Source organism: Paraglaciecola arctica, from assembly GCF_018861065.1.
GTDB classification, from domain to species: Bacteria; Pseudomonadota; Gammaproteobacteria; order Enterobacterales; family Alteromonadaceae; genus Paraglaciecola; species Paraglaciecola arctica_B.
Genome location: NZ_JAHKQO010000002.1, coordinates 57,672 through 168,025, shown reverse-complemented (window position 1 = coordinate 168,025; position 110,354 = coordinate 57,672). Strand labels below are relative to the sequence as shown.

The window sequence follows — 110,354 nt, the reverse complement described above, 5'->3', positions numbered from 1 at the left end:
GGATTGTGTGATGTTGCCAAGTAGTTTCTCTTAACTCTGAATTCTTAACACTGAAAATTTACGGTTAAAACTATTTTTAAGTTTATGAGTTAGTCAAGTTTCATCAGTCCGGTTTCTGCCAATAATTGCACACTTTTAAGGCGGGCATTAATGTCGTGGATTGGCATGGAAACAATGATTTCATCAACTTGGGTGGATTCAATAAATTGGCTGAGTTTATCGGTTACCGTTTGTTTTGAGCCAACTAGGGCATAACGCAATATATTGGCTAACATCGCTTGATCTGCGGCGCTGCAAATGGAGTTTATATCGTCAATAGGTCTTGCAAATGGGCGATTAACACCGCGGCGCAAATTCATAAATTGTTGCTGCACTGAAGTAAATAAATATTGCGCTTCTGCATCGCTATCAGCAACTACTGCCATCAAGCCGGCACTAATACGAGGCTTTTGAGATTGTTCCGATGCTTTAAAGCTTGAACGGTATAGGCTGATTGCGTCCATAAGTTGTTCTGGGGCGAAATGAGACGCAAACGAGTAGGGAAGTCCAAACTCTCCGGCGAGCTTGGCGCTATACAAACTTGATCCTAATAACCAAATTGGGACCTGTGTATCCGCTCCCGGTACCGCAACAATATTTTGTCCAGCTTTAGGGGGGCTTAAATAATGTTGTAACTCACGAATATCCTCAGGGTAGTTATCTACTTCAGTCGCCAAATGACGGCGTAAAGCTCGTGCTGTTGCTAAATCTGTGCCCGGCGCGCGACCTAAGCCAAGATCTACTCTATCGGGGTATAAGGTGGCTAAGGTGCCAAATTGTTCAGCAATGACTAGAGGAGAATGGTTGGGCAACATTATGCCACCAGAACCGACCCTAATTTTAGATGTCGCGGCAGCTATGTGCGAAATTACTATGGCGGTTGCTGAGCTCGCCACGCCAAACATGCCATGATGCTCTGCTAACCAAACTCGGTTGTAACTGGATTTTTCGGCTTGAATAGCCAGTAAACGTGAATTTTCAAGGGCGTTAGCAATACTTGAACCCTCAGCAATGGGAGCAAGATCAAGTATCGAAAAAGGTAGTGTCATAGATAGCCTGATTAAAGTTAAAAGATTGATAATTTATCATATCTAAGCTTTATGGATGCTACTTCAATGAATTTAAAGGGCGTCTATTTGGTTTTCTGGTTTGGCGGCAATAAAGCTTTCAAGTAGATTGCAACTTTGGTAGACATTGCTCAACTTCGGAAATGCCGACATATCAAATTCGAACCGCAGAGCGTTGTATACCTGTGGGATCAAATATACGTCTGCTAAAGAAATACCTTCACCAAAACAATAGGTTGTTGGCTTAAGTGATCTTTCTAAGGCTGAAAATCCGCAACGGATCCAGTGGTGATACCAAGTTAATTTTTGTTGGGCGTTAACTTCAAAGTCTTCAGTAAGGTAATTGAGTACACGTAAATTACACAAAGGGTGGATGTCACAGGCAATTATATCCACAAAACTTCGTATTTTGGCCGCCTGAAAAGGGTCAGGCGGTATTAATCTCGATTCAGAATAAAGGCTATCTAAGTAACTTAATATGGCACCAGACTGCGTAAGTATCTGACCGTCATTAATTTCTAAACAAGGCACTAACCCTTGCGGTTGTTTACCTAAATAGTCGGCACTTTGGTGCTCTTTTTTCAAAAGATTGACCGGTATAATTAGGTGGTCAATGTGTTTTAAATTAAGAGCAATTCGCACCCGATAGGCCGCCGATGATCGATAATAACTATATAATTTCATTGGTATCGCTTACGCTTTGGCTGGTAAAACAGTGGCGACCACTTCTCCAAAACCAATGCTTACAGCGCCTTGTTTGCTGCAAGAAGCGCGCATGATAATGGTATCCCCGTCCTCCAAAAAGGTTCGTTTTTCACCATTGGGTAAGGTAATAGGAGTTTTACCACCTTTACTTAGTTCGAGAAGTGAACCGGCTTCTTCAAATGTTGGTCCGGATTGAGTCCCTGAGCCTAATAAATCACCAGAACGCATTGAGCATCCATTACTGCCATGGTGGGTAATGAGTTGCGCAGGTGTCCAATAAGAATATTTAAAGTTGGATTGAGATAATTGTGTCATTGCTTGCTTGTTTTGGTGCATTGCTTGGGTTTGAATGAAACAACTTAAGTCAATATCTAGTCCACCAAATTCACTGTTATGCTCACTACTTAAATGTGGTAATGGTTGCGGGTCGGATTCTGGGCGCGTAAATTTAGCGCGAAAAGGCGCTAGTGCTTCCATAGTGACTATCCAGGGGGAAATTGTCGAGGCAAAACTTTTTGCTAGAAAGGGACCCAATGGCTGATACTCCCAAGCTTGAATATCTCGCGCCGACCAATCGTTAAAAATACATACGCCAAACAAGTGTTGCTCTGCGGTTTCAATAGCAATTTGTTGGCCCATTTCGGTGCTTTTACCCACAAAAAATCCCATTTCCAATTCGTAGTCTAAGCGTTTACATGGAGCAAAACTTGGCGCACTTGCATCTGCTGCTTTGGTTTGCCCTATGGGACGGTGAAACTTTTGACCAGAAATGCCAATGGTCGAAGAACGTCCATGGTAGCCAATAGGGATCCATTTATAATTAGGTAGTAATGGGTTGTCGGGGCGGAATAATTTGCCAACTGCAGTAGCGTGATACACAGATGTATAAAAATCCGTATAGTCACCAATCTGGCAAGGCATCCCAAACTCGATATCGGCTTGTGGTATGAGGGTGGATGCGAGCTCAGCTTGTAATGGGGAATCAACACGCAGCGCTTTAGATAAAGATAACCTCAATGCTGAATTGGCTTCCACTCCAAGATCCATAAGGGCATTTAAAGTCGGTTGCCTAGCTGCTTCTAATGCAGTTTTTGCTATTCCACTAAAGAGGTTAAGTTGCGCCAACGCCGCTAAATCAACTACTTGTGTGCCTATGGCCACACCACCTCTAAGTGCTTCATTTTGGTCTTTACGTCTAAATATTGCAAAAGGTAAATTCTGGATCGGAAAATCGCTATTTGTATTGGCACTAGTTACCCAACTGGTGAGGTTGACGTCATGTGTTTGATTAAGTTTTATCATTTTTACTCTCCTAAATATTTAGTTTATAGCGCCAAAAACTTATGCTTTTCCATTAAAGTGCTTTTTTAAAGTGCCCCAGCAACCAAGATAGTCCTGTTGTCTAGAGCTTGTGTTTAGTGCAAATTCAGTGGGAGCTATTACATAACGAGACTCGAACATAAAGGCTAATGTATTCGCGTATTTTTGCGGTGAAAGTTCAGCATTTGTGGCTTTTTCAAATACATTGGCTTCTGGCCCGTGTGGAGTCATACAGTTATGCAAACTCATTCCACCTGGTTCGAAACCTTCCTCTTTTGCATCATATACGCCGTGGACTAATCCCATAAATTCACTCATGACATTACGATGATACCAAGGTGGTCTGAAGGTGTTTTCTGCCACCATCCATCTTGGAGGAAAAATCACAAAGTCCATATTAGCAGTGCCTTTTGCGTCTGATGGAGATGTGAGCACAGTAAAAATAGAAGGGTCAGGATGATCAAAACTAACTGAATTGATGACATTAAAACGAGACAAATCATACTTATACGGGGCGCTATTGCCCACCCATGCCACAACATCCAGTGGGCTATGGTCAAGCTGCGCTTGGTAAAGTTCTCCGCAGAACTTGGTAATTAGATAGCTCTCTTGTTGTGTGTCTTCAAACCACGCCTGCGGATAGCAAAAATCGCGCTGATTGGCAAAACCATTTGCACCAACTGGACCCCTTTCGGGTAGGGTAAAAGGCGCGCCGTAGTTTTCGCAGATATACCCACTAATTGGTTGATTTAGCGGATCAACTTGAAATTTAATGCCACGGGGAATAACTAAAATTTCACCAGGTTTTACCTCAAGCAATCCTAACTCGGTGCGAGCGATTAACTCACCTTGCTGGGGGACCAATAACAGCTCACCATCAGCGTTGCAAAAAAAACGATTATCCATGCTCTTATTGGCTGAATATAGGTGAATGCCTATACCTATTTGAGTTTTAACGTCGCCATTGGCGGCCATAGTGGTAAGCCCATCAATAAAGTTGCTGGGCGTTTCTGAGATAGGTTGGGCGTTCCAGCGCATTACGTTCGGCGGACAAGGTATGCCTGTTAAAGGGGCCGTGCGCAGTAAACCTTTATTGATAGGTGAATAATCTCCCATACTGATCGATGGGCGAATTCTATACATCCAAGTGCGGCGGTTTTCATGTCTTGGCGCGGTAAAAGCGGTGCTGCTAAATTGTTCGGCATACAAGCCATAAGCACATCTTTGCGGATTAAATTGGCCAATAGGCAATGCGCCTGGTAAGGCTTCAGACTGATGTTCATTGTTAAAACCGTAGGAATAACAAAGATCGTTGGACTTAATCATAGACTTGCCCCTTTTAAGTGTTTTCAATATATTCTCATATGAAACTATATTATGGGTGTTATCAACCTTTATTCAGTTTAGCGGTACTGTATTTTATTCTTTACGCAAAATAGATAAGTGAGAAATATGCAAAATCTAGGTAGTGATGTAGTGGATCTCAAGCAGTTTATTCCATACAAAATGGTGCATTTAGCTGCAAAAATAAGCGTGGAGCTATCCAAAATATACAAGCAGGAATTTGATGTCAGTATTCCAGAATGGCGTGTACTCGCGCAGTTAGCGCTGCACAAAGAACTGTATTCCAAAGATATTGGAGAACTGACTGCAATGGATAAATCTAAAGTATCCCGAGCAGTGAAAGTGCTAGAGGACAAAAACTATTTGCGCAGAAAAATAGATGAACACGATAATCGTGCTGCTTACCTCGCTCTAACAAGCCAAGGACTAGCTATTTATCAAAAAATAGCGCCTAAAGCTTTGCAATGGGAAAAACAGCTTATTGACGCATTAGAAACAAGCGAGCATAAAAAGCTCATTAAAATCTTAGATCAATTAGAGCAACAGCTAGTTCAGATTAGTATCCGTTAGCATTGGATAGGTCAAGGGGGTCGGCTAACTGACTCGCGTAGAAATTCAAGTAAGCAATGAGTAGAGCGTTTTTATTAAAGGTATAATTTTGAGACCCTCAATTATTATTTTTACGTGAGCAGGACCAATTTAAACTCAGAATGATAGTCAAAATTACGCTTTTCTAGGTATTATTCTTCATACTTTGTTGCACTATCACTTCTATTTCACAGCATTTCACTGCTATATTCTGCTACTTAATTATTAGTTATCGGGAAATCGTTCAATGGCCCTCCGTGTTTGGAACAGTCTGTTTTTTAAGGTTTTATGCATTTTTTCATTATTAGCGAGCCCGGCGAGTTTTGCATTCAGCCAACAAGTTCTTGAACAAAGCCCAAATACGATAAAAATAGGACTTATCTCATTAGGCGTCGTCTTTGGTTTGATGATTGCTTTTATTGTCATTTTTAAGTTTCAACTCGGTAATGCTCGCAAACACCAGCTTTCACACAACAAGGAGTTATCCGAAAAACAATCGCTACTAAATGATTTTAAAGTAGGAATGTTACATGTTGACCAAACAGGCGAGATTATTTTCGCGAATCGTGTTGCGGCATTCTTTCTTGGAAGCAAGGAAGATAAGTTACTAGGCAGGCCTTTAGTTGAGGTCTTTTCCCAAGACGTGCAAGAGTCAATTAATGCAGCGTTAGCATCTAGCCAATATCTGTCTTTGCAAACCTACGTAGAAGCGAGTAAGCGCCAATTGCAATTGGGGTTTGCTAAACAGCCTAGTGGTCATGCTAGTATAGCGAGCGTGATTTCTCTTGAAGATGTGAGTAATTTTCATCATCAAATTGAACAGTATTCATCTAACCTAACTAGCCTTGATTTAGGACTGCAGCAAAGTGGTATTGCGAGGCTGACAGTCGATTTTGAGAGCAATACCTTTACAACCGATCAACTATTTGCAGACTTATTGTTAGCGGATGCACCTTTAAGTGGAGATCTTAAGCAGTTAAAAAAAATGCTAAGTACCAAAGCCACGCTGGCATGGGAGCAAGCCTTAGAAAACAGTAAGAAAACGCATCAGGTGGATATATGCTGCGAGGTATTACAAATTGATAAAAATCAGATTGAAACCCAAGGCAGTGAACCTAAAGATGGGCAACTTCAAAGCACGATTTCACTACGGTTTATTGGCTTAAGTAGGAAGAAAAATGACAAAGGTGAAACCACTCGCCTGGATTTTATTGTACAAAACCAGTCAGAGTTACAGCACTATCAAGGTTTACTTTTTGCGAGTCAACAGCAAGTTAATACGCTATTAATGACTAGCCCTCAAGCCGTTTACGTTTTGGATGAAGCCGGAAGGTTTACAGCATGTAATTCCGCTTTTGAGTCGTTGTTCAAACTCAAATTTTCAAAAATAGAAAACCAAAATATCCGAGAATTGGAGATACTTCCCCCAGAAATAAGTCGGCTGCATGTTGATAGTCAAGCTAATTTTAGTTCCGCAAATGTTGGGCATGATAAAGAATTTGAATGGCAATTAGCTGATGAACAAAAACACAGCCTCAAAATAAAGCTGAAGTTTTTTGCGGGTGAAAATAAAAAACGCGCCGGTATGGTAGGTGTGATTCAAGATATAACTGAACTTAAACAGGCCAAAAGACAACTTGAACAAGAGCGAAAGCATTTTATCACTATTTTGGATTTAGCTCCGGTTGCTGTTGCTACCATTGATGCTGAAGACCGTATTGTTAGAGCAAATATTGCGATGACTGATCGTTTAGGTTTAAGTGAAAGAGAACTTAAAAAAGACACTTTTTATCAATTATTTAACGACTCAAGCAATGCTGGTAGGGCAGCTAAACAAATTCATCAAAGTGGTAGGTTGCGTGGATTTGTGGCGCAATTAAAAGGTAAAAACGACGAATTGCATCCTAGTGAGTTACACGTCGACTTACTTAACAAAGAAACTCAAGAGTATTTGTGTTGGATTTCTGATCGCACTAAAGAGCAATTCCATCAAGATAAATTTGATAGCTTGCTGCAGCACAGCAGTATGCCGATGGCAATTTTGAGTGAACAAGGTTTTAGTAAGTTGAACCCGGCGGCTTGCGCATTTTTTAATGTTGAAGAAGAGCGAGAATTGTTTGGTCGTTCCCCTTTTTCTGCCGAGCTTAACTTAGATCATCAAGCATCTGAAGAACTAGAGCGACACATAACTAAGGTTAAGTTAGAAGGTCAGGCTAAATCTTTGCAATGGGAACACAGAGTAGGGAAGGAGTTGTTGCCATGCCAAGCAACCTATGTGCCTATGTACAAAGGGCAAGATTTTGATTCAATTCTTTGTATTTGGACTGACTTTAGAGATTTGCATCAAGCTGATGAAGCGCGTATCGAGGCCATAAATCGGCATCAAGCTGCTGAGAAAGAAGTCGCTGAAAAGCAGCAATTATTGAGAAGTAGTCAGGATCAGTTAGCGTCCAAGATGAAAAACCTAGCTGACACAGAGTCTAGACTACAAGCCGCGCAAGATGATTTGTCAGAAAAACAAAATGAATTCAGTAATTTACAACAGGCTCATCAGAGTGTTACCGATAATTTGCAAGAGTTACAGCAAGACTATAATCACAATCGTACCCAGTTAGTTGAGGCACAACAAGCTAACACTGCACTGGCAACTCAGTTAGAAGAGTCCACTGCTAAAGTGTCGGGGTTACAGGCACAACGCAATCAAATTTCAGATGCCTTACAAAACAGTGAGAAAAAGTACAAATCTGCACAACAAGAATTGCTCGAAAGTGAAAGAAATGCAGAAATATTAAAACAAGAACAATTGACCCAACAAAGTAAGATGGATGATTTTGTAGCAGAAATTAATGGACTTAAGGAATCGATTGAACAAAAAGACTTACAAATTAATGAAGTTGGTGGACAAATAACAACTTTGCAGTCGGAGTTGTCGAGTTCTGGGAACACCACTGAAAAGTTAAGGCAATTACTGGTTAATCAGCGTAAAGCCAGTGAACAAGCAGAACAACAGCGCAGAAACCTAGAACAGACTTATAAAATTGCCGAGTCGGAACTATCAAATAAGGTTCGCCACGTTGAACATTTGCAAAATGAAATGCAAAAATTCGAAGAAATGTCGAATCAACAAAAAGGCGACATGCAGCAGCAACAAAGTCAATTGATGATGGAATTGGAAGCTAAGCAACTACAATTACAGGAAACACAACAAGCATTAGATGAAACTAAAGAAGCAGCTGAAAAAGAGAAAGAGCTTAAGGAACAACAGCAAAATCAATTAGCAATATTGCAGCAAGAACTGTCTGATATGGAAAGTAACAGTTTGCTGCAACAGCAAAAAATGGCAGCAACAGAGCAAGAGTGGCAGGAACAACAACAACAAATTCAACAGGAGTTGGTGGCAAAACAACAACAACTCCAAGAAACTGAACAAACTTTGCAACAAGCTAAACAACAAAGCGAAGCCGAAAAAGCAGAGAAAGCACAACAACTTGCATTATTTGAAAAGCTTCAGTCAGAGCTTGCAGATGTCGAACAGCGAAATGCCCAGCAACAACAGCACATTGCGCAAAGAGACAACGAATATAAACTGCAACAAGAAAACATGCAGCAAGAACTTAAAGCCAAACAACGGCTATTACAAGAAACTGAGGACAATTTAAACCAAGCTAAAGAGCAAACCGAAACTGAGAAAAAACAACAGCAAGCCTTATTTGAAAAATTACAAAGTGAGCTGAGTGAAATGGAGGCGCGAAATGTCGAACAGCAACAGCTCATGGCAAAAAGTGATGAAGAATGGCAGTTGCAACAACAAAAAGTACAGCAAGAATTAACTTTTAAGCAGGAACAATTACAACAAACAGAGCAATTGTTGTCGCAAACTAAACAACAAACAGAAGCTGAAAAAGCAGAGAAACAACAGCAACTCGCTTTACTCGATAAATTGCAACAAGAACTCGCAGAAATGGAACAGCGAAGTACTCAACAGCAACAAAAAATTGCTCAGAGTGACCAAGATTGGCAAAAACAACAACAAGCACTACAAGAAGAAGTCGAGGCTAAACGTCAACAATTACAAAATACTCAAGGTAATTTGGATGAAATTAAACGTCAAGCCGACGATGAAAAACTTGCGCGCTTGGAGCAGCAACAGAAACTTGAACAGCTGACCGTAGAATTAACTGATGTGGAAAGTCGAGCGGTAAAACAAAAGGAAATGATTGAAGGTAGTGATGAGCAATGGCGTAAACATCACGCAGAAATTGAACAGCAGAAAGTTCAATTGCAACAAGCGTTAGTTGAAGCAGAAAAACAAAATACCCTTATGCAGCAGAAACTAGAAGGGAATCTTCAGCAACTTCAACAAGCTGAATCTCAAGTTTCAGAAACCCAGTCAGGGGAACAAAAACTGCAACAGGAACTTAATAATGCTCGCAACGAAGCAGAGCAGTTACAACAACGTATAAAATTACAAGAAGAACAAGAGCGTAAATTACAAGAACAGCTTGCACAGCAACAAAAGAGCTTATTAGGGAGTGAACAAAATATTCATACTCTTGAGGCCAAACAAGCGCAGTTAACTGAACAATTGCAAACCGTGCAGCAAGAATACTCAAACAGCAAAGAGAGTCTCAATGATCAGCATAGTGACCATGCAGAATTGGCGGCGCAACTTCAAAAACTGGAACAAGATTTACACAACAGTCAATCTCAATTGAGAGACAAAGAAAATGCTCTGCAGGAAGCTAAACAGGAGTTGCAATCTAATCAGGAAAAACTAGCGGAACAAGAAAGTGTCTTGCTGAGTGCCCACAAAGAAGAGCTAAAACAAGCGATAGATCAACAACCGGTGCAACAATCTCAAGCTACATCTGAAATCGCGAAAATAGTGATGCCAGATAATCCAGAAATTTGGTTCGACTTATTGCCTTACCTACAAAATCAAAATGTCACAAAACCTTTGCCGGTTGTATTAAATGAATTGATGGAAGAACTGAAAAATGGCATTCAAGAAACTAACCATGCAGTTGATGAAGATGATGTGACTTCTATTCTAAAAGGCGCACGTAAACTAGTTTTAGTGGCTAACAAAGTCAATTCTGAAGCGCTGACTGACGTGGTAACTCGGCTTGAGACAGATTGCCGAGAGGGTCTTGTCGACAATATCGCCATATCATGGCCTACTGTTGAACGTTCGCTAAATAATACGTTGAGGGTGATTTATTCGCATTTGAATAATTGATAATTGTAGAAAAATGATGAAATCCTAGAGATTTATCACTCATGAACGATTAGAATAAGGAATAACTCGTTAGGTGCTGAATAGTAAATCTCGTCTGATAGGTTTTTGCTTGAAGTGGTAATACTATTATTGCAAGCTGGTTTGGCAGGTAATTAATGTTTTTTATAAGTGATTATCTAGAAAATATTGAGGGCTTGAGTTTCGCTTAATAATTGTTTCTCTGGAAGATATTAATTTGAATTTTTATGTTGCGCGCCAACCTATTTTGGACACAGACAAAAAACTATTCGCTTATGAACTATTGCTTCGCAATAGTTTGGATAATTTTTTCCCAAAAAATGTCAGCGATGAAGAAGCCACAGCCAAAATTATAGATGGCTTAGAGTATAATTTGGGGTTAGAAAATTTAACCCAAGGTTCATTGGCCTTTATCAATTTTCCCCATGATTCTTTAATTAATGGTTATCCTTTGCTGTTGGACAAAGAAAAGATTGTGGTGGAAATACTAGAAACGGCTAAACCAACTAAAAAACTGTTGGCAGTATGTATCGATTTAAAGAAAAAGGGCTATACCATTGCGTTAGATGATTATGAGCATGGTTCTGCTTGGATCCATTTTTTCCCTTATGTGGATATTATTAAGCTCGATTATTCCCTAACGTCAGAGCAACAGTTTCAGGAAATCATACGAGCAGTAAGACCTTTTCCTGATATAAAGTTACTAGCCGAAAAAATTGAAAATTATAAAGAGTTTGAACATGCTGTAAGTATTGGTTGTTCGTATTTTCAAGGTTACTTTTTTAGCCGTCCAGAAGTGATTAAAACCGTGGCGTTTAACCCTTCACAGGTTGCAGTGGTTAATTTAATGTCAGAAATTAACAAGGACGATCTTGATGTTAAAAAGATCACTTCTATTTTTGAAGATGAAGTCAACCTAGCCTTTAAATTACTGCGTTATGTGCAATCTCCGATATTTAAACGAGATGCCAAAATAGAGTCGATAAAACAAGCAATTTTAGTTTTAGGATTTGAAGAATTAAGACGTTTTATTTGTCTATTGTTCACTGCGCAATTTTCGATTGGTAAACCTCAAGAGCTGAATGTTATGGCTTTAGCCAGAGGGCGCTTTTGTGAATTAATGGTCAATGCCGCCATGCCTACTCAGTCTAAGTCTTCTGCTTTTCTGATTGGATTGTTATCTTTAATCGACGCAATGGTAGATGGTGATATACAAGAGCTCATGGATAAATTACCGCTGCGCCAAGAAATGAAAGACGCAATCGTCAAACGACGAGGTGAAACTGCTAAATTTTTACAATTGTGTGAGTTATTTGAAAAGGCTGATTGGTCTTGTATTGAAGAGTTTTGTCAAAAACTTGAGATTGATGCGCAGCAGTCAGGTTTATTGTACCAAGAAGCTTTGAGTTGGGCAGATCTTAGAATGGCAGCAATGCACTAATTGTTGTGAGGGTTGATAATTCTACTCAGCCCTATCATTTTAACGATTAAGGTTAGCTTGAAACATATTCGATCTTATTCGTAGTCGATATCTAAAAGCCTTTTTACTCTAAGAGTAATTTAATCCAAATCCATAAGGGAATAGGGGCTTATAGTGTTTGTCTCCAACATTCACTTTTGGTTGTGATAATGTTGGCCAACTAAAGGATAACTTGCCAGTAAAGTTATAATCACCAAATAATACATCACTGATCCCATGACCTTCTGAGCCGGGCAACCAAGCTGCAATGAAGGCGTCAGAGGCATCGAGCTCTGGTTCAATTAATAGTGGCCTACCCGATACTAAAATCGCAATCACGGGTACGCCATTTCTGGTGATGTTTTTAATAGTTTGTAAGTCCTCGGGATAGAGTTTATTGAGCTCTAATGAATCTCCACTTGCCCGCAATACTTTTACTTGGCCATTAATTTGTGAGCCAGCTTCAGTAATTATTTTGTCATCTCCGCGAATATCACCCATTCCTTCAGCGTAAGGGGTTTCACCAATTACAACTACTGCAATGTCATGGAGCTTAGGTGTCGCGTCGAGGCCATCACCGTTTATGCTCAACTGTGAAGCAGGGGCCGTTTTTTTGATGCCTTGCCAAATTGAGGTACCCCCGACAATCTCTTCATTGCCAGATACACCTTGCCAATTAACTGTAAAGCCGCCGCATTGATGGCCTAAATTATGCGCGTTTTTCCCCGCGACCAAAATACGAGCATTTTTATTCAAGGGTAAGATGTTATTGTGGTTAGCTAACAGAACTAAGGATTTTCTAACTGCTTTACGCGCGACTTGGCGGTGTTCGTCGCAACCAAATGAGCAATGGTTTGACCATTTACGTAGCGTCGGCCGCGGTTTTTCAAACAAACCAAAAGCATACTTTACTGACAAAATACGCCTTACTGCGTCATCGATTCTGCTGATAGATACTGTACCTAATTCAATGTGGCTGCGTAAATTCTCAATGAACACTTGCCAATTTCTGGGCACCATAAACATATCAATTCCAGCATTGACACCTTGAGCTACAGCCAAATAAAAGTCGTCCTCTAAATAATCAATACCTTGCATATCTGAGATTACAATGCCGTCAAATCCCAGTTTTTGTTTTAAGATATCCACCAGTAGAAACTTATGGGCATGGCATTTATCACCATTCCAGCTACTAAATGACACCATAACACTTAGCACACCGGCTTTAATTGCGGCTTTATAGGGCTGAATATGGATGGCTTGTAATTCTTCCCAGCTTAGGATTGTATCGCCCTGGTCAACACCATATTGTGTGCCTCCATCGCCTACCCAGTGTTTTGCACAGGCCAAAATATTATCTTGATTGAGTTTACCTTGGAGGGTTTCAATCATTTTTTTTGCATATAGGGTGACTAGTTTAGGATCTTCAGCATAACTTTCGTAACTGCGCCCCCAGTGATAATCCCTAGCAACAGCCAGATTAGGAGCAAATGCCCAATCTACTCCAGTTGCCAATACTTCTTTACTGGTTACTTCGGCAATTTGCTTTATTAACTTGGGATCGTTTGCGGCGCCTAAGCCAATATTGTGCGGAAATATGGTAGCGCCTTTTACGTTATTATTACCGTGAATCGCATCTAGGCCGTAAATAATCGGAATGCCGATATGCTGCGAGTCTTGGTTACTTGATGCTTCCCAATAGGCGTCGTTCATTTCTACCCAGCCTTTGGGGCTGTTATCATCAGGGCATGAACCTGCGCTACTTAATATCGAACCTAAATGGTATTTTTGGGCTTGTTCTGGAGAACAGGTCATACGATCTGCTTGTGTCATTTGTCCAATTTTTTGTTCGAGTGTCATTTGCTTCAACAATTCGTCAATTTTTAGTTGTATCGATTTGTTTTGTAATACTTTGTTCATTAATGATCTCAAACTTATCATTGAGTTTCGTTAGGGGGAAAAAGCAAATAATGGGGCAGAGTTACACAAAACTCAGCGTTACCCTAACTCACCATATTTGAATAGGTCATTTACACAATGTAAACGCGATAAACTGGACTATTCCTAGGGTAAAATGGAACTTAGCTATCATTCACTTTCTGATTTTCAATAGTATCCCAGTTAAGGCTAAATGGTTTTTTTGGGGTATTGGTACTTCAGTAATAAGCTAAATTTTTGAAGCATTTTTCTTAAGGCTTTTTGTCGTGTTCACAGTCCTTCTCACCTTTTTTGATTTGAGTTAAATATTGAATGAATTACTCTGAGTCGTTTATCTAGAACAATTCATAGTAATGAGGTTTGAGCCTTGGTTGTGAAAGTTGTTGTAGTCATAAACAGTTAACGGATTTAGTAAAAGCAATGAACTAATCTTAGTTTTTATTATTCAGAGATTTAGAAGAGAGTAGATAAATGAGCGGTTTAGATCCTAAGTCAAACTCGGTAAGTGGTGAGTTTATTGATTTGGAAGAAGAGCGTTACTACGCTATTCACAATGTTGGAAAAATGCCACCGTTCTTTATCAGTTTGGTGTCTGACAGCGATCATTGGTTGTTTATTGCTTCTAATGGTGGATTAACTGCTGGTAGAACATCGCCAGAAATTTCATTGTTTCCCTATGTACCCGTTGACCGAATTTATGAAAGTAACCGGCACACAGGCAGTAAAACGCTATTTAAAGTGAGAAAGGGAAACAAAAACTTTAAATGGGAGCCTTACAACAATGACGCTAATCGTTCATATCAAATTAGCCAAAATCTGTATAAAAATACCCTAGGCGATAAAATTTGCTTTGAAGAAATTAATCATGATTTACAGTTGGTTTTCAGTTACAGCTGGAAAACCAGTGACAAATACGGATTTTGTCGCCAATGTAAAATAAGAAATTTGTCTGATGATACTATCTCTATCAAGATGATTGATGGATTACAAAACATATTACCGGCTGGTACACCTCGTTTAACCCAAAGTAATGCAAGTAACCTAGTTGATGCCTACAAATGGAATGAATTAGAGGAATCAACCGGCCTCGGAATGTTTACTTTGTATTCGGGGATCACTGACCGAGCGCAGCCTAGTGAATCGTTAAAAGCCAATACTGTATTTAGTTTAGGTTTTGATAAACCTCAGATTCTTTTAAGTAACACACAAATTGATAAATTTTGGGGTGATAAAACTCTGCAAGATGAAACCCATAAACGCGGGATCCGCGGGGCATATCTGCTAAATGTTGAATTTGAGTTGGCGGCAAATCAGTCGAAGTCTTGGCAAATTGTCGCGAATGTTGAACAAAGTCAGTCACAGGTTTGTGAAATGAGCCAAGGGCTTGAAAATCCTCAAAACATTGCCAATGATATTGAACACTCAATCAAGCGAGGCTCGGACGAATTAGCGCGCATCATGGCCGGTACTGATGGTTTTCAAGTGACCAATGAAGAAAGTGTGACTGTGCATCATTATGCTAATGCTTTGTTTAATACGTTAAGAGGTGGGGTATTTGATGACCACTTCAATATTAGCAAAGTTGATTTTATTGGCACCTTAAAAACCTTTAATTTACCTTTGTATAAAAAACACCAAGAGGTGTTTGTTAAGTTCCCAGAAAAATTAGCGTTTAACCAGTTTACGCGCCTTACCCAAGCCATAAACGATCGCCAAATTGACCGTTTAGTTGCGGAATATTTACCTGTTACTTTTGGCCGTCGCCATGGTGATCCTAGTCGTCCTTGGAATCAATTTGAAATAAAACTCAAAGATAGCAAGGGCAATAGATTGTTGTCTTATCAGGGGAATTGGCGCGACATTTTCCAAAACTGGGAAGCTTTATGTTTTAGTTATCCTGAATTTATTGAATCGGTGATAGCTAAGTTTGTGAATGCTTCCACTATTGATGGCTACAATCCCTATCGTATTACCAAAGGAGGTATTGACTGGGAGGTTGAAGAGCCAGAAGACCCATGGAGTTTTATTGGTTACTGGGGCGATCACCAAATTATTTATTTGTTAAAAATGCTGGAGTTATCCGAGAAATTTCATCCTCAGAAGTTAACTAACTTATTACACCAAAGCATTTTCTGTTATGCCAATGTGCCTTATCGAATTAAGTCATTTGAAGCCATGTTAGAAAATGCCAAAAGTACCGTGGATTATGATGAGCAATCAGCCATGAAGATTGCACAAAAAGTACAAAGTGTAGGGGCCGATGGTAAGTTGATTTGGGATAGTAACGGTGCGGTCTATCAAGTTAATTTGTTAGAAAAACTCTTAGTACCTTTGTTAGCTAAACTAGCTAACTTAGTGGTGGAGGGTGGGATTTGGCTAAACACGCAAAGGCCTGAATGGAATGATGCCAATAATGCATTGGTAGGCCATGGAGTGTCAGTTGTGACCCTCAATTATTTACGTCGTTATGTGCATTTTTTACAAAATTTATTAGCTAAGCAAGAAAAGGATGTAGAGCTTTCAGCACAAGTGGCAATATGGTTGCAAGATACCGCACAAGTGCTGACTGAGTTAACACCTAAATTACACCATGCAGTGATGACAGATGAACTACGATTTGAGGTTTTGCAGGCTTTAGGACAAGCAGCATGTAAATATCGCACTAGTGTTTATCAAAAGGAATCTTTTAGCCATAAAGTAACTACTAAACTGCAGTTTATCCAAGGTTTGTTAAATAAAGCGTTAATCGTTATAGATCACAGCATAGATAAAAACATCAAAGATGATGGTTTGTTTCATTCTTATAATTTGTTGTCTCTGGGAGATAACAAAGCGCAAATTAAACATCTTTACCCCATGTTAGAAGGGCAGGTAGCCGCTCTCAGTTCAAGTGCAATTAGCCCAGCTAAAGCTGCAGATGTGTTGGATGCGCTTTATAGCAGTGACATTTTTCGAGCTGATCTGAATACTTTTATGTTATATCCAGATAAAAACCAAATAGGCTTTTTAGCTAAAAATATTGTGCCTACAGAGCAGGTTCAGAAAATACCAGCGTTAATGGAAATGCTCAAGGGTAAAGACCCTAGTATTATGACCCAAGATGTAAGAGGTCATTATCGCTTCAATGCCAGCCTTAAGAATAGCAGTGATTTATTGGTACAACTGAATGAACTTGTGCCGCAATACAGTGAACTGACGGCAATTACCATGGCTCAAATTGAGAGCCTCTATGAGCAGGTATTTAATCATCAAGCATTTACAGGACGCTCGGGAGGTATGTTTGGTTTTGAAGGACTTGGCTGTGTGTATTGGCATATGGTGTCTAAATTACTGCTGGCTGTTCAAGAACACTTTATTCAAGCACTAGATAATGACTCTGAACCGCAGTTAGTTAAACGTTTAGGTGATCTGTATTATCGAGTAAGGCAAGGCATAGGTTTTAATAAAACGCCACAAGAATACGGGGCGTTTCCATGTGATCCTTATTCTCACACCCCTAAACATGCAGGAGCGCAACAGCCTGGAATGACGGGCCAAGTTAAAGAGGAACTCCTGACGCGTTTTGGTGAATTAGGTATTAGCGTTACTCGTGGAGCAGTACGTTTTTCACCAAGACTATTGCGTAGGCAAGAATTTACCCAATTATCAAGGATCTTCAGATATTTGGACCTATCTGAGCATTGGCAAGAGATAACCTTGCCCAGCCACAGCATCGCATTTACTTGGTGCCAAGTGCCTATTGTGTATCAGTTAACTGAAGGTGATTCGACTCTTACCATCACACTTGATAGCGGAAAACAGCTTAGCAGTAACGTTATTGGCCTAGAACCAAGTATTGCTAATGAATTGTTTACCCGTAGCGGAAAAGTTAAATCTGTACATGTGTTGCTTAATACTAACCACCTTTTTGAATAATAGTAGACGTTAAACTTACTAAACATGGAAAGAGGTAAAATTATGTTTATATAAATAAGCCCGATGTTTTTAATAGTCGCATTAACCAAAATATCTTAATATACGTTTTTTTTAGAATAAACAAGATAACCTAGATATTGGTAATATGACTATGGATAAAAGAGTTTTAACGGATAAAAGTGAGTTAAGAAAGCTAGTTACAAGTGTGGGCGCTGTGTTTTTAGCAAGTGTTCTATTCACTGCTTGTGGTGGCTCAAGTAAAAAAAATGAAGACGTCACTCCTCCTGTCGTTTTAACGCCTGAAAGGGATGGGCATTCTGTCGCCCGTATGTGGAATGAAGTGCTTTTAACTGCAATACGAAATGACTATGCTCGCCCTACTGTGCATGCTAGAAATTTGTTCCATATCTCTTCTGCAATGTTTGATGCTTGGTCAGTTTATAATCCGCAAGCCCATGGTTTTTTATTTGGTAATGAAGTCGCTGGATTTTCTTGTGCTGCCGATACCATCAATGTGCCAGAAGATGTTTTACCGCAACAAGAACTTGCCATTAGCCATGCTGCCTATCGAATTATTCAACATCGTTTTAAGTTTTCTCCAGGCACATTTGAAATTATGGAAGCCGCGGATTCATTAATGCAAAATTTGGGCTTCAATATTGATGATGAGTCATTGGATTATTCCCAAGGTTCGGCGGCGGCTTTAGGTAATTATATTGCTGACTGTTATATTCAATTTGGTTTGCAAGATGGTTCAAATGAACAAAATGACTACGCTAACACTAGTTATCAAACTGTAAATCCACCTTTAGCATTGAGTGGTGGAGATCCCGGTAACCCGAACATTGTTGATTGGAATCGTTGGCAACCTTTAGCAATAAATGGTTTTGTTGATCAAGCCGGTAACCCTATCGATGATGCACCTAGCTTTTTAGGTCCTGAATGGGGAAGCGTAGTACCTTTTTCATTATCAGACAATGATAAAACCGAGTTTACTCGTGATGGTTTTGATTACCAAGTATATCATGATCCGGGTATGCCCCCTTTGATTGAAGGTGAGTTGAGTGACGAATATAAATGGGGATTTTCTCTCGTAGCGATTTGGTCATCTCATTTAGATCAAAATGATGGTGTACTGTGGGATATATCACCAAAGAATATTGGTAATATCAGCTCCTTTCCCAATTCCTTTACTGAGTTTAACGAGTTTTATAAACAAATTGAGGGAGGAGACCCGAGTACTGGTTACGCTCTTAATCCCGTAACTGATCAGCCTTACGAAGAGCAATTAGTGCCCCGCGGTGATTATACTCGTGTATTGGCGGAATTTTGGGCTGATGGTCCAGAGTCAGAAACCCCACCAGGGCACTGGTTTGTAATTTTAAATACGGTAAGTGACCATGAGTTATTAGAAAAACGTTGGGCTGGAAAAGGCGATATTTTAGGAGCCCTTGAATGGGATATTAAATCCTATTTTGCTATGGGTGGTACTATGCATGACTCTGCAGTCGCTGCATGGGGAATAAAAGGGCGTTATGACTATATTCGCCCCGTATCCGCGATTCGTGCGATGGCAGGAGGACAGAGCAGCGATCCTGCATTAAGTTCGTATCATGTAAACGGTCTACCTTTAATTGAAAACTATATTGAATTGGTCACTGAATCAGATCCATTAGCTGCTGATAATCCAGAAAATGTTGGTAAAATAAAAATGTATGCGTGGAAAGGACCTGAGCATATTAGCAACCCTGTGTTTGCTCAGGCAGGAGTTGACTGGATATTGGCAGAAAAATGGTGGCCTTACCAAAGACCTACTTTTGTTACCCCTCCTTTCGCTGGTTATGTTTCAGGGCATTCAACTTATTCAAGGGCGGCTGCAGAATTGATGACCGCTATGACAGGCTCAGCTTATTTCCCTGGGGGAATGAGTGAATTTGAAGTGAAAGCAAATGAATTTTTAGTGTTTGAAGAAGGACCTAGTGTGGATATGACCTTGCAATGGGCGACTTATCAGGACGCTTCTGACCAGTGCAGCTTGTCGCGTATTTGGGGGGGGATCCACCCACCTGCTGATGATATTCCTGGCCGAAAAATTGGTGCAAAAATTGGCACCGATAGTTTTGAATTTGTGCAATCGTTTTTTACGGAATAAGATGAATTAAATTGGCTTACTAGAAACTAGTAAGCCAACTGCAACCGCAGTTTATTTTACTAATATAGCTTCTAACTCTTCCAAAGATTTTCCTTTAGTTTCAGGTAAAAACTTAAGAATTATCATCAGTCCAATAAAAGCAAATCCACCATAAATCGCAAAGGTATAGGTGGCGCCTAAATTGGCTAATTCCCATGGGAATACCAACTGTACTAAAAAGCTAACGCCCGAGTTAATTAATCCTACAAATGAAATGGCAATACCGCGAATTCGGTTAGGAAACAATTCCGAAAACAGCACCCACATCACTGGACCAAGGGACACAGCAAAACAGGCTACAAACCCCAATATACTCAACAATATAACCGTGCCATTCATTTGGATTGCCGCAGACATTAAGGTGGATTCAAATTGCACTGCTTGTGCTGTTCCCAATATATCTGTAATGGCTGATTTAAAAGCTAAATCACTGCTAAAGGTGGTGCCAATTATGGGGTGTAATGCTTGAATGTCGATTTCTGTTGATAAGGTAGTGATCGCTTGTGCGGTTAATGTGTAACTGGCGGCATTGAACTGATACGCCAAGCTAAACATACAGAGGATTATCCCTGACACTCCCATGACCAATAGCGACTTTCTGCCAATTTTGTCAATTAATGCGATGGCAATTAGGGTAAATACCACGTTGGTAATACCTACCAATATCGCCTGCATAAAAGAAGCATCGGTACCTAAACCTGTTTGCTCAAAAATCATGGGGGCGTAAAAGAATACTGCATTAATACCGGTAATTTGCTGCAATATTGCAATGGAAATACCGACTATCATGACTAAGCGCATAGAGGGCTTAAGTAAGTCCAAAAATGCGCCTTTAGTTTTATTTTGTTGAAGATTAATATTGTTGTTTATTTGCTGAATTTCTTGTTCAGCATTTTGCTCGCCTAGTGCTCGTTTTAAAATAATACTAGCTTCTTGAACTCGACCTTTCATCATCAGCCATCGCGGACTTTCTGGCACTATTGATAGGCACACAAAGTATAACAGGGCAGGGATGGCTTCAATTCCTAACATCCAGCGCCAATTCCACTGTTCAATACCTAAAGATTGCACCCATTGCGTATCAGAATCGCCAGCCTGTAAAATTAAATAGTTGGTAAAAAACGCCACAGAAATACCGAGTACAATGTTTAATTGGTTAAGGGAAACCATACGTCCACGATATTTGGCTGGGCCAATTTCTGCGATGTACATAGGTGCAATAATCAAAGCAGCGCCTACGCCTAAACCTCCTATCATTCTAGCCAAAACCAGCATTAAAAAATTAGGGGCAAATGCGGATGCAATGGCTGATACAAAAAATAATGCCGCAGCCATTTTTAATACTACTTTTCTTCCAAACTTGTCACTTAGCGGGCCGGCAGTAATCATTGCAAAGGTTGCTGTAAGTGACAGTGAAGCTACGGCCCAACCCAGTTGAATTTTTGTAAGGTTAAATTCGGGCTCAATAAATTTGACTACACCTGAAATAACAGATGCATCAAACCCCATTAGAAAACCGCCTAACGCAACTATGATGGAGACGTAAAATACGTAAATAACAGATTGAGGCTGATTGTTTTTCATTTTAATGCCTTGTGTAAAACGCGAGTAAAAACTGGGCTAGCAAAGCTAGACTATTCGATTTGAAAAGGCTAAGTAATTCGGTAAAAGGGTCTTTAGCCGCGACAAGGCGGATAGAACCACTAGCCCCTCACATGACCCGAGTGTAAACTGAAGTTTGTAGAGATTGCCAACTGAGTTGTCCTTAAGGAACTAAATGCCGCACTCATTTTTTCAAGACAGATCTTCCACTAATGGTCCGAGTCAAATTTACCAATTTGGGCTATTACATATTGGATTTTGGACCTTTGTGAGCATTGTCAGTTTTTTTTCATTGACGCTATGGTATGGACCATATGACTGGTTTCATGTTTTGCATATATTTTTACAGGCAGGCATTGGTTTAGCCTTTACGCTATTTCTGTATTGGGTTTTTATGCATATTTGGAATCGGCCATTTGTATACAGAGCCAGTATTGGATTGTTAATGGTGTTTCTTGTGGCTTTTGTGTGGACCTTGGTCAGAATTGAATTGTTTATGTGGGTAACCGACGCTGGCAGTAAATGGAATGAATTTGGTGGCTGGCATTTTGCCAGTGTATTTATATTTTTGTGTTGGTCTGGGCTTTTTCATGGGATGCGTTATAACGATTTATTGCAAACTGAACATAGGATCATGCTCAAAGCAGAAGCGGAAACTCGTGAAGAACAGATGAAACGTATGCGCGCGCAGTCCATTGCTAGAGACGCACAAATCAAGATGTTGCGGTATCAACTCAATCCTCACTTTTTATGTAACACTTTAAACGCAATTAACTCCTTAATAGAAGTAAACGAATCTGCCAAAGCCCAAGGCATGACGGTACAATTAAGCCGATTTTTAAGGCATTCATTAGATAATAACCCTGATACAAAAATTACTTTAGAAAACGAAGTTAACGCTCTTAATCTCTACTTAGAGATTGAAAAGACTCGATTTGGTGAACGACTCAGTTTAGATTTTCAGATCGAACCTGAGGCAAAAGTGGCGACGGTTCCAAGTTTGCTATTGCAGCCAATTATCGAAAACTCAATGAAACACGCCATCGCACAAAATGAATCAGGTGGGACGATTAGTTTGTATGCCGAGGTCAAGAATGAGCGTTTAATCATTCAGCTCAGTGATACAGGCAGTGGCAGTAAAATCGCACATAGCAAAGTTGGTAGCACTAAGGGGCGAGGCGTAGGTCTGCGTAACACCAACGATAGATTAAAAGCCTTATATGAGCAGGATTTCTATATCAATATTGATATTCTGCCATCTGGTGGTTTGAACACTCGAATTGAGTTGCCCTGCGAATACCTAAATGGCGAAAATCACCACCATAAACAAAGCCTTGGGTCGCCATCAATAAAAGAGAGCAAACATGAGTAGATTAAGGACCTTAATAGTTGATGATGAGCCGCTTGCATTAAAATTACTGAGAGCGAAATTAGATAAGGTTGATAACATTGAAATTGTCGGGGAAAGCAAAAATGGTCGAGAGGCAATAGCCGCGACATTAGAGTTAGCGCCCGATATTATTTTTCTTGATATTCAAATGCCTGGTTTGAATGGTTTTGACGTAGTTAAAGGTCTACAAAGTGATATCTTACCTTTGATTGTTTTTACTACCGCCTATGAACAATATGCTCTCGACGCTTTCGATGTTCATGCGGTTGACTATATATTAAAACCCATAGATGACGAGCGAATTTGCCGCGCCGTTCAACGAGCACAAAAACGTTTAGATGCTGTTGATGGACAAGATAATAAACCTCGAATTCTTGGGGCGATTGATAGTATGAGTCAAAGAATCTATCCCCAACAACTAGAAAATAAAAGACTACCAGGTGCATTATCAACAGATACCTTTATGGACAAAAAAGTCGTTATAAAGGACCGTGACGAAATTACAATCTTGAAACAATCTGAAATTGAATGGGTAGATGCTGCAGGTGATTATGTGTGTTTACACGCCGAAGGAAAAACTCACATTAAACGTAGTACCTTAAAAGAGTTGCTGACTGAGTTGGATGAAAACATCTTTAAGCGGGTTCACCGGTCAACAATAGTCAATTTAAACTTCATTGATAAAGTTATTCCTCATACTAAAGGTGAATTCTTTTTATTGCTTGGGGAGTTTGAAAAAATAAAAGTAAGTCGCAATTATAAGGATGCAATTAAGGATTTTTTACTAGGTGAGTAGTAGATCATATCTACTACTCGTCAACTGATTATTTTTTGCCTTTGTTTGGTTTTGAAGCGCGACCTTTAGATTTTTTAGCTTGGTACGGCGAAGACTTGTCGTGGCTGATTTTTGTTTCGCTGGCTTTGTTACTGCGACTATTTCTAGTGTTTTTAGCCACACTTTTTAGCAAACTGATTCGGTTGCTTACTTCAAATCCTGTTTTGACTATACGCTTTATTTTGCTACCAATTAACTTTTCGATTCGCGCTACGGTGTTTTCTTCTTCGCGACTAACGAATGATATGGCGTACCCTTCTTTTCCTGCTCGACCTGTTCGGCCAATACGGTGCACATAGTCTTCTGGTAAATAAGGCAGATTGTAATTAACTACATAATCCAATCCTTGAATATCTAAGCCGCGAGCGGCTACTTCTGTGGCTATCAAAACCTGAAGTTTCGCCGACTTGAAATCGGCTATAGCTCTGCGACGCGCACCTTGACTTTTATCTGCGTGGCAAACTGCCGCGTTTATCTTACTGCGTTTTAAGGCAGCCATGAGTTCATCAGCTTGCTGTTTGGTACTGGTAAAAACTAAAACTTGAAACCAGTTTTCTTCTTTTAATAAAGCTTTAAATAAATCAATCTTTCGTGATTCTTCAACCGGATACATCACATGTGAAACGGTGTCAGCGGTGGCATTAATTTTAGTTACTCTGATTACCTGATGATTATTCAATAATTTATGGGATAGCTCATTGACTGCTGGTGATGAGGTGGCAGAAAATAGCAAGGTTTGTCGCTTCTTAGCAGTAAACTTTAAAATGTTTTGTACATCTGTGACAAAACCCATGTCTAACATACGATCCGCTTCATCAAGTACAACAAACTCTGTATTGGCTAAATTAACGTTGCTCAACTCTAAATGTTCAATTAAGCGCCCGGGCGTTGAAATTAGGATATCCACGCCATCTTTCAGTTTATTCGACTGCCCACCCATTTTTACGCCACCATATAATGCTGCGACTTTTAACGGTAAAAACTGCGCATAGTCACTTATAGTGTTAGCGAGTTGTTCAGCTAGCTCTCTAGTTGGCGTTAAAATTAATGCTCGTGGACTACCCGACATAGTGTCTTTGGGTTTATCCAACATTTGTTGCAAGATAGGTAAAGCAAAAGCCGCTGTTTTACCGGTGCCTGTTTGGGCGTTAACTAATAAGTCTTTACCTCTGCGAGCAGGGACGATCGCTTGTTCTTGCACAGGTGTCATTTGTGTATAACCGCAGACATTAAGTGCCTGTTGAATTTCAGTGGCCAAACCTAAATTTGAAAATTTCATAGTGATACAGCTCCTAAACAAGAACATGGGTAAAAATCGAGGACGGAATATACAGCATTTTGAGATTATTTGTGGTTTTTATGCGCGTAAAACTTGTTCTTTCGCAGATCAGAACAGACTTGTTCACTATGCCTGAAAGTAAAAAGCCGCTAGCATGTTACTCATACTAAACGGCCCAGGGAGGTGACAGTTCACTAGGCTGTCAATGGTAAGTCGTTAAATTAGGATGAAAAGTTCAATAAATATAAAAATAAAATAATAATTAGTATAAGTATGCTAAGTATTGTCACATAAATAGGAGGGATAAATGAAAAAGTTATGTATCTGTATTAGTTTGTTGTTAACAGTAGCGTGTGATAAAAATGAAGTTGGGGATATTTCGTTAGGGGTATTTACTACTCAGGATATTAAACTGAATACTTTGGTTGATCCTTTGGTCACAGGTGTAACATGCCATGTGGCGAGCATTGAAGCTGACTTGAGTTTGTCAGATCCATCGGATAGTTCAATCGCCTGCCGACAAACAGGTGAAATCACCACAGCAATGATTGCTGCAATTGATAAGACTAAATCAGGTGAAGTGGTATTTAAAAAATCAAAAAGTATTTTCTTTAAAACGATGAAAATACGCCGTGTATTTGATGAACAAAGTCAAACGTTGATGTACGTTTCTTATTCTACCAAAGAGACGTCAGGAAGTTTTAAACACAGTCTTTCTACAGTACCTTTATGGGGCACTAAGGCATATCGTTCTCCTTCGAATCCTAGCGTGTAAAATACAACAATTGAGAATCAAACTCAGTGTTGCCTGCTGTTGTGGTGGGTGACGAAATTTTCAATTGCACAAGCATAATATTGAGATTCGATATCGGATGCGAAAACAACTTACTCAATTATTCTTTGTTAATGATTGGTTTTTTAGTTATTTTTCACGAAAAAAGTCGAGCATAAAGAACAATTACAAACGTTGCTTTTCGCGATAGACGTCTGACTCAACTTAGTAATAGTAAACTTTGTTTTGTCATAACCGAAGGAACAAAGAGCCTAATGGTAGAAGATAATCGCCGTAATATTAAAAAAATCAAATTCGTATTAAAACAAATGTTGCATGGGACTGTGCCTACTATTAGCACCGATAAGTTGGCAGATTTAATTAATTGTAGCTCTCAGTGGTGCTTGCTTGATTGCAGAGAGTCTAATGAATTTGAAGTGAGCCATTTACCCGATGCTAAATGGGTAGGTTATAAGAACTTCACCTTGTTTAATCTAAAAGGTATCCCAAAAGACACAAAAATAGCCTTGTATTGTTCTATTGGTGTGCGTAGTGAGCAAATTGCTGAAAAACTCATTGCTTCTGGTTTTTCGAAAGTGTGGAACCTATATGGTGGTATTTTTGCTTGGGCAAATGAGCATAAACCTTTAGTCGATCACAATTCTAACCCTACTTTTGTAGTGCATGGTTACGACCAAAAATGGGGGGAATTAGTCAACAACCCTGTTTTTACTAAAGTTTTATCCAATTAATTACAAATAAATTGAACCCAAATCTAGCCTGCTACGACCTTTAAATTATGAAACGAGACAGTGAACATATTTTAACTGAATGGTTAGTCGTGAATTGCCAATTGGGTAATGCCAACGCCTTAGAGCAACTGATGAAAATTTGGTATCCCAAATTATTACGTTATGCCTACCGGCAGTTGGGCGACCAACAGAAAGCTCAAGATGCGGTGCAAAATACCTTTGAGGTGGTGAGTAAAACCATCCGCAAAATACAAGACCCTAGTTGTTTCGCGAAATGGGTTTACCAAATTTTGCAAAATAAAGGTGTCGACATTATTCGACAAAAACAACGGCAAGACAGGCTTTGTGATGAGTATGTGCAATTTCAGGAGTTACATTATGCAAGTAACTTAACTGTCGTAGCTGGATCTGAAAAAATGGAATTTGACCAAATGTTGGATGGTTTGCCTCCTCAACTATATCAACTAGTACACCTGCATTATTTAGAAGGTTTTAGCATGCTTGAAATAAGCAAAATGTTAGCCCTTCCTACGGGCACAATTAAGTCACGACTACACCAAGCAAGAAAATCAATACAAAACAAATTACACAACAGTGAAAGTGGAGAAGTAAGATGACAAATATTAACCAAAAAATTCTCGATGCATTAAAAGAAGATAAAGCGGCTAACGAGTTTTCCGAGGAGCAAGCCAATGCGTTGCAATTAATTATGCAAAGTTTTAAAGGGACATTTCGCTTAACCTTTATCGTAGTCGTTACTTTACAATTGATATGTGCGGGCTTAGCGTTTTTTTGTGCTTATCAATTAGTGAACGAGGTCGAAATAGGGACAAAAATAAACTGGTTAGCAGGTACCTTATCAGCGGTTGTTGCTTTTGCTATTGCTCGTATATGGTTTTTTATGGAGCTAAATCGGTTATCCATAATACGGGAAATTAAACGGGTAGAACTACAAGTGTCTCTGTTAGCTGAGACTCATCAAAACCAGTAACGGTAGACAAAACTCGATGTTTGGCCTTTTTATTAGCGTAAAAATGTTCAATATTGGTTGTGCAACTAGAACAAAGTAACGACAGCAATAATTTACTTAGTTGCTCATAGTCTGTCACTAACAACGAAGTATGAGCAACGTTTAATATCTTGAAAAATGATCACAACAAATCGGCTTGTGATAAAGTTATAAAAATCAATTATCTAGCGTTTTAATGACTGTATGAGTCCGATAATAATATGAAAACAGTAAAGTGGCTTGGGTTTGTTCTAATATCTTTATTCACCCAATGTCTTGCCGCAAAAATTGTCAACGTTGCTGTGGCAGCAAATTTTAGCCACCCCATTCGAAGTTTGATTGTAGAGTTTGAGAAAACATCTGACTTTGACATCGCACCGTCTTTTGGTTCGTCAGGAAAGTTTTATGCGCAAATCAAACAAGGTGCGCCATATGAAATATTTTTTTCTGCCGATCAAGCAACGCCAGACGCTTTGCAACAAGATGGTTTAGTGATTGAAACTAGTCGTTTTACTTATGCAATAGGTCGTCTTGCACTGTGGAGTCCCCAGCCCGAGTTTCTCAATAACGTTGAGTCTATATTAAAACTAGGTAGGTTTAATAAATTAGCGGTAGCCAACCCTAAATTAGCGCCTTATGGAGCAGCAACGCTAGAAGTACTTGAACATTTAGCGTTAGTGGATAGGACTAGGGCTAAATGGGTAACAGGCGAAAATATTGCGCAAACCTATCAGTTTGTTATCACTGGAAATGCGGATTTAGGTTTTGTGGCTTTGTCGCAACTAGTCAGTGTGAATAAATCTAAACATGTAGAACAGGGATCTTATTGGTTGATACCAGATGATATGCACCAAGCGATTAAGCAGGATGTAGTCTTATTGCATTCTGCTGAAAACAGCGAAGGGGCCAAAGCATTTTTAGATTTTATGCATACTCCAAAAGCCCAGAATATCATCCAAAGTTACGGTTATTTAAATAATGATAAGTTGGAACTGCATTTATGAATTTATCCGAGAGTGATATTGCGACGATCTGGTTGACATTAAAACTAGCCACAACAGTTACAGTTTTGTTGTTAATAGTCGCCACTCCTATTGCTTGGTGGTTAGCCAAAACCCGCTCTTGGCTTAAGGCGCCGATTAGCGCGCTAGTATCTCTGCCACTTGTGCTTCCGCCTACCGTTTTGGGGTTTTATTTATTGCTAGCCATGGGGCCCAATAGTGCCATTGGTAAGCTTACTCAATCGTTAGGATTAGGTACCTTGCCCTTTACATTTTGGGGGCTAGTGGTGGCGTCTATGGTGTATTCGATGCCTTTCGTAGTGCAGCCTATTCAAAATGCAATTGAAGCCATAGGCAACCGCCCTCTAGAAGCTGCCGCAACTCTTGGGGCTGGACCCGTTGATCGGTTCTTTACTGTAGCGTTACCTCTAGCTAAACCTGGATTCATGACAGCATGGGTGCTCGGTTTTGCTCATACAGTGGGGGAATTTGGCATCGTATTGATGATAGGTGGCAGTATACCTAACGAAACCCGTGTTGTGTCGGTGCAAATTTATGATCATGTAGAGTCGTTACAATATGCTCAAGCCCATGCGTTGTCTGGGGCAATGTTAGTGTTTTCTTTTGTGGTGTTATTGGTGTTGTATACCTACCAGCATAAACGTAAAGCAATAGGTATGACCTATGGACAGTAATGACGAGAAACTAGGCGAAAGTAACGCCGCTAGATGCGACGTAATAAAGGCTCGCTTTCAAACAAGTTACCAACCACGAGCTAACGATCACTTTGAGTTAAATGTCGATATTGATATTCCGGGTCAGGGGGTTACCGCTATTTTTGGAGAATCAGGTTCGGGTAAAACCACGTTATTACGCTGTATAGCAGGTTTAGAAAGTAACGTAACTGGTCGTTTGCGTGTTAATGGGGAGTTATGGCAGGACCATAAAATATGTCTTGCTACTCATAAACGTAGTCTTGGGTACGTGTTTCAAGAGGCTTACTTATTTGAGCATTTAACGGCTTTTGGAAATTTACAGTATGCCATCAAACGCAGTGTCCAACCTGCTAATTCCGATTTTTTAGAACAGGTTATCAATGTGATGGGCATTGAATGTAATTTGTCACAACTTCCTGAACAGCTTTCTGGAGGTGAAAGACAACGAGTTGCAATAGCCAGAGCATTATTGACTCGACCTAAATTGTTATTAATGGATGAGCCTCTAGCGTCACTAGATACGCCACGTAAACTTGAAATTTTGCCGTACTTAGAGCGAATGCGCAGCAGCTTTAATATTCCGATTGTGTATGTGAGTCATGCTGTTGATGAAATTGTCCGCCTAGCTGATCACGTTGTAATTATGCAAAGTGGAAAAAATATTGCACAAGGCGATATTGCACAATTGTTTTCTAGAATTGATTTACCTTTAGGTATAGGTAATGAAGTAGGAGCAATTCTCGAATGTAATATTGTAGCCAGAGATATGAAATGGCATTTGATGCGGGTAGCGTTTGATGGTGGGAATTTGTGGTTACCTATTGTTGATAACTCGGATAACAGCACTTTGCGAGTGAGAGTGTTGGCGAATGACGTAAGCCTTACTTTAACACCTCATAGTGATAGTAGTATTCTAAATGTATTATCAGGGCAGATTGTTGAAGTGGTTAATGATCAGGCGCCTGCTATGGCTCTGGTAAGGTTGAAGGTAGGGGAGAGTTACTTGTTAGCGAGAATAACCCAAAAGTCGTTGCAAAGTCTTAGTTTGATTAAAGGTAAATCGGTGTACATACAAATCAAATCCGCTGCAATAGTGCGTTAGTTGTTAATGTTGCATCAAAGTTACAGCAATCAAATAACGAGAATAATATTTACTGTGCGCTTATTTTTTATCTCTGTAAGCGTTACTTTTCTTTGGGGTAAAAAAACGGCCTCAGAAGAGGCCATTTTAAAGGTAAGCATGATAAGCTACTCACCTTCCATGTTGAACGTTTAGTTCGTTCTAGAACAATTCTTTTAAGCCTATATTCTGTCGTTTAATGCAGCCACGATAGGAGAAGCATCTAAGCCATTTTCAGAGGCCCAAGCTAGTACAGTTTTACCGTCTTTTTCTGGCGACTTTAGGTCACCCTTAGGCATTTTTTTGACCATCAAGGTACCTGTTTCTACTGCATTGTTTAGCATCGCAGTACGAATAAGGCTGTTACCGCCACAAGATACACCAGTGTAGTAATCTTTAAGTTTTAATCTGAAATCAGACTGAACACGTTTCATTTTTTTACGTAGTTCACCTTTGTCATCGGCTTTAACGATAGTACAGATATTTTGTAAAGCTTCGCCAACATCAGCTTGTGCGTTTCCCGCAGTGAATAAAGAGATAGTAGCGATAGCGATAGAAGTTTTAACTATTTTCAACATGGTTAAGTTCCTCGAGTTTAGTCTATTGTTATTTCGCAGATATTGCTGCGTGTCGATGGAGTCATTAAAAACTATTTGAATTGATTAAAAAATCTGCGAGGTGATACTTAGGTATGGGAGGTTATAACTTTTAGGCTGTCGCTTATAAAGAGGCAGGTGTTAGGCCTACTTTGAAAGGTTGTGTTTCAAAGTAGGCGGTTTAACGCTTAGTTAATGAGACAACTACAGTAGTTAAGTAGCGTTTTACTACTAACTAAAAATGGCGATGAGTGTTTCTCGCTATTCTGGATGAAATGCTTGAGCAACCCGTGCAATCTGATCTCGCATCCAAATATGTGCATCATCTAAATCCGCGCTCATGTGCCAATACAAAAAGTATTCAAGTGGTGGCAATTCAAATGGTAATTCATACATCGCTAAATCATAATGTTTAGCAAGGTGGTAAGGTAAACAAGCAATTAAATCAGTTTTAACAAGCGTTGAAGGTACCGTCAAAAAGTGTTGACTGCGCATCACTACTTTGCGTTTTTCGCCTGCTTTGTCTAAAGCAACATCTATTGGTCCCACTCCGGTTTTTCTGTGAGAAACATTGATATGACCAAGCTGTAAAAACTCATCCATATTCATTCCTTGAGACAAGGAGGGATGATTTTTGCGTGCCAAAACGACAAATCTATCTTGAGCAATTTTTTGTTTACATAAATGTTGGTCGCTAAATGATGAAGCGTCAGCGTAAAAATCTAGATTACCACTAGCCATAGCAGAGACAATGTTTTTGCGTTCAATTTCGTAGTTGGTCAAAGATATTTTTGGTGCGCTTTTTTGTAATTGTCCCAGTAAGCGAGGAATAATGCTGACTTCCAATAAATCTCTACATGCGAAATTGAAAGTTTTTTCCGCTTTAAGAGGATCGAATATATGACTTTCTTGTACACTTTTTCGCAATAAACTTAAGGCTTCTCTAGCTGGGCCTATGATGTTCTGAGCTACCGGTGTGGGAGTCATGCTGTGGCCTGTTCGAACAAACAATGGGTCATTGAGCATTTCTCTTAATCGGGCTAAAGAGTTACTAACAGCTGGTTGCGTAATGCACAACACATCGGCTGCTTTGGTTAAACTTCCAGCTGTGTAAATTGCGTCAAAGACAGCAAATAAGTTTAAGTCAATACGGTGCAAATTCATAAACATTACCTAATACAATAATTCTGCAAACAGGATACGTTATTTATTAGTTAAATCAATGTTTGGCTATAGTTAATATTCATTACATTGATATATCAAAACTTGATAAGCTTAAGCATTCTGACATAAAAGGGGTAACCTTATGAGTAAAAAACTATTAGAACTATCCATCGGTGAGCAGCTTCCTGTGGGAGATTGGATCAGCATTTCGCAGACTGATATCGATTTATTTGCTAAGGCAACCAATGACCATCAATGGATACATGTTGACCCCAAGCGTTGCGAAAAAGAGAGTCCGTTTGCGACAACCATAGCGCATGGTTATTTGACGGTGACGCTTATGCCCAATTCGCTGTATCAGTCGATTCAGCCCGATCCTATTTACCAATCTTTACTGAATTATGGTGTAGACAAAATTAGGTTTATTGAGCCTGTTCGTGTTAACGATCGAATTAGGTTTGTTTCCGCATTAGTCAAAACTGAACAAAAGGCATCAGGAAAATTGTTTTATTTTGAAACTACGGCTGAAATTGAGGGTAGAGACAAACCTGCCATGAAAGGAATATTTCTAACTTTGTTGGTCGGTGCGAAATAAAAGACCCTTTAGAAAATAACTCCGACAATACTAGTTGAAACAATAAGCAAACCTTCTGGTTAGACCATAGGTGGAAAAAATATTAACATATAAGTAACATTAAATTTACATAATGCATTCATCAACCTACTATCAATGTGGAGTGTCTAAAATACAGTATTTCAGGCACTTAGGGACGAATATTATTATTGGAATTAAATAGCTTCATAATCGTTTCCTTGGGTTATTTGGCATTTTCCGTCTACATGATGGTTGTTTAATTTCTAATAGCTCACCTATTGGGGACACATTATGAAAATTAAAACAAAAATATCTACCCTAGCCGTAGCAATTTCTGCGCAACTATTGGCAGCGAATAGCATGGCTATTGCTCAAGAACAAGAAGTAAAAGAAGATCAAGCAATTGAATTAATTATGGTCACTGGCAGTTTTGTAAGGCGCAGTGAAAATTTTGAATCACCATCACCTTTAGCTGTAGTTGATAGTGTCGCTATTGATGCTATTGGGGCAAAAAGTATTGGCGATATTACTCAAACATTGACCATTAACACCGGTGCTGAAAACACACCCGATGCATTTACTCAAAATGCCACCGCCGGAACATCTAATATGAATCTCAGAGGCCTTGGGGTTGCATCGACATTAATATTGTTAAATAACAAACGCCAAGTTGTCACGGCGCAGCCTAATAATGCTGGGGTCAATTTTGTTGATACCAGTTCGTTAATCCCTATGATCGCTTTAAATCGAATGGAAATAGTAAAAGATGGGGCCTCAGCGTTATATGGTTCTGATGCTGTGGCTGGAGTTGTCAACTTCATTACTAAGCGAAATTATGAAGGCACTCAAATATCACTGGATTACCAAGATGGTGCACATGGTGATAATAAGGAGTATACAGTTCAAGGACTGTGGGGGACGGTAGGAGATGATAGCAGCATAATGGCTGCAATAAGTTATACCAACCGCTCGCCACTGTTTACAGGTGATCGTCGATTAAGTCGTCCTCAAGATGATACTAGCTCCTTAGGTAGCCCTGGCTCCTATTTTCTTAATGGCACGCCTTTTATTGATCCAACAGGCTGTACTGAGTTTGGTGGTTCCGAAATTCTACTTGCGCCTTCAGGCACAGTGCCTGGTTTAGAAATTGGCTTTTGTGGATTTGATTTTGGTAGGACCTACTCATTTGTTCCTGATGAAAGTCGATTGTCCACATTTGTTCAAGCTAAGAAACAATTGACTGATAACATTGAGTGGACAACCGAATTTTCGACTGCTAGAAACAGAGCAGAAAGAGGGGGATCGCCCACGTTTCCGATCTTAACTTTCCCTACAGTACCTGCTGACCACCCAGGTAATCCATTTGGCGCAGATGTATCCTATTTCGGTCGTGAGATTGGTAATGCCGGAGACGGAACTTCTTTCCCTGGAGACCCTGCGAATACAGAGTCTGATACGTTTAGATTCAGTACTATGTTACAAGGTGAGTTGGATACTGGTTTCTGGGAAATCAGTTATACGGCCGCTAGAAATAACTATCTGTTTACAGTAAACGATACCTTGGCTCAAGAATTCCAAAATGCTCTCAGAGGTTTTGGCGGTCAAGGGTGTGACCCATTAACTGGAACCGCAGGCGTTGGACCATGTGAGTACTTCAATCCTTTTGCAACCTCGTTTACGGTATTACCGAATTCACAGAATGTGATTGATTCATTTACTGGTCGTGAAGAAATTGATTCAAAATCAAACCTAGAGGTAGTTGAGGCTTTTGTTTCTACAGAATTATTTGAGATGGATGGTGGTTCAGCCGGATTGGCATTCGGCGCTCAGTATCGCTATCAAGACCTGACTCAGGACTACGATTCTCTCGCCAATCAAGATAGGTTTTCCTTTGTTATTGGTAATGCCGATATTTATGGCGAGCAAGATGTTTACGCTTTGTTTGGTGAGTTAGCTTTGCCCGTTAGCGATGATATGGATATTCAAATAGCACTTAGATATGAAGATTACGGCGGTACTACTGGTGATACTGTCGATCCAAAGTTTGCTGTATCTTGGCGAGCAACTGAGGACTTTTCTTTGCGAGGCTCTATTTCAACATCCTTTAGAGCTCCCTCAATTTTTCAAAGAGATGGTGGTGGAACCAGTTTGAATCAAATGGTTGACCCATTAACAGGCGCGGCGGCATTTGCTGCTGACAGAACCTCGGGTAATGATCAATTAGTACCTGAAGAATCTACTGCGTATAACCTAGGGTTTTCCCTCGAACCTGTTGATAGTTGGTCAATTGAAGTAGATTACTGGAATTTTGACTTCACTGATTTGATCATCAAAGAGAATTTTCAAGCCGTTTTAAATGCTGAGCCTCAGAATCCAGAGAGAGTGATAAGAGCTGGGGATCCATTAAACGGTCCATTACTCCAAGTTTTGACCACTTATGTTAATGCCAGTTCTCTTGAGACTTCAGGACTCGACCTTGTTTCTAGTTATCAATTGGAGACTGAGGTAGGTACCTTTACTCCAAGTATTAGCGCGACTTACATTTTGGCTTATGACTTAGTTGATCCTCAATCAGGGCCCATTGATGGTGTTGGTTTACGTAACTTTAGTAACATCGGTGTATCGACACCTGAAATGCGAGCTAATTTAGGGTTGAATTGGAAGCATGATTCTTTTTCTGCCAACATTTTTGCTCGTTATATTGATAGTTACAGTGACGACCAAAATTGCGCTGACGGGACTGTGTTTTCAGCTGCGTGTACTCAAGGATATAAAGATGTAGATAGTCACTTAACTTGGGATGCTCAAGTGAATATTGATCTTGGTGGAGTGTTCGAAACTGAAGGCGCATACGTTTTGTCTTTAGGAGGAGTTAATCTCACTGACGAAGAGCCTCCGCAATTGTTCACTAATGCGGGTTTTGACTCTAAAGTGCATGATCCGAGAGGTCGTCAAATTTATGCGCGACTAGCAATCGAGTTTTAATTTAAATAGTAAGTGAATAATTCCCAGCTAGTCTGGGAATTTTTTTGTAAATTTTTTGTTCCATTAGCGTTTCGCCAATATTACGTTTTACCTTTTATTCCTATGCCAACACCCACACACTATCTAAAATTATTAAGCCTATAGAAATGAGGAAGCTGACTGATGGGAAAGTATTCTAAACAACAAATTCAAACTGAATTGGATAAAATTAATCAACATTTAGAAGATGAGCACAAGTGGAGTATAATCGATGAGAAGTTAAGCAAAACGTTCAAGTTCAAAAGTTTTATTCGGGCGTTTGGATGGATGTCACAGATCGCTATTTGGGCGGAAAAACTAAATCATCATCCTGAGTGGTTCAATGTATATAATAAAGTAATAGTTCAACTCACGACTCATGATGTTGATGGATTAAGCGAGTTAGATTTTAAATTAGCGCAAAAAATGGAATCCTTTTCAAAATAATAGAATGTAGTTTTGTTATTGAATTTCATTGCAATAACTAATAGAACAACAAAATAGATGTTTAATTCAACAAATTGTTCGGCAATTGAGCGCTTAAACATGTTTTTAGTATTTATGTGTATTATCCACTTGCGTGACTAAGTTTGCTATGTATAATACGCCCCACTTGAGAAGCGGAAGCGATAAATTACTTCCAACTCATAGAAGATTTCAAGCGCGGGATGGAGCAGTCTGGTAGCTCGTCGGGCTCATAACCCGAAGGTCGTAGGTTCAAATCCTGCTCCCGCAACCACTTTTTAAAGCTTGGCTTTTAGCCAGTTTTTTGTAAGATTAGTGGACTAGGGTCCAGAAACAAATAACCCCGCTTGTACGGGGTTTTTTTGTACTTCAAGTTTTAGTTCTGTTTCTGGGCATTTGGCCCTTTTTTTGTTTTTGGAGCAATATTTTGTCGCAACTCGAACAAAAGCTGACGGATATGTTAACCGCGCCAGTTGAAGCATTAGGCTTTGAGATGGTAGGCGTAGAATTTCTACGTGCGGGTAAACATTCGACGCTACGTATTTTTATTGACCATCCCGACGGTATTGGAGTTGAACACTGTGCCGAGGTGAGTCATCAGGTGAGTGCTGTTCTGGATGTTGAAGATCCTATCAGTACCGAATATAACTTAGAAGTGTCATCTCCAGGAATGGATAGGCCTTTATTCAAAGAAGCCCACTACTTAGAGTGTTTAGGTGAAGTGGTGACTCTTAAATTAAGAATACCTATGGGTGATAGACGTAATTTTAAAGGAAAAGTGTTAGCCTGCGAATCCGGTAATCTAACATTAGAAATTGATAACCAAACCCATGTTTTGGCTATTGCGAATATAGAAAAAGGTAATCTAGTTCCATCTTTTGATTAGGGATAGCGAACTGACAAAAACTGTCGGAAAAGAGTAATCAGTGAGGCAACAATGAATAAAGAAATTCTGTTAGTGGCTGAAGCCGTTTCAAATGAAAAACAGGTTCCAAGAGAAAAAATCTTTGAGGCGTTAGAATTTGCTATCGCCAGCGCCACCAAAAAGAAGAATGAAGGCGAAATCGAAGTACGCGTATGTATCGACCGTGAAACCGGTAATTTCGATACCTTTCGCCGTTGGTTAGTTGTGGCAGATGACCATGAACAAGAAAACCCAACAGCTGAAATGTCGCTGTCTGCAGCTCAGATGGATGAGCCAGATAAACAAGTAGGTGATTTTGTTGAAGAGCAAATCGAATCTATTGCATTTGATAGGATCACGACTCAAACAGCAAAACAAGTTATCGTTCAAAAAGTACGTGAAGCTGAACGCGACCAAGTGTTAGCTGAATATGAAGATCGCGTGGGCGAATTAGTCACAGGTACGGTTAAAAAGGTTAATCGTGACAATGTCATTATTGATTTAGGTAATAATGCTGAAGGTGTGATTTACAGAGACGACATGTTACCTCGTGAAACCTTCCGTGCTGGTGACAGAGTGCGTGGTTTGCTCTACGTAATCCGTCCTGAAGCACGTGGTGCGCAATTATTTATTAGTCGTACACATCCAGATATGTTGGTCGAGCTGTTTCGCATTGAAGTACCAGAAATAGCTGAAGAAACATTAGAAATTAAAGCCGCGGCACGTGATCCAGGTTCAAGAGCGAAAATTGGTGTTAAAACTAACGATAAACGTTTAGATCCAGTTGGTGCATGTGTTGGTATGCGGGGCTCTCGAGTTCAGGCCGTATCGGGTGAACTAAGTGGTGAGCGAGTTGATATAGTGCTATGGGATGATAATCCTGCACAATTTGTTATTAATGCTATGGCTCCAGCTGAAGTCGCGTCTATTGTTGTCGATGAAGACAAACATTCAATGGATGTGGCTGTTGAAGCTGACAATTTGGCGCAAGCCATTGGTCGTAGTGGTCAAAACGTTAGATTAGCTAGCCAACTTACTGGCTGGGAATTGAACGTTATGACTGTAGAAGACTTGACTGCTAAGCATGAAGAAGAAAACGCTAAGGTCCTAACAGTGTTTACTGCTGGTTTGGATATTGACGAAGATTTTGCTTCTGTGTTGGTGGATGAAGGTTTCACTACTCTTGAAGAAATCGCTTATGTACCAATCAACGAATTGCTCGAAATCGAAGGATTAGAGGAAGATATGGTTGAAGAGCTTCGTAATCGCGCCCGTGCGACGCTAACGACTCGAGCTTTAGCGACGGAAGAAACCCTTGAGGCTGCAGAGCCTAAAGAAGAGCTGTTAAATCTTGTCGGTATGGACAGACATGTTGCCTATACCCTTGCAAGTCGCGGCATTACAGATCTTGAAGGCCTTGCAGAACAAGGTACTGATGAGATTTCAGATATAGAAGAATTGAGCGATGAGAAAGCCGGTGAGTTAATCATGGCTGCTCGTAATATCGTTTGGTTTAATGAAGAATAGGTCAACAGGAGGAATTCCCATATGGCAGAAGTATCCATAGAAAAACTTGCCACTGATATAGGTACGACCGTTGACCGTTTGGTTCAGCAATTTAAAAGTGCCGGTATTGTCAAAGCAGCCGGCAATGATGTAACTGAAGACGAAAAGCGTGTTTTATTAGACTTTTTGAGTAAACAACACGGTGGAACAGGTTCAGAAGCGCCAAAACGCATGACGTTGCAGCGCAAGACAACCAGCACTTTGAGTGTAGGTAAGTCTAAAGCTGTGACTGTTGAAGTGCGCAAGAAACGCACTTATGTGAAACGTTCTGATGTTGAAGAAGCTAAAATGGCTGAAGAAGAAGCTAAACGGTTAGCCGAAGAACAACAAGCTAAACTAGAAGCTGAAAAGCAAGCCGCTGAAAAAGCTAAAGCCGCCGCTGAAGAAAAAGCTAAAGCCGCAGCTGAAGCAAAGGCTAAAGCAGATGCAGAACGAGCCGCTCGAGCTGAAAAAGCAAAAGAAGCCCGCGCTGCTGAAGAGTCGGCATTAAGCCCAGAAGAAAAAGCAGAGCAAGAGGCTACTCGTGCTGAAGCTGAAAAACTTCGTAAGGTTCAAGAAGAAGAAATTCAACGCAAGCTTGAAGAAGATGCGAAGAAAGCCGCTGAAGAAGCTAAAAAATTAGCTGAAGAAAATTCACGTCGCTGGAAAGAAGAAGAAGAGCGTCGTAAGAAAGAAGAAAAAGAAGAAGTTCACGTTCATTCAAACCGCTACGCCCAAGAAGCGGAAGATGCGGATGATATTAAAACGGAACTTGGTGGACGTAGACGTAAAAAATCAAAAAGAAATGCTGGTTCAGATTTGAAGCATGCATTTAATAAACCTGCTCAGCCTGTCGAGCGTGTAGTGCGTTTAGGTGAAACCATCACAGTAAGTGAGTTGGGTAGCAAATTAGCGATAAAAGCCACCGAAGTGATTAAAACCCTCATGAAAATGGGTGAAATGGTGACAATCAACCACGTACTTGATCAAGAAACTGCGGTATTAGTAGTGGAAGAGATGGGTCATAAATATGAACTGGTTAACGACAACGCACTTGAAGATGAGTTGATCGCCGATGCAACAGGTGGCAAAAAAGCCTCTCGCGCTCCAGTTGTGACTATTATGGGTCACGTTGACCATGGTAAAACCTCATTGCTTGATTACATTCGTCGTGCAAAAGTGGCTGACGGTGAAGCCGGCGGTATTACTCAGCATATTGGTGCATATAGTGTAGAGACTGATAGTGGTCGTATAGCATTTTTAGATACGCCAGGTCACGCCGCGTTTACCGCAATGCGTGCTCGTGGTGCGGTTGCTACTGATATTGTTATTTTGGTTGTTGCTGCCGATGATGGTGTAATGCCGCAAACAAAAGAAGCGGTACAACACGCAAAGGCCGCAGGTGTACCTTTGATTGTTGCGGTTAACAAAATTGATAAAGAAGCAGCAGACCTTGACAGAGTGAAAACTGAATTATCGCAGCTTGAAGTTATTTCTGAAGAGTGGGGCGGTGAACATCAATTTGTTAACGTTTCTGCTAAAACCGGTCAAGGTGTGGATGAGTTATTAGAAGCAATAAGCTTACAAGCCGAAGTTTTAGACTTACAAGCGGTACCAAGCGGACCTGCAAAAGGTATTGTTATAGAATCGCGTCTTGATAAAGGTCGTGGTCCTGTTGCATCTGTGCTTATCCAAGAAGGTGAGCTTAGAGCCGGTGATATAATGTTGTGTGGTGAAGAATACGGACGTATTCGTGCTATGCGAGATGAAAACGGTAAGGATGTAAAAGTAGCTGGACCTTCAACGCCGGTAGAAATATTAGGTTTGTCAGGTGTACCTATTGCTGGTGAAACTGCGATTGTAGTGCAAGATGAGCGTAAAGCCCGTGAAGTAGCTACAAAACGTCATACCAAACAACGTGAATTAAAATTAGCTAGACAACAAAAAGCTAAGCTTGAAAACATGTTTGCCAACATGGAAGCGGGCGATGTTAGTGAACTAAATGTAGTACTTAAAGCTGATGTGCAAGGTTCTGTTCAAGCGATATCTGAATCATTGACTAAGTTGTCAACTGATGAAGTTAAAGTGAATATTGTTGGTAGTGGAGTAGGTGGTATTACCGAAACAGATGCTAGTTTAGCGGCGGCTTCAGGTGCAATAGTGGTTGGTTTTAATGTTCGTGCTGATGCTTCAGCCCGCAAAGTAATCGACACCGAAGAGATTGATTTACGTTATTACAGCATTATTTATCAATTGATTGATGAAGTGAAACAAGCCATGAGTGGTATGTTAGCACCGGAATTCAAACAAGAGATTATCGGTTTAGCTGAAGTACGTGATGTGTTCAAATCGCCTAAAATCGGTGCGATTGCTGGTTGTATGGTCACAGAAGGTACGGTTAAACGTAGCAGTCCTATCCGCGTATTACGTGATAACGTAGTGATTTACGAAGGTGAGCTTGAATCGCTTAGACGCTTCAAAGACGATGTACAAGAAGTTCGTAATGGGGTGGAATGTGGTATCGGCGTGAAGAATTACAATGATGTTAAAGCAGGCGACCAAATCGAAGTATTTGAAACTGTTGAAGTTAAGCGCGAGCTGTAACCTTTATCGCTTTAATAGGTTTTAATTATAGTTGAATAAACGGGGGCTTCGGCCTCCGTTTTGTTTGCAAAAGACACACGAGTGTTGGGAGAAGCAACAAATGGCAAGAGAATTTTCTAGGACTGACCGAGTTGGCCAGCAAATCCATAAAGAAATCGCCAGTATCTTACAAAATGAATTCAAGAACCGAGATCCTCGGCTTGGTATGGTGACCGTAGCGGGTGTTGAAGTTTCTCGAGATTTGGCACACGCGAAAATTTATGTGACCTTTTTTGAAAATGACGAAGAGCAAGTTAAGAACTATTTAACCATTCTTGAAGATAACAAAGGCTTTATCCGTTCTTTGTTGGCAAGCCGTATGCGAATGCGAGCAGTACCAGCTGTAAAATTTGTTCGTGATGGCTCCTTGGCTGAAGGTATACGTATTGCCAACTTAGTGAGTGAAACCTTAAGTAAGGACGCTGAACGCGCCAAACTTGCAGGTCGCTCTTTAGATGAGCAAGAATCTGATGAAGGTGAGCAAAAGTAGTTGTTATGGGTAGAAAAAGAAAAGGTCGTGCCATTAACGGCATATTATTGCTAAATAAAGGCTTAGGCCTGTCATCTAACCATGCATTGCAACAAGTTAAACGTATGTTTAACGCTGCGAAAGCTGGGCATACCGGTGCATTAGATCCTCTGGCGACGGGCATGTTACCTATCTGTTTAGGTGAAGCAACCAAGTTCTCACAGTTTTTATTGGACACAGATAAAACTTATCAAGTTACAGCTAAGTTAGGTGTACGTACCACAACGTCCGATGCTGACGGTGAGGTGGTTGAAACTCATCCGGTTAATGTTTCGCAATTGCAGCTAATTGCAGCTTGTGAGCAATTTAAAGGGCCTATTAAGCAGGTTCCTTCAATGTTTTCGGCGTTAAAACATCAAGGTAAACCTCTGTATTTTTATGCCCGACAAGGTATTGAGATACCCAGAGAAGCCAGAGATATCACCATATTTAGTTTATCTATCGACAGATTTGAAGAAGATGAAGTGGATATGACAGTGCATAGCAGTAAAGGTACTTATATTCGTTCATTGGTTGATGATCTTGGTCAGGTGCTGGGCTGCGGAGCATATGTAAGTAAATTGCATCGAACTCAAGTGACCGACTATCCAGTTGAAAAGATGATAACCATGGAATCACTGCAAGCTCTGAGAAATGAGATTGACAATGAAACAGCAGATTTATTGGATGACGAAACGTTTTCTGTAATGGATCAACTATTGATGCCTATGGATTCGGCAGTTAAAACCTTAGACTCGGTAGAAATAGATCAAATTGCAGAAAGTTTCTTTAGAAATGGTAACCCAGTCAATTATATCGGCTCTGCTGAATACCCAGAAGATTCGTTAATTCGGGTATATAGCAAAGACAGTGGTTTGTTTTTAGGTGTAGGTTTTATCGATACTGACGCTAAAATTGCGCCCAAACGTTCGGTTGTGTATAGCTAATTATATAGATTTTGTATCAGGGCGATATTTGTTGACATAAAACTTGTTATTAAGTTTAGCGTCGCTATAATACGCGCTCTTTTTGACTCGCTGAATTAGTGATTGGCGGGTTGTATCTTTAAACTCTTATTTATTGGAGAATATTATGTCACTAAGTACTAATGAAACAGCAGCAATCATTGCTGAATATGCGGTTAAAGAAGGCGATACAGGTTCACCTGAAGTTCAAGTTGCTTTATTAACAAATAACATCAACAAATTACAAGGTCACTTTGCGGATCATAAGAAAGATCACCACTCACGTCGTGGACTTCTTCGCATGGTTAGCCAACGTCGTAAGTTGCTTGATTACCTTAAAGGTAAAAACACTGAGCGTTATCAAGATCTAATTAAACGTTTAGGCCTACGTCGTTAATCGATATTTGCTTTGAAAAAAGACGCGAAAGCGTCTTTTTTTATGTCTGAAGGAAAGTGCTCGGCTAAGTATTTTTGTAATGATTTTTGAGACTACACTAAGCTCTTTGATACGCTAGACATCTATTTTTTAATAGATGTCTCAGAGCGAAGAACGTTCATATGACCAACTAGCATTGCTGATGGCCTATACAGGTAAAGCAGACTGTGATACTCCCCGCCATTTCCCCCTCATTCTCCGTCATTCCTGCGAACGCAGGAACCCCCAAAATCCATCTGCCCCCCCCCTAAAGAACCTTGTTTTTATCATCTTAAAAAATTAGTGAGAATATAACTTTGTGCGATTTTTTTATAATTTCTAAATTTAGATTACGGTAACTATTAGTAGGTTCCCGCTTTCGCGGGAATGACGTGTAATAGCTTGTATATCGTCACCGTCTGCAATTAGCTTTAACCGCTAAGTCACCCGGCCAGTGATGTCTGTCGGTTATTGGCACACGCATATAATCTGCGAAGAGGATGTCTTTATGATGTTTTATAAGGTGTTGATTTAATATTACTAAATTGTACCAATAAGAGTCTCTGTAATTGATACCAAAAAAAGCGGGTCATTTAGCTATACACAGTGCCAAAAGAATCAATCTTAGAGAGTTTAACTTTGTGCATTTCTCCTTTATTGCTGCGCGTCTGTTTAATATTCGCGGTGGTGCTGAGCCCTTTTCTTGCTCTTGTGTCAGCGAGAAATCGCTCTTCAAACGGAAGCCCTAATTTGCCACGCCGGTTCATTTCAGCTGTGTTCATGCCTATTTCAGCTGCAATACCATCATCGGCAAAACTGCCATTCCAATTTGCATTGATAACCATTTTTCTCATTCGCTTATAATGAATAGTCGCAGAACCCCCTGTAACAAAACGATATTCCACATAAGTTGCCTCGGTATTGTTAATTCCTGTTTTATGACCCGTATCAAAACCACACACTTGACCAGTAAATTTAATTCGCTGAGCAATGTCGTCCATTTCATTTTTCCAGTCCATCAATGCCTTAGCTCTATCTTGCGTGCCATAGCGACGTGCTCGATAGCATGTACCAAAAAGGCAGACTCCAGTTTTTAAGCTATCTCCAAAAAAACGAGTAAATTCGGCACTGCGAGTAGCTTGTTTTGGCATAACATGAAAGCCATACAAACCACCGATTGTTGCTAAGGCAAGCGCCATACAATCGCCAAGATTAGGAAACCCAACTTTCATTGTATTGAACCCTATTTGATGCTCATTAAGTAAAAGCGACATAACAGTTTCTCCTTAAGATCTAACGTAATCAAAATTTCGTCTGATGAAAATTAGTCTGGTACTTTTGTTTCTAATCTATACATTTCAATCAGTTTTTAAATCAACTTAAATGCAACCAGGTTGCCTGATTCAATACTTATTACTTGAAATCTGCGTATAAGGTATAAGCATATTCTCGTTAATACGCAAAGATTTGATTCGGATTAGAACTTAAACCTGTGATTGAAGGGGCCAGATCACTTTGATTTTTTTCAGTTGGCGTTTTCACCAACCTATAGTGGTTGAGGTGTTCCGTTGTTGTCATTGGTTTCGGCAGAAGGTATCAGTGTCACCATTAAAGAATGCTCTACGTTTACCGCGCTTCATGACAGGTTTCTTATAGCACAACTAATTGCATGGACACATTTGATAATTCATGGTGTAACCATTAAAAACCTTGATCGGTTTTTAACTTTTGTAGGCCGTCATTGCTTTCCCAGCATCTTTTACAAAATTAACAAGGGTGTCTTGATAATTAACTGCTTAACTGAAAAAGATAACTATCTGTCACTACAGTTCTACAGATTTACGTGAGTTCTGACAGGCGGTTTTGAGCGAATTGTGGAAGTTGAAAGTTTAACCACATAATGAGCTTCTCCAAGCTTATTGCCGACTGTAGAGTTCAAATTTTAGATGTAAACCATGAGGCTAAATTTATCGGTCGCCGCATGACAAATCAAAGTTCGCTTTAAAATTACTGACTAGCACTAACTACGGATTTTATAACTATCCTACTGATTACAAGTAAGTGGCTAGGTGGTGTGAATGCGAGGGATTGTTCTCCGTAGCGGCGTTCAGGTAATGAGTTAAAATAATTAGCACCTCTGCGTTTTTATTGTAAAACTAATTCAAATTAATATTGGTTGAGATTAGATTGATAATTCAACTGGTTGAGAGTGTTTGTGTGTCCGATTATTTTACAGTTTTGCATCATTAAAAACTGCTTAAATTATCAACACTTTGAAGTTGTTAGGTATTTTCATATTGGTATGTTTTTTGTATTAATTTAAAAAGAAAAGATTAATAAATTGCTATTTCAACGACTAACTTAAATTAACAATTTAAAGAGACTTTAAAGGAATTATATGAAACCTAAATTTTTAAAAGCAGTATTAATATGGGCAGTGCTATCTATAAGTAGTTTCGCTAATGCTAGTATCATTAGCGGAAATCATCATACAGACGCTGGTATAAATGTTGATCTTCAGGGGTTGGAATGGTTGTCATGGGATGAAACTTTTAATATTAGTCGGGCTTCTATAGAATTAGGGTATGGTGGTTACTTGGACAACGGTTGGCGATATGCAACAGGTGCTGAGTTCGGAATTTTGTTAAGTTCGATCTCCCCACAAGACGGCTACGGAGCGTTTAATAACGACGCCACACAATGGTTATGGAAAACATTCGATGCACCAAACTTCGCTACGCTAAATGGCGGTAAGAATACTAGTCGTTTAGGTGAACTATTTGTCGGCGAAGATGGCGAGTGCACGTCCGATTTGAGTATGTCCTGTCGCGGCCACGTACGTGCATACACTAACGGCAGTGGTTGGTTGTATGACACATATGGCCGCACCGGTAATTTCATACACACCATGAATAAGACTTATACTGGATGGTATGCCCAGAATGGATTAGCTAGCGTCCTTGTGCGTGCCAATCCAGTGCCCGCACCAACCACACTTGCTATTTTTGCATTAGGATTGATTGGTTTAGCATCACGTCGATTTAAGAAGCAATCTTGATTCTACTGATTCTTTATCAAAATTAATTATCGACGACGGTATGCCTGAATAAACCCATTTAAGCCAATGTTGTCGATAATCATCAAGAAGCATCTTCCAATTTGGTAGGTGCTTTTTTTGCTCATAAAGCTGCGATAGTCGACGAATGTGATTTTTAAATGTTCGATTTGATACGGTTATTTTTTCTTGTCCAATTTGATACCCTAAAAAATCAAATCCATTAGTAATTCTACCAATAGTTGTTTTATCGGGGTGTTGCTTTAACTGTAATTTTTCAAAATGTTGATTGACGATTTTAATTGCTTTACGTAACTTCCAGCGCGAAGATGATAATACGATGATGTCATCCATGTAACGTCTATAGAAAACATGTTTACTTTCCATTTCTTTGTCTAACTCATAAAGGTAAAAACTTGATATCAAAGGGCTTAGCGGGCAACCAGATGAAATGCCTTTTTTATATCCTTAAGCAACCCACCTGATTCAACACTGCGTTTTACGTATTGTGATAGTAAGTTCATCACCATTTTATCTTTGATGTAAACCGATAATTTATCTAATAATATTTCATGGTTTATCGATTCGTAATACGATTTAACATCGGTTCGAAATACAAACGTATTACCTCCAAAATTACGTTGTATCTCTGTAACTGTATGTTTGCTACCACCATGCCCTTTTAAGTGTGTACACAGCTTAGAACAAGGTAAATAACGCTGTAACACCAGTGATAACAACTTCAACACCACACTATCAATTGATGTCCATAAGTGAATGATTTCACCTGTTGATTTAGTGACCTTTTGTAAAGGTCGAAAATAGAATTGATTTGATAGTAATTCATCAATGAGTTGTGGTTTAACTTTATTCCAATGAAAACGTACATCCCACACATCACTGTTAACAGGAAAGTGTTTTCGTTGTTTACATAGCCATAGGTAGGCTTCTTCTATTAGGTTAGAATCAACAAGTTCACTTATCATTTTATGGGTCTGCTGTTGTAAAGTTTTTTGTCTCATACATATGTATGATGATTAAATCTCAGCACTAAACCAGCACTGTAGGATTATCTATCGTTGGTTAAACCAGATATGTGTACGATTCTGTTTAATGCTGAGCAATGATTCGCACTACTTGAACCTAATTTTTAATTTACTCAAAAGACGTTCCTATCAATTGGCAGCTAAGGTGGCAATCGATATCGTCAAAGCTAGAATTTTTTAAGCCTAGGCTATGTCGGCATTTGGCACATTTGAGTAGTTCGGTTTTGGGCGATCCAATGTCATTAACTTAAGGAATTAAGATATTTATCAAGCCACCCATATAAGTATTTTGAATCTACGTCTAATCAACAAGCATAAAATGTTGAATGTCTAGATTGTTGTTAATTTGATTATGATCACTAATTAACATTTTAATACTGACTATACTGACACTGTTGAGATAGAAGCCGAGTTTGTTTAATGAGGCATGTAATGTTATTGCAAAAGCATACTTTGCATTTTGGGAGAGAGTAATATGCGTACACATAATATTTTATGGCCTACAGATTTTTCTGATACTGCGTCACATGCTTTACAATATGCCATTGAAATGGCTAATTTATATCAAGTGGGTATTCGTATTTTACATGTTGTAAGTCAGCCTGTTGGTGATGATAATTATATGATTCTTGCGATAACTCCCGAAGAGTTAGCTAAGAATATGGAAGACGCTGCGGCGAGTAAAATGCACGAGTTATTAGGTCAGTTGAATACTAATTTAAAGATTGAAACGGTTATTCGACGCGGTGATGCCATTAAAGAGATTTTGGCTGAAACCAACAGCGGCGATATTGGTATGGTTGTTATTGCCAGTCATGGAAGAACCGGGTTGTCTCATTTTTTGCATGATAGTGTTGCCGAAGCGATTGCCAATAAAGCTGATTGCCCAGTGTTAGTGGTCAAATAAAGTGGAGGTTAATTAAGCCACTCTCGTTTAAAAGATCTAAGAGGGAGAGCACTTTGATTATGTTTTCAGTGGGCAATATCACCAACGTATCGCGCAGCCTTTAGTGGTTGAGGTATTCAACTGTTGCTATTGGCGACCTTTAATTCGAATATAAATCAAAAGACAAAGATTCTGCTACGCCGATATTTATTCTTTAGCGGTTCCACGACTGCTTTCCGCCTGTAAGTTTCAGTACAATAAATTCATGAAAGAATTGACTGTTTTTAGCGCAAAAAAAAGCGAACATTTAAGTTCGCTATTTTTAAAAATGATAATTAACTATTTATCAATTTTACTATAAGGGCGCTGCGCTTCACCCGTATATAGCTGACGAGGACGGCCAATTTTTTGTCCTGGTTGGCTCAACATTTCATGCCAGTGTGATACCCATCCAACAGTACGTGCCAAGGCGAAAATACAGGTAAACATATTGGTAGGAATACCAATCGCTTTTAGGATGATCCCTGAGTAAAAATCTACATTCGGGAATAGTTTTTTCTCGGCGAAGTACGGGTCACTTAATGCAATACGTTCAAGTTCCATTGCTACGTTAAGTAATGGATCATCAATGTTAAGTTCTTCTAACACTTCGTGACAGCTTTCACGCATAACAGTGGCACGAGGATCAAAGTTTTTGTAAACCCTATGACCAAAGCCCATTAAGCGGAAAGGGTCATTTTTATCTTTTGCTCTAGCGATAAACTCAGGTATACGGTCAACAGAGCCTATTTCTTGAAGCATATTTAAACAGGCTTCATTGGCTCCGCCGTGAGCAGGACCCCATAAAGACGCCACACCAGCAGCGATACAAGCGTATGGGTTGGCACCAGAAGAACCGGCCAAACGTACTGTAGAAGTAGAAGCGTTTTGTTCGTGGTCAGCGTGCAAAATAAAGATTCGATCTACTGCTTTTGCAACAGCTGGACTAATTTTGTAATCTTCTGCAGGAACAGAAAACATCATATTCAGGAAGTTCTCTGCATAGCTTAATTTATTGCTAGGATAAACAAATGGCTGCCCGATGTTGTATTTATAACACATGGCAACCAATGTAGGCATTTTTGCTACTAAGCGGTATGCGCTACGTAAACGTTGCTCTGGGTCATTGATGTTTAAATCGTCATGGTAAAACGATGCCATCGCACCTACCGTACCGCATAACATTGCCATTGGATGGGCATCGCGTCTAAATCCACGGAAGAAGTTGTTGACTTGATCATGAACTAAGGTGTGACGAGTAATCGTATCTTTGAACTCTCTATATTCTTCAGTATTCGGTGTTTTATCATGCAACAGCATATAAACCACTTCAATATAATCTGCGTCGCGGGCTAGTTCTTCAATGGAATAACCTCTGTGTAGAAGAATGCCTTTAGCGCCATCAATGTACGTAATCGATGATTCACATGAGCCAGTTGCCATAAACCCGGGGTCATAGGTAAAGTACCCATTAGCGCCTAGAGACCTTATGTCTATTACATCGTGGCCCGCAGTTCCTGACAAAATCGGCAGTTCGATTTCTTTGTCACCCGCTTTTAAAATGGCTTTATTGTCTGCCATACACTGTTCTCCTCAGAATCGTTTTGTGTTCGATAAACAGCATATTTTGCTATTTACTAGGGGGGAAATTGCCGCTATTTGAACTTATAATGACTTACAAAGTCAATTTTTATGCGTTTCCGCTTATTAAATATTCACTTCTTTGGTCACTCCAAGCAAATAAAATTTTAGCATAGCTTGGTTAAGTTTCGTATTAGGCTGGTATTCTAATTCGGTGCTACCAATTTTATCCACTTCTTATTACTTATAAACCTTTAATAAAGAACAATAATTGTATTTATTTGAATGGCTGGATATACTTCTGTGGCTTACAGCGCTTCATATTGAAAAGAATATTTCTAGTTTACTTTTCTTTAACAAAGCGATAACAATCTCATGGAAGAGAAATAGAGTTATAGCAAAAAATTTACACGCAAATGTTATTAGCCTAAATGTTTAAACCACCTACGGGTAAAAAGAGCGATAAACGTGAAAAAACAAAGACCAGTTAATTTACAACTCAATACTATTAGTTTTCCTCCTGCAGCTATTACTTCCATTCTCCATCGTATTACAGGCGTCGCAATGTTTTTTGCTCTGATGTTTGTGATCTGGGCTTGGGCTACGTCTGTATCTTCTTTAGAAGGGTTTGAATTTGTTCAAGAACAAATGGCAGGCCCTTTAGGTAAGTTTGTTGCGATAGGCACCATATCTGCTTTGATTTATCACGTATTAGGTGGTGTCAGGCATATGATTATGGATATGGGACACTGGGAAGAGCTTCAGTCAGGAGACCTCAGTGCAAAAGTTATTATTGCAGCATGGATTATCTTAACCATCGTAGTAGGAGTTGTCTTATGGTAACCGGTCAAGCAAGTTTAAAACGAAATGGCATACAAGACTTTGTAACCATTCGCGCTACAGCAATCATTATGACTGCATTCTCATTGTTTATGGGGTGGTTTTTCATTTGTACCCCAGAAGTGACTTACGCAATTTGGATTGAATTGTTCTCTGGATTGGCGATGAAAGTCTTCACTTTTATGACATTGGTTTCAATTATGTTTCACGTGCGTATTGGCATGTGGCAAGTCTTAACTGACTATGTAAAAGCACCAGGTTTGCGTGCGTTTGTTCAATTTATCCTTAACCTAATTGCATTCGTTTATGTAGTCGTTGGTTTATTTGTTTTGTGGGGTGTGTAAATGAGTATTCCTGTTCATGAGTATGATGCAGTAGTAATTGGTGCTGGTGGCGCGGGTATGCGCGCAGCATTGCAGATTTCAGAGTCAGGTAAATCTTGTGCTTTGTTGTCAAAAGTATTTCCTACTCGTTCACATACGGTGTCAGCTCAAGGTGGTATTACTGTTGCTTTAGGTAATGCCCATGACGATAACTGGGAATGGCATATGTACGATACGGTGAAAGGCTCTGATTACATCGGAGACCAAGATGCTATCGAATACATGTGTAATACCGGTCCAGAAGCCATTATTGAAATGGAAAATATGGGTTTACCTTTTTCACGTTTTGAAAACGGAAAAATTTATCAACGACCTTTTGGTGGTCAATCACAAAATTTTGGTGGTGAACAAGGTGCACGTACTGCTGCAGCCGCAGATAGAACAGGTCACGCTTTATTGCATTTGCTTTATCAACAAAATGTTAAAAATAAAACCAAAGTATTCAGTGAGTGGTATGCACTTGACTTAGTTAAAAACCAAGATGGTGACGTAGTAGGTTGTACTGCTATTGATATCGAATCTGGAGAAGTGGTTTACTTCAAGTCTAAAGCGGTTGTTTTAGCAACAGGTGGTGCAGGGCGTATCTATGCTTCTACTACTAATGCTCATATTAATACGGGTGACGGGCTAGGTATGGCGCTTCGCGCTGGTGTGCCTATGCAAGATATGGAAATGTGGCAGTTCCACCCCACAGGTATAGCCGGTGCTGGTACCTTAGTTACCGAAGGTTGTCGTGGTGAAGGTGGCTATTTATTAAATAAAGACGGCGAACGGTTTATGGAGCGTTATGCGCCAAATGCTAAAGATTTAGCAGGTCGTGATGTTGTAGCCCGTTCAATGATGACAGAGATTCGTGAAGGTCGTGGCTTTGATGGTCCTTTAGGTCCGCACTGTAAATTAAAACTCGACCATTTAGGTAAAGAAGTACTTGAGTCACGTTTACCCGGTATCTTAGAGTTATCTCGAACTTTCGCTCATGTTGATCCTGTAAAAGAACCTATTCCAGTCATCCCAACTTGTCACTATATGATGGGTGGGGTTCCAACTAATGTTGATGGACAGGCCCTTAGTATTGACGCAAACGGCAATGCTTCACCCATAAAAGGTTTGTTTGCTTGCGGTGAAATTGCTTGTGTATCTGTACATGGCGCTAACCGCTTAGGTGGTAATTCGTTGTTAGATTTGGTGGTTTTTGGTCGTGCAACTGGATTACATCTTGGTCAAGCTATTGATGGTATCGATGCGCGTGGCGCGTCAAGTGATGATGTAGATGCCGCGTTGGTTCGTTTTAATCGTTGGGAAAATTCGACACCAGGTAAAGGCGAAGACCCTGTACAAATTAAGAAAGACTTACAACAGTGTATGCAACTAAACTTCTCGGTGTTCCGTGAAGGTGATGCAATGGCAACCGGTCTGAAAGAATTAGGTGACATTCGTGAAAGATTGGAAAATGCTCGTCTAGACGATAAAAGTAACGATTTCAATACTATGCGTATTGAATGTCTAGAGTTAGATAACTTGATGGAAACTGCGTATACAACAGCTGCTGCAGCTAATTTCAGAACCGAGAGCCGAGGCGCTCATAGCCGATTCGATTTCCCAGATAGAGATGATAACAATTGGTTATGCCATTCTGTTTATTTACCAGAAACCAAATCAATGATAAAACGTGAGGTGAATATGACACCTAAATTGCGTGAAGCCTTTCCGCCTAAAGCAAGAACGTACTAGGAGTAACGACCATGCAATTAAATTTCTCAGTTTACCGTTACAACCCAGATGTTGATGACGCTCCTCGTATGCAAGACTATCAATTGGAGGTCGAAGAAGGCCAAGACATGATGGTTTTAGACGCATTGATAGCTCTGAAAGAAAAAGATCCAACTTTGTCATTCCGTCGTTCATGCCGTGAAGGTGTGTGCGGTTCAGACGGTGTTAACATGAATGGTAAAAACGGCTTGGCTTGTATTACACCACTTTCGGCACTAAAAGGTTCTAAAATAGTAGTTCGCCCACTACCTGGACTGCCAGTAGTGCGTGATTTAGTGACGGACATGACTCAGTTTTATACACAGTACGAAAAGATCAAACCGTTTCTTATTAACGATGACAACCATGCTCCTGCTCGTGAATTTTTACAGTCACCAGAAGAAAGAGAGAAACTCGACGGTTTATACGAATGTATTTTATGTGCCTGTTGTTCAACCTCTTGCCCGTCATTCTGGTGGAACCCCGACAAGTTTATTGGTCCAGCAGGTTTGTTGCATGCTTATCGCTTTTTGGCAGACAGCCGCGATACAGCAACAGACGAGCGTTTAGGTGACTTAGATGATGCCTTTAGTGTGTTTAGATGCCACGGCATTATGAACTGTGTCAGCGTTTGTCCTAAGGGATTAAACCCTACCAAAGCGATTGGCCATATAAAATCTATGCTGTTAAAAAGAGCAGTATAGAATTTACAACGAATAAAATACCGTGTGCCTGTGCACACATAATTGCAAGTCTGATTAAAGCAAGGGACGACAATGCAACAAAGCGTGATGAAAGCATGGTGGGATTCTTCTCACATGGCTGGTGGCAACGCTACTTATATAGAAGAAATGTATGAAGCGTATCTTGATGATGCGCAAAACGTATCTGAAGAATGGCGAGGTTTTTTCGAAAACCTACCTAAACTTGATGGCGTAGAAGTTGAAAGCAAGCACAGTCTGGTTCGAGATCAATTTCGAACCTTGGCGGCGCTTGGTCCTGCTGCTCGAGCTGGTTCTGGTGCTACTCAATCCAATATAAGCGGTGGTGACGAAAAACAAGTTAAAGTATTGCAGTTGATTAATGCCTTTCGATTTAGAGGTCATCAACATGCCAATCTTGATCCCCTAGAGTTGTGGAAACAACCTAGAGTTAGAGATTTAGAACTCTCTCACCATAACCTATCCGAAAAAGATTTCGACACTACTTATAATGTGGGTTCTTATGCCATTGGCAAAGAAACCATGCCTTTAGGTGAGTTGTTTGCGTCACTTAATCGTACCTATTGTGGTTCTATCGGTACTGAGTACATGCACATTACCGACACTGAACAAAAGCGTTGGGTGCAGCACCGTATCGAGTCTGTTCAAGCCAAGCCTGAAATTTCTCGGGAAGAAAAAGTCAGTATCCTTAAAGGTTTAGTGGCAGCTGATGGTATGGAAAAATACCTCGGTTCTAAATTCCCAGGCGCAAAACGCTTTTCTCTTGAAGGTGGTGACGCATTAGTTCCCATGTTGAAAGGGTTAATTAGTCATGCTGGTAGCAAAGGGACTAAAGAAGTTGTTATTGGTATGGCGCACCGCGGAAGAATTAATACCTTAGTAAATGTACTAGGCAAAAATCCTTCGGTTTTGTTTGACGAGTTTTCTGGTAAACATGATGATTCTCTTGGCGCCGGTGACGTAAAGTACCATGCTGGTTATTCTTCTGATTTTGCTACCCCAGGCGGTAACTTACATTTAGCGTTAGCTTTTAACCCGTCGCACCTTGAAATAGTTAATCCGGTTGTTATTGGATCTGTTCGCGCACGATTAGACCGACGGGGTTGTACCGATGGTTCAGTAGTACTGCCAATTACTATTCATGGTGATTCCGCCATAGCGGGTCAAGGTGTAGTACAAGAAACCTTTAACATGTCGCAAACTCGTGGTTTCCAAGTGGGTGGCACAGTTCGAATTGTTATTAACAATCAAGTTGGTTTTACTACTTCTAATATCGAAGATACACGTTCTACTCAATATTGTACTGACATCGCTAAGATGGTTCAGGCGCCAATATTCCATGTGAATTCAGACGACCCAGAAGCGGTGTTGTTCGTGACTAAACTTGCGTTGGATTATCGCAATCAGTTTAAACGTGACGTAGTGATCGATTTAGTGTGTTATCGCCGTCATGGACATAACGAAGCGGATGAGCCTAATGCAACTCAGCCTTTGATGTATCAAAAAATCAAAGTGCATCCTGTTCCTCGTAAAATTTATGCAGAACAATTGATCGCTGAAGGCAGTATTGAAGAGCACGAAGTTAACAAACTGGTAAGCGACTATCGCGCTGCACTCGACCATGGAGCCTGCGTGGTAGAAGAATGGCGCCCAATGACTGAACATTCAGTTGATTGGTCGCCCTTCCTTGGACATGACTGGGATGCGCAATATGATAGCGCGATCAGCGTTGAAAAAATTAAAGAGTTAGGTGAGAAGCTTTGTACTTTCCCTGCTGAGCATAAACTACAATCCCGTGTGGCTAAGTTGTATAAAGACCGTGAATCTATGGTCAATGGCGACAAAGCTATGGATTGGGGGATGGCCGAAAATCTGGCTTACGCTGCTATTGTAGACGGCGGCAGTCATATTCGTATGACAGGGCAAGACTCTGGCCGTGGTACTTTCTTCCATCGTCATGCCGTGTTACACAACCAAACAGATGGTTCTGCTTACATGCCTCTTGCTAATTTGCACGCCGACCAAGGCAAGATAGAAATTTATGATTCAGTTTTGTCTGAAGCTGCAGTGCTTGCGTTTGAATTTGGATACGCTACGGCAGAGCCTGGTACTTTAACCATATGGGAAGCCCAATTTGGTGACTTTGCTAATGGTGCACAGGTGGTAATTGATCAGTTCTTGAGTTCAGGTGAAGCCAAGTGGGGGCGTTTGTGTGGATTAACTATGTTGTTACCACATGGTTATGAAGGGCAAGGTCCTGAGCATAGTTCCGCTCGATTAGAACGTTTTCTACAGATGTGTGCAGATCACAACTGGCAAGTATGTGTGCCTTCGACACCCGCACAAGTATTTAATATGTTGCGCCGTCAGGCATTACGTCCGATGCGTAAACCACTGATTGTTATGTCACCTAAGTCTTTGTTACGTCATCCTTTGGCTGTATCTAGCATTGAAGAGTTGGCAGAGGGTGTGTTCCATAATGTTATCGATGAAATTGATGATATTAACCCAAGCAAAGTGAAGCGAGTGGTGATGTGTTCTGGCAAAGTCTATTATGACTTGTTAGAGCAACGTCGTAAAAATGAACAAACTGATATTGCAATTATTCGAATTGAGCAACTTTATCCTTTCCCTCATGGTGAAATCGAAAAAGTAGTAAGTCGATTTAAACACGTTAAAGATTGGGTTTGGTGTCAAGAAGAGCCACAAAACCAAGGGGCTTGGTATTGTAGTCAGCATCATTTTTGGGCTGCGGTGCCAAACTCAGCTACATTAACCTATGCCGGTAGAAAAGCCTCTGCTTCTCCAGCGGTAGGCTATATTTCAGTTCACAACCAACAGCAAAAAGACTTGGTTGATGATGCATTAACAATTAAATAAGGAACCAGTATGACAATAGAAATAAAAGTACCGGTATTGCCTGAATCAGTGGCAGATGCATCAATCGCTACCTGGCATGTAAAGGTTGGCGATAAAGTTAGCCGCGATCAAAATTTAGTAGATATTGAAACAGATAAAGTTGTGTTAGAAGTTGTGGCTCCTGCAGATGGAGTTTTAAGCGAAATTTTGCAAGCTGAAGGCGAGACTGTTCTCGGTGAGCAAACGATCGCTAATTTTGAAGAAGGTGAGGGTGCAAGTTCTGGGGCCGCTGCTCCTGCCCAAGCCAGTGAAGAATCAAGTCAACCATCCGGTAATAAAGGTGAGTCAGTGGAAATTAAGGTACCTGTTCTGCCAGAATCAGTGGCAGATGCAACAATTGCAACTTGGCATGTTAAGCCAGGTGAAGCCATTTCTCGAGATCAGAATTTAGTCGATATTGAGACTGATAAAGTTGTGTTAGAAGTTGTAGCACCTGCAGACGGTTCGCTAAGCGAAATTTTAGCGCCTGAAGGCGAAACTGTAACCGGTGAGCAAGTCATTGCGAATTTTGTTGCAGGTAGTGTTGCCAGTGCGGCACCAGCGCCAGCAGCCGAAGCCGCGTCTGAAGAAAATGATGCTCTTAGCCCGTCAGTGCGCAGATTACTAGCTGAAAAAGGTCTAGATGCTGCAAACATTAAAGGTACCGGTAAAGGTGGTCGCGTAACTAAAGAAGACGTTGAAAAGTCTTTGCAAGCGCCGGCTGCTACAACTGCTGCAGCACCAGAATCTGCGCCAGTAGCTGCTTTAGGTAATCGTACTGAAAAACGCGTGCCTATGACTCGTTTACGTAAAACTATTGCCACTCGTTTGTTAGAAGCTAAAAATAGCACGGCTATGTTGACTACGTTTAACGAAGTCAACATGAAACCTATCATGGACTTGCGTAAACAGTATCAAGAACAATTCGAGAAACGCCACGGTATTCGCCTTGGTTTTATGTCTTTCTATGTAAAAGCTGTGACCGAAGCGCTGAAACGTTTCCCTGAAGTCAATGCTTCTATCGATGGCGACGACATTTGTTATCACAATTATTTTGATATCTCTATCGCTGTTTCCACACCAAGAGGATTGGTGACGCCAGTACTTAAAGACACTGACACTTTAGGAATGGCAGGAATCGAAGGCGGTATTAGAGAGCTAGCGCTTAAAGGTCGTGATGGCAAATTAAGTATGGCTGATATGCAGGGTGGAAACTTCACCATTACTAATGGTGGCGTGTTTGGCTCGTTGATGTCAACTCCTATACTTAACCTGCCTCAAAGTGCCATTTTGGGTATGCACAAAATCCAAGATAGGCCAATGGCAGTAAATGGTAAGGTTGAAATTTTGCCAATGATGTATTTGGCATTGTCTTATGATCACCGCATCATTGATGGCAAAGAGTCAGTAGGCTTTTTGGTTACCATTAAAGAAATGTTAGAAGATCCAACACGTCTGCTTTTAGATGTGTAACTAATTGATACAGGTGAGGTTTTCCTTATCTGTATTGTCGTTGTTACTGTGTTTTGTAATGACATAAAAATAAAGCGGCTTATTAGCGGCTTTTTTCTTAAATTAAACGGGTAGAAAAACCATGAATTTGCATGAATATCAAGGTAAGCAGTTATTCAAAGAATACGGCTTGCCAGTCTCTGAGGGGATCGCAACAGATTCACCAGAAGAAGCCGCAGCAGCAGCTGATAAAATTGGCGGAAGTGAGTGGGTAGTAAAATGCCAAGTTCACGCAGGTGGCCGTGGTAAAGCTGGCGGTGTTAAATTAGTTAAAACAAAGGAAGAAATTAAAGCCTTTGCTGAAAACTGGTTAGGTAAGAACTTAGTCACTTTCCAAACTGATGAACATGGTCAACCTGTTAGCAAGATCTTAGTTGAATCATGTACTGATATCGCAGATGAGCTGTATTTAGGTGCGGTTGTTGACCGTACTTCTCGTCGCATTGTTTTCATGGCGTCTACTGAAGGCGGTGTTGAAATTGAGACCGTTGCAGAAGAAACACCTGAGAAAATCTTAAAAGCTGAGATTGATCCAATTGTTGGTGCACAACCATACCAAGCCCGTGAAATGGCATTTAAATTGGGCCTTAAAGGCGTTCAAATTAAGCAATTCACTCAAATATTCTTAGGTCTAGCAAAAATGTTTGTTGACTTAGATATTGCGCTTATCGAAATCAATCCACTAGTCATTAAAGATGACGGTGACATTCACTGCCTAGACGCTAAAGTAGCGATCGACGGCAACGCTGCGTATCGCCAACCAAAAGTTGCTGCGATGCATGATCCATCACAAGACGACGCCCGTGAAGCTGAAGCAGCTAAATGGGAGCTGAACTATGTTGCACTAGACGGAAACGTTGGCTGCATGGTAAACGGTGCCGGTCTTGCTATGGGTACTATGGACATTGTTAACCTTCACGGTGGCAAGCCAGCTAACTTCCTTGATGTGGGCGGCGGTGCAACTAAAGAACGTGTTGCTGAAGCATTCAAAATCATTCTTTCTGACAGTAACGTAAGTGCCGTGCTAGTTAACATTTTTGGTGGCATTGTACGTTGTGACATGATCGCTGAAGGTATTATCGGTGCGGTTAAAGAAGTGGGTGTTAACGTACCTGTAGTTGTTCGTCTTGAAGGGACTAACGCAGAATTAGGTCGTGAAGTATTAGCTGCTTCAGATCTAGACATCATTGCTGCTAGCAGTCTAACCGACGCCGCTCAGCAAGTTGTTAAAGCAGCGGAGGGCAAATAATGTCTGTATTAATTAATAAGCACACTAAAGTTATCTGTCAGGGTTTCACTGGTGGTCAAGGTACTTTCCATTCTGAGCAAGCGATTGCTTACGGCACACAAATGGTTGGTGGTGTTACTCCTGGTAAGGGCGGTACGACTCACCTAGATCTTCCGGTATTTAACACAGTACGTGAAGCGGTCGAAGCAACAGGTGCTACGGCTACTGTTATTTATGTACCTGCTCCATTCTGCAAAGATTCAATCGTTGAAGCTGCAGACGCTGGTATCGAATTGATTATTTGTATCACTGAAGGTATCCCAACTATCGACATGTTATTCGTAAAAGAATACTTGAACGTTAAAGGCGTTCGCATGATCGGTCCAAACTGCCCAGGTGTTATCACTCCAGGCGAATGTAAAATTGGTATCATGCCAGGTCACATTCATAAACCAGGTAAAGTAGGTATTGTTTCTCGCTCTGGTACTTTGACGTATGAAGCCGTTAAGCAAACCACTGACGAAGGTTTTGGTCAGTCTACTTGTGTAGGTATTGGTGGCGACCCTATCCCGGGTTCTAACTTCATCGATATTTTACAATTGTTCCAAGACGATCCAGAAACAGAAGCAATTGTAATGATTGGTGAAATTGGTGGTTCTGCAGAAGAAGAAGCGGCAGAATTTATCAAAGCTAACGTCACTAAGCCAGTCGTATCTTATATCGCTGGTGTAACTGCTCCTGCTGGTAAGCGTATGGGCCATGCTGGCGCAATCATCGCCGGTGGTAAAGGTACAGCTGATGAGAAGTTCAAAGCACTAGAAGCAGCAGGTGTTAAAACTGTACGCTCTCTAGCGGATATCGGTAAAGGGTTACGTGAGATTACTGGTTGGTAATTTGCGTTAATGCTTAACGATATTAAGAAGTTGGAAACCCGCTGTTAGCGGGTTTTTTTATGCTTCGCAGAAAGTGATGAGGCCGTCATTCCGGTGGCCTTTCTAGACTTCGTCATTCCGGTATGCTTTTGAGCCGGAATCGGATTGTTGTTTATGTGCTGCGCACACGGTGCATGACTTCGTCACTTATTCGCAAAGCTCACCTACATCCATGCAGTTTTTAACTCGAATCCCTTCGAGCTAGTGACTCTTTCTTCAACAGCCAAGAAAGCGTAACCAGAAAGAGGCCGCGCTCTACAAAACTCTTCATCCTATTTTAATTGAAATTTAGTAGGTCGTTTTTCATGTGTTCCCGACACACAAAAACTCAATTGACGTCCTGTCAATTGACCTACAAAATTTACAATAAAATCGGCGAGTTTTCAGACGCGATAAAATCAAAATCATGTGCTTCGAACACCAAGCTTTCACTGCGCTCATAAAGCTAAGTTTACTGTTATTTTTGTTTTATTTTTGACATACCATATATGGTATATATACTTTATAGTATGTGGAAAATATTTGAACATAAACGTTTAGACAAGCAACTTTCTAAGGTGCCGATAGAAATTCAAAAACGTTATGAAAAATGGAAGGATGTGGTTGAGATATCAGGGCCTGCGGGTTTGATGATGATCAAAGGTTTTAAAGACGAAAAACTATCGGGTACTTGGCAAGGGTATAGGTCGTCGTGTTTAAATCAACAATATCGAGTAATTTATTCCATCAACAATAATGAATTGTTTGTCAGTGTTGTTGAGGTAACGCCTCATGACTATCGAAGGAGGTCATAATGAGTGATTTTAAAGCGGCAATAAAACGGTTAGAAATATCAAGCGGTGAATCTGTCAAGATCATGCGTGAGTTGCAAGAGCTCAGTCAAAATGAGTTAGCCAAGTTAACTAATATTCCCCAATCAACCATTTCAGCCATTGAAAATGAACGAATTAATTTGGGTATTGAAAGAGCAAAATCACTAGCCAGAGCATTAAAGTGCCATCCAGCTGTACTTGTATTTCCAGGTTGGGATGTTGAAAGTGAAAATGCTGCATAATTGGAGCGAGGTATAGGCTTCGCTTTTTTAGTTGCTGCACATACGAGGCATTCACTTGGTTTATCTATGTGCTTTCGCACACAAAGAGTTCATTGAGTTCATAAAGCATGGCTGCGCCATTTAATAAATGCTGTTGATAGAGATTTAAACGTTGCGTAATGTACAATTAACATGGATGTCCAGATAATTCGATAATTTGGTTATAAATAATTATCATGACTGTCCTGTTAGTGGTCTATCTTATGGCCAGATATGACGGCTAAGTAATTCTAATTCTTCCGAAGTGAAATATGCAGTAAAAACCGGACTTACATGCATAGCAATAAGGTATGTTTGCTCTTGAAGGCCGTGAGTTTCTAAAATACGATTTATCGCCTCCTCTTTCTCTCCCGCCAGCAGTAAAAGCTCAACTTCTTGATCTATAGGTATATCATTAAGTTGTTTAAGTAAAAGCCCTGCAATTACCTGATGTCGTGTCTTAAGCAGTAGGTCATTGTATTTACCTATGTCATTACTTGATATTTTTTTAATAGAATGAAAATATTCTATCCAATGATTAATTGCTTTTTCAGGTTGGTTTTTAGCTTGAGCAAGCATTGCACGAAACAAGTAGCTTGTTCTGCCCACAAATTTTTCAGCTTCTTCAATCCGCTTGATTGTAGAGTTAAACTCTCCTTTCATGAATAGACTCCAGGCTCTTTCCCATACATAGGTTGTATGATCAGGTTGAGCTTTATATGCCCGTTCAGCATATATCACGCCTTGGTCTGCTTGCATAAATATTGGAGCGGTATAGGCGAGAAAAAAATTGCATTTATGATCACATTCAAGCCCTTGCTTTACACGTTGATGATACTGTTCAACACCGCGTTTATTTTTTAAATAAAAATAGTCTAGCATTGCTTGAGATAGAAATGTGTCTGGGTGAGAGGGAGCGAGTAATTTTGCTTTTTCAATATAGTACTTAGCATTAGTGATGATTTGTTTATCAGTGAGCTGCAAATGTCGACTCATTTTATATGCGTATAGTTGGGATAAAGCGTGATAAGCGACGACTAACTCTGGCTGTTCTTCAATAGATTTTTCTAAGAGGGTAATTGCTTGAGGTAGAGATTCTTGATTTTTCTGAGCTAGTAAGTGCAATGCTTGTCGATAACTTGCTGGTAATTCAAGAGTGGTTTTTAAATTGTATTGCCAATAAGCAACACTTAACAATAAAATGGATATAAGAACCAATATTTTTAAATTTAAGTGAGAAGTGAGTAAAACCTTCTTTGTCTTATCTGGCGAATTTTTTGGTTTAACGACAACATTGATTTGGTAGCCAACTTTCGACAATGTTTTGATATATTCTTTTTCGCCATCAAACACTGCGAGTGCCTTTCTTACTCGACGTATAGCACTCGTAACAGCCGCATCAGAAACAAATCTATTCTGCCAAATATGAATAAGTAATGTCTCTTTACTTACAGGACTTTTAGTTTCAATGAGTAGCTGCAATATATCACTTGATTGTTTATCAAGTGATACTCTATTGTCAGCAAGCTCTAAATATTTTTCATTTGTATTAAAAGTTATTTTATCAATAAGATACATTTATATTATTGTAACTTCATGTGCTAGCAAATGATGATTTATCATATCTCTACGTACCATGAAAAGAAACTCACCCTCACTTAAGTTTTATACCCTTTTAATAAAAATTCTTCTCTTGCTCTACTCAAGCCCGCCTTCGAATTACCGACCCCAAATTCATATTCATTGGTTTCATTTCGATAAAAACCAGCCAGTACATCACTAAAGGTTTCAGATAATGGCCTGAAAGATAATCCAGCTTGTATTGCTTTTTCACTCGATATAGTGAACGTACCTTTCACTACTTGCCGAGCGGCCCACATTGGCATATCAGTATAGTGGCGGATATTGTTTTTATAAATATATTCTTGTGGCAACCATATGAATTCACTTCGCGTTCGACTTAGTGCTTTTAAACCATACAAATACGCATCAAATCTTTCAGTAGTAAAGGTGTTATAAACACCCGTTAGATTTTTTTCTATACATTTTAGAATAAAAGAAGCTAGGTCTATTACGTCAATATACTGTGTGGTATCTGCACCGTCACCTGGTGCCGCAATCACACCACCTCTTTGTATACGAACTGGCCAATACCTTTGGTTATCTGAAATATGATCCATATTAACACCACAAATTGAATGCGGTCTTAGTACACATCCATTTGAAATCGCACTAACTAAAGTATCGGCAATACGCTTACTAACGCTATAATTTAAATCAACATTGTGACTTTGTGGTAGTGGATCTTTGGGGAGTGACTCTAACTCTGTTATACCGGTTCTAGTAGACAATAAATCATCTGGATATACAGCCATACTCGATGTGTAAATATATTGTTTACATCTGTTTTTTAGTAACAGTAAAGTGTCTTGAACGCACAAAGGGTTCTCTGCCCAAGTATCTATAATCACATCCCATACTCGAGATGAAATGAGAGACGTAAGGCCTTTTCCTTTTGCTGGATATCGATCACCTTGTAGTTTTTCTAGCTGAGGGAAAAGATGAGGATTAGTAATGCCACGGTTGAATAAGGTTACTTCATATCCTTCGGCTATCAGACGCTCAACTATTATTGGACCAATAAATTTAGTCCCACCAAGAATAAGTACTTTACTACTCTTTTTCAGTTTAGGTATTTTTGCTGCAAGTAAAGGCGATAAACTTAATGCTGAAATTGCTCCTACCGTTTTTATAAAATTGCGTCGTTTCATTATTACTTTCCATAAATGAGTTTTGCTTTAGTCTCCCTAATAAAAGATAACAACACTTGTTAAAACTCTGACAAAAACCTCACATTTTACTGACATAAGCCACGAAGTGAACCAAAGGGCAAAGTTTCTTGAGGATTGAAGAGGGACCTGATCGATAATTATAAGGACACACTCGTTAAATTATGGAAAAACCACTGCGAACGGTCTAATTCCCTATTTGTTTATATTATTATGTACGCATAAAAAACGCGTACACAGAGGTGTTTATACAAACGGTCCAAGATAAATCTAGAGTAAATTTATCTATTTCTAGGTCTTTGTCCGATGGTGCCAATAGATTGGGTGTTAACAAGAGTCCAACGCTTGAAAGAACATTGCGGGCTGAAATATCTCAAAAATGGGAAGAGGCCAACAAAACTAAAATTGAATGATACCACGATCCATATAGCCTTTAGTGGTTTGCCTTTTGACGACGATTTCGCCGTTTAGTTTGTTATGAATTAATTCGATGTATTTGTAAAATCCTACTGCCAAAGACCTTGGGTTATATCCTTATGAATGTTGTTGCGACAATTAAAGGAAATCGCCTTAATCATTATGTTTGCAATTTATCTGAGGTAAGAAATAGTATTGTTAACGCTTATGATGCATTCTCATTGGGGATTTGAACGAATTCGCAAGATGCCGATTGTTTATCCTAGACAAAGGCATTAAAACTTATCGTCAGCAACGCATAAAACAATTGTGTCAGAACAATGTATCTAAATGAAATATAATATTCTTAGATTGATACCAAAAATGGGTTATTTAATTACATGGCTAACCAACCAAAAACTAATGTTCCTACCAGTGTTTACACCCTTGATGATTTAGCTAAGTTAACTGACTACTCTTTAGTCGATGACCTGAACTGCGATCCGGACGCTACCGAAACCGGTGATGATTATAATCCTAGGCAGGTATTTTCCGGGCATTATGTACCTGTTAAACCTACGCCTATTGCTGAGCCTAAATATGTGGCCCACAGTGAAACATTCTTTGCGGAATTAGGGTTTGATGACAGCCTCGTTCATAGTGAAGGTTTTATTAAGCTATTTTCAGGCGATATCTCTGACGTGCCCATGCCTATGCGAACGGTGGGGTGGGCTACAGGTTATGCGCTGTCTATATACGGTACCGAGTACATTCAGCAATGTCCTTTTCAAACAGGTAATGGTTACGGTGACGGCCGAGCGATTTCTGTAGTAGAAGCGGTCATTAATGGCAAACGTTGGGAAATGCAGTTAAAAGGGGCTGGGCCTACGCCCTATTGTCGAGGTGGAGATGGCAGAGCTGTGTTACGTTCAAGTATTAGGGAGTTTTTAGCTCAAGAGCACATGCAAGCGTTAGGTGTGCCCACTTCGCGTTCTTTATGTATGTTTGTCTCTCAATCAGAGCAAGTTAAACGCCCTTGGTATTCTGAAGGGTCCTATGCCACCAACCCAGATTTAAACGTATCTAACCCAGTTGCGATTTCAACTCGTGTTGCACCTTCTTTTTTACGTGTCGGTCAACTTGAACTCTTTGCTCGTCGCGCTCGCTATAAGGCTCACCCTGGAGCATTAAAGGAGCTAGAGCTGATTGTTTTGCATTTGATTGAGCGTGAATATGCACATGACGTGGATCTCGAGTTAACTTTTGAAGAGCAAATTGTGCAACTCGCTAGGGCGTTTCGTGAGCGATTAACCACATTAATTAGTCACTGGATGCGTGTTGGTTATTGCCAAGGCAATTTTAACAGTGATAACTGTGCCTGTGGTGGTTATACACTTGACTATGGTCCATTTGGCTTTATGGAGTGTTTCGAGCCCAATTTTCAACCTTGGACTGGAGGCGGGCAACACTTTTCATTTTTTAACCAAGCCGCGGCTGCGCAAACTAATTTCAACATGTTCTGTCGATCATTACAGCCATTACTTGCCTTAGCGCCAGCAGCACTCGAACAGTTAAATCAGATAAACCTTGGGTTTGCTGGCATGATGCAAGACAAATTAGAAAACATGTGGGCAGCTAAGCTTGGCCTAGCAACTTTTAACGCTGAGCTTTTTAGTGAATTGATTGAGATGATGGAGAAGTCCTATGTGGATTACACGATTTTCTTTCGTGAACTTATAAAACTTCCTAAGGATATTTCTGGCATAAGTAAAAGTTTTTACGGTCCTGAAACCGCTGATTTGGCTGAGCAGTGGAGGCTGTGGTTGCAAAAATGGCAAGGCTTGATCGTAGTTGACGAAAGTGGCAAACAAGACCTTCATAAAGCTTCACAAATAATGCAACAAGTTAATCCGAAATACACTTGGCGAGAATGGCTAGTGGTGCCAGCTTACCAGCAGGCGGGCGCGGGTGATTTCGCACTGGTTCGTGAGTTGCAACAGGTATTAACTCAGCCATTCAATGATCAGTCGAGTGAAGTTGACAGTAAATATAACCGCTTAAAACCCCAAGCGTTTTTCGCAGCGGGCGGCGTGTCGCACTATAGCTGTTCCTCATAAATATCCGAATCTATTACCTAACGAATGATAAATTTACTGTGTGAAGTTTTAGCTCTGAAATAAATCAAAATGGTAAATCAAAAACGTAATAGACAGGGATTGCACCTCTTTGAGAATATCAGCTTCTATTTTAACGTATCGCAAGGTTAATTCATCACAATCCTTTTGTGGTTGTTTGATTTGAGTTAAGGCCTTTGGTTGTAGATTAAGCCATTGAATTTAAGGAGTAGATTTTGAAAATTACAATGCAACAGGCATCAAGTATTTTGCTGGTTATGTGTTTTGTTTTGGGTTGTTCTGAAACACAAAAGTCAGAGCAAGTCGCAGCGCAAGAGACTGTAAAACAGACAGTACAAAACCCTGGCAAAGGTGATCAAAGAGTTGCTGGCATAAGCAAATTTAAAGCCTATACCCAGCAATTTACAGAAGATACTAAAATTACCCAAAGCCATGCCACAGGCCATGTAGGAGATTTTTTCTTTACGCACTGGAAAGATGGCGGCGCGGCGTCTTTAACTATGGACACAGAAGGTGCCTTTAGCGTGCAATGGCAGGGTGGTGGCTACAATTATGTTGGCGGTCCGGGGTGGCATTACGGCGATAATGATCGGGTCATAGGTTATCGTTTTGACGAAGATAGCGGCGCTAATTTTGTTACCTTGTACGGTTGGGGATACGATAAAACCATGGATCACTCAAATCCGGCGCATTTAGTAGAGTATTACATCTTACAAAGGTGGACTTATGATCCTAGTAAAGATGGTGTGTTCGGTAAAACATTCGTAAGTAACGGCATTGAGTATTCTACTTATCGTTCGATTCGTGAACAAAAGCCTTCAATCAATCATACCTCCACTTTTTACCAATACTGGAGTAAACCTAGCGAACCACAACCCTTAGGCCAAGACGGTAAAATTATCTTTGCAGATCATGTTAAGGCATGGGCTGACAGTGGTTGGGTGATCCCTAATATGAATAATTTTGACGCAAGTGATGATCCTACCTATCAGGTGATGGCGGTTGAAGTCTTTAATCCGCCCAAAGACGGTACTGCATCTGGTCGAGTATGGGATGCCGCCGCCCACTAAAAGGCGGTGATGAGAAAACGCATTTTAGGGTGAGTTAGCCTTGGTAACTACCAAGGCTTTTATTTAGCAGTTATTAAACTTCACAATGTTTCAGTCATTTTTATACAAACTCTTGTAACAAAGGCGGTTTCGGCCCAGAGCAATAAGCGCCAGTATCATTATTACCGAGCTTGGCAATGTGCCTCCACTTTTACTCTTATTAGTAATAGTCACTTCGCTGTTAACTGGCTCACTAATCGTCTGGCCGTCACTTACTATTACCGCAAAGCTAAATACTTTATCTTTTGTTACCTCTGGAGCGGTGAAAGTGATGCTGTTGTCTTGTTGGGTAAACGAAACGACTTCTCCTGCAGTTTGTGACCATGTATAGGTTAGCGCGTCGTTATCTACATCGGTCGCCGTTACACTTAGGGTCACGCTCTGACCTTCTTCAACTGCAGTATTGGCATCAGCCTGTATGTTAGGCGGGTCATTTACCGCAATGACAGTTACGTTTATTGAGGTGGCTTTGGAATATTTACCAGCGGCGTCGGCGACTCGATAGCTTAAGGTATCTAAACCATTAAAGTGATTATTTGCTTGGTATTTTATCTGACCATTTTCAATTGTTGCGGTGCCATTGTTTGGGGCTTGCACTATTTCTAAACTATCAGGATCGAGTGCACCGCTGGCTTCTACTTTTACACTTCGAATGGCTTGATGTTGCAAAGCGTTGACTTGTAGGGTCGAAAACGCAGTAACATAGGTGTTTGTCACATCGTTGTAGATAACATCAAAGAGTTGCTGGTTATCTTCTTGCATCTCAAAGTCGTCAGTTTTCGCAAATCCTTGCTGGTCAGCAAGACTTACTGAGTAGCTAATTTGTGCGACGCCTTCTTCTTGGGTCAGCAACTGCAGCGTTAGTCCGCTTAGGTTGTCTTCAGTAAGAAAGGTGTCGTGGACGCCGTCAAAATATAAGCTTTTACCTATGCTGCCATCTTTGTTTTCGGCGCCGATTGACGCATAGTTAGGCAGCGCCTCAACCTCTACGTAATTGAACCAAATGTTATCGGTGTTTTCTTCGATAATTAGTTGAAAAGTAAATGGGCCAACACTTTCTTCTAAGTTAGGTTCATCGAACTCGTTTGAGTATATTGCTACTCTGTCCCACTCTACAATTAAAAAGGTACGTCCCGCATTTTCATGGATGGCAGTACGAAGGTAACCGCCTCCCGTGTCGTCACTGTCAGACGAGTCAAGTAGATCATACTCTGACCACAATGGCGCAATCACTCTATTTAATGGTGATGGATTGGGCAGCTCTTGATTAAACAAGGCAGAGAATGAGTCAATCTCTGTGGCACCAGCAATAACAAATCCATTGTCGGAAACCGTTAGGTTGTCATAATCCTCGCCATTAAACTGAAAGTTGAAATCAACAACCGCTGAAAAATTGATGCAGCCATCCGAACACGCAATAGGCGTAATTTCTGCCTCAGCTAAACTGCGGTTAAACGGAATATCGTTTCTTTCAAAGGTCATGTTACCTAGTTGCAAATTTCCTTGCCAAAGTACAGTGTTGTCTGTGGCATCAAATTCTAAAAGAGTCGTTTCTCCATTGCTTACCACAGTCGTTTCACTATCAGTGATGAACTCAGCGTTTTCTGGAACAGGCAAGTCAAGGGTAAAGGTCTCTCCAAGGTTTTTGTTACGCACAGTAGTGGTAAAAGTAATGGGCTGGGTGGTGTCGGTGTTAGTCGTTGTTGTCCCTACTGTTAATACACCTGCATCACTCGTTTCGTTTGCATACAAGGCGATGGGTAATTGCTGTGTTGAATTGTTGTGATGGATATAGAGGTCACCATATATCCATTGTCCAGGAGTGGCTTGGGCAATATCTACAGTAAGAGTAAAGGGCAGAGAGGCACCATCTGCGCCTTTTGCAGCTAGGGTTTGCCCTGATATGCCGACTTCTCCATGGGTAATCCCATCATCAAAACTTACAGAAAAGCTCACTTGTGTTGGTTGCTCGCCAAGGTTAGTGATGATGTTGTCGAAACTACATTGACCAATACAAGCAGGATCCGCGTAGGATACTTTGTCTGTGATGATCGTTGTTTCTAAGGCTTTTTTCGCATCGAGTCGACCCGCTCCCATATCAAAAGGTCGCGCAGGATCTAGTCCCAATAGTACGTTTGAGTTACTTGAGCTAACTAAAGCTGATTTAATTTGTTTGGCGCTCCAGTCTGGATGAGTTTGCCGTAATAACGCTGCTGCACCTGCTACGTGAGGTGATGCCATGCTAGTACCAGTCAATTTCGCAAATGTGGCGGTGTTTACGCTAGTTTTGGCTGCATTGCCAGTACCAGAAAAACCAATTGGGAAAGGGGAGGATTCAAACACATCCGGTGAATAGGCCGACAAAATATCGGTTCCAGGTGCGGCCATATCAGGTTTCAGGATATGTGGATCTCCGTTTGGTCCAGTTGAGCTAAATGGATGCATCATATCCACATATTGAGGTTCAATAGCGGGCACAATTTCAGGACTGATAGTAACGCTGTAATTAGAACTGTAGGCTTGTTCAAAAATCGCTAAACCTGTATCTCGGGATATACCTATAACGGGAATGGCAAAATCACCTTGATAGGGGATCAAGGGTTCAATTGTGGCTAAACCAAATGCACCGGAGGAATACAGCAAAACTGCTGCAGCGCCACCTTGTTGCATATTCTGTGCAATTTCTTGGTGAGTACAGGTATGGCGATAGTCAATTAACACCATGCTGCCAGCAAAATTCCCAAAGGTATCATTTAACGGTTGGCAACCGTCATCATCAATAGGATTAAACCCGTTTAAAGCGCGTAAAGGGTAGGTGGTTGCGTGTTCAAATTGACGATTATCACCTTGGTAGGCGAAATAACTTTGGCCTGCGATTTCAATCTTGTTACCAAAGTAACGTCCTGTGGTAGTGTTGGCGACAGAAATACCTGATTCAATACAAGACGGACAACTAATGGTTTGCCCTCGACCTGCATGTAAGTCGTTACCTGAGGCACTGACTATTACGACACCGGCAGCTTCGGCATTTTCAAATACTTCTTTATAAATAGAGTCATTGGGATCGGCACCATTTCCTGCTCCCCAGGAGTTATTGATTACATCGGCTCCATCTTTAACTGCGTGCTCTAGGGCGTCTAAAAGCATAGTGTCAGGACCCTGAACTTGCCCGTCTGCCCCAACAAATAACGCTTTATAAACCATCAAATAGCTGGCGGGGGCAACACCTCCTATGGTCACATCGCTATCAGCGTAATTGATATTTACTTGAGTTCCGCCGGCAATACCCGCTACGTGGCTGCCGTGCCCATCAAAGTCAAGTGGGCTGAGGTATTCGTTTTGGTAGATGTTAAAATCATAGTTTGTTGGATCCATCCAGCGTGCAATGATTAATTTATTATTACAGAAACTGGCATCACCTTGAGAGTCTCGACAATAATCGGGATGGTCGGTCAGATAACTATTATCAGATAAGTCAGGCGCTTCTATTCCACTGTCGTTAAACATAGGATTACCGTTGCGGATCCCGGTATCGACTATTGCGATTTTAATACCTTTACCAGCCTCAGATTGTCCACCCACCGCTTCCCAAGCAGCTTGTAATTGAATCGTGTTATGGCTGGCGTCCAAATTCAGGTAACGCATTTTCACAGGATAGACCTGCGCGACTTCAGGCATGGCCTTAATATGCGTGATTTGTTCGGCACTGGCGCTAATTTCCATGCCGTTTAGTAACGTATCAAAACGCCTGAGGGTCTTAACTGTGGCAAATTGGCTACTTAGTTTTACCATAAACTGTTTCTGGTCGTTTAACAGTTTTGACTGATAGGCCTTCGCGGCTGAACTATTGAGGCGAGAAGTAAGGCTAGAAGTTTTTGATATTTTCTGTTTTGTACTCCCCAAAGTGTACAAATTATTGATTTGTTTACTTAAAGGAGCGGAGCGTAATTTTACAATATATCGATTTTCAAGGTTAGTGAGCACCGCTTTAGAAGCGGAATTTTTATAGTGGGCGAGTTGATTTTTTATCTGAGTGTTTTTGTAAGCCGCGTTAGAAAAGGTCGTTTGTTTTGATTGTGATATCTCACTGATGGTGGCTTGACGTAAATCACTTTGATGGTCATTCGTGTGATCCGGAGCATTTTTAGCAAGGGCGTTAGGTACGTGATGAATAAAACTGGCGAAGCATAAAAGGCATAAAAGTAGATTAGGTAAAGCGTTGTGGGACTGTTTCATCTTCCGTTCTCTTCATATTATTTTTTAGAGTTAAAACAGCTCTCATCCTGAATAAAAAATAGGCCAAAAAATAGTAGCAAATATATACATCTTGTAATTTTATGTAACCGAGAAATGAATGGAAAAAAGAAACCATGAGTGGTTTTAGGGATCCTGATGGAGCCATATCATCAAATAAGAAATAGTATTTTCAACAACAGCCGCAAACAAGCGACTGTTTTAATTGAAATAGCTAATCATTACGGGTAATGGTTATAAACTGGTCCATGCTTAGGTCGTCTAATTGACTTTGTTGACCATCAGGCCAAACTATTCTAACACGCTCTAAAGTTGTAGCTTGCCCCAATCCAAAATGGGCTTCTACCGGATTCTGAGATACATAATTACTTCCTGCTCTTAGTTCGCGCATTTGTTCAATACCGTCAGTTGTGACATATATTCGAGCGCCTAAAGCTTGAGTGTTAGTAGATTTTTCAACCAGTTTAATATTAACAAAATGGTTGTGCGTACCCGAATTACAAAACAACTTAGGTGCTTGATTGTAGTTGGCGATGTATAAATCTATATCGCCATCTTTATCGTAATCAAAACACACTAAGCCTCGGCCCATAGCTTTGTCGTCAATTCCTAGTGAAACTGATGACTCTGTAAAAGTGCCATCACCATTAGACATAAACAAACGTGACGGATCGTCTTTAAACCTAAGGTCGATGTCGTCACCTTCCATGCCATTAACGTGGAATATATCTAGGTGTGTGTCGTTATTAAAATCCGCAAAGCACGCAGCCCATCCCCAATAACCGTCTCGTACGCCTGTTTCGTCAGTTTTATCAATAAAGGTGCCATCACCTTGGTTTTGATAGAGGCGATTTCCAGGGGTTAAGGATCCAAAATGTGTAACCCCATCTTTGAAAGTAATAGCTGAGACGAACCAGTCTAGATCGCCATCATTATCATAATCTCCGACCGCTGAACCCATTCCGGCATTGTCACTGATAACGTCTCTATCGGTACGATCTAAAAAGGTACCATCTTGGTTATTGAGAAAAATACGGGTGCGGTGATTATCGGAAACCAACAATAAATCCTGCCAGCCATCACTATCAATATCCGCAAAAGTAGGGGTAAAAGATTTATCTCTGCTACCAAACTGACGCATTATAGGGGTTATGCCGGTTTCAATACTGACGTCGGTAAAGGTGTTATCACCGTTATTGCGCCAAAAATAGGCATAATGATCGCTAGAGACACTACTCCAGTGGGTTATCACCAAATCAAGATCATCATCTTTGTCATAGTCACCCCAAGTTGCCCCGAAGTTATTACCGGGCAACACTAAACCAGCACTGTCAGTGATATCTAAAAACTTATCATTGCCTCGGTTCAAGTATAGTTTTGGGGCAGAACCACCCACACTACCTACAAACAAGTCTAATAAACCATCACCATCTAAATCACCAAAGGCAGGGCCACTGCTTATGGCTTGTCGGTTAACCTCTGCAAATTCAGCCATATCAGAAAACGAGCCATCAGCCATATTTTTTAACAGCAAGTTCTTTTGGCCATCACCGCCCACCGCATATAAATCTACCCAGCCATCATTATCAAAGTCTCCTGCAGCGACTCCTCCTGACATACCTAAAATGCCATCACCATTGGGGACAGAATGACTAAAATTTAATCCGGCTTGCGTGGTTATGTCGGTAAAATTTAATTGGGTCTGGGTGACCTCAGTAGAGTGGCAAAGGTCAGTGTCACTGCCCTGTGGTGAACTTGAATCTACTATAACTGCCACACCACTGCGTAACACCGGCTCTGGCACAGAGACTGTGGGGGCAGGGCTGTCATTGGATGAGCCGCCCCCACAACCAAGCAATAAAATACTAAATACGGCAGAGGATAAACTTGATAGTTTCATTGAGTTCATATTTTTTACTACTAAAAGTGAAGATCTAAAAATGATTGGTGATCTTTAAAGTTAAGACTACAACGTTGAATAAAGTCATCTACGTAATTAAGGTCGTATTTGTGCGCGGCGCTATCTTTGGGGGCGTCGCTCAATTGCTTGGGGAAAATGCCATAGCCAGCCAAAATACAAAGCCAAGAAAAAGGAGGATAATAACTGTGTATCTTGGCCTGTTGAATAATTTGTGTCATATCTTCTGCCGCCATCCAACCCTTAACTATACGTTTTAATTGATCTGAAATATTCGGATTTGCGGAATTGGCCAGCCAATAATCGGTATCGTCTTTTGAGCTTAATCGATAGTGCGCCACTATATAGTCGCGAATGCCTTCAAATCTTTGATTCATTTTTTGATTAAATGTATTTTGATGTTGAATACATAAGCTATTTGATTCATTACTGTTATTGATAGCCTCGATAAAGCCTTCTATGGTCTCTTGTACAAAATGTAGGGCCGTCGCTTCAAGAGGCTCAATAAAACCTTGAGATAAACCCACAGCTAAACAGTTTTGATGCCAGTGTTTTTCCACTCGACCTATTTTCATCTTTAAGTGACGGGCCTCAATCTCGCTATCCAATAAATTGAGTTTGCTTCTTAATTCAGTTTCAGCTTGTTCTGGGCTGCAATAGTCAGAGCTATATACGTAACCATTTCCTACTCTGTTAGTGAGTGGAATATCCCACGCCCAACCATATTTCATGGCGGTCGAAATGGTTTCACTGCGCAGCGGTTGGCTAACTGGTGAGGGGATAGCCACAGCGCGGTCGTTAAAAAGGTTTTCTTTAAAACTGACAAAAGGCACCTTGAGAGTTTGTTGAATAAGCACGCCTTCAAAGCCTGAACAATCAACAAAAATATCCCCGCTGATAGTCGCGCCGCTGTCTATTTGCAGGTTGGCTATGTCGCCATTAACGTGCCTACCGACATTTAATACTTTGGCCTGTATATGTTTAACACCTCTTGAGGTGCCTAAATTAGACAAAAATTGCCCCAATAAATTTGCGTCGAAGTGATAGCCATAACCGATAGGAAAAGGGAAGTTATGATCGGCAATAGGTGATTTGTGTTGCTGTGCTAATTTTGCCGATAAATAAAATCTATCAGGGTGGCACTCTATGTTCACACCCTTGCGACGGTGAATACTGTTGTAAAACAACGCCGGTGCTGAAAATGCGTCAATTCTAGAGGCAAAAGGGTGAAAATAACTTTGGTAACCCTCGCGGCTAGACCAACCGTTAAAACGAATGCCATTTTTATAGGTCGCATTGCAGGCGGGCATCCATTGTTGTTCTTCAACACCAATTTGTTCGAAGAAAGATTTAAGTTGCGGTGTAGAGCCTTCACCGACTCCAACTGTGCCAATAGCAGGGGACTCAACTAAGGTAATGTGAATATTCTGATTTTTCCATTTAACAGCCATTAAATTGGCTGTCATCCAACCTGCGGTACCGCCGCCTAGGATCACTATATGTTTGTTAGCAATTGCAGTTGAATTCATAATATTTACAACGAATCTTTCAGATTAAAGGTTATTAAACTAGTGGTTAGTTTAAATCCTGCGTGCTTCATTTAACACAAAGGTTATAAATGATTAGGGTTTAAAAAAATGCAGTTCGAGAATAACGAAGAGCCACATAAAGTGGCTCTTCTATTTCTTTGCCTAACAATTACAAGTTGTAGTTAACCCCAAAATACACAGTACGTCCGAAGTATTGGATGGTACCGGTACGGTTGGTTTCACCAAAATACGAAATGTTGGGTTCGTCGGTTAAGTTGTCAACCGACACCACTGCTTGCAAGTTTTCTGAAAAGTTATACGACATTTGCGCAGAGTAAATGGTTTCTTCATTAAAGTAAGCAGACTGTTCGCTACCTATAGCAATTTGTTCACTTAGGTATGGACCACGATGACGCACACTTACCCTCGCATTAAGTTTCTCATCGTAATCATAAAATAATGTTCCACTAAATACTCTGTTGGATAAACCTTCAAGTGGTGCATCTGACCCTGCTTCACCCGGTACTGCCGACGGACGGGTAATTTCACTGTCGGTATATGACCAGTTAATGTTAACCCCTAAGCCCGACCACAAATCAGGCAAAAAGCTAAAGGTTTGTGTATACGCCACTTCAATTCCGCGCATATATCCACCTTCGCCATTATTTTCTGCGTGGGTGTAGTTACCATCTTCGAGCTGGATAGGTACATCGTTAGCGTCAAATATAGGTGGAATGTCAAAACCTATTTGCGAAAGATCGAAATCTTTTTCAGTGACTGTTCCAACAAAGTTTGTAATGTCTTTGTTCCACAAGGCAACAATAAATGCGCCATCTGTTTCTGAGAAATAATGCTCATAGGAGATATCGATTTGATTGGCGTAAAACGGACGCAAAAACGGACTGGTTTCACTGTTGTAATCTAAAAACTGGGAACCTTCTCGTTCATTAATACTGATACCACCTACTAAGGCTAAGGTATCCATATCGGGTCGAGATAGTACTTTTGCCGCTGCAAAACGAATCAGCTGCTCTCGATTCAGTGAAAAGGTTAAGTTCAGTGAAGGCAAATAATCGGTATAAGTTGTGCCTTCTGTACCTTGAACGTAGTTTGTGCTGATAAGGCCATTGTCATCAGCAATTGGATCTCCGTTACCCGGTCCAACATCAATTAAACCGGTACTCTTTTGTTCAGTTTCAACTGCGCGTATTCCGAAATTACCACGCACCGGAAAATCACCTAATTCTGCGTCGATATTGGCTTGGATATAAGCTGCGGTGACATTTTCTTCAATCACATTGTTTTGAGTTAGGGTCCAAGCATTGTTCCAGTCTGTAGTGGGGGTTTGGTCTACATTCGGGATCCAACTGTTCAATATCTGATTGACGTCTACAGCCAAATATTGAGGCATATTAGAAAAGTCACCGCCTAAACTCGAAATCATTACTTCATCAGAAGATAACTGATAAGGCTGAAAACGCTCTACTTCGATTGTATTTCCGTCGGCATCTTGTCCGTAGGTAATGTATTGTCCGCTACGTGAAGTTTGATCTGTTACACCGTAAACAAATCTGCCACGCTCTAATGAATACTCACGTTTTGAAGAACGCAGCCCAGCTTCAACTGAACTAATAAACTCGTTATCGAGTTCATATTTAAAATCAATTTTAATTGCATCAGACGAGTTAGATTCTATACGAGGATAAGCTTCTGCTGCGACAACCATCATATGATCTAAGTCAGTAAAATCACGATTAAAACTAACAGTTGGGGATTTCAGCCCATTTAACTGATATTGCACAACTAAGCCGTCATCAATTACTGGTGTGTCTATGCTGGCGTCTTCAAAGTAAGCCATACGCATTACTCTGTCTTTGCTGTCTTCGTCACCTTCAGAATGTGCAACATCCACTGTTACTGACAAATCGTCATTAACATCCCATTCTCCCTTTAAGCCCCAAGATGATACCGAGCTTTCAGTTGTTGCGTCATCGGCTTGGGTCTGTACTCGTATTCCACCATACTGTGAAGTCAGGGCAGGGGGCGCATCAGCTATATTGTTAGGATCGCGAGAAAAGGTGCCACCTATTATGGTGTTGCCCGACAGGATAGGATTGGTTAATACACCTCCATTAGGTGTGCCGCCCAAAGACGCTAAGCGAACAGTCGATAAACCATCTACTCTTAAACCACGGTCAAATTTTTCAGAATCAAACTCTGAATGAAAACCATCGAATTGAAAACGAAGGTTATCCCGAGGCTCCCAGTTTAAGGCAACAACAACGGCATTTCTGGTATCTTCACCGCCTCTGTCATGTAACTCGAATCCATCAGAGACAAACAATTGTTCAGGTAAACCATCATAAATCCCACCATGATCCGCGGAAAATGAATTGTTAAGTTCTTCGCTATATTCGTCAAACTGTAAACTAATAAATTGATTGGCAACTGTAGGTTGTTTCATTAACGCCACACCTACTGACACACCAAAAGTATCATCAAGCATTTTTGCTTGGTAAGAGGCGGTAAAACGTTGACCTATGGAATCAAGGTATTCGCTGTCTGCAACGGCATTATTGGTATTACCGTGGGCAGACAGACGAATTCTTTGATCTTCGTCGTTATCCAAGGCACTGGCCGTTTTTAATTCTACTGTACCAGCTACACCGCCCTCAATGAGCGACGCTTTTTGAGATTTATAGACTTGTGCGGCTGAAATAAGTTCTGATGGAAATTGATCAAACTCTACCGAGCGACCACCAGAAGAGGAGACTTGTTCACGTCCATTAAGAGTAGAAAGAACAAAACCACCCGATAAACCACGTATGTTAAGTTCACTAGATTGGCCGTCACGGCGCACTGAGGTGACACCGGGCAAACGTGTTAAAGCATCAGCAATGGATACGTCGGGTAGGCCACCTATATCATCTGCAGATATGGCGTCGACAACTGTGTCAGCGAAACGTTTGGTATTCAGAGACTTGATTACACTACCTCTAAACCCTTTTACTTGGATAACTTCCAATTCACTATCTTGTTCAGCCACTGCGTCAGTTTCTTGAGCAAAACTCGCACCTGCATGCATAGTTAGACCCGCGGCTAAAAGGCTGAGCGTTAGAAAGCTCGGTTTAAATTTTTTCATTATATTTATTTCCTAGTGTGTTCTAGTAACTTACAGACCAGACACCGTCAATAAGCAGCGCCTTTATATACTGTAAAAATATTCGATAATCCGTATCTTAGTTAGGAAGTTTTAGGTGTAACGTGACGGTGAAAATTCTAATAGCTCGGGGCCCAAATACAACCTTTTATTAACATGTGAAAATCACGAAATCGTTCAACATTTACGTCTTAAAATAAATAAACCCTTAAAAAACAAGTAGATATTTGTTTTTGGCTGAATCTGTTGCAAATTATGAATACGTATTCATAAGCCATGTATTTCATTTACAACATATTACAATTAATAAACAATAGCGTTGCTCGAATGATTGTGGATGCGATTTACGTCGCTAAGCATGATGGTAAGGACTCCTGGAATAGTTTTTTGATTACGTGACAGTGTCATTTTTAATAACTAGAGAAATAACCATCGACGCTGCTGGCATGTAAGCTGGAAGCTGAGTAACACACTTGGAGAAACCATTTATGTCTATGTACATGAAGAAACTTTTAACTACTTTGCTGTTTGCATTTTCTGCAGCAGTATTGTCTAGCTGTGGAGGCGATCAAGTAGGATTGAGCGGCACCGCAGATTCAGTTTTAGTCTGTAAAGCACCTGAAACGATAACTGAAGATGGTACGGCATGTGAACTTGTCATTGTTCCTTGTAACTATCCTGAAGTCGCAAATGAACAAGGTTTGTGTGTCATGGATATTGGCGCATGGCCAGACGGTGCGAATGGCATTACCATGCCTGAGCCAGAATATATCCCTAAAGACGGCGAAGTCGTTCTATATTATCAGCTAACTAGTGGAGAATACACGGGCTGGGGATTACATGCCTTTAACGAAGGTACTTGTACGTCATGGTCAATGTTTGATGCACCAGGTGGCGAAACCACCGGAACAAGCTGGGGCATTCCAATCGATCCTGTGGGCGTCGATCCAAACTTTGGTGTGTATTGGGTATTAGATACGACAGTAAACAAAAATTGTGGTAACTGGATCCCTTATAATTTTGATGCAGGTGTTCAAGTTCAATTTACCGCTATTGCGCCACTTGCCGATGAGATTGTGAATCCAACTAATCGTTTCTTTTTACTAGAAGGTTTAGACATAGTCTTCCCGCATCCTCGTACTTTTGAATCACTAGTGGTACCAGGTGGCTCAACACTTATTTGTGAAGAACCGCAAATATTGAATGAAGCCGGCGACGCCTGTATTGATGACCCTACAGCACTAGAGACTTTTGTTCCTGGCGAAGCCACACTTTATCTAAAAGGTTCGTTTAATGATTGGACCACCAACGAAGAATACGTTTTCGAATATTCTGAAGGTGTGTATACCATGGTGGCGTCACTTCCTGCTTCAGCAGATGACTATAGTTTTAAAATTGCTGATGATCTTTGGTCTGAGCCCACTTCTTTTGGCGCAACGGCTACCGAAGAGCTGGTTGTTGTAGGCGAAGGCAAAACTCTTGTAGTTGGTGAAGATGTGGGTCAAAACATCACTATGACTGTAGCAGCCGATGCAAATTATCAATTTATCTTTGACGCAACTGATCCTGAATTGCCTGTTTTAACTGTGATAGAAGTGCCACTTAATCGTGTTATGTATGTTAAAGGTACCTTGAACGAGTGGAGTAACACTCAAGCTATGGTGTATGAAGGTGATAATATTTACACTTCAACCTTTGTTTTAGAAGCGGCTGACTACGAATTTAAAGTGGCAGATGCTAATTGGACAGACGACACTAATTTCGGAGCGGCCGCAGGTGACGAAGCACTCGAACTAGATACAACTAAGAGTTTAGTGTTTGGTGAAGGAGTGGCTCAAAATATCACTCTGACAATAACCGATGCGGGTAACTACAAATTTACCCTAGACGCAACTGACCCAGCAGCACCTATTCTTACGGTAAATAATGCTGCTCCATATGGCGCTACCGAGATGTATGTGAAAGGCTCTATGAATGAATGGAGTAATTTGCAAGCAATGGAATATCTAGGCGACAATATTTATAGTTCAACTTATACCTTAGACGTTACTTCGTACGAGTTCAAAGTGGCTGATGCTGACTGGACTGAAGCGACAAACTTTGGCGCCGCTACTGGAGAAGAAGCATTAGAATTAGCCACGGCTAAGACACTAGTGTTTGGTGAAGGAATTGCACAAAACATGACACTGGATATAACAGTGCCGGGTGATTATACCTTTACCTTGGACGCTACTGATCCTGCCGCGCCAATTATTACAGTGACTCAAGTCCTACCTTATGGTGACACTGTAATGTACGTAAAAGGCACCATGAATGAATGGAGTAATGCCCAAGAAATGGTTTACGAAGGTAATAATGTATATAGCTCTGAGTATGAACTTGATGCAGCATCTTACGAGTTCAAAGTTGCCGATGCCGATTGGTCGGAAACCACTAACTTTGGTGCGACTACGGGTGACGAAGCATTAGAATTAGATATCGCCAAAAGTCTAGTGTTCGGTGAGGGAGTGGCACAAAATATCACCCTAGATATCGCTGCTGCTGGAACCTACAAGTTTTCGCTTGACGCTTCGGACTCTGCAGCACCCGTTCTAACGGTGGTATTAGTTCCTTAATTAAAAAGATAAAGGATAAAGGATAAAGGGTAGGGAGATTTTTCACCCTAAAACCTTAGATAAGCTTTTACGAGCCGCGCTAATCCCGCGGCTTTTTCGTATCCCATTGTTTTTGTGCATCGAAAAAGGCTCAATGCATAGATAACCATTTAATTACATATTTTTAACTTTGTGAATACGTATGTAGTCACTGTTCGGCGCGTTATTAAACCCTTAGCATATCGTCACTATTCGATAGGTTAAAAGGCAGTCTTTACATGGGGCATTGTAAACAGTTAATACAACTCACTCTCGCAATTTTTGCATTGGCATTGGTTAGTTGTGGCGGTGGTGGTGGCGGAAACAGCAATGATCCTGCCCCAGTAACCGAAAATCGTGCTCCAACGATAATTAATTTCTCCACTCAAGTCAGTGCCACAAATGCCTTGGAGGTGACTTTTTCGTGGTCCATTTCTGATGCGGATAACGATGTCTTAAGTTGCGTCTTGAGTCCTGGAAATGAACTAGCGGATATCTCAATTGCTGACTGTATTGCCACAGACTCGACGGTTGTCAGTTACGCAGATTATGGTTCAGTGGAGGCCAAACTCACTGTTACCGATACCAGTAATGCCACAACTAGCCAAAATCAATCGTTGAAGTTAGAAAACCCCAACCCAAGTTTGCCATTACCACAGGTCACCGCTGCAGAAAACGAACTAGTGGTTTTTTATAACCGACCTGATGCAAATTATCAGGGGTGGGTATTACATTTGTGGAATAACCAGAGTTGTGACGCTTACGCCGATTTTGAGTCTGATGGAGGTACATCATGGACACAAGGACAAGCTCAATCTGGAGTCGATCCTAACTACGGGGCGTATTGGGTTTTACCATTAAAAGCCGGGTTCGGAGAATGTGCTAATTTTATCCTTCACAAAGGTGATCAAAAAGACATTGGTGAGGCCGATCATCGAGCCAATCTAACTGGCAATAGAATGATATGGACCTTATCCGGTATTGCTGAGCTTTATAGCCAATCCGTGTTATTTCCATCTGGGGCATTGATTGCCGATACTGCGGCGCATTGGGTCAATCCAGAGACGGTATTTTGGGATGTCAACGGTAGTGGAGTCTCGAAAATTCGTGTCTATAGCGCTGATACAGACGACATGGGATACAATGGTGAAACTGGGATTGAAGGTCAGCAGTTTATAGAGTTTACACCGCAGCTATCAGGCACTCATCCAGCGATCACTCTTGGAATGCCAAGGTATCAAGATTTAGATGCCTATACCGCAAATACCTCTTCGACTTCTGATATTAGAGAAATGTTGACCCAAAAGTTGTTGGCCATTGCCTATGATAATAACGGCGCTGTGATTGCGGCAACTTATGTGCAAACGCCGCGAATATTAGATGCTTTGTATACATCAGGTACGCAAGACGCCGATGAGGCATTATTGGGTTTGGAGTATCATAACAACGGGATCAGTTCTCATCTTTGGGCTCCAACTGCCCAACAAGTCACCCTAAATATTTATAATGCTAACAAGGTGTTGCAATCTAATGAGATGATGACCTTAGATCCACAAACGGGGATTTGGTCAATTGATCTAGACAGCAGTGTGGATAGGCAATTCTATCGATTTGAATTAACTGTTTATCATCAAATTAACCAGCGCTTTGAGACCTTGGAAACCACAGACCCATATTCAGTGTCTTTGTCTACCAATGGCAGTTATTCTCAGTTTGTCAATTTACGGGATAGCGATTTAAAACCAGAGAATTGGGACAACCATGTTTCGCCGAGTATTATCGACCCTGAGGATGCGGTTATTTATGAGGGCCATATCCGCGACTTTAGCATTCTAGATGAAAGCACTGAACCTGTGAACCGTGGTAAGTATTTAGGGTTTAAACAGCAAAACTCTTTGCCTACTACGCACCTTAAAACTCTAGCTGAAGTGGGTTTGACACATTTTCAATTGTTACCGGCTAACGACATTGCTTCTATCGGTGAAGATTTAACTAGTCGCGTCAATATTACTGATACAGTCGCAGATTTATGTGCACTAAACACAACAGCCCCTGTATGTGGCGCAGAGAATGGCTCTGCGACCTTATTATCGGTATTCGAAAGTTATGAACCTAGTACCTCAGATGCCCAAGCGTTAGCTAATGCTATGCGTGGGTTAGATAGTTTTAACTGGGGATACGATCCTCAACATTTTTCGGTGCCAGAAGGCAGCTATGCTTCAGATCCAGATGGGACCGCGCGTATTTTAGAAATGCGAGCCATGATTAAAGCGTTGCATGATACAGGTTTGCGAGTGTCGCTGGATGTAGTGTACAACCATACTAGTTCCTCTGGTTTAAATGAAAATTCAGTTTTAGATAAAGTTGTGCCTGGCTATTATCACCGCAGAGACCTGATTTCTGGAAATGTGCTGCACGATACCTGTTGTGAAGATACCGCACCAGAACACAAAATGATGGACAAACTGATGGTTGACTCGCTTACCTTGTGGACTCAAGCCTACAAATTTGACGCATTTCGTTTCGATATCATGAGTAACAATTCCAAAGATTCCATTATTAATGCTAGAAGCGTGATTCAAACATTAGATCCAGATAACTATTTTTACGGCGAAGGTTGGACTCGAAATAACAACGGTTACACTCAAGCTAATCAAAACAATATGGCGGAAACCCAAGTGGGCACATTTAACGACCGTCCACGAGATATTATTCGTAGTGGCTCGTTATTTCGTTCCTCTGGCAGTGCAGACGACCAAGATATCATCCGTCTGGGTTTGGCAGGAACCTTAGCCAATTACCAACTGCAAGATAAAAACGGCAATGTAAAATTAGGCAGCGCATTTTCTGCAAAACCAGCCTATGCCAAAGACCCAGCTGACGTGATTAATTATGTGTCTAAACATGATAACGAAACACTATGGGATCAGCTGCAATATGGGTTGGCCAGTGACATGTCTGTTGATGACAGAGTACGGGCACAAAACATTGCGGGAACCATCCCCTTAATCAGTCAAGGTATTCCGTTTTTACAGCTAGGTGGCGACTTATTGCGTTCTAAATCAATGGACAGAAATAGTTACGACGCAGGAGATTGGTTTAATAAGGTGGACTTTAGCAAAGACACAAACAACTGGAACATGGGTCTACCAATGGCTGAGAACAATCAAGAACAGTGGAATTTAATTGCTGACTTGGCAACAAACGTAGAAGCGCAACCCTTAATGCACCACATAACACTGTCTGGCGAGGTATTTAAAGAGTTTTTGGCTATTCGCCGCTCTAGCAAACTATTTAGGCTTAGCACGGCCCAAGACGTTATAGATCGTGTAGGGTTTCATAATACAGGTTCCACACAAACCCAAGGATTGATTGTAATGAGCCTTGATGATGGAAGTGGGTTAGTAGACTTAGATGCCAATGTTGATGCGATTGTAGTAGTGATCAATGGTACTTCCAACGAACAGTCTCAAAGTATCTTAACCGCTAGTGACTTTGAGTTGCATAACGTGCAACAAACCTCAGCTGACACCATAGTACAAAACGCTAAATTTGTTACAAGCAACAATGGTGGCACTTTTACAGTTCCGGCATTAACCACAGCAATATTTGTGAAACCTCAGTCGGGAGCCCAAGGAGTGGGACTAGCGGCAGATGCAAGTTTGAATCAGTCGCAATCGCCTCCTTATGGTGATACCGATATTTTTCTGCGAGGTTCGATGAATAATTTTGGAGACAACGGGTTAACTGCAGAAGATACTTTTTCCTATTTGGGCAATAGCATTTATAGCATCGATTATGTATTCACTGCTGGCACACATTCCTTAAAAATTGCTGATGCTAATTATTCGTTAATAAACCTTGGCTTTGGCGATGTACAAATCCAATCAAATTCTGTCACTGCAAGCACAGATAGTGACGGAAATATTAGTTTTACTTTGGCTAATCAAGGCAACTATCAATTTCAACTCGATCTTTCTTCCCAAGCAAACCCAATTTTGAGAATTGAAAATGTTTCACCCACGGTAAATTGTGCTGAGTTACAGGATTCAACCCAAGATATCCCTTTTGACATTGCTGGTGGAGGGCAACTTTACGTGCGCGGTAGTCATTCAGACTGGGCCGCCGATGAAGTATATCGATTGCATTATAAAGGTAATAACATCTATCAGGCCGTTGCAGAATTTTCGGGTGAGTTTCAGTTTAAAATTGCTTCTGATGATGGCAGTTGGACTACACAATTATGGGCGCAAACCGAAGAGGGAAATATAAAGACCGACAATTTACAGCTGGGTGTGAATTACCCTGTTGCCTTCAATGATGCGGGTGAAACTAATAACCAAATCAGTTTAGTAGCGGCGAGTTATAGTTTTTTGTTGACTTTAAACCAAGCTGATCCTGAAACGAGTAAAAATGTTGCTAGCCTTATTGTTCAGCAATGTGCGCCTTAGCCAGGCAAAGCATTTTAAGCGGATTGCAGTATTAAACGCCAATTCTTAACAGGGTTGGCGTTGTAATGATTTAGAGTCATTTAAATCACTTGTTTTGCGTTACTGGTCAATTTATATGAATGGGTATTAAGTGTTGTGCTAGGTAATCCACCAGCAATCGTATCTTTGGGGATAAATGACGATTTTGAGGGTACACAGCCCATATTCCATTTTCGGGGGCTCGATAATTATCGAGCAAAGAAACCAGCTCTCGATTTTGAAGGTGAGTTTGTACGTAGAAATCTGGCAATTGCACTATTCCTAAGCCTTTTAACGCTGCATCTACTAGCCCAAAACCACTGTTGTAACGCAGTCTTCCTGAAACACGAAACTTTCTTTCCTTAGCGTCTTCGCTAAAATTCCAATAATCTAAGGTACCTAACAGGCAACTGTGTTTATTGAGATCTGCTAAATTTTGCGGTGTACCATGCTTTTCTAAATACACAGGAGACGCACATATATAGTTGGTTCTGTTCCCCAGTTTTTTGGCAATCATGGTAGAGTCATTCAACTTTCCTAGGCGGATCGCCAAATCATAGCCACCTTCTAATAGGTCCATTTGTTGATTACTTAGATAGGCGGTCACTTCAACATCGGGGTAGTGTTTCATAAAATCATTGACTAGTGGCAATATCTGCTGTTCCCCATAAGTGACGGGGGCGGTGAGTTTGACTTTACCTTGTGGTTTGGATTGCAGGTTTGTAATGGCACGTTCAGCGGCGTCTAAACCGTCTAACACACTGCGACAATGTTGGTAAAAAACCTGACCTTCTTCGGTTAACGAAACTTTACGTGTTGTCCGATAGAATAACTTTATTTTGAGTCGTGCTTCTAATGCACTTATCTGGCGACTAACGTGAGCCGTAGATACAGTCATTTTTTTTGCCGCGAGTGTAAAGCTTTCATTTTCAGCCACGTAAACAAATTCGCTAATACCTTCCCACTGCATGATTATTACCTATATGTAAAAGTAAATTAATGAATCGGTATATTATCATTTATTTGGAAATAACTATAATGGCATCCTGTACTTAGCTATGCAGCCACTCAACTGAACATAAAGTCATTGCATTTAGTCGCAATAACATCACCGAGTGTGTGCGGATTAAATAACATAATAGGAAGCATATATGAGTTGGTTATTTCTTTTTCTAGGCGTTGCCGCAGAAGCGATGTCCCATGTCTTATTAAAAGAGACAGATGGTTTTACTAAACCGCTTCCTAGCGCATTGGTTTTGTTGGGGCATCTAGCCGCGTTTATGTTTTTAGGGCAAGCAATGAAAGAGATGCCAATAGGCATTGTACATGCGTTGTGGGCAGGGCTAGCCATTATCACAGTGACTTTATTGTCTACGGTAATTTATCGCCAGCATATGGAATTAACAACTTGGATTGGAATGGTTTTGGTGGCAATAGGGATTGCGGTAATAAACCTTTCACAAGGCCACGCCCATTAGTGACGCGCTAATCAACAATCTTTAAATATACATTAGTTACAAAGTGAGAAAAATATGTCAGATCAATTTATTAAATCAAAAGCAGCGATAGCCTGGGGACCCAAACAACCTTTATCTATTGAAGAGGTAGACGTTATGTTACCTCGTAAAGGTGAAGTGTTGATTAAAGTCATAGCTTCGGGTGTGTGTCATACCGATGCTTTTACTTTGTCGGGCGAAGATCCTGAAGGAATATTTCCAGTGATTTTAGGTCACGAAGGTGGTGGCATTGTTGAGCAAGTTGGCGAAGGTGTGACTAGTGTGCAAGTGGGCGATCACGTTATTCCCCTTTACACCCCTGAATGTGGAGAATGTAAATTTTGCTTATCAGGCAAAACGAATTTGTGTCAGAAAATACGCGAAACTCAAGGTAAAGGCTTAATGCCTGATGGAACCACACGTTTCTACAAAGATGGCCAGCCCATTTTTCATTACATGGGCTGCTCTACGTTTTCTGAATATACGGTATTACCAGAAATCTCTCTGGCTAAAGTCAATAAAGACGCGCCACTTGAAGAAGTCTGTTTACTTGGATGTGGTGTCACCACTGGTATGGGGGCGGTAATGAATACTGCCAAAGTAGAAGAGGGCGCAACGGTTGCCATTTTTGGTCTGGGTGGTATTGGTCTTTCAGCGGTTATCGGTGCCGCCATGGCAAAAGCGAGTCGCATTATCGCCATTGACATTAACGAAGGCAAATTCGAATTAGCAAAAAAATTAGGTGCGACTGAGTGTATTAATCCGAAAGATTATGGCAAGCCGATCCAAGATGTCATTGTGGATTTAACTGATGGCGGTGTGGACTACTCGTTTGAATGTGTAGGTAACGTTAATCTTATGCGTTCAGCCTTAGAGTGTTGTCATAAAGGATGGGGCGAATCAGTGGTGATTGGTGTTGCCGGAGCGGGGCAAGAAATTTCAACTCGGCCGTTTCAATTAGTGACCGGAAGGGTATGGCGCGGCTCTGCTTTTGGTGGGGTTAAAGGTCGCACAGAATTACCCGATTACGTCGAACGTTATTTACAGGGCGAATTTAAGCTCAGCGATTTTATAACCCATACTATGCCACTCGAAGACATTAATGAATCATTTGAACTAATGCACAAAGGCGAAAGTATTCGTACCGTTATACATTTTGATCGTTAGTTTCTATCCTCAAGTATATTAAGGTATTAGTCGTTTAGATCTGCGGCTACCTAAAACCGAGGCATTGCTCTGCAAAAATTTGCCTCGGTTTAAATGCCTTAAAACCAATCAAAACGTCGCGTCTGTTTATTCCCAAACAAGAAATCTAAAGGCAAATGTCATTGCGTAAATGGATCAAGCAGTGAATATTCATTTAGTTAGATTATTTCACCCTGTGTTGACCTTGGTAAATGCAAACTGCGTGCAACTTAATCGCAGTCTATTTTACTAGGAGAACAATTATGAAAGGTCAATTAACGTTAGTTGCAGTGCTTGTTGGAGCCAGTTTATTTGCAGGATGTGGCAGTAACAAAAAAACAACTCAATCCCCTGGCGCTGGACAGTCGAGCGCGACTATTGCTGAAAATTATCAAGGCGTTTGGGTATCATCCGCCTATGCTGACGCTTTAGTCGTAAAAGAGAATAGCGTCGATTACTATAAATACACCAGTGACTATTGTGTATTGCAAACCAGCTTTGAAAACTTAAACACCAGCGAGTTAACGCGCAGTGTAGAGCTAACCACCGATGAAACCGCATTAACCTGGATTGCAGGTTATGGCACCAAAGATTTTGGTGCGCCATCTCGAAATTTAGACAAGCAAACTGAGTTACCTGCTTCTTGCACGGATCAAATTTTAACGCCTGAATCTTCGCTGACTAATAGCGAGATGTTCGAGTTATACACTCAGATCATGGACGAGTACTATCTTGATTTTTCAAGAAATAATGTGGACTGGCCAACATTGAGCTATGAATTGAGTAACACAGTTACTGAAAACGATGAAACTTTGTATGAAGCCATTTTTACTTCATTTGAAGCGTTGGCAGACACCCACAATAAGTGGAATACCGCAACTGGTGAAACCATTTTATCGTTCACTAAACAAACTCATTTGTATGATTTGGTTGAGGAGTACGCCACAGCGAATGGTCTAAGTTATCCTCTAGATGGCAGCGAATTTAGCGACAACACCTTGAATGATATAAATAACTATATCGATCAGGAATTTGCCAAGGAACAGAACATAATAACCAGTTACGCCACTACTGATATTGGGATTGATCAATCTGAGCAGATATATTGGTTTGCTATCAATAATATAGGTTATTTACATATTAATGGAATGACTGGTTACAGCACTGTAAATGAAGATCAAGATGATTTGGCACAAACCAGTTCGGCCTTAAGTAACCTTAATGAAGCCATTGACGAAGCGCTCAGCGATTTATCTGAAACTAGTGGCTTAATTATTGATGTGCGTTACAACGGCGGCGGTAACGACTACATTAGTTTGGCGATAGCGAGTCGTTTCACAGAAGCAGAGTTTTTGGCTTATAAGAAGTATGCCCGAGATGGTGCGGGAGTGACAGAAACCATAGAATCGACTATTTCACCTTCTGGTTTTGTGCAATATACCGGTAAACCTGTTGTATTATTAATCAGTGAAGATACCGCCTCAGCAGCAGAAACCTTTTCTTTAAGCATGACGCAATTAGACCATGTCACCCTAGTAGGTGAAGCTACCCAAGGGATATTTTCTGATGTGCTTGAGTGGGCATTACCAGGTGGACATAGTTTAGGAATGTCTAACGAATATTATGTCACTCCGAATGATGAATGGCTTGAAGGTGTGGGGGTGCCCGCTGATGTTGTGGTGCCTTTCTTTGCCCTCCAAGATCGTGAAAACCAAAAAGACAGTGGTATTTTAGCGGCTTTAGATATTTTACAGTAAAGTCATAGGGTGGCTCGAATTTTACTCGCAGTTGCTAACCGAATTCACTGGGCAAATCTATTGCCCAGTGAAAAAATACATATAATAAATCAGGCGAGGGCGCTTGGCTTTAATCACAAATCAGTCAATGGAATGATGCTATATTGTGGTTTTTAGGTCTAATAATTGTCTTTGCTACAATGGCTTGTTAATTCTGCAATTCATTACGATTAGGGATTTTCGAAAGCTAAATTGAGTTTGTCGAGTAAGTGCATTAGTTGGTCCGCTTCCTGAGTATTTATCGACTGAAATCGACAGCGAATCTGATCTGGAATATCAACAGCTTGTTGTTGCAGTTTTAGGCCATGTGACTCCAACTTAACAAGGCGCTTACGCTTATCTTCTTTGTCTATAACCACTGATAAAAGCTGCTTATCAGTCATTTTTTTTAGAATTTGAGTCATGGCGCCGCCATCTATTTTGGTCTTGTTTAACAAGCCCGCAATACTCATTTTGTTTTCTTCCCATAGCGCCATCATTACCACATATTGTGGATAGGTAAGATCTAGTTGATTTAACGCGTCGCGATAAGCCCTTACAACAGAATTAGACGCCATATACAAGCGATGACAAATTTGATTATCCAATTTTAATTGCGAGTAATTCATTAAGGTTCTCTATACTTTCAGACAAGATATTTTAATTTGCATGCAAAGTATTTGCAACTATGTTTTGTTTGCTTTGTTATTTTGCGTGCAAAATAAATTAATCGCTAAACTTAATAAGGAAAACAATGAAAAAATTAATCCAAACCGCATATACCGCTAGAGCAACGGCTACAGGTGGTAGGGAAGGCACTGCAAAGTCAGATGACGGTCGTTTAGATGTCAGACTTTCAACTCCAAAAGGCTTAGGTGGTGATGATGGTCAGGGTACTAACCCTGAACAATTGTTTGCGGCTGGTTACGCTGCTTGTTTTATTGGTGCTCTAAAACTAGTGGCTGGCCAAGCTAAAATAAAGTTGCCTGTTGATACACGTATTGACTCACAAGTCTCCATTGGACCAATAGATGGTGGATTTGGAATTGCAGTAAAATTGGGGGTGTTTGTTGCCGATTTAGACAAAACTACCGCTGAAGAGTTAGTTGCCAAAGCACATGAAGTTTGCCCGTATTCAAATGCAACTCGCGGCAATATTGCGGTTGAACTATCGGTACTTTAGTGACCTACAAAGTTACTTGGTTTATGTTTTTGGAAGCATATTTTTACACAAAATATGCTTTACACCTTATATTGTCGCTTTTCCCATTAGCTGTGTTTAGATTTCTTCATCCTGATTCCGATCTTTTATTTCTCTGATTCTGTCTATTATTGACAAAAATACAGCAAATAAATCTGGATCAAGGTGGTCTTGGGCCATTTCATCCATGATTGCTAGGGCTTTAGATTCAGAAAACGCTTTTTTGTAGACTCTTTCATGGACTAGCGCATCATACACATCCACAATAGCCACAATTCTGGCAGCTTCAGGAATTTCTTTACCTTTTAAACCATCAGGATAACCAGAACCATCCCATTTTTCGTGATGATAATTAGCGATAATAGATGCGGTATTGAGCAATGAGATACCACTTCCTGCTAACATTTCGCCGCCAATTCGCGAATGATCTTTCATTATTGCGAATTCGTCTTCGGTCAAACGGCCAGGTTTTTGTAAAATTTTGTCTGGAATACCAATTTTCCCAATGTCATGCATAGGAGCGGCGAGTTTGATATCATCAACATGAGACATGGGCCAGCCAAGTTCTTTGGCCATTTCGGCTGAATATAGGCCGATTCTACGAATGTGGGCGCCTGTTTCTTCATCTCGTTGCACTGCGGCAGAAATTAATCTAATTGCGATTTCTTCTTCCCTTTCGCGGATTTGTTGGGTCCTGCGATGTACCTCAAGCTCTAGCTTTTCTTTGGTAAGTAAATTCTCTCGCATCAGTTGTTGCTTTTTCTGATGGGTGCCGTGATCTTTATCGGTAAGGTTTATTAACAGCAATCTGTCATCTTCTACCAATACTGCTGTTGCCTCCATTAGCCATTCTGTGCCATCTGGAGCTTCTTCCACCCATAACCCAGATTTTAATTGGCCTGGTTGCTTACGTTGCCAATGGTTTTCAGCGTCGAACATAAAATGTTGTAAAAAACCGGGCAACTCTTCTTGGTTCAGTTGATGATTTTTGTTAATACTGGGGTAAAAATGCTTAAACCAACTTGGCGGCTCTGTTAAACAGGTCATCAGCTCGTTTTTACATACGGACAACACAGCAAAATCAAGCTCAGAATAAAGTTTTTCTAGCGTAGTTGCTGACATGTTTTTTTTACTCCACTGTAATGATTATTTTGTACCCACCATATTCTGTGACAAAGTCGTAAATAACTCTTCAACATTGTCGCCAGACTTGGCACTGGTTTTTATAACGGTGAGGTTTTTGTCAATATCATTAATTGATGCCGGGGATATAAGCCATTGATCTTCGATATCGGCTTTATTTATGGCAAGTACCGCTGGTATATCGCCAAGTAAATCTTGCACCATCTTATGAATAGATAAAGCTGAATCTAGGGTTTTGGCTCTTGTGCCATCGGCTACTAAAATATAACCCGCTGAACCACGCAAATAATTGGTGTTAATTTCAGTGTAATCGTCTTCACCTTCTAAATCCCATATCATTAGATTGATATCTTGATCGGCGATAGATAGCTTTTTCTTGTTGATTTTCACACCGATAGTTGTCAGATATTTATCGCTAAAAATACTCTCAACAAAGCGCTTAATCAAACTGGTTTTACCCACTGAAAATGCTCCTAACAAGCAAATTTTCTTTTGTATCACACTATTTTTTCCTTTATGAATCACTTAGTTTTCACATTCGTAAGTGTTACAAATGAACAGTTCAACTTAGAGGTTAGTCGCCACAAGCTAATTTTTCTAGGCCAGTTACTTTGGTCATTTTTACTTTTAAATTAGTTAGTTAGGTCAATGATTTAAGATATCGGTGTCTTTGTCAATTATACAAAAGTTGGCACGATACAAGTTTGAGTTTAACCATAACTATATAGTATTGGGTTAGGAATATAATCATAATTTTAAATACCTTACTTTTATTCAAAGTGGTGTCTACCTAAATGCATGAATTGTATTGAACTTTGGGGGATTAATTAAACCAGTGAAAGCCCCGATTTTCATTGAAACTGGTTGTTTATACTATGTAAGTTATGTGCCAAGTTGTCTCGCAATGAGCAACTATGTATCGTGACTTTTATTGGTGTAAACTTTACTCACCGTATTATGACGTAAAGTAAAAGTGATGATTAAAATTAGAATTATCAAATGGTTAATCCCGCAAATAGGACTGATGCTAATGTTTGGTTTTAACGTAAATGCAACGCTAACCAGCTTGCAGGTCACCACTCATAAAGGAAAGGTAGAGGGCCTCTATGATAAAACTCTTGGGGTATATCAGTTTAAGGGGGTACCTTATGCTAAACCTCCTATTGGAGAATTGCGCTGGAGACCTCCTGCAGCTATGGATGCTTGGCAAGGCGTTATGCCAACAAAAGATTTTGCAGCAAGGCCTATGCAAATCCCCATATTTGGAGATATGAATTTTCGTTCTGCTGACGTCAGTGAAGACAGCTTATATCTGAATATTTGGAGTGCTGATTTAACGCCAAAACGCCCACAGCCAGTTCTGGTGTATTTTCATGGCGGAGGATTTATTGCGGGTGATGGTTCTGAACCCCGTTACGATGGCAGTAGCATGGCTCAAAATGGCGTTGTGACTGTTACTGTTAATTATCGATTGGGCATTTTTGGCTTTATGGCGCATTCTGAGCTAAGTGCTGAATCAAGCTATAACGGCTCGGGAAATTATGGATTTTTAGATCAGGTCGCGGCGTTACGATGGGTTAAAGAAAATATTGCAGGTTTTGGTGGAGATCCACAACGAATCACTATTGCGGGTGAATCTGCCGGCTCTATGTCGGTCAGTGCTTTGATGATTTCACCTTTGAGTAAAGATTTGATTTTTGCAGTTATTGGAGAAAGTGGTTCAATAGTTGGCTCTGATTTTTCTAGCCAAACTTTAGCATTGGCCGAACAAAAAGGAGCAGATATTTTAACTAAGTTGAAGGTTAAGTCTATCGCTGACTTTCGCGAATTGAGTGCTAGCGATTTACTTCAGAAAACTACAGAGCAAGATCTAATTTGGTATCGACCCAATATCGATAATTACTTTTTACCGCAAGAACCACTGTCCTTATTACAGCAAGGTCATATAGCGAAAGTGCCAGTATTGGCAGGCGTTAATTCAGAAGAAGCTGGATTTAATCAGGTCTTGGGCGACAAAACTCCGAATGTTGAAAATTATACTAATGCAGTAAAACAACTTTACCCTAAGTATTTTAAGCAAGTTTTGGCGTTGTACCCTGGCAACGATAAAGAGTCAGTATTGGATTCAGCTCAAGCTTTAGCCAGTGATCGCTTTCTAAGTTATGGCACTTGGGTATGGGCAGAGTATGTGCAACGCCATAGTGACCAAAGTGTTTATTACTATTTATATACACATCCTCGACCACAATTAACATCAAATTTCAGTGATATGCAGCCAGCATTGGCTGGTGGTTTAGTTGAAAAGTCTAAAGTTAGCGAAACGCTGCCAAGTAGCAGAGGTGCAGTACATTCGGCTGAAATAGAATATGTAATGGGTAACTTAGCAACGAATCAAGTGTTTGCTTGGAATGACGACGATTACGCTATTTCGTCAATGTTTCAGGGCTACTTTATCCGCTTTATTAAAACTGGGGATCCTAATTCCAGTGAATTACCTGTTTGGCCTAAGTTTGCAGATAATAAACGACTTGTTATAGGCACAACTATTAGCGATGAGAGTATGTCTCTATTGCGCAAACGTTATACATTAATGGCTAAGATCAACGGCTTTGAACTACAAGAGGACTGAGAGATTTGAGTTGTCCGTGAACATTGCATTTGTAGTGGTAATAGAGAGCTGAGCTCTCTATTACCTATTCTGTTTTTATTCGGGAATTATTTCGTCTTTCAATGGATCTTGGTGCACTGACGATAGAGTTGTTGGTTGTTGCGACTCAAAAGCGTGTTTGTCGCGAACGTTTTTTTGAACGGTTACTGCTGCAAAGATACTTAAAACATAGGCCATAGCGTAAAAGCCTTTTTCACTTAACAATAAATCTGCATTGAATAACCCAATACCTAGTAGAGCAATAGATATGCCTGCTGATGCCCAAGCAATACTGTGATAAATTTTGGAAGTGGTAATACCTTCAGCTTTGTCGCGAATGGTTTTTTGCAGCGACACCATAGAGAACAATCCGTATAGAATGATACACAAATAATAGCCTTTTTCATTTAGTGCCATCTGAGCATTGAATAGGCCAATTCCATAAGCGCCAGCTCCAATTATTAAAGCGGCAATAGACGCTAAAAAATAAGACTTTGTAGGGGCTTGAGTTGTCATAATCGAATTCCTTGTAAGTGATTTAGTCTGCTTGTTTAACTGGGGTTACAATAAACGCTAGTTAACTTAAAATATACCCTTTTGCGGTTTGTAGTAATTTTTACTACTAAAGGTATATTAATGATATCCTTTGCTCTTAAAGTACAGTTGTGTCACCATCCTCATTTAAGGTCACGCCGTATTGGCTTAATTGGTAATGATCTAAGTACTTGTGGATAGAGCCAAAAGTGGCAGTTGCAATTTTTCCTGGATGATCTTTGGTAGTTATCTCATCCATAAATATAGATCCAAGGGCTAATCTAAAGCGACTGGTTTTAAGTTGCTGAGCAGTAAAGTAAGCTCGAGTATTGGCTTTGAGTTTTAGTACATCTGTTGTTTGATAAATGGCGGCATTGAGCATATCTAAGGTATGTTCAGTGCAATTTTGCAGCTGGCTATTCATTGGGTTAGCTATTACTGAGTATTTAGGATTGTGTAACTTAGTATTGTCACCACTGGCGATTAGTTTTATTAGCTGGGTTTGGATTTCATCGCTAGGAATAATTATGCCTGCTTTTAAACTCTGTGCTCCCCAGAAAAAATCCACAGGATAGTCTTGTACAAGGTGACTCCTATCGGGTTTGCCATCGAGCTGATATAGATTGTGAATAGCGTAACCTTGGACAAATTCACCACTATCCAGTTGAATGTTTGAATAGACTGCAATCGCTGTGTGGGTAAAGAGAACACCTTTCGGTAGATCTTTCTCTGGTCGTCCAACTCGGGCAATGATAAATGCTCTTGCGCCTTTAGACGCGGCATATTTTTCAACATCTTTGGCAAATTTAACAATTTTTTCGGGGGCTAATACCACAGGGGCATTCGCCTGACTTCCTGCCCAAGTAGGAAGGCTAAACAAAGCCAGTAGTATAAATAGTCGGCTAACACACATAGTTTATTCCTTATAATCGTAATCAAAAGCCATCAATTAGTTTGGCTGCTAAGGTCTAATGAGTTATAACTCGGCGTTTGTTCTTAATAATGATCACTTGATCTGGAGCTGGATCTGCGGTGATTGTTGTTTCGGTGATCACCAAAGAGCGATGTCTTGTATGTGTATTGGCTGAATCTGCAAAAATGGCTCCGGTTTGAACACTGGCGGCGCCAGCTTTTAAGGCTAGGCTTCCAGTTACTACAAGTGGCACAGCAACCACTGCGCTGGCCACTTTAGCTGTAGATAAAGCGCCATGACCTACAGCTAAAACAGAATGTTTACTTGCTTGGCCACTATGGTGACTGGACCCTTCTGCGTGGGCAGTTGCTGAGGTAATGGCAAGAGTTGTAAATAAAGCAATAGTGGTTAGTTTCATTGTTGTTCCTTTATTGATTGAAGATTGAAAACTCGTGTTTGAACCCGCTACACATTAAGCTTTGGTATTTGATTGGTAAACACTAATGATATTTGTATACTCAAATAACACTTAAGGTATAGTTTAGGTATACCATCTTAACTGGGAAGCTTATGAGTCAAATCACTCAAGTCAGTCAAACTTTGAAACAATTATTGCGACAACAACAAATCACCTACAAAGATATTGCATTTAAGCTAGATATGAGCGAAGCCAATATCAAACGGATTTTTTCGACTCAAAACTTTACGTTGCAGCGTCTGGAACAGCTTTGCGATATTTTGCATATGCGCTTATCGGACTTGTTTATGCTAACTGAAAAACAAGTGCAGCAAATCAGCCAGTTGACAGCTGAGCAAGAAAACCAACTATTAGCTGATCCTAAGTTACTGTTAATCGCCGTATGTGTGCGTGATGCATGGAAATTTGATGAGATTATTGATTATTACGACATAGATAAACATCAATGTATTCAATTATTAGCAAGATTAGACAAGCTTAAAATTATTGAACTATTGCCCAACAACCATTTTAAATCATTGATTGCCCAAGATTTTAGATGGATACCTGGGGGCCCATTGGAAAAGTTCATGGAGCAGGAGGTTATGGTTAAATTTATGGCTCCAAAACAAAATGAAAAATGGTTGTTCCGTTTTTATTTACGGGGGCGGTACTCGCAATCATCTATCGAAATAATTCAGCGTAAACTTAATCAATTAACAAAAGAAGCAGCAGTGTTAAATCAAGAAGACGCGGACTTACCGCTAAACAAAAGACAACATATTGGTTTGTTAATGGCGATGCGTCCTTGGGAGCCTTCGTTATTTGAGAATATGCGCAAACAACGGGGTGATTCAACTACCTAAATATACGCAGATACTTCAGGTAGTTGCATGAGTAAAATCCAAGGGATTCTTATCTAGCGGTCCATCCTCCATCAATCACTAGTGCTTGGGCCGTGATGTTTCTGGCTTCGTTAGACAACAAAAATGCTGCAGTGGCTGCCAGTTCATCTATTCCGATAAAGGATTTTTTAGGCATAGGTGCCAACATGATAGTATCAACGACTTGTTGTTCGCTAATACCGTTTTCAATAGCTTGAGCCGCAATTTGGTTTTCTACCAATGGGGTTTTTACGTATGCTGGGCATAGTGTGTTGACAGTGACGTCACAGTCACCGGTTTCTAAGGCAAGTGTTTTGGCGAAACCCAATAACCCATGTTTAGCGGCTACGTAGGCGGACTTAAAGGGGGAGGCGACCACCGAATGCACCGAGCCTATGTTAATGATTCGACCATAATTTTGTTGGCGCATTTTTGGCAGTAACGCTTGGCTTAATAACGCTGGGGCAACTAACATAATGTTGATTAAAAGTTGCCATTTTTCAGGGGGAAAATCTTCTAGTTTACTCACGTGTTGTACGCCAGCGTTGTTGATCAACACATCGACTGTTAGTGGTTGTAGTTTGTTAGGCAAGTCGCTTACGTCTTGCAAATTGGTAACATCAAGTTTAATTGCTGCTGCACTCATATCTTGCTGCCGCAATTGCTCCATAGCGCTGGTTGCCGCATCAAGGTTGATATCCGCAATAATAATATGGTGGCCCAAAGCGCCTAAGTGTTCGGCAATTCCCAAACCAATTCCACTCGCGCCACCAGTAATTAGTACATTTTTGTTAGACAAAACTATTCTCCTAAATATCTAATTTTTGATTTAATGATTCAGCCATTTTTTTTACGGCTTCAATTTGTGGTGCATTTTGGGTGGCATACTCACTGCTGGTATAACCCCACCAATCCCAACATCCCTGGGGATTCAAAGGCATAAAAGTGGAGTTTTTGGTTTGCGGATAAAGAACAACTATTTGATTGTTGTCAGCCCAATTGTTTAAGCCATTGTGTTCGATAAATTGATTGCCGACAGTTTGATAATTTTGCTGACAGCCATGGAAACTAATATGTAATTGACAAGTTTCACCTGCCGCACAACTTTTGGGGACATACACAAATCCGTTGTCAGCTAAAGTGGTTGCTGGGTCGCCACCTAAGGATTGTTGATTAAATGACACAACTTTCCCGCTTGGCTGAGGATTTCTGGGTTGCAAATCTGTGTACAAAAATTCCAACATCTTTCCCGCTGCGTCATAATGACAATTGCCGATAAAGGGAGACTCTGACACATCACATTGCGAACCCGATGCTAGAGTGGGGAAGTGGTGAGCAAAAGGTTTTTCGTTCAGGTATCGCACATTGTCCGAGTCAATCCATTGGAGGTATTGCTGGTGTAAGGCTTGAGTGACTTCAATAGCAATTTTCGTGTCTTTGGTACCCCGTAATAGCCAAACTTTGCTGCTTTTTAGATTATCCAATTTTGCAATTTTTTGTTGCTTTTCGTAGGTTTCAGCTTGAAGGGGTAGATTCTGGCTAGTGGCATCGGTACTTTTGTTAACACACTGAGACAGGGCGGTTTTGATACTATTCTGCGCACAATAATAGGGGCCAGCCGCAATGATACCTGCCTTGGTGACCCAATCAGAATGTGCAATATGGAATTGATTTGCCATAAACCCGCCACTTGATAAACCAGATACGCCGATTTCTGTAAGGTCTAGATTGAGATTGTTTGCAAAAACTTGGCTATTACTAGCGAGTAAACCGCTTAACAGCAAAATGGTTATTTTTTTCATTTTGATACTCTTTAATGGCATAAATTATTGTTCAATAAATTCTTTAATTTTGAGGGCTTTTTCGCTAATGCCGCTGACACCGTTTAAATGGCCAGAATCACCTGTTAGCTCTTGCAATTCGCTCACCTTGCCTAAGTCTAAAAGAGCTTGGTTGGCGTTTTCGCTTAAGTAGGGCATCAGTAATAGATCATTTCCTGACGGTAAAAATAAGGTTTTAGCTTGGATAGTTTGCAGACCTGCGGTGAGGTTTGCACCGTGGCCGGCAATAAACAATTGGGATGCGCGTGTCAAATATAATAGATGGTTAGCATCGGATAGCTTAGCTCGTTGCTCTGCACGCTCCCTTAGCCAAGTTGTAATCGAAAAATTAGCCGTAATAGAGTGTAATGGTTCTGATTGTAACGGCTGGTGATTAACTGCTTTTGTTTTACCTACTTGATTAATCGCTATGGGAGTTAAGGCATCTTGGGTGATGAACATTAAGGCCGCAATTAATCCTTCAATGGGTGGGGTATGACCGTAATAATCGCCGTTTCGCCAATTAGGATCGAGTCGAATAGCAATTGCCCAACGTTCTAATAGAGATGTTGTCCAGGCGTCACTTTGGGCACTTCCTATGACGGATACCATTCTTGGTACCCAATCAGGATAGGCTGATGCCCAATCAATTGCTTGCATTGATCCCATTGATGCACCAATGACGCCATGCAGTGTCTTAATGCCTAAACTTTCGAGAACCAACTTTTGTATATTTACAAAGTCTCTAATAGTGACGACCGGAAAGTCCAATCCATAAGGCTTACCGGTATCGGGGTTAATTGTTGCTGGTCCAGTTGTGATGACGTTAGGATCGTTGGCTCCTAAATTGGCCAGGCTGTCGACACTAATTACGAAAAACTTATTGGTATCTATGGCTTTACCTGGACCTATTAGTGCATCCCAGTAACCGGCTTGTGGATCGTCTTTAGTGTATTTACCAGCGGCATGAGAACTGGCTGAAAAGTAGTGGGTAACTAAAATTACATTGTCTTTATTGGGGGTTAATTGCCCGTAACTTTCCCAACCAACCTGTACTTTTTTTATGGTTTTTCCATTGAATGTTTTGAAGTTTTCTGTCTCAAATTTTTGTTTAACTACCAATAACTCTGCGCTAGCAACTGAGCTAAATAGCAAAATCAGACACACCGTAAAGTATTTAAGGTGATGTGGTTTGAGTTGCGTCATATCAATTTTTTCCTAGGGATGATTTATATAAAACTAAATAAAGCGATTGCCAATGCCACGCCGCATAGAGGCACAACTACCGTTACTGCGCCCAACGCCCAATAGGCTTGTTGATGGGTTTCGTGGCATATTGCCCTGATGGTGGTGACCACATACCCATTATGTGGCAACGAATCTAATGCGCCAGATGAAATTGAAACAATGCGATGTAATTCATCTGGGTCGACCCCTTGTTCTAAATAGCCAGGTGCTAGAAGCGGTAATGCAATTACTTGTCCGCCTGAAGCCGAACCTGTTAGCCCGGCAATTACGCTGATAGCAATCGCGGCCCCAATTAACTCATTGCCAGGAATTTGTGACATGATTTCGACCGCAGTCTGAAATGCGATAGTTGATTTGGCAATGCTTCCAAATCCTACTACTGCCGCGGTATTACCGATTGCAATTAGCGCCCCAGTGGTGCCTGCGGTGACGGCATTTTCTAAATGATGAAAGTGTTTAAAATTAATGACCATTAAACTTAACACGCCGCCACCTAACGCCACTATTAGCGCCAGTTGCTGTAATGAATCATGTAATAGGAATGATAAAACCAGCACCACAAGCAGCGGAAAAATTCCGGTAAAAGGGTGGGGATAATCTCGTTCTGGGATTTCAGGATCATGGCTGCGGGTTTCAAACTTTTCACCATTGGCTACCGCTTTATTGATCATTTTGCGCATCCACCAAAAACCAAAGCTTGCCATAAAGATGGCGACCACTAAGCTAACTTCCCAGGCTGCGAAAGGTGAAGTACCCAAATATTTTATTGGGATCCAGTTTTGAATTTCGGGAGATCCAGCCGAAGTCATAGTAAAAGTCACAGAGCCAAAAGCCAATGCCGCAGGAATAAAGCGCCGTGGTAAGTTGGCGTCTTTAAATAGACTAAGTGCCATGGGGTAAACCGAGAAAGCCACCACAAAGACGCTTACACCACCATAAGTTAACACCGCACAAGCTAATACAACAGCAACCACTGCTTGTTGTCTGCCTAGCTTGCTGATGATCCACCTAGCTAACGAATCCGCAGCTCCTGTGTCTTCCATGAATTTGCCAAATAGTGAACCAAGCAAAAACATAAAGAACCAGGAGGCGATAAAACCTGAAAAACCTTGCATGTAACTGGTAACAAAGTTGCTATCTCCAATAAAAATTGGGAGACCGCTGGTTACTGCCACCAAAAGCGAGCAAAGAGGTGCGGCGATAAACAGATTCATACCCCGAATAGTGAGCACTATTAACAGTAGTAACCCACCAATGAGGCCAATTAAACTAAGCATATTATTTGATTCCTTTAATTTAAGTCTGTGACCGCAGCCCTAAATAGGATGGTGTAAGTGTGTGGCAAAGCGTCATTAATGCCCATAGTACTATGGTACTAAGGACATCAACTCATTTCTGGATTAAGGTTACTTAGACCGCAGCAAATAGAAAAAACAAAAACACAATCCAAGGACACATAATGAAAAATATAAATAACGCCGAAAGTTTGACTGCTACTAAACAACTATTTAAACACTCGCTTTGCGCCATGGCAGTAGGAGCTGTGTTGTTAAGCAGTGGTAACCTACAAGCACAGCAAAGTGAAGATAAAAAAGGCCTTGAACGCATTGAGGTGACGGCAAGAAAAACCACAGAAAGTTTGCAAGAAGTGCCAATAGCCGTCACCTCTATTGGGGAAATGGAACTCAACGAACTGGGTATCGCGGTTATCACCGAAATACAACAATTTTCACCGAATACAACGTTACAAAACAGTCGCGGTACTAACTCGACTTTAACCGCTTTTATTCGTGGTGTAGGGCAACAAGATCCTTTGTGGGGGTATGAACCAGGTGTGGGTATATATGTTGATGATGTATATATAGCAAGACCTCAAGGAGCGGTACTAGACTTGTTAGATGTGCAACGTATCGAAGTATTAAGAGGTCCGCAAGGCACACTGTATGGCAAAAATACCATAGGGGGTGCAATCAAATATGTCACTAAAGAAATGTCGGGAGACACCTCGGTGAATGTGTCTGCTACTTTAGGTAGCTATTCTCAGCAAGATCTTAAACTGACTGGGCAGTTACCCATTATTCAAGACAAATTATACGTAGGATTTGGTTACGCTTCGCTTAATCGTGATGGATTCGGTGAGTACTTAGAATCAGCACTTCCAGATCAAGATCTAGAGAACTACAACAAAGATTTGTGGGCGGCTCGATTTAATGTTGAGTTTCATGCAACTGAGGATTTGTTTTTTAGACTACGTTGGGACAAAACCGAAGATACGTCAAATTCTAAAGGCGGCTATCGATTATTACCGAGTCGCGTAACTGACGCACCTGTTCCAGATAGCGTATTTGATTCCTATACCAGTATGCCTACATACAACAAAGTGGAACTGGATGGCTACAGTTGGTTGGCGCAGTATGATGTAAGTGAAGCGCTGCAAGTTAAATATATTGGTTCTCACAGAGAGAGTTATTCACCCACCAATATTGATTTTGATAACACAGCTCTAGATATATTTGATGTACCAGCAGAATATACTGACAGTAATGATACTCACGAAATTAACTTAAATTATGCGGGTGATGGCTTTGGTATAGTGGGCGGTTTGTATCTTTATGATGGAGAATCTTGTGGTAATTTCGACGCTATTTTGGGGGTGTTAGGTCGAGCGGCGTTTGGTACGCCAGGACTGACACGAGAAGTGTCTGGTTGTAATAATAGTGAGAGCCAAGCGGCTTATGCCCAAAGTAATTTTGATGTGTCTGACAAGGTGTCTGTTTCTTTGGGATTACGTTACACCAAAGAAGAAAAATCAGCCTTTGTTAATAACGGCTTAGTGTTCGACAATGTTTATCCGTATTCAAATTGGATCCCTGGTTATGTGAGACCTGAAGGGGAACTGGTACCACAAGTGTTAGGTACTGACACCAATGGCGATGGTGTGTTAGATGCGCCAGCCACTGAAGATTGGTCTCGCCTAACGCCAAGTGCAAGTATTGAATATCAATACGCTCAAAATATTATGTTCTATGCCAGTTATGGCCAAGGTTTTAAGTCGGGTACCTATAATCCAAGAGCGACTATTAATGAACCCTCAGTTGATCCAGAGATAGTGGATTCTTTTGAAATTGGTATGAAAAGTGACTGGAATGACAATTTGCGCGCTAACGTCACCTTGTTCGCATTAGATCACAAAGACAGGCAATATATCTCTGTGTTACCAGTTAGTTCACCAGAAGATTTACAACAAATCTTGGGCAATGTTGGCAGTTCAACAGGGCAGGGTGTTGAAGCTGAAATTACTTACGCCGCTAGCGATGCCTTAACTTTTGATATGGCCTTAGGTTATATCGACGCCGAATTTGATGAAGTGATCCAACAAACAGAAGCGGGTCCGGTGGATATCTCAGATACTTTTGCAATATCCAACACCCCAGAATATACCGCTAACTTTGCAGCCAATTACATTTGGTCAAACGATATGGGGGATTTCGCCTTCAATGCTAACTACTACTATCGTGACGATTACACTATTACTGAAACATCAAATAGTCTAGTGACCCAAGACGGTTATGGTTTGTTTAATGTGAGTGTGTCTTGGTCTAGCACCGACGGTCAATGGTACGGCGGTTTACACGCTAAAAACTTAACCGACGAAGAATACGTTGTAGGTGGATATCAATTTGTTACTGAAAATGCTGATGATCCTACCGGCTACACCGCAGGCACAGGCGGTGATAACACCTTGATTGGTTATTATGGTGACCCTATGACGGTTAGTTTAACCCTTGGTTATAGGTTCTAATGTTTTCACTTAATTATAAGGCAGCTTAGGCTGCCTTTTTTGTGTTAACGCATTGGCTTCACTCTAAAATAATCATACTCTACTGGCTGTACTTATTAGTAATTGTCTTTAAAGGTTATATTAATGCACGCGAAAGCCATAGTGGCAGATGATCACCCCTTATTTCGCAGCGCGTTAAAACATGCTGTGCTAAATGTCTTAGGTGACAATATTTTAGAATCTGCAAATTTCGAGGAAACCTTAGATCTATTAAAAGATCATCAAAATATCGAATTGATTTTTTTAGACCTCAATATGCCTGGCAATCAAGGGCTCATGGGGCTGACCGTATTGCGTAATAACTATCCTGATGTGTTGGTGGTGATCGTATCTGCAGAAGAACGACCAGACATCATTAAAAAAGCCATAGATTTTGGCTCAAGTGGTTATATCCCAAAATCCACTCCTTTACCGATTATTACTCAAGCAGTAGAGCAAATTTTGGACGGTCAAATTTGGGTTCCCGAAGACATGCTCAATGAGGTTAAGCAACTAAATAACTCTTCGTATATTACTTTTGCTTCACGTTTAGAAAAACTCACCCCCCATCAGCTTAGAGTCTTACAGTTGATGGCTGACGGGTTATTGAACAAACAAATAGCGTTTGAATTACAGGTTAGCGAGTCAACTATCAAACAACATGTTTCTGCGGTGCTGAATAAGTTAGGTTTTAATAACCGCACGCAGGCTGGAGTAATGTTCAAAAGTGTAATGAGTACAGTAATAGGGGAGTAATTTGATGTGCTTCTTGACTCGCAATCGAAGAATCCGCTTGGTTATTTGCGTCACCTTTTACCGACTTTTAAGCTGAACTTTGCTCAAGTAAAACAAACAAGTTATACTAAAGTGTAACTTGTTCCCATGCCTATTAGTCATTACTATTTGCCGCGCAATTTCCAATTACCGTGTTGTTATGGAGTGTAAGATGCAAATGAAAGTAACCATAACTGTGCTGTTTTTCTTGGTATTGAATTCAGCATATAGTGTCGAAAATAAAGCCGAAAAAAGCACCGGAAAAATCACAGTGGCTTTTGGTGAAGTGCTGGCCCCATGGGTGATAGTCGATACCAATCAAGGTATCATTATCGATTTGTTAGAAGCCGCAATGGCGCCGTTAGGGTACGAAATAGAACCTCTTTATTTGCCTTATGCTCGTCGCAGTAGAGCTTATCAAAGCGGAGATGTGGATGTAGTTTCCGATATGAACATCAATATTATTGAACAGTACAATCTCCCTGGCTACCTCTCCGATATTGCTTATTCTTACGAAAATTTTGCCTTTAGTTTACGCAAGAATAACTATCAATTTACTCAGTTGAACGATCTCAAGAACCACAGTTTACTTTCGTGGCAAGATGCGGCAGTGCATTTGGGTGACGAGTACGCCAAGATGGTCAAGGATCATACCCACTACAGTGAAACCTTTGATCAAGCAATGCAAGTCAAAATGTTATTCTTAGAAAGGTTTGAAGTAATCCAAATGGATGCACATATTTTTGATTATTACCGTGCTCAACTGGTAAAAAATAATGAAATTGATTCTACACAAGAAGTAGACCGTTTTGCCTTGCTTGGCGATAGCCCTAATGGTTATTTATTCAAATCCGAAAAACTTCGCAATGAATTTAATCAGCAGTTAAATCAACTAAAATCCAGTGGTGCGTACGGAGCAATTCTTGCACGCTATAAGTAGCGTTAATACTGGGGTTGCGGCAGTAGTTATAACAAAAATGTCGCAACAAATATGACTGGAAATCACCGTTCCAAAAACGCTGTTGCTGGTTAACAAAGCGTCTGAAGGTAAAAATCACACTAGATTTGTAACCCTAGTGCGTTTGAGACCGGTTTAGTTATTGGCTGAAAAATAAAGGTAATACTAGGCTGGCACAGCGGTAATAACTTGGTTTTTCCCTTGAGCTTTGGCCTTATAGAGCGCGTCATCCGCTGATTTTAGTAGCTGATCTATATTGTTAGCACCATTAAACTTTACTTCAGCTAAACCAAAACTTGCAGTCAGAACAACAGAATTTAGTTCGGGTTTTAATGTAATCCGACTCATTCCATCACAAATTCTTTGACAGATTTCTTGGGCGCTTTTGATATCGGTATTATTTAATATTATGACGATTTCCTCGCCACCATAACGAGCAATAAAATCATCCTTGCGTAAATTAGCTTGCTTTAAATATTGTGCCACCGCTTTTAAACACTCATCTCCTACTTGATGTCCATAAGTGTCGTTAATTTTTTTAAAGTTATCGATGTCTAACATAACTAAGGCTAAATTTTTTGATTGTGTAATGGCTTCTGAAAATTGCAATTCAAAATAACTATCAAATGTTTGGCGATTGAATAGCCCGGTAAGGTGATCCGTTTCTGACAACTCTTTTATCTGATCATTTTGTATTTTCAAATATTTCGCTTTGTCTTCAAGCTCGCGATTGCGTGAAGACAATTCTTGGGTTTTTTCAGCCACTTCTTCCTGCAAGTTATCGGTTAGGTGTTCTGCTGTATCGAGTGCTGATACAAATCGTAGAGAGTGATATTGAGTTTGAGCGAACAAAAACAAAAACAGGGTATATTCTGCAAGATAGAGATTATAGGAGCTAGACAAGGCAGCGGTTACGTCATTGATCACCCCAAAAAATAGGATAAGACCACTAACAAACATTAGCGTCGAACGATGAGACTTATCTATTATTGAATGAATTATTAACCACAAAGTATACAGAGAAAATATTCCTAATATTACTTGATAATAGAGTAGGTAACTAACGACTTGTTGCAGTGATACTAAGAATGTGAAGCTAACTACAATTGCCACCACTGTATAACCTAATTTAATCATCAGGTCAGAGTACTTAGCTGGATACAGACATGAAAAAAAGTGCACTCCCGCTACTGCTGGCCACACTATAGTGATATATTCCAACCTTAATAAAACATCAAACAGGAGTGGGTCCCCTAAAAGATAGTAGGCATAATCGGTTGAAACCGTCGCCCTCAACAAAACAGTAAATGCAAACATCGCTAACAATAATAACACCCGTTCTTTTGGTCGAAAAATGAAGAACAGAATATTCTGAAATACCACCAGTAAACCAATCGCAATTAATGCAACTCGACTCGCTAAATCGGAGAGTAGGGATTTATTTGCCTGTTCAAGCTCGGTTACTTCGAAGGCTCCGTACATACCAGCACGGCTATATAATTGTGCGGACAGGTAAATAACTAGGGTGCCAGAGTCGTCATTTTTAGGTAACTGCAAAATATATGTCTTGAAGCGCATTTGTTGAGCATCGTATTCTTTTGCGATTTTGCCCGACTCGCCTAAATATTGAGTAACACCCGATTCGTCAATCCACCAAGCTTGCCATGCATCATTGACATTGCGCATCCGTATTACAGGTTCTTTGAAAGTACTCTTTAAATTTTTTAGTTTGAGTGCATAGGTACCAAAGCGATATTTATTTAAGGTTTTTTCATCCACTAAAGTACTGACAAAATTAGGTAACTGCACAATCTTGAACTTGGATTCTGGGGAATTAACTATGGCCAAAGGCGTCCATTCACCCCAGTTAAGCGCCCAATCTCCTGCAAGGCTAGCATTGCCATTTTTCAGATCTTGTCGGACATCGATACTTGGGATAGGCTGAGCAGATAAATGAGTTGTATTAAAAATACCTACACAATAGATGATTGTTAACACAAAGAGCTTTGCAATTCTCAATCTCACCTCTCATTTATTTATTAAAACCTATCATATCGGAAATATGCGAAATGGTATAATGCTATGTCAACGCAACACTAGCATAGCTAGAGTGTTTAATAATTAGTTTACATGATCTGTTTCAAAAAACGCTTTAATGCTGCGGGTTTTATGGGTTTTGGTAAGTAATGTAAATCTGTCTCTATAGCTTGGTTTCTTACATCTTCAGTTCTGTCTGCACTGCTTAACACGCCGGGAACATTGACCTGCCAATTTGTTCGCAAAATTTGTGCGGCTTGTATGCCTGTTGCCCCGTTGTCTAAGTGGTAATCGAGAAACAACATATCAGGGCAACGAGTGCATTTTGTTAAAGCTTCTTCGACGTTATTAAATGCAAAAATTGTTGCTCCCCAGCTTTTAAACAAATGTGTGACAGCCTGAATAGTATTCACATCGTTTTCGATGATCACTATCACTTTATCTTGAAGTAATACTGATGAATCGGCTGTTTTTTTAATTTGCAAAGAGTCGCTTTTTGTTAGTTTTGCTCCCATAGGTACGGAAACTTCAAAGCAGCTGCCATGGTCTAGTGCTGATGTTAAGTTGATAGGGTGCCGGAGTAGGGTACTAATACGCTCTACTATGGTAAGACCCAATCCTAAACCTTGGTTATTGTTTTGATTATCTAATTGATTAAATTCTTTAAATATTTCTTGTTGTTGTTCTTTAGCGATGCCTCTACCTGTGTCATACACCCTTATTTTTAGCTCTTGATTGTGCCGTTTGGCCACCACTAACACTTTTCCAGAGTCGGTATAACGAACCGCGTTTGAGATTAGGTTTTGTAACACGCGTCGTAGTAACTTTTTATCAGAAGTGACACAACTTGAGCAAGGTACATACTTTAACTGTATTCCTTTACGCTGCGCCAAAATGGAAAATTCGTGAACTAAAGGAGTTAACAATTCACTCAGTGTAAAGTGCTGAATGTTTGGGGTTAACACTCCCGAGTCTAACCTTGTCATATCTAACAGAGTAGAAAGAAGTTCCTCAGCGTTATTCAAAGACTGAATTAAGTTATGGCTCATGTCTGTAATGTCTTGATTCGGGGCTTTTTCTTTAATTAGAGAAGCGAATAAGCTCGCGGCGTTAAAAGGTTGCATTAAATCGTGGCCTGCCGCTGCCAGAAATTTACTTTTACTATCGTTAGCTTTTTCGGCTTCTTGCCTTGCTCCGTCAAGCGCTATGTTAGCCGTTTCTAATTGAGCGGTGCGTTCAGCGACCCGACTTTCTAAGTGTTGTTTAGATTGTTGTAGTTGCTGCTGAATATTGATGTGGTCGGTGATATCACTGTAGGTTGTAACAAAACCTCCGCCAGGTAGAGGGCTACCGTTTACTTCGATTGTTTGTCCGTTTTCCTGTTCGCGCAGAAATTTGTAATGGCTTCCGATTCGCATGTATTGCATACGTTTTTCGATTTCGGAGTCTATTTTCGCCTTCTGGCCGAATAACCCTCGATGGGCATTAAATAATAATAAGTCTTTAATCGGTATGCCAACGCGAATCAAACTGGCGGGGTAATCGAACAATTCTATATAACGTTGATTCCAAGCCAATAGAGACAAGTTTACATCGACTACACATATACCTTGTTGAATATGTTCTACTGATGATTGTAAAACCTCGTGATTAAAGTGAAACGTATGACTCGCTTCTTCGACTAGCTCCACTAACTCTTCGATCGCTACATCTTTTTTCTCGGCTATTGCAGAGAGTAAAATTCTTGCGCTTACGTTACCCACCTGATTAGCAATTTCGTTTTCTATATTGGCTAATAATTTAGGGCTAGCGTAGGCCGATGATTGCTCGATTGGTAGATTGTCGAGTAAAAACTGATGGCGCTCTTTGTCCAACACTTTTTCTGTAACCGCAAGTAGTTTAGATATCTTAGTCGCTTGGTTTAACGTAGAAAACGCCTGTTCTTCCTGTCCGCCTATTTGTTGATCTTTGTTGGTGGGTAAAATCAGACTAAACACGACGAAACAAAACGTATTAACCAATAGA

General features: G+C 40.6%; 81 protein-coding genes and 1 tRNA gene (1 of these 82 only partly in view). 50 read left to right on the top strand and 32 right to left on the bottom strand.

The features are described from left to right. Positions 1-89: 89 nt before the first annotated feature. From KO534_RS00975 to hmgA, 4 genes are all read right to left on the bottom strand, one after another. The gene (locus tag KO534_RS00975; RefSeq protein WP_215926253.1) at positions 90-1,088 is read right to left on the bottom strand and encodes an LLM class flavin-dependent oxidoreductase; all 999 of its coding nucleotides are present in this window, start codon (positions 1,086-1,088) and stop codon (positions 90-92) included. 72 nt (positions 1,089-1,160) lie between these two features. Next, positions 1,161-1,790: a maleylacetoacetate isomerase gene (gene maiA, locus KO534_RS00970; RefSeq protein WP_215926251.1), complete on the bottom strand. Its 630-nt coding sequence runs from the start codon at positions 1,788-1,790 to the stop codon at positions 1,161-1,163. A gap of 9 nt (positions 1,791-1,799) precedes the next feature. Continuing rightward, positions 1,800-3,113: a fumarylacetoacetase gene (gene fahA, locus KO534_RS00965; protein WP_215926249.1), complete on the bottom strand. Its 1,314-nt coding sequence runs from the start codon at positions 3,111-3,113 to the stop codon at positions 1,800-1,802. A gap of 39 nt (positions 3,114-3,152) precedes the next feature. Then, positions 3,153-4,457 carry a homogentisate 1,2-dioxygenase gene (hmgA, locus tag KO534_RS00960; protein WP_215926247.1) on the bottom strand — a complete coding sequence of 435 codons (1,305 nt, stop codon included), beginning with the start codon at positions 4,455-4,457 and terminating at the stop codon, positions 3,153-3,155. Positions 4,458-4,583: 126 nt separating this feature from the next. Here hmgA and KO534_RS00955 point away from each other — a divergent pair, with 126 nt between their 5' ends. From KO534_RS00955 to KO534_RS00945, 3 genes are all read left to right on the top strand, one after another. Further along, positions 4,584-5,045: a MarR family winged helix-turn-helix transcriptional regulator gene (locus KO534_RS00955; protein WP_215926245.1), complete on the top strand. Its 462-nt coding sequence runs from the start codon at positions 4,584-4,586 to the stop codon at positions 5,043-5,045. Between the two features lie 265 nt (positions 5,046-5,310). Further along, entirely contained in the window at positions 5,311-10,302 is a 4,992-nt protein-coding gene (locus KO534_RS00950; RefSeq protein WP_215926243.1) for a PAS domain S-box protein, read from the top strand. Between the two features lie 235 nt (positions 10,303-10,537). Beyond that, positions 10,538-11,761: an EAL and HDOD domain-containing protein gene (locus tag KO534_RS00945; RefSeq protein ID WP_215926241.1), complete on the top strand. Its 1,224-nt coding sequence runs from the start codon at positions 10,538-10,540 to the stop codon at positions 11,759-11,761. 108 nt (positions 11,762-11,869) lie between these two features. Here the strand turns inward: KO534_RS00945 and KO534_RS00940 are convergent, their stop codons facing one another. Continuing rightward, positions 11,870-13,699: a glycoside hydrolase family 3 protein gene (locus KO534_RS00940; protein WP_215926239.1), complete on the bottom strand. Its 1,830-nt coding sequence runs from the start codon at positions 13,697-13,699 to the stop codon at positions 11,870-11,872. Between the two features lie 489 nt (positions 13,700-14,188). Here KO534_RS00940 and KO534_RS00935 point away from each other — a divergent pair, with 489 nt between their 5' ends. Beyond that, positions 14,189-17,632 (top strand): hypothetical protein, encoded by a 3,444-nt coding sequence (locus KO534_RS00935; RefSeq protein WP_215926237.1) that lies wholly within the window; start codon positions 14,189-14,191, stop codon positions 17,630-17,632. Between the two features lie 151 nt (positions 17,633-17,783). Next, positions 17,784-19,784 carry a vanadium-dependent haloperoxidase gene (locus KO534_RS00930; protein WP_252731871.1) on the top strand — a complete coding sequence of 667 codons (2,001 nt, stop codon included), beginning with the start codon at positions 17,784-17,786 and terminating at the stop codon, positions 19,782-19,784. Positions 19,785-19,835: 51 nt separating this feature from the next. Here the strand turns inward: KO534_RS00930 and KO534_RS00925 are convergent, their stop codons facing one another. Further along, positions 19,836-21,407: a sugar porter family MFS transporter gene (locus tag KO534_RS00925; protein WP_215926235.1), complete on the bottom strand. Its 1,572-nt coding sequence runs from the start codon at positions 21,405-21,407 to the stop codon at positions 19,836-19,838. 193 nt (positions 21,408-21,600) lie between these two features. On the opposite strand from KO534_RS00925, the gene KO534_RS00920 reads away from it, so the two are divergent. Together KO534_RS00920 and KO534_RS00915 are read left to right on the top strand one after the other, a co-directional pair. Next, positions 21,601-22,797, top strand: coding sequence for a sensor histidine kinase (locus KO534_RS00920; RefSeq protein WP_252731870.1), 1,197 nt, complete (start codon positions 21,601-21,603; stop codon positions 22,795-22,797). Further along, positions 22,790-23,611 carry a LytR/AlgR family response regulator transcription factor gene (locus KO534_RS00915; RefSeq protein ID WP_215926233.1) on the top strand — a complete coding sequence of 274 codons (822 nt, stop codon included), beginning with the start codon at positions 22,790-22,792 and terminating at the stop codon, positions 23,609-23,611. Before KO534_RS00920 ends, KO534_RS00915 begins: the two co-directional genes overlap by 8 nt. Before the next feature lie 28 nt (positions 23,612-23,639). Here KO534_RS00915 and KO534_RS00910 read toward each other — a convergent pair whose 3' ends face one another. After that, positions 23,640-24,929: a DEAD/DEAH box helicase gene (locus KO534_RS00910; protein WP_215926231.1), complete on the bottom strand. Its 1,290-nt coding sequence runs from the start codon at positions 24,927-24,929 to the stop codon at positions 23,640-23,642. 307 nt (positions 24,930-25,236) lie between these two features. Between KO534_RS00910 and KO534_RS00905 the strand changes: the two genes are divergently transcribed. From KO534_RS00905 to modC, 7 genes are all read left to right on the top strand, one after another. After that, entirely contained in the window at positions 25,237-25,704 is a 468-nt protein-coding gene (locus KO534_RS00905; protein WP_215926229.1) for a CreA family protein, read from the top strand. Positions 25,705-25,976: 272 nt separating this feature from the next. Beyond that, positions 25,977-26,453 (top strand): rhodanese-like domain-containing protein, encoded by a 477-nt coding sequence (locus KO534_RS00900; protein ID WP_252731869.1) that lies wholly within the window; start codon positions 25,977-25,979, stop codon positions 26,451-26,453. A gap of 47 nt (positions 26,454-26,500) precedes the next feature. After that, positions 26,501-27,070 (top strand): RNA polymerase sigma factor, encoded by a 570-nt coding sequence (locus KO534_RS00895; protein ID WP_215926227.1) that lies wholly within the window; start codon positions 26,501-26,503, stop codon positions 27,068-27,070. Beyond that, entirely contained in the window at positions 27,067-27,444 is a 378-nt protein-coding gene (locus tag KO534_RS00890; protein ID WP_215926225.1) for a DUF6768 family protein, read from the top strand. Before KO534_RS00895 ends, KO534_RS00890 begins: the two co-directional genes overlap by 4 nt. A 239-nt stretch (positions 27,445-27,683) precedes the next feature. After that, complete coding sequence (gene modA / locus KO534_RS00885) at positions 27,684-28,466, top strand: molybdate ABC transporter substrate-binding protein (RefSeq protein ID WP_215926223.1); 783 nt, start codon at positions 27,684-27,686, stop codon at positions 28,464-28,466. After that, complete coding sequence (gene modB / locus KO534_RS00880; protein ID WP_215926221.1) at positions 28,463-29,158, top strand: molybdate ABC transporter permease subunit; 696 nt, start codon at positions 28,463-28,465, stop codon at positions 29,156-29,158. Before modA ends, modB begins: the two co-directional genes overlap by 4 nt. Further along, the gene (modC, locus tag KO534_RS00875) at positions 29,148-30,281 is read left to right on the top strand and encodes a molybdenum ABC transporter ATP-binding protein (protein ID WP_215926219.1); all 1,134 of its coding nucleotides are present in this window, start codon (positions 29,148-29,150) and stop codon (positions 30,279-30,281) included. The genes modB and modC overlap by 11 nt, the downstream gene beginning before the upstream one ends. A gap of 200 nt (positions 30,282-30,481) precedes the next feature. Here the strand turns inward: modC and KO534_RS00870 are convergent, their stop codons facing one another. Together KO534_RS00870 and KO534_RS00865 are read right to left on the bottom strand one after the other, a co-directional pair. Beyond that, on the bottom strand, positions 30,482-30,877 hold the full coding sequence (locus KO534_RS00870; RefSeq protein WP_215926217.1) for a DUF3718 domain-containing protein: 396 nt from the start codon (positions 30,875-30,877) through the stop codon (positions 30,482-30,484). Between the two features lie 279 nt (positions 30,878-31,156). Then, positions 31,157-32,059: a LysR family transcriptional regulator gene (locus KO534_RS00865; RefSeq protein ID WP_215926215.1), complete on the bottom strand. Its 903-nt coding sequence runs from the start codon at positions 32,057-32,059 to the stop codon at positions 31,157-31,159. A gap of 142 nt (positions 32,060-32,201) precedes the next feature. On the opposite strand from KO534_RS00865, the gene KO534_RS00860 reads away from it, so the two are divergent. The 10 genes from KO534_RS00860 (at position 32,202) to rpsO (ending at position 43,084) form a co-directional block, all read left to right on the top strand. Beyond that, entirely contained in the window at positions 32,202-32,654 is a 453-nt protein-coding gene (locus KO534_RS00860) for a MaoC family dehydratase (RefSeq protein WP_215926213.1), read from the top strand. A gap of 291 nt (positions 32,655-32,945) precedes the next feature. After that, positions 32,946-35,639, top strand: a complete 2,694-nt coding sequence (locus tag KO534_RS00855) for a TonB-dependent receptor domain-containing protein (protein ID WP_215926211.1) — start codon at positions 32,946-32,948, stop codon at positions 35,637-35,639. A gap of 162 nt (positions 35,640-35,801) precedes the next feature. Then, positions 35,802-36,104, top strand: a complete 303-nt coding sequence (locus tag KO534_RS00850) for a 4a-hydroxytetrahydrobiopterin dehydratase (protein WP_215926209.1) — start codon at positions 35,802-35,804, stop codon at positions 36,102-36,104. Positions 36,105-36,319: 215 nt separating this feature from the next. Next, positions 36,320-36,396: transfer RNA gene (locus tag KO534_RS00845), tRNA-Met, on the top strand. A 153-nt stretch (positions 36,397-36,549) separates the two neighbouring features. Beyond that, positions 36,550-37,008, top strand: coding sequence for a ribosome maturation factor RimP (gene rimP / locus KO534_RS00840; protein WP_215926207.1), 459 nt, complete (start codon positions 36,550-36,552; stop codon positions 37,006-37,008). Positions 37,009-37,059: 51 nt separating this feature from the next. Then, positions 37,060-38,553, top strand: a complete 1,494-nt coding sequence (gene nusA / locus KO534_RS00835; protein WP_215926205.1) for a transcription termination factor NusA — start codon at positions 37,060-37,062, stop codon at positions 38,551-38,553. A 21-nt stretch (positions 38,554-38,574) separates the two neighbouring features. Further along, positions 38,575-41,175 carry a translation initiation factor IF-2 gene (gene infB / locus KO534_RS00830; RefSeq protein WP_215926203.1) on the top strand — a complete coding sequence of 867 codons (2,601 nt, stop codon included), beginning with the start codon at positions 38,575-38,577 and terminating at the stop codon, positions 41,173-41,175. A 100-nt stretch (positions 41,176-41,275) separates the two neighbouring features. Further along, positions 41,276-41,704 (top strand): 30S ribosome-binding factor RbfA, encoded by a 429-nt coding sequence (rbfA, locus tag KO534_RS00825; RefSeq protein WP_215926201.1) that lies wholly within the window; start codon positions 41,276-41,278, stop codon positions 41,702-41,704. Between the two features lie 5 nt (positions 41,705-41,709). Then, positions 41,710-42,669 (top strand): tRNA pseudouridine(55) synthase TruB, encoded by a 960-nt coding sequence (gene truB, locus KO534_RS00820; RefSeq protein WP_215926199.1) that lies wholly within the window; start codon positions 41,710-41,712, stop codon positions 42,667-42,669. A gap of 145 nt (positions 42,670-42,814) precedes the next feature. Next, a complete protein-coding gene (gene rpsO / locus KO534_RS00815) occupies positions 42,815-43,084 on the top strand; it encodes a 30S ribosomal protein S15 (protein ID WP_215926197.1) in 270 nt (89 codons plus the stop codon). A 611-nt stretch (positions 43,085-43,695) separates the two neighbouring features. Here rpsO and KO534_RS00810 read toward each other — a convergent pair. After that, a complete protein-coding gene (locus tag KO534_RS00810) occupies positions 43,696-44,376 on the bottom strand; it encodes a hypothetical protein (protein ID WP_215926195.1) in 681 nt (226 codons plus the stop codon). A gap of 1,124 nt (positions 44,377-45,500) precedes the next feature. Here KO534_RS00810 and KO534_RS00805 point away from each other — a divergent pair. Further along, positions 45,501-46,160, top strand: coding sequence for a PEP-CTERM sorting domain-containing protein (locus KO534_RS00805; RefSeq protein WP_215926193.1), 660 nt, complete (start codon positions 45,501-45,503; stop codon positions 46,158-46,160). Here the strand turns inward: KO534_RS00805 and KO534_RS23345 are convergent. Then, on the bottom strand, positions 46,134-46,583 hold the full coding sequence (locus KO534_RS23345; protein WP_252731868.1) for a reverse transcriptase domain-containing protein: 450 nt from the start codon (positions 46,581-46,583) through the stop codon (positions 46,134-46,136). The genes KO534_RS00805 and KO534_RS23345 overlap by 27 nt on opposite strands. A 5-nt stretch (positions 46,584-46,588) precedes the next feature. Then, positions 46,589-47,143 carry a hypothetical protein gene (locus tag KO534_RS23340; protein WP_252731867.1) on the bottom strand — a complete coding sequence of 185 codons (555 nt, stop codon included), beginning with the start codon at positions 47,141-47,143 and terminating at the stop codon, positions 46,589-46,591. A 535-nt stretch (positions 47,144-47,678) separates the two neighbouring features. On the opposite strand from KO534_RS23340, the gene KO534_RS00795 reads away from it, so the two are divergent. Beyond that, a complete protein-coding gene (locus tag KO534_RS00795) occupies positions 47,679-48,110 on the top strand; it encodes a universal stress protein (protein WP_215926191.1) in 432 nt (143 codons plus the stop codon). 318 nt (positions 48,111-48,428) lie between these two features. On the opposite strand, the gene gltA is transcribed toward KO534_RS00795, so the two are convergent. Then, positions 48,429-49,709, bottom strand: coding sequence for a citrate synthase (gltA, locus tag KO534_RS00790; RefSeq protein WP_215926189.1), 1,281 nt, complete (start codon positions 49,707-49,709; stop codon positions 48,429-48,431). Positions 49,710-50,177: 468 nt separating this feature from the next. Between gltA and sdhC the strand changes: the two genes are divergently transcribed. The 10 genes from sdhC to KO534_RS00740 all read left to right on the top strand — a co-directional run bounded on the left by sdhC (position 50,178) and on the right by KO534_RS00740 (position 61,027). After that, a complete protein-coding gene (sdhC, locus tag KO534_RS00785; RefSeq protein WP_215926187.1) occupies positions 50,178-50,552 on the top strand; it encodes a succinate dehydrogenase, cytochrome b556 subunit in 375 nt (124 codons plus the stop codon). Next, positions 50,546-50,893, top strand: a complete 348-nt coding sequence (gene sdhD, locus KO534_RS00780) for a succinate dehydrogenase, hydrophobic membrane anchor protein (RefSeq protein ID WP_215926185.1) — start codon at positions 50,546-50,548, stop codon at positions 50,891-50,893. The genes sdhC and sdhD overlap by 7 nt, the downstream gene beginning before the upstream one ends. Then, complete coding sequence (sdhA, locus tag KO534_RS00775) at positions 50,894-52,663, top strand: succinate dehydrogenase flavoprotein subunit (protein WP_215926183.1); 1,770 nt, start codon at positions 50,894-50,896, stop codon at positions 52,661-52,663. Between the two features lie 11 nt (positions 52,664-52,674). After that, on the top strand, positions 52,675-53,385 hold the full coding sequence (locus KO534_RS00770; RefSeq protein WP_215926181.1) for a succinate dehydrogenase iron-sulfur subunit: 711 nt from the start codon (positions 52,675-52,677) through the stop codon (positions 53,383-53,385). Between the two features lie 72 nt (positions 53,386-53,457). After that, positions 53,458-56,283 carry a 2-oxoglutarate dehydrogenase E1 component gene (locus KO534_RS00765; RefSeq protein WP_215926180.1) on the top strand — a complete coding sequence of 942 codons (2,826 nt, stop codon included), beginning with the start codon at positions 53,458-53,460 and terminating at the stop codon, positions 56,281-56,283. 9 nt (positions 56,284-56,292) lie between these two features. After that, positions 56,293-57,774 carry a 2-oxoglutarate dehydrogenase complex dihydrolipoyllysine-residue succinyltransferase gene (gene odhB, locus KO534_RS00760; RefSeq protein ID WP_215926178.1) on the top strand — a complete coding sequence of 494 codons (1,482 nt, stop codon included), beginning with the start codon at positions 56,293-56,295 and terminating at the stop codon, positions 57,772-57,774. 121 nt (positions 57,775-57,895) lie between these two features. Next, positions 57,896-59,062 carry an ADP-forming succinate--CoA ligase subunit beta gene (gene sucC, locus KO534_RS00755; protein WP_215926176.1) on the top strand — a complete coding sequence of 389 codons (1,167 nt, stop codon included), beginning with the start codon at positions 57,896-57,898 and terminating at the stop codon, positions 59,060-59,062. Continuing rightward, positions 59,062-59,934, top strand: coding sequence for a succinate--CoA ligase subunit alpha (gene sucD / locus KO534_RS00750; RefSeq protein WP_215926174.1), 873 nt, complete (start codon positions 59,062-59,064; stop codon positions 59,932-59,934). The genes sucC and sucD overlap by 1 nt, the downstream gene beginning before the upstream one ends. A 548-nt stretch (positions 59,935-60,482) precedes the next feature. Then, positions 60,483-60,767, top strand: a complete 285-nt coding sequence (locus KO534_RS00745) for a type II toxin-antitoxin system mRNA interferase toxin, RelE/StbE family (protein ID WP_252731866.1) — start codon at positions 60,483-60,485, stop codon at positions 60,765-60,767. Continuing rightward, positions 60,767-61,027 carry a helix-turn-helix domain-containing protein gene (locus tag KO534_RS00740; RefSeq protein WP_215926170.1) on the top strand — a complete coding sequence of 87 codons (261 nt, stop codon included), beginning with the start codon at positions 60,767-60,769 and terminating at the stop codon, positions 61,025-61,027. Before KO534_RS00745 ends, KO534_RS00740 begins: the two co-directional genes overlap by 1 nt. 240 nt (positions 61,028-61,267) lie before the next feature. On the opposite strand, the gene KO534_RS00735 is transcribed toward KO534_RS00740, so the two are convergent. Beyond that, the gene (locus KO534_RS00735) at positions 61,268-62,623 is read right to left on the bottom strand and encodes a winged helix-turn-helix domain-containing protein (protein WP_215926168.1); all 1,356 of its coding nucleotides are present in this window, start codon (positions 62,621-62,623) and stop codon (positions 61,268-61,270) included. A gap of 80 nt (positions 62,624-62,703) precedes the next feature. Next, complete coding sequence (locus KO534_RS00730; RefSeq protein WP_215926165.1) at positions 62,704-63,816, bottom strand: NAD-dependent epimerase/dehydratase family protein; 1,113 nt, start codon at positions 63,814-63,816, stop codon at positions 62,704-62,706. A 260-nt stretch (positions 63,817-64,076) separates the two neighbouring features. Here KO534_RS00730 and KO534_RS23665 point away from each other — a divergent pair, with 260 nt between their 5' ends. The 3 genes from KO534_RS23665 (at position 64,077) to KO534_RS00715 (ending at position 67,435) form a co-directional block, all read left to right on the top strand. Continuing rightward, the gene (locus KO534_RS23665) at positions 64,077-64,247 is read left to right on the top strand and encodes a type II toxin-antitoxin system CcdA family antitoxin (protein WP_215926163.1); all 171 of its coding nucleotides are present in this window, start codon (positions 64,077-64,079) and stop codon (positions 64,245-64,247) included. 384 nt (positions 64,248-64,631) lie between these two features. After that, a complete protein-coding gene (locus KO534_RS00720; protein WP_215926160.1) occupies positions 64,632-66,347 on the top strand; it encodes a protein adenylyltransferase SelO family protein in 1,716 nt (571 codons plus the stop codon). 233 nt (positions 66,348-66,580) lie between these two features. Further along, positions 66,581-67,435, top strand: a complete 855-nt coding sequence (locus tag KO534_RS00715; RefSeq protein WP_252731864.1) for a glycoside hydrolase family 11 protein — start codon at positions 66,581-66,583, stop codon at positions 67,433-67,435. Between the two features lie 90 nt (positions 67,436-67,525). Here the strand turns inward: KO534_RS00715 and KO534_RS23580 are convergent, their stop codons facing one another. From KO534_RS23580 to KO534_RS00695, 4 genes are all read right to left on the bottom strand, one after another. After that, a complete protein-coding gene (locus tag KO534_RS23580) occupies positions 67,526-71,710 on the bottom strand; it encodes a S8 family serine peptidase (RefSeq protein ID WP_215926158.1) in 4,185 nt (1,394 codons plus the stop codon). A 232-nt stretch (positions 71,711-71,942) separates the two neighbouring features. Continuing rightward, positions 71,943-73,628 carry a CRTAC1 family protein gene (locus KO534_RS00705; protein ID WP_215926156.1) on the bottom strand — a complete coding sequence of 562 codons (1,686 nt, stop codon included), beginning with the start codon at positions 73,626-73,628 and terminating at the stop codon, positions 71,943-71,945. A 20-nt stretch (positions 73,629-73,648) separates the two neighbouring features. Then, positions 73,649-75,175: a tryptophan halogenase family protein gene (locus KO534_RS00700; RefSeq protein WP_215926154.1), complete on the bottom strand. Its 1,527-nt coding sequence runs from the start codon at positions 75,173-75,175 to the stop codon at positions 73,649-73,651. A gap of 169 nt (positions 75,176-75,344) precedes the next feature. Continuing rightward, a complete protein-coding gene (locus tag KO534_RS00695) occupies positions 75,345-78,317 on the bottom strand; it encodes a TonB-dependent receptor (protein WP_215926152.1) in 2,973 nt (990 codons plus the stop codon). Between the two features lie 506 nt (positions 78,318-78,823). Between KO534_RS00695 and KO534_RS00690 the strand changes: the two genes are divergently transcribed. Both KO534_RS00690 and KO534_RS00685 read left to right on the top strand, forming a co-directional pair. Continuing rightward, positions 78,824-80,950 (top strand): pullulanase-associated domain-containing protein, encoded by a 2,127-nt coding sequence (locus KO534_RS00690; RefSeq protein WP_215926150.1) that lies wholly within the window; start codon positions 78,824-78,826, stop codon positions 80,948-80,950. A gap of 257 nt (positions 80,951-81,207) precedes the next feature. After that, positions 81,208-85,419, top strand: coding sequence for an alpha-1,6-glucosidase domain-containing protein (locus KO534_RS00685; RefSeq protein WP_215926148.1), 4,212 nt, complete (start codon positions 81,208-81,210; stop codon positions 85,417-85,419). A gap of 106 nt (positions 85,420-85,525) precedes the next feature. On the opposite strand, the gene KO534_RS00680 is transcribed toward KO534_RS00685, so the two are convergent. After that, positions 85,526-86,407, bottom strand: a complete 882-nt coding sequence (locus KO534_RS00680) for a LysR substrate-binding domain-containing protein (RefSeq protein WP_215926146.1) — start codon at positions 86,405-86,407, stop codon at positions 85,526-85,528. A 181-nt stretch (positions 86,408-86,588) separates the two neighbouring features. Here KO534_RS00680 and KO534_RS00675 point away from each other — a divergent pair, with 181 nt between their 5' ends. The 3 genes from KO534_RS00675 to KO534_RS00665 all read left to right on the top strand — a co-directional run bounded on the left by KO534_RS00675 (position 86,589) and on the right by KO534_RS00665 (position 89,875). Next, positions 86,589-86,915 (top strand): DMT family transporter, encoded by a 327-nt coding sequence (locus KO534_RS00675; RefSeq protein ID WP_215926144.1) that lies wholly within the window; start codon positions 86,589-86,591, stop codon positions 86,913-86,915. A gap of 54 nt (positions 86,916-86,969) precedes the next feature. Further along, positions 86,970-88,100, top strand: a complete 1,131-nt coding sequence (locus tag KO534_RS00670; RefSeq protein WP_252731861.1) for an S-(hydroxymethyl)glutathione dehydrogenase/class III alcohol dehydrogenase — start codon at positions 86,970-86,972, stop codon at positions 88,098-88,100. Positions 88,101-88,381: 281 nt separating this feature from the next. After that, positions 88,382-89,875: a S41 family peptidase gene (locus tag KO534_RS00665; protein ID WP_215926142.1), complete on the top strand. Its 1,494-nt coding sequence runs from the start codon at positions 88,382-88,384 to the stop codon at positions 89,873-89,875. A 209-nt stretch (positions 89,876-90,084) separates the two neighbouring features. Here the strand turns inward: KO534_RS00665 and KO534_RS00660 are convergent, their stop codons facing one another. Next, positions 90,085-90,522 carry a MarR family winged helix-turn-helix transcriptional regulator gene (locus KO534_RS00660; protein WP_215926140.1) on the bottom strand — a complete coding sequence of 146 codons (438 nt, stop codon included), beginning with the start codon at positions 90,520-90,522 and terminating at the stop codon, positions 90,085-90,087. Positions 90,523-90,647: 125 nt separating this feature from the next. On the opposite strand from KO534_RS00660, the gene KO534_RS00655 reads away from it, so the two are divergent. After that, positions 90,648-91,076 carry an organic hydroperoxide resistance protein gene (locus KO534_RS00655; protein ID WP_215926138.1) on the top strand — a complete coding sequence of 143 codons (429 nt, stop codon included), beginning with the start codon at positions 90,648-90,650 and terminating at the stop codon, positions 91,074-91,076. A gap of 96 nt (positions 91,077-91,172) precedes the next feature. Here the strand turns inward: KO534_RS00655 and KO534_RS00650 are convergent, their stop codons facing one another. Together KO534_RS00650 and KO534_RS00645 are read right to left on the bottom strand one after the other, a co-directional pair. Continuing rightward, positions 91,173-92,216, bottom strand: a complete 1,044-nt coding sequence (locus KO534_RS00650; RefSeq protein ID WP_215926136.1) for an HD-GYP domain-containing protein — start codon at positions 92,214-92,216, stop codon at positions 91,173-91,175. Positions 92,217-92,240: 24 nt separating this feature from the next. Beyond that, positions 92,241-92,738, bottom strand: coding sequence for a Rab family GTPase (locus KO534_RS00645; RefSeq protein WP_354667892.1), 498 nt, complete (start codon positions 92,736-92,738; stop codon positions 92,241-92,243). Between the two features lie 475 nt (positions 92,739-93,213). Here KO534_RS00645 and KO534_RS00640 point away from each other — a divergent pair, with 475 nt between their 5' ends. Next, positions 93,214-94,866: a carboxylesterase/lipase family protein gene (locus KO534_RS00640; RefSeq protein WP_215926134.1), complete on the top strand. Its 1,653-nt coding sequence runs from the start codon at positions 93,214-93,216 to the stop codon at positions 94,864-94,866. Positions 94,867-94,941: 75 nt separating this feature from the next. Here KO534_RS00640 and yiaA read toward each other — a convergent pair whose 3' ends face one another. The 3 genes from yiaA to KO534_RS00625 all read right to left on the bottom strand — a co-directional run bounded on the left by yiaA (position 94,942) and on the right by KO534_RS00625 (position 96,749). Beyond that, a complete protein-coding gene (yiaA, locus tag KO534_RS00635; RefSeq protein WP_215926132.1) occupies positions 94,942-95,400 on the bottom strand; it encodes an inner membrane protein YiaA in 459 nt (152 codons plus the stop codon). Between the two features lie 136 nt (positions 95,401-95,536). Then, positions 95,537-96,331 (bottom strand): DUF2145 domain-containing protein, encoded by a 795-nt coding sequence (locus KO534_RS00630; protein ID WP_215926130.1) that lies wholly within the window; start codon positions 96,329-96,331, stop codon positions 95,537-95,539. Between the two features lie 55 nt (positions 96,332-96,386). Next, positions 96,387-96,749, bottom strand: coding sequence for a hypothetical protein (locus KO534_RS00625; protein WP_215926128.1), 363 nt, complete (start codon positions 96,747-96,749; stop codon positions 96,387-96,389). A 152-nt stretch (positions 96,750-96,901) separates the two neighbouring features. Here KO534_RS00625 and KO534_RS00620 point away from each other — a divergent pair, with 152 nt between their 5' ends. Continuing rightward, positions 96,902-97,654, top strand: coding sequence for a helix-turn-helix domain-containing protein (locus KO534_RS00620; RefSeq protein WP_215926126.1), 753 nt, complete (start codon positions 96,902-96,904; stop codon positions 97,652-97,654). A gap of 49 nt (positions 97,655-97,703) precedes the next feature. Here the strand turns inward: KO534_RS00620 and KO534_RS00615 are convergent, their stop codons facing one another. Genes KO534_RS00615 through KO534_RS00600 form a run of 4 tightly spaced genes read right to left on the bottom strand, consistent with a single transcriptional unit; the run spans position 97,704 to position 102,017 of the window. Then, positions 97,704-98,471 carry a 3-hydroxybutyrate dehydrogenase gene (locus KO534_RS00615; protein ID WP_215926124.1) on the bottom strand — a complete coding sequence of 256 codons (768 nt, stop codon included), beginning with the start codon at positions 98,469-98,471 and terminating at the stop codon, positions 97,704-97,706. A 10-nt stretch (positions 98,472-98,481) separates the two neighbouring features. Continuing rightward, positions 98,482-99,474 carry an extracellular catalytic domain type 2 short-chain-length polyhydroxyalkanoate depolymerase gene (locus tag KO534_RS00610; protein ID WP_215926122.1) on the bottom strand — a complete coding sequence of 331 codons (993 nt, stop codon included), beginning with the start codon at positions 99,472-99,474 and terminating at the stop codon, positions 98,482-98,484. Between the two features lie 24 nt (positions 99,475-99,498). Further along, positions 99,499-100,698, bottom strand: a complete 1,200-nt coding sequence (locus KO534_RS00605; protein WP_215926120.1) for an E22 family MetX-like putative esterase — start codon at positions 100,696-100,698, stop codon at positions 99,499-99,501. A gap of 23 nt (positions 100,699-100,721) precedes the next feature. Then, entirely contained in the window at positions 100,722-102,017 is a 1,296-nt protein-coding gene (locus KO534_RS00600; protein WP_215926118.1) for a GntP family permease, read from the bottom strand. Positions 102,018-102,199: 182 nt separating this feature from the next. On the opposite strand from KO534_RS00600, the gene KO534_RS00595 reads away from it, so the two are divergent. From KO534_RS00595 to KO534_RS00585, 3 genes are all read left to right on the top strand, one after another. After that, positions 102,200-104,542, top strand: coding sequence for a TonB-dependent receptor (locus KO534_RS00595; protein ID WP_215926116.1), 2,343 nt, complete (start codon positions 102,200-102,202; stop codon positions 104,540-104,542). A gap of 123 nt (positions 104,543-104,665) precedes the next feature. Beyond that, positions 104,666-105,316: a response regulator gene (locus KO534_RS00590; RefSeq protein ID WP_215926114.1), complete on the top strand. Its 651-nt coding sequence runs from the start codon at positions 104,666-104,668 to the stop codon at positions 105,314-105,316. A 190-nt stretch (positions 105,317-105,506) separates the two neighbouring features. Further along, positions 105,507-106,274 (top strand): substrate-binding periplasmic protein, encoded by a 768-nt coding sequence (locus KO534_RS00585; protein ID WP_252731859.1) that lies wholly within the window; start codon positions 105,507-105,509, stop codon positions 106,272-106,274. 183 nt (positions 106,275-106,457) lie between these two features. Here KO534_RS00585 and KO534_RS00580 read toward each other — a convergent pair whose 3' ends face one another. Continuing rightward, positions 106,458-108,311, bottom strand: coding sequence for a sensor domain-containing diguanylate cyclase (locus tag KO534_RS00580; RefSeq protein WP_252731857.1), 1,854 nt, complete (start codon positions 108,309-108,311; stop codon positions 106,458-106,460). A gap of 107 nt (positions 108,312-108,418) precedes the next feature. After that, positions 108,419-110,354, bottom strand: the 3' portion of a protein-coding gene (locus KO534_RS00575) for a PAS domain-containing hybrid sensor histidine kinase/response regulator (RefSeq protein ID WP_215926110.1). Its footprint extends 1,436 nt past the window's final position; only the last 1,936 of its 3,372 coding nucleotides appear in the window; its start codon lies off the right edge, out of view; the stop codon is at positions 108,419-108,421.

Excerpts from the sequence above, each read along its gene's own strand:
- modB (WP_215926221.1), top strand. The coding sequence starts at position 28,463 with ATGAATTTATCCGAGAGTGATATTGCGACGATCTGGTTGACATTAAAA.
- sucD (WP_215926174.1), top strand. The coding sequence starts at position 59,062 with ATGTCTGTATTAATTAATAAGCACACTAAAGTTATCTGTCAGGGTTTC.
- KO534_RS00690 (WP_215926150.1), top strand. The coding sequence starts at position 78,824 with ATGTCTATGTACATGAAGAAACTTTTAACTACTTTGCTGTTTGCATTT.
- KO534_RS00650 (WP_215926136.1), bottom strand. The coding sequence starts at position 92,216 with ATGTCAGCAACTACGCTAGAAAAACTTTATTCTGAGCTTGATTTTGCT.
- KO534_RS00625 (WP_215926128.1), bottom strand. The coding sequence starts at position 96,749 with ATGAAACTAACCACTATTGCTTTATTTACAACTCTTGCCATTACCTCA.
- KO534_RS00655 (WP_215926138.1), top strand. The coding sequence starts at position 90,648 with ATGAAAAAATTAATCCAAACCGCATATACCGCTAGAGCAACGGCTACA.
- KO534_RS00740 (WP_215926170.1), top strand. The coding sequence starts at position 60,767 with ATGAGTGATTTTAAAGCGGCAATAAAACGGTTAGAAATATCAAGCGGT.
- KO534_RS00770 (WP_215926181.1), top strand. The coding sequence starts at position 52,675 with ATGCAATTAAATTTCTCAGTTTACCGTTACAACCCAGATGTTGATGAC.
- KO534_RS00795 (WP_215926191.1), top strand. The coding sequence starts at position 47,679 with ATGCGTACACATAATATTTTATGGCCTACAGATTTTTCTGATACTGCG.
- KO534_RS00910 (WP_215926231.1), bottom strand. The coding sequence starts at position 24,929 with ATGAAATTTTCAAATTTAGGTTTGGCCACTGAAATTCAACAGGCACTT.
- KO534_RS00720 (WP_215926160.1), top strand. The coding sequence starts at position 64,632 with ATGGCTAACCAACCAAAAACTAATGTTCCTACCAGTGTTTACACCCTT.
- KO534_RS00810 (WP_215926195.1), bottom strand. The coding sequence starts at position 44,376 with ATGTCGCTTTTACTTAATGAGCATCAAATAGGGTTCAATACAATGAAA.
- modC (WP_215926219.1), top strand. The coding sequence starts at position 29,148 with ATGGACAGTAATGACGAGAAACTAGGCGAAAGTAACGCCGCTAGATGC.
- KO534_RS00705 (WP_215926156.1), bottom strand. The coding sequence starts at position 73,628 with ATGAAACTATCAAGTTTATCCTCTGCCGTATTTAGTATTTTATTGCTT.
- hmgA (WP_215926247.1), bottom strand. The coding sequence starts at position 4,457 with ATGATTAAGTCCAACGATCTTTGTTATTCCTACGGTTTTAACAATGAA.
- KO534_RS00950 (WP_215926243.1), top strand. The coding sequence starts at position 5,311 with ATGGCCCTCCGTGTTTGGAACAGTCTGTTTTTTAAGGTTTTATGCATT.
- KO534_RS00700 (WP_215926154.1), bottom strand. The coding sequence starts at position 75,175 with ATGAATTCAACTGCAATTGCTAACAAACATATAGTGATCCTAGGCGGC.
- KO534_RS00630 (WP_215926130.1), bottom strand. The coding sequence starts at position 96,331 with ATGTGTGTTAGCCGACTATTTATACTACTGGCTTTGTTTAGCCTTCCT.
- maiA (WP_215926251.1), bottom strand. The coding sequence starts at position 1,790 with ATGAAATTATATAGTTATTATCGATCATCGGCGGCCTATCGGGTGCGA.
- yiaA (WP_215926132.1), bottom strand. The coding sequence starts at position 95,400 with ATGACAACTCAAGCCCCTACAAAGTCTTATTTTTTAGCGTCTATTGCC.
- KO534_RS00935 (WP_215926237.1), top strand. The coding sequence starts at position 14,189 with ATGAGCGGTTTAGATCCTAAGTCAAACTCGGTAAGTGGTGAGTTTATT.
- KO534_RS00930 (WP_252731871.1), top strand. The coding sequence starts at position 17,784 with ATGGATAAAAGAGTTTTAACGGATAAAAGTGAGTTAAGAAAGCTAGTT.
- KO534_RS00680 (WP_215926146.1), bottom strand. The coding sequence starts at position 86,407 with ATGCAGTGGGAAGGTATTAGCGAATTTGTTTACGTGGCTGAAAATGAA.
- KO534_RS00900 (WP_252731869.1), top strand. The coding sequence starts at position 25,977 with ATGGTAGAAGATAATCGCCGTAATATTAAAAAAATCAAATTCGTATTA.
- KO534_RS00685 (WP_215926148.1), top strand. The coding sequence starts at position 81,208 with ATGGGGCATTGTAAACAGTTAATACAACTCACTCTCGCAATTTTTGCA.
- KO534_RS00915 (WP_215926233.1), top strand. The coding sequence starts at position 22,790 with ATGAGTAGATTAAGGACCTTAATAGTTGATGATGAGCCGCTTGCATTA.
- rbfA (WP_215926201.1), top strand. The coding sequence starts at position 41,276 with ATGGCAAGAGAATTTTCTAGGACTGACCGAGTTGGCCAGCAAATCCAT.
- KO534_RS00940 (WP_215926239.1), bottom strand. The coding sequence starts at position 13,699 with ATGAACAAAGTATTACAAAACAAATCGATACAACTAAAAATTGACGAA.
- KO534_RS00850 (WP_215926209.1), top strand. The coding sequence starts at position 35,802 with ATGGGAAAGTATTCTAAACAACAAATTCAAACTGAATTGGATAAAATT.
- KO534_RS00660 (WP_215926140.1), bottom strand. The coding sequence starts at position 90,522 with ATGAATTACTCGCAATTAAAATTGGATAATCAAATTTGTCATCGCTTG.
- KO534_RS00595 (WP_215926116.1), top strand. The coding sequence starts at position 102,200 with ATGAAAAATATAAATAACGCCGAAAGTTTGACTGCTACTAAACAACTA.
- KO534_RS00695 (WP_215926152.1), bottom strand. The coding sequence starts at position 78,317 with ATGAAAAAATTTAAACCGAGCTTTCTAACGCTCAGCCTTTTAGCCGCG.
- KO534_RS00895 (WP_215926227.1), top strand. The coding sequence starts at position 26,501 with ATGAAACGAGACAGTGAACATATTTTAACTGAATGGTTAGTCGTGAAT.
- KO534_RS00610 (WP_215926122.1), bottom strand. The coding sequence starts at position 99,474 with ATGAAAAAAATAACCATTTTGCTGTTAAGCGGTTTACTCGCTAGTAAT.
- fahA (WP_215926249.1), bottom strand. The coding sequence starts at position 3,113 with ATGATAAAACTTAATCAAACACATGACGTCAACCTCACCAGTTGGGTA.
- infB (WP_215926203.1), top strand. The coding sequence starts at position 38,575 with ATGGCAGAAGTATCCATAGAAAAACTTGCCACTGATATAGGTACGACC.
- KO534_RS23340 (WP_252731867.1), bottom strand. The coding sequence starts at position 47,143 with ATGATAAGTGAACTTGTTGATTCTAACCTAATAGAAGAAGCCTACCTA.
- KO534_RS00975 (WP_215926253.1), bottom strand. The coding sequence starts at position 1,088 with ATGACACTACCTTTTTCGATACTTGATCTTGCTCCCATTGCTGAGGGT.
- nusA (WP_215926205.1), top strand. The coding sequence starts at position 37,060 with ATGAATAAAGAAATTCTGTTAGTGGCTGAAGCCGTTTCAAATGAAAAA.
- KO534_RS00640 (WP_215926134.1), top strand. The coding sequence starts at position 93,214 with ATGATTAAAATTAGAATTATCAAATGGTTAATCCCGCAAATAGGACTG.
- sucC (WP_215926176.1), top strand. The coding sequence starts at position 57,896 with ATGAATTTGCATGAATATCAAGGTAAGCAGTTATTCAAAGAATACGGC.
- KO534_RS00805 (WP_215926193.1), top strand. The coding sequence starts at position 45,501 with ATGAAACCTAAATTTTTAAAAGCAGTATTAATATGGGCAGTGCTATCT.
- modA (WP_215926223.1), top strand. The coding sequence starts at position 27,684 with ATGAAAACAGTAAAGTGGCTTGGGTTTGTTCTAATATCTTTATTCACC.
- KO534_RS00920 (WP_252731870.1), top strand. The coding sequence starts at position 21,601 with ATGCCGCACTCATTTTTTCAAGACAGATCTTCCACTAATGGTCCGAGT.
- rpsO (WP_215926197.1), top strand. The coding sequence starts at position 42,815 with ATGTCACTAAGTACTAATGAAACAGCAGCAATCATTGCTGAATATGCG.
- sdhD (WP_215926185.1), top strand. The coding sequence starts at position 50,546 with ATGGTAACCGGTCAAGCAAGTTTAAAACGAAATGGCATACAAGACTTT.
- KO534_RS00905 (WP_215926229.1), top strand. The coding sequence starts at position 25,237 with ATGAAAAAGTTATGTATCTGTATTAGTTTGTTGTTAACAGTAGCGTGT.
- KO534_RS00600 (WP_215926118.1), bottom strand. The coding sequence starts at position 102,017 with ATGCTTAGTTTAATTGGCCTCATTGGTGGGTTACTACTGTTAATAGTG.
- KO534_RS00925 (WP_215926235.1), bottom strand. The coding sequence starts at position 21,407 with ATGAAAAACAATCAGCCTCAATCTGTTATTTACGTATTTTACGTCTCC.
- KO534_RS00870 (WP_215926217.1), bottom strand. The coding sequence starts at position 30,877 with ATGTTGAAAATAGTTAAAACTTCTATCGCTATCGCTACTATCTCTTTA.
- sdhA (WP_215926183.1), top strand. The coding sequence starts at position 50,894 with ATGAGTATTCCTGTTCATGAGTATGATGCAGTAGTAATTGGTGCTGGT.
- gltA (WP_215926189.1), bottom strand. The coding sequence starts at position 49,709 with ATGGCAGACAATAAAGCCATTTTAAAAGCGGGTGACAAAGAAATCGAA.
- KO534_RS00855 (WP_215926211.1), top strand. The coding sequence starts at position 32,946 with ATGAAAATTAAAACAAAAATATCTACCCTAGCCGTAGCAATTTCTGCG.
- truB (WP_215926199.1), top strand. The coding sequence starts at position 41,710 with ATGGGTAGAAAAAGAAAAGGTCGTGCCATTAACGGCATATTATTGCTA.
- KO534_RS00665 (WP_215926142.1), top strand. The coding sequence starts at position 88,382 with ATGAAAGGTCAATTAACGTTAGTTGCAGTGCTTGTTGGAGCCAGTTTA.
- KO534_RS00585 (WP_252731859.1), top strand. The coding sequence starts at position 105,507 with ATGCAAATGAAAGTAACCATAACTGTGCTGTTTTTCTTGGTATTGAAT.
- KO534_RS00675 (WP_215926144.1), top strand. The coding sequence starts at position 86,589 with ATGAGTTGGTTATTTCTTTTTCTAGGCGTTGCCGCAGAAGCGATGTCC.
- KO534_RS00590 (WP_215926114.1), top strand. The coding sequence starts at position 104,666 with ATGCACGCGAAAGCCATAGTGGCAGATGATCACCCCTTATTTCGCAGC.
- odhB (WP_215926178.1), top strand. The coding sequence starts at position 56,293 with ATGACAATAGAAATAAAAGTACCGGTATTGCCTGAATCAGTGGCAGAT.
- KO534_RS00865 (WP_215926215.1), bottom strand. The coding sequence starts at position 32,059 with ATGAATTTGCACCGTATTGACTTAAACTTATTTGCTGTCTTTGACGCA.
- KO534_RS00605 (WP_215926120.1), bottom strand. The coding sequence starts at position 100,698 with ATGACGCAACTCAAACCACATCACCTTAAATACTTTACGGTGTGTCTG.
- KO534_RS00860 (WP_215926213.1), top strand. The coding sequence starts at position 32,202 with ATGAGTAAAAAACTATTAGAACTATCCATCGGTGAGCAGCTTCCTGTG.
- KO534_RS00745 (WP_252731866.1), top strand. The coding sequence starts at position 60,483 with ATGTGGAAAATATTTGAACATAAACGTTTAGACAAGCAACTTTCTAAG.
- KO534_RS00955 (WP_215926245.1), top strand. The coding sequence starts at position 4,584 with ATGCAAAATCTAGGTAGTGATGTAGTGGATCTCAAGCAGTTTATTCCA.
- KO534_RS00890 (WP_215926225.1), top strand. The coding sequence starts at position 27,067 with ATGACAAATATTAACCAAAAAATTCTCGATGCATTAAAAGAAGATAAA.
- KO534_RS23580 (WP_215926158.1), bottom strand. The coding sequence starts at position 71,710 with ATGAAACAGTCCCACAACGCTTTACCTAATCTACTTTTATGCCTTTTA.
- KO534_RS00765 (WP_215926180.1), top strand. The coding sequence starts at position 53,458 with ATGCAACAAAGCGTGATGAAAGCATGGTGGGATTCTTCTCACATGGCT.
- KO534_RS00620 (WP_215926126.1), top strand. The coding sequence starts at position 96,902 with ATGAGTCAAATCACTCAAGTCAGTCAAACTTTGAAACAATTATTGCGA.
- KO534_RS00735 (WP_215926168.1), bottom strand. The coding sequence starts at position 62,623 with ATGTATCTTATTGATAAAATAACTTTTAATACAAATGAAAAATATTTA.
- KO534_RS00670 (WP_252731861.1), top strand. The coding sequence starts at position 86,970 with ATGTCAGATCAATTTATTAAATCAAAAGCAGCGATAGCCTGGGGACCC.
- KO534_RS00730 (WP_215926165.1), bottom strand. The coding sequence starts at position 63,816 with ATGAAACGACGCAATTTTATAAAAACGGTAGGAGCAATTTCAGCATTA.